The organism is bacterium, assembly GCA_026708015.1.
Lineage (GTDB): Bacteria > Actinomycetota > Acidimicrobiia > Acidimicrobiales > Bin134 > Poriferisocius.
The window spans coordinates 1-101,320 of sequence record JAPOVT010000065.1 but is presented as its reverse complement, the minus strand read 5'-3'; the positions used below and the strand labels follow the sequence as shown (position 1 = coordinate 101,320).

At 65.6% G+C, this 101,320-nt stretch carries 91 protein-coding genes and 5 tRNA genes; 46 read left to right on the top strand and 50 right to left on the bottom strand.

All coding sequences use genetic code 11. The features are described from left to right. From OXG30_16995 to OXG30_16985, 3 genes are all read right to left on the bottom strand, one after another. A partial coding sequence (locus OXG30_16995; protein MCY4136587.1) for a hypothetical protein occupies nt 1-193 on the bottom strand: 193 nt, incomplete at its 3' end. 26 nt (nt 194-219) lie between these two features. Beyond that, complete coding sequence (locus OXG30_16990; protein ID MCY4136586.1) at nt 220-408, bottom strand: DUF433 domain-containing protein; 189 nt, start codon at nt 406-408, stop codon at nt 220-222. A gap of 169 nt (nt 409-577) precedes the next feature. After that, a complete protein-coding gene (locus OXG30_16985; GenBank protein ID MCY4136585.1) occupies nt 578-1,462 on the bottom strand; it encodes a methylenetetrahydrofolate reductase in 885 nt (294 codons plus the stop codon). Nucleotides 1,463-1,597: 135 nt separating this feature from the next. Between OXG30_16985 and OXG30_16980 the strand changes: the two genes are divergently transcribed. The 3 genes from OXG30_16980 to OXG30_16970 are packed head-to-tail and all read left to right on the top strand — an operon-like array spanning nt 1,598 to nt 5,896. Beyond that, nucleotides 1,598-4,129, top strand: a complete 2,532-nt coding sequence (locus OXG30_16980; GenBank protein ID MCY4136584.1) for an FAD-dependent oxidoreductase — start codon at nt 1,598-1,600, stop codon at nt 4,127-4,129. A gap of 13 nt (nt 4,130-4,142) precedes the next feature. Continuing rightward, a complete protein-coding gene (locus tag OXG30_16975; protein ID MCY4136583.1) occupies nt 4,143-4,919 on the top strand; it encodes an electron transfer flavoprotein subunit beta/FixA family protein in 777 nt (258 codons plus the stop codon). After that, entirely contained in the window at nt 4,919-5,896 is a 978-nt protein-coding gene (locus OXG30_16970) for an electron transfer flavoprotein subunit alpha/FixB family protein (protein ID MCY4136582.1), read from the top strand. The genes OXG30_16975 and OXG30_16970 overlap by 1 nt, the downstream gene beginning before the upstream one ends. A 7-nt stretch (nt 5,897-5,903) precedes the next feature. Here OXG30_16970 and OXG30_16965 read toward each other — a convergent pair whose 3' ends face one another. Genes OXG30_16965 through OXG30_16950 form a run of 4 tightly spaced genes read right to left on the bottom strand, consistent with a single transcriptional unit; the run spans nt 5,904 to nt 8,646 of the window. Next, nucleotides 5,904-6,323 (bottom strand): type II toxin-antitoxin system VapC family toxin, encoded by a 420-nt coding sequence (locus OXG30_16965; protein MCY4136581.1) that lies wholly within the window; start codon nt 6,321-6,323, stop codon nt 5,904-5,906. Further along, nucleotides 6,320-6,598, bottom strand: a complete 279-nt coding sequence (locus OXG30_16960; protein ID MCY4136580.1) for a type II toxin-antitoxin system prevent-host-death family antitoxin — start codon at nt 6,596-6,598, stop codon at nt 6,320-6,322. The genes OXG30_16965 and OXG30_16960 overlap by 4 nt, the downstream gene beginning before the upstream one ends. Nucleotides 6,599-6,658: 60 nt before the next feature. After that, nucleotides 6,659-7,849 (bottom strand): RtcB family protein, encoded by a 1,191-nt coding sequence (locus OXG30_16955; GenBank protein MCY4136579.1) that lies wholly within the window; start codon nt 7,847-7,849, stop codon nt 6,659-6,661. Nucleotides 7,850-7,902: 53 nt separating this feature from the next. Then, complete coding sequence (locus OXG30_16950; protein MCY4136578.1) at nt 7,903-8,646, bottom strand: IclR family transcriptional regulator; 744 nt, start codon at nt 8,644-8,646, stop codon at nt 7,903-7,905. 446 nt (nt 8,647-9,092) lie between these two features. Here OXG30_16950 and OXG30_16945 point away from each other — a divergent pair, with 446 nt between their 5' ends. Beyond that, nucleotides 9,093-9,383 carry a hypothetical protein gene (locus OXG30_16945; protein ID MCY4136577.1) on the top strand — a complete coding sequence of 97 codons (291 nt, stop codon included), beginning with the start codon at nt 9,093-9,095 and terminating at the stop codon, nt 9,381-9,383. Nucleotides 9,384-9,400: 17 nt separating this feature from the next. Here the strand turns inward: OXG30_16945 and OXG30_16940 are convergent, their stop codons facing one another. From OXG30_16940 to OXG30_16895, 10 genes are all read right to left on the bottom strand, one after another. Next, on the bottom strand, nt 9,401-9,835 hold the full coding sequence (locus tag OXG30_16940) for a GFA family protein (GenBank protein MCY4136576.1): 435 nt from the start codon (nt 9,833-9,835) through the stop codon (nt 9,401-9,403). Nucleotides 9,836-9,855: 20 nt separating this feature from the next. Further along, on the bottom strand, nt 9,856-11,391 hold the full coding sequence (locus OXG30_16935; protein MCY4136575.1) for a trimethylamine methyltransferase family protein: 1,536 nt from the start codon (nt 11,389-11,391) through the stop codon (nt 9,856-9,858). After that, entirely contained in the window at nt 11,388-13,457 is a 2,070-nt protein-coding gene (locus OXG30_16930) for an ASKHA domain-containing protein (protein MCY4136574.1), read from the bottom strand. Before OXG30_16930 ends, OXG30_16935 begins: the two co-directional genes overlap by 4 nt. Next, nucleotides 13,454-14,356: a dihydropteroate synthase gene (locus tag OXG30_16925; protein MCY4136573.1), complete on the bottom strand. Its 903-nt coding sequence runs from the start codon at nt 14,354-14,356 to the stop codon at nt 13,454-13,456. Before OXG30_16925 ends, OXG30_16930 begins: the two co-directional genes overlap by 4 nt. Continuing rightward, nucleotides 14,353-14,673 (bottom strand): virulence factor, encoded by a 321-nt coding sequence (locus OXG30_16920; protein MCY4136572.1) that lies wholly within the window; start codon nt 14,671-14,673, stop codon nt 14,353-14,355. Before OXG30_16920 ends, OXG30_16925 begins: the two co-directional genes overlap by 4 nt. A 32-nt stretch (nt 14,674-14,705) precedes the next feature. Next, nucleotides 14,706-15,314, bottom strand: coding sequence for a DUF1638 domain-containing protein (locus OXG30_16915; GenBank protein ID MCY4136571.1), 609 nt, complete (start codon nt 15,312-15,314; stop codon nt 14,706-14,708). 2 nt (nt 15,315-15,316) lie between these two features. Next, on the bottom strand, nt 15,317-16,018 hold the full coding sequence (locus OXG30_16910) for a B12-binding domain-containing protein (protein MCY4136570.1): 702 nt from the start codon (nt 16,016-16,018) through the stop codon (nt 15,317-15,319). 114 nt (nt 16,019-16,132) lie between these two features. Next, nucleotides 16,133-16,206 (bottom strand) — tRNA-Lys (locus OXG30_16905). 4 nt (nt 16,207-16,210) lie between these two features. After that, nucleotides 16,211-16,288, bottom strand: a tRNA-His gene (locus OXG30_16900). A 69-nt stretch (nt 16,289-16,357) separates the two neighbouring features. Beyond that, nucleotides 16,358-17,263, bottom strand: a complete 906-nt coding sequence (locus OXG30_16895) for a haloalkane dehalogenase (GenBank protein MCY4136569.1) — start codon at nt 17,261-17,263, stop codon at nt 16,358-16,360. Between the two features lie 149 nt (nt 17,264-17,412). Here OXG30_16895 and OXG30_16890 point away from each other — a divergent pair. From OXG30_16890 to OXG30_16880, 3 genes are all read left to right on the top strand, one after another. After that, a tRNA-Arg gene (locus OXG30_16890) sits at nt 17,413-17,487 on the top strand. A 120-nt stretch (nt 17,488-17,607) separates the two neighbouring features. After that, the gene (locus OXG30_16885) at nt 17,608-17,838 is read left to right on the top strand and encodes a CopG family transcriptional regulator (GenBank protein ID MCY4136568.1); all 231 of its coding nucleotides are present in this window, start codon (nt 17,608-17,610) and stop codon (nt 17,836-17,838) included. 6 nt (nt 17,839-17,844) lie between these two features. Continuing rightward, nucleotides 17,845-18,285, top strand: coding sequence for a PIN domain-containing protein (locus tag OXG30_16880; GenBank protein MCY4136567.1), 441 nt, complete (start codon nt 17,845-17,847; stop codon nt 18,283-18,285). A 79-nt stretch (nt 18,286-18,364) separates the two neighbouring features. On the opposite strand, the gene OXG30_16875 is transcribed toward OXG30_16880, so the two are convergent. Further along, a tRNA-Gly gene (locus OXG30_16875) sits at nt 18,365-18,435 on the bottom strand. 86 nt (nt 18,436-18,521) lie between these two features. Here OXG30_16875 and tig point away from each other — a divergent pair. The 17 genes from tig (at nt 18,522) to proB (ending at nt 36,934) form a co-directional block, all read left to right on the top strand. Next, on the top strand, nt 18,522-19,889 hold the full coding sequence (gene tig / locus OXG30_16870) for a trigger factor (GenBank protein MCY4136566.1): 1,368 nt from the start codon (nt 18,522-18,524) through the stop codon (nt 19,887-19,889). Next, a complete protein-coding gene (locus OXG30_16865) occupies nt 19,886-20,518 on the top strand; it encodes an ATP-dependent Clp protease proteolytic subunit (GenBank protein MCY4136565.1) in 633 nt (210 codons plus the stop codon). The genes tig and OXG30_16865 overlap by 4 nt, the downstream gene beginning before the upstream one ends. A 14-nt stretch (nt 20,519-20,532) precedes the next feature. Further along, on the top strand, nt 20,533-21,804 hold the full coding sequence (gene clpX, locus OXG30_16860; GenBank protein MCY4136564.1) for an ATP-dependent Clp protease ATP-binding subunit ClpX: 1,272 nt from the start codon (nt 20,533-20,535) through the stop codon (nt 21,802-21,804). Between the two features lie 22 nt (nt 21,805-21,826). Next, on the top strand, nt 21,827-23,161 hold the full coding sequence (locus tag OXG30_16855) for a Mur ligase family protein (GenBank protein ID MCY4136563.1): 1,335 nt from the start codon (nt 21,827-21,829) through the stop codon (nt 23,159-23,161). 48 nt (nt 23,162-23,209) lie between these two features. Beyond that, nucleotides 23,210-23,617 (top strand): nucleoside-diphosphate kinase, encoded by a 408-nt coding sequence (gene ndk, locus OXG30_16850; GenBank protein MCY4136562.1) that lies wholly within the window; start codon nt 23,210-23,212, stop codon nt 23,615-23,617. A gap of 94 nt (nt 23,618-23,711) precedes the next feature. Further along, on the top strand, nt 23,712-24,755 hold the full coding sequence (locus tag OXG30_16845) for a rod shape-determining protein (protein ID MCY4136561.1): 1,044 nt from the start codon (nt 23,712-23,714) through the stop codon (nt 24,753-24,755). A 17-nt stretch (nt 24,756-24,772) separates the two neighbouring features. Beyond that, on the top strand, nt 24,773-25,618 hold the full coding sequence (mreC, locus tag OXG30_16840; GenBank protein ID MCY4136560.1) for a rod shape-determining protein MreC: 846 nt from the start codon (nt 24,773-24,775) through the stop codon (nt 25,616-25,618). Between the two features lie 61 nt (nt 25,619-25,679). Further along, entirely contained in the window at nt 25,680-26,186 is a 507-nt protein-coding gene (gene mreD / locus OXG30_16835; GenBank protein MCY4136559.1) for a rod shape-determining protein MreD, read from the top strand. Next, nucleotides 26,183-28,213 carry a penicillin-binding protein 2 gene (mrdA, locus tag OXG30_16830; GenBank protein ID MCY4136558.1) on the top strand — a complete coding sequence of 677 codons (2,031 nt, stop codon included), beginning with the start codon at nt 26,183-26,185 and terminating at the stop codon, nt 28,211-28,213. Before mreD ends, mrdA begins: the two co-directional genes overlap by 4 nt. After that, nucleotides 28,213-29,373: a rod shape-determining protein RodA gene (gene rodA, locus OXG30_16825; GenBank protein MCY4136557.1), complete on the top strand. Its 1,161-nt coding sequence runs from the start codon at nt 28,213-28,215 to the stop codon at nt 29,371-29,373. The genes mrdA and rodA overlap by 1 nt, the downstream gene beginning before the upstream one ends. Before the next feature lie 89 nt (nt 29,374-29,462). After that, a complete protein-coding gene (locus OXG30_16820) occupies nt 29,463-31,412 on the top strand; it encodes a TIGR03960 family B12-binding radical SAM protein (GenBank protein ID MCY4136556.1) in 1,950 nt (649 codons plus the stop codon). Further along, the gene (locus OXG30_16815; protein MCY4136555.1) at nt 31,409-32,140 is read left to right on the top strand and encodes a TIGR03936 family radical SAM-associated protein; all 732 of its coding nucleotides are present in this window, start codon (nt 31,409-31,411) and stop codon (nt 32,138-32,140) included. The genes OXG30_16820 and OXG30_16815 overlap by 4 nt, the downstream gene beginning before the upstream one ends. A 15-nt stretch (nt 32,141-32,155) precedes the next feature. Continuing rightward, a complete protein-coding gene (locus OXG30_16810; GenBank protein ID MCY4136554.1) occupies nt 32,156-33,814 on the top strand; it encodes an Rne/Rng family ribonuclease in 1,659 nt (552 codons plus the stop codon). Between the two features lie 98 nt (nt 33,815-33,912). Then, nucleotides 33,913-34,218 carry a 50S ribosomal protein L21 gene (gene rplU / locus OXG30_16805; GenBank protein MCY4136553.1) on the top strand — a complete coding sequence of 102 codons (306 nt, stop codon included), beginning with the start codon at nt 33,913-33,915 and terminating at the stop codon, nt 34,216-34,218. Nucleotides 34,219-34,246: 28 nt separating this feature from the next. Further along, nucleotides 34,247-34,498, top strand: coding sequence for a 50S ribosomal protein L27 (gene rpmA, locus OXG30_16800; GenBank protein MCY4136552.1), 252 nt, complete (start codon nt 34,247-34,249; stop codon nt 34,496-34,498). Between the two features lie 55 nt (nt 34,499-34,553). Next, nucleotides 34,554-35,840, top strand: a complete 1,287-nt coding sequence (obgE, locus tag OXG30_16795; GenBank protein MCY4136551.1) for a GTPase ObgE — start codon at nt 34,554-34,556, stop codon at nt 35,838-35,840. Then, the gene (gene proB / locus OXG30_16790) at nt 35,837-36,934 is read left to right on the top strand and encodes a glutamate 5-kinase (protein MCY4136550.1); all 1,098 of its coding nucleotides are present in this window, start codon (nt 35,837-35,839) and stop codon (nt 36,932-36,934) included. The genes obgE and proB overlap by 4 nt, the downstream gene beginning before the upstream one ends. Here proB and murJ read toward each other — a convergent pair. Continuing rightward, entirely contained in the window at nt 36,900-38,555 is a 1,656-nt protein-coding gene (gene murJ, locus OXG30_16785) for a murein biosynthesis integral membrane protein MurJ (GenBank protein ID MCY4136549.1), read from the bottom strand. The two genes, proB and murJ, sit on opposite strands and share 35 nt — an antisense overlap. A 198-nt stretch (nt 38,556-38,753) precedes the next feature. On the opposite strand from murJ, the gene OXG30_16780 reads away from it, so the two are divergent. The 3 genes from OXG30_16780 (at nt 38,754) to OXG30_16770 (ending at nt 42,495) form a co-directional block, all read left to right on the top strand. Next, nucleotides 38,754-39,992, top strand: a complete 1,239-nt coding sequence (locus OXG30_16780) for a glutamate-5-semialdehyde dehydrogenase (protein ID MCY4136548.1) — start codon at nt 38,754-38,756, stop codon at nt 39,990-39,992. Between the two features lie 58 nt (nt 39,993-40,050). After that, nucleotides 40,051-40,965 (top strand): MoxR family ATPase, encoded by a 915-nt coding sequence (locus OXG30_16775; protein ID MCY4136547.1) that lies wholly within the window; start codon nt 40,051-40,053, stop codon nt 40,963-40,965. Nucleotides 40,966-41,034: 69 nt separating this feature from the next. After that, entirely contained in the window at nt 41,035-42,495 is a 1,461-nt protein-coding gene (locus OXG30_16770) for a VWA domain-containing protein (GenBank protein ID MCY4136546.1), read from the top strand. A 142-nt stretch (nt 42,496-42,637) separates the two neighbouring features. Here OXG30_16770 and OXG30_16765 read toward each other — a convergent pair whose 3' ends face one another. Beyond that, nucleotides 42,638-43,885, bottom strand: coding sequence for a DUF222 domain-containing protein (locus OXG30_16765; GenBank protein ID MCY4136545.1), 1,248 nt, complete (start codon nt 43,883-43,885; stop codon nt 42,638-42,640). Between the two features lie 180 nt (nt 43,886-44,065). On the opposite strand from OXG30_16765, the gene OXG30_16760 reads away from it, so the two are divergent. Further along, complete coding sequence (locus OXG30_16760; protein ID MCY4136544.1) at nt 44,066-44,677, top strand: phospholipase D family protein; 612 nt, start codon at nt 44,066-44,068, stop codon at nt 44,675-44,677. Here OXG30_16760 and OXG30_16755 read toward each other — a convergent pair. The 14 genes from OXG30_16755 to OXG30_16690 all read right to left on the bottom strand — a co-directional run bounded on the left by OXG30_16755 (nt 44,613) and on the right by OXG30_16690 (nt 60,401). Next, nucleotides 44,613-45,764 (bottom strand): hypothetical protein, encoded by a 1,152-nt coding sequence (locus OXG30_16755; GenBank protein MCY4136543.1) that lies wholly within the window; start codon nt 45,762-45,764, stop codon nt 44,613-44,615. The genes OXG30_16760 and OXG30_16755 overlap by 65 nt on opposite strands. 77 nt (nt 45,765-45,841) lie before the next feature. Then, a complete protein-coding gene (locus OXG30_16750) occupies nt 45,842-48,694 on the bottom strand; it encodes an AAA family ATPase (GenBank protein MCY4136542.1) in 2,853 nt (950 codons plus the stop codon). 52 nt (nt 48,695-48,746) lie between these two features. After that, nucleotides 48,747-49,091 (bottom strand): hypothetical protein, encoded by a 345-nt coding sequence (locus OXG30_16745; protein MCY4136541.1) that lies wholly within the window; start codon nt 49,089-49,091, stop codon nt 48,747-48,749. After that, a complete protein-coding gene (locus tag OXG30_16740) occupies nt 49,091-49,555 on the bottom strand; it encodes a hypothetical protein (GenBank protein MCY4136540.1) in 465 nt (154 codons plus the stop codon). Before OXG30_16740 ends, OXG30_16745 begins: the two co-directional genes overlap by 1 nt. Before the next feature lie 86 nt (nt 49,556-49,641). Then, nucleotides 49,642-50,073, bottom strand: a complete 432-nt coding sequence (locus tag OXG30_16735) for a VOC family protein (protein ID MCY4136539.1) — start codon at nt 50,071-50,073, stop codon at nt 49,642-49,644. 82 nt (nt 50,074-50,155) lie between these two features. Next, nucleotides 50,156-51,352 carry a cytochrome P450 gene (locus OXG30_16730; protein ID MCY4136538.1) on the bottom strand — a complete coding sequence of 399 codons (1,197 nt, stop codon included), beginning with the start codon at nt 51,350-51,352 and terminating at the stop codon, nt 50,156-50,158. Beyond that, the gene (locus OXG30_16725; GenBank protein ID MCY4136537.1) at nt 51,345-51,731 is read right to left on the bottom strand and encodes a VOC family protein; all 387 of its coding nucleotides are present in this window, start codon (nt 51,729-51,731) and stop codon (nt 51,345-51,347) included. Before OXG30_16725 ends, OXG30_16730 begins: the two co-directional genes overlap by 8 nt. Nucleotides 51,732-51,734: 3 nt before the next feature. After that, nucleotides 51,735-52,931, bottom strand: coding sequence for a sulfotransferase (locus OXG30_16720; GenBank protein MCY4136536.1), 1,197 nt, complete (start codon nt 52,929-52,931; stop codon nt 51,735-51,737). Nucleotides 52,932-53,002: 71 nt separating this feature from the next. Further along, the gene (locus tag OXG30_16715) at nt 53,003-54,649 is read right to left on the bottom strand and encodes an AMP-binding protein (GenBank protein ID MCY4136535.1); all 1,647 of its coding nucleotides are present in this window, start codon (nt 54,647-54,649) and stop codon (nt 53,003-53,005) included. 14 nt (nt 54,650-54,663) lie between these two features. Then, nucleotides 54,664-55,431 carry an SDR family NAD(P)-dependent oxidoreductase gene (locus OXG30_16710; GenBank protein MCY4136534.1) on the bottom strand — a complete coding sequence of 256 codons (768 nt, stop codon included), beginning with the start codon at nt 55,429-55,431 and terminating at the stop codon, nt 54,664-54,666. Nucleotides 55,432-55,491: 60 nt separating this feature from the next. Next, a complete protein-coding gene (locus OXG30_16705) occupies nt 55,492-56,166 on the bottom strand; it encodes a phosphoadenylyl-sulfate reductase (protein ID MCY4136533.1) in 675 nt (224 codons plus the stop codon). 37 nt (nt 56,167-56,203) lie between these two features. Beyond that, nucleotides 56,204-57,988, bottom strand: coding sequence for a nitrite/sulfite reductase (locus OXG30_16700; protein ID MCY4136532.1), 1,785 nt, complete (start codon nt 57,986-57,988; stop codon nt 56,204-56,206). A 150-nt stretch (nt 57,989-58,138) separates the two neighbouring features. Next, nucleotides 58,139-59,512: a 3-deoxy-7-phosphoheptulonate synthase class II gene (locus tag OXG30_16695; protein ID MCY4136531.1), complete on the bottom strand. Its 1,374-nt coding sequence runs from the start codon at nt 59,510-59,512 to the stop codon at nt 58,139-58,141. Nucleotides 59,513-59,567: 55 nt separating this feature from the next. Beyond that, nucleotides 59,568-60,401, bottom strand: a complete 834-nt coding sequence (locus OXG30_16690; protein ID MCY4136530.1) for a sigma-70 family RNA polymerase sigma factor — start codon at nt 60,399-60,401, stop codon at nt 59,568-59,570. Between the two features lie 184 nt (nt 60,402-60,585). Between OXG30_16690 and nadD the strand changes: the two genes are divergently transcribed. The 7 genes from nadD to OXG30_16655 all read left to right on the top strand — a co-directional run bounded on the left by nadD (nt 60,586) and on the right by OXG30_16655 (nt 67,573). Further along, nucleotides 60,586-61,158 carry a nicotinate-nucleotide adenylyltransferase gene (gene nadD, locus OXG30_16685; protein MCY4136529.1) on the top strand — a complete coding sequence of 191 codons (573 nt, stop codon included), beginning with the start codon at nt 60,586-60,588 and terminating at the stop codon, nt 61,156-61,158. Next, complete coding sequence (locus OXG30_16680) at nt 61,151-62,320, top strand: LytR C-terminal domain-containing protein (protein MCY4136528.1); 1,170 nt, start codon at nt 61,151-61,153, stop codon at nt 62,318-62,320. Before nadD ends, OXG30_16680 begins: the two co-directional genes overlap by 8 nt. A 72-nt stretch (nt 62,321-62,392) precedes the next feature. Next, nucleotides 62,393-62,773 (top strand): ribosome silencing factor, encoded by a 381-nt coding sequence (rsfS, locus tag OXG30_16675; GenBank protein ID MCY4136527.1) that lies wholly within the window; start codon nt 62,393-62,395, stop codon nt 62,771-62,773. Nucleotides 62,774-62,891: 118 nt separating this feature from the next. Continuing rightward, a complete protein-coding gene (locus OXG30_16670) occupies nt 62,892-64,310 on the top strand; it encodes an MFS transporter (GenBank protein ID MCY4136526.1) in 1,419 nt (472 codons plus the stop codon). Nucleotides 64,311-64,338: 28 nt separating this feature from the next. Next, entirely contained in the window at nt 64,339-66,846 is a 2,508-nt protein-coding gene (locus tag OXG30_16665) for a glycoside hydrolase family 3 C-terminal domain-containing protein (protein ID MCY4136525.1), read from the top strand. 54 nt (nt 66,847-66,900) lie between these two features. After that, entirely contained in the window at nt 66,901-67,269 is a 369-nt protein-coding gene (locus OXG30_16660) for an aspartyl protease family protein (GenBank protein MCY4136524.1), read from the top strand. A 46-nt stretch (nt 67,270-67,315) separates the two neighbouring features. Next, a complete protein-coding gene (locus OXG30_16655; protein MCY4136523.1) occupies nt 67,316-67,573 on the top strand; it encodes a ribbon-helix-helix domain-containing protein in 258 nt (85 codons plus the stop codon). 313 nt (nt 67,574-67,886) lie between these two features. On the opposite strand, the gene OXG30_16650 is transcribed toward OXG30_16655, so the two are convergent. Continuing rightward, a tRNA-Ala gene (locus tag OXG30_16650) sits at nt 67,887-67,960 on the bottom strand. Nucleotides 67,961-68,052: 92 nt separating this feature from the next. Here OXG30_16650 and leuS point away from each other — a divergent pair. Beyond that, entirely contained in the window at nt 68,053-70,524 is a 2,472-nt protein-coding gene (gene leuS, locus OXG30_16645) for a leucine--tRNA ligase (protein MCY4136522.1), read from the top strand. 7 nt (nt 70,525-70,531) lie between these two features. On the opposite strand, the gene OXG30_16640 is transcribed toward leuS, so the two are convergent. From OXG30_16640 to OXG30_16625, 4 genes are read right to left on the bottom strand one after another with little or no spacing between them, the layout of a single operon-like run. Continuing rightward, nucleotides 70,532-71,719, bottom strand: a complete 1,188-nt coding sequence (locus OXG30_16640) for a cytochrome P450 (GenBank protein ID MCY4136521.1) — start codon at nt 71,717-71,719, stop codon at nt 70,532-70,534. A gap of 11 nt (nt 71,720-71,730) precedes the next feature. After that, nucleotides 71,731-72,783: an LLM class F420-dependent oxidoreductase gene (locus OXG30_16635; GenBank protein MCY4136520.1), complete on the bottom strand. Its 1,053-nt coding sequence runs from the start codon at nt 72,781-72,783 to the stop codon at nt 71,731-71,733. Nucleotides 72,784-72,811: 28 nt separating this feature from the next. Further along, nucleotides 72,812-73,681, bottom strand: a complete 870-nt coding sequence (locus tag OXG30_16630) for a PAC2 family protein (protein MCY4136519.1) — start codon at nt 73,679-73,681, stop codon at nt 72,812-72,814. Further along, nucleotides 73,678-74,712, bottom strand: a complete 1,035-nt coding sequence (locus OXG30_16625) for a phosphotransferase family protein (GenBank protein ID MCY4136518.1) — start codon at nt 74,710-74,712, stop codon at nt 73,678-73,680. The genes OXG30_16630 and OXG30_16625 overlap by 4 nt, the downstream gene beginning before the upstream one ends. Before the next feature lie 47 nt (nt 74,713-74,759). On the opposite strand from OXG30_16625, the gene OXG30_16620 reads away from it, so the two are divergent. The 5 genes from OXG30_16620 (at nt 74,760) to holA (ending at nt 79,958) form a co-directional block, all read left to right on the top strand. After that, on the top strand, nt 74,760-75,467 hold the full coding sequence (locus OXG30_16620) for a tetratricopeptide repeat protein (GenBank protein MCY4136517.1): 708 nt from the start codon (nt 74,760-74,762) through the stop codon (nt 75,465-75,467). A gap of 114 nt (nt 75,468-75,581) precedes the next feature. Then, a complete protein-coding gene (locus OXG30_16615; protein ID MCY4136516.1) occupies nt 75,582-76,235 on the top strand; it encodes a helix-hairpin-helix domain-containing protein in 654 nt (217 codons plus the stop codon). Nucleotides 76,236-76,281: 46 nt separating this feature from the next. Next, entirely contained in the window at nt 76,282-78,060 is a 1,779-nt protein-coding gene (locus OXG30_16610) for a ComEC/Rec2 family competence protein (protein ID MCY4136515.1), read from the top strand. A 10-nt stretch (nt 78,061-78,070) separates the two neighbouring features. Then, nucleotides 78,071-78,913 (top strand): dihydropteroate synthase, encoded by an 843-nt coding sequence (folP, locus tag OXG30_16605; GenBank protein ID MCY4136514.1) that lies wholly within the window; start codon nt 78,071-78,073, stop codon nt 78,911-78,913. A 31-nt stretch (nt 78,914-78,944) separates the two neighbouring features. After that, on the top strand, nt 78,945-79,958 hold the full coding sequence (holA, locus tag OXG30_16600; GenBank protein ID MCY4136513.1) for a DNA polymerase III subunit delta: 1,014 nt from the start codon (nt 78,945-78,947) through the stop codon (nt 79,956-79,958). A 21-nt stretch (nt 79,959-79,979) separates the two neighbouring features. On the opposite strand, the gene rpsT is transcribed toward holA, so the two are convergent. Beyond that, nucleotides 79,980-80,249: a 30S ribosomal protein S20 gene (gene rpsT, locus OXG30_16595; GenBank protein MCY4136512.1), complete on the bottom strand. Its 270-nt coding sequence runs from the start codon at nt 80,247-80,249 to the stop codon at nt 79,980-79,982. A 150-nt stretch (nt 80,250-80,399) separates the two neighbouring features. On the opposite strand from rpsT, the gene lepA reads away from it, so the two are divergent. The 4 genes from lepA to OXG30_16575 all read left to right on the top strand — a co-directional run bounded on the left by lepA (nt 80,400) and on the right by OXG30_16575 (nt 85,061). Then, entirely contained in the window at nt 80,400-82,184 is a 1,785-nt protein-coding gene (lepA, locus tag OXG30_16590) for a translation elongation factor 4 (protein ID MCY4136511.1), read from the top strand. 61 nt (nt 82,185-82,245) lie between these two features. Next, a complete protein-coding gene (gene hrcA, locus OXG30_16585) occupies nt 82,246-83,259 on the top strand; it encodes a heat-inducible transcriptional repressor HrcA (protein MCY4136510.1) in 1,014 nt (337 codons plus the stop codon). 4 nt (nt 83,260-83,263) lie between these two features. Continuing rightward, complete coding sequence (dnaJ, locus tag OXG30_16580) at nt 83,264-84,391, top strand: molecular chaperone DnaJ (GenBank protein ID MCY4136509.1); 1,128 nt, start codon at nt 83,264-83,266, stop codon at nt 84,389-84,391. Beyond that, nucleotides 84,372-85,061, top strand: a complete 690-nt coding sequence (locus OXG30_16575; protein ID MCY4136508.1) for an RsmE family RNA methyltransferase — start codon at nt 84,372-84,374, stop codon at nt 85,059-85,061. The genes dnaJ and OXG30_16575 overlap by 20 nt, the downstream gene beginning before the upstream one ends. Nucleotides 85,062-85,094: 33 nt before the next feature. On the opposite strand, the gene OXG30_16570 is transcribed toward OXG30_16575, so the two are convergent. From OXG30_16570 to OXG30_16545, 6 genes are all read right to left on the bottom strand, one after another. Further along, nucleotides 85,095-86,324 (bottom strand): DUF4143 domain-containing protein, encoded by a 1,230-nt coding sequence (locus OXG30_16570; protein ID MCY4136507.1) that lies wholly within the window; start codon nt 86,322-86,324, stop codon nt 85,095-85,097. A gap of 146 nt (nt 86,325-86,470) precedes the next feature. Next, nucleotides 86,471-86,656 carry a hypothetical protein gene (locus OXG30_16565; GenBank protein ID MCY4136506.1) on the bottom strand — a complete coding sequence of 62 codons (186 nt, stop codon included), beginning with the start codon at nt 86,654-86,656 and terminating at the stop codon, nt 86,471-86,473. 10 nt (nt 86,657-86,666) lie between these two features. Continuing rightward, nucleotides 86,667-87,935: a citrate synthase gene (locus tag OXG30_16560; GenBank protein MCY4136505.1), complete on the bottom strand. Its 1,269-nt coding sequence runs from the start codon at nt 87,933-87,935 to the stop codon at nt 86,667-86,669. Nucleotides 87,936-88,044: 109 nt separating this feature from the next. After that, nucleotides 88,045-89,424, bottom strand: coding sequence for a methylmalonyl-CoA carboxyltransferase (locus OXG30_16555; GenBank protein MCY4136504.1), 1,380 nt, complete (start codon nt 89,422-89,424; stop codon nt 88,045-88,047). Nucleotides 89,425-89,493: 69 nt separating this feature from the next. Further along, nucleotides 89,494-90,396, bottom strand: coding sequence for a LysR family transcriptional regulator (locus OXG30_16550; protein MCY4136503.1), 903 nt, complete (start codon nt 90,394-90,396; stop codon nt 89,494-89,496). A gap of 105 nt (nt 90,397-90,501) precedes the next feature. Beyond that, entirely contained in the window at nt 90,502-92,775 is a 2,274-nt protein-coding gene (locus OXG30_16545) for an aconitate hydratase (GenBank protein ID MCY4136502.1), read from the bottom strand. A gap of 153 nt (nt 92,776-92,928) precedes the next feature. Between OXG30_16545 and OXG30_16540 the strand changes: the two genes are divergently transcribed. Continuing rightward, nucleotides 92,929-93,147 carry a hypothetical protein gene (locus OXG30_16540; GenBank protein ID MCY4136501.1) on the top strand — a complete coding sequence of 73 codons (219 nt, stop codon included), beginning with the start codon at nt 92,929-92,931 and terminating at the stop codon, nt 93,145-93,147. Between the two features lie 305 nt (nt 93,148-93,452). Here OXG30_16540 and OXG30_16535 read toward each other — a convergent pair whose 3' ends face one another. From OXG30_16535 to OXG30_16520, 4 genes are all read right to left on the bottom strand, one after another. Continuing rightward, nucleotides 93,453-94,352, bottom strand: coding sequence for a lysophospholipid acyltransferase family protein (locus OXG30_16535; GenBank protein ID MCY4136500.1), 900 nt, complete (start codon nt 94,350-94,352; stop codon nt 93,453-93,455). Beyond that, a complete protein-coding gene (locus OXG30_16530) occupies nt 94,342-95,955 on the bottom strand; it encodes a lactate racemase domain-containing protein (protein MCY4136499.1) in 1,614 nt (537 codons plus the stop codon). Before OXG30_16530 ends, OXG30_16535 begins: the two co-directional genes overlap by 11 nt. Nucleotides 95,956-96,010: 55 nt before the next feature. Beyond that, nucleotides 96,011-98,323, bottom strand: a complete 2,313-nt coding sequence (locus OXG30_16525; protein ID MCY4136498.1) for an HAD-IB family hydrolase — start codon at nt 98,321-98,323, stop codon at nt 96,011-96,013. Between the two features lie 184 nt (nt 98,324-98,507). Further along, nucleotides 98,508-101,320: hypothetical protein (locus OXG30_16520; protein MCY4136497.1), on the bottom strand; the 2,813-nt coding region annotated here is incomplete at its 5' end.

Here is a 101,320-nt window from a genome sequence, read left to right as displayed (position 1 = left end):
TTTCCTGGTCGGCGATTAGTTGGTCGCGCTGCTCAATTTCCTGGGGGGGGGGGGGTGTGTGGGCTTCAGATGCAGGCTGCGCGCCGGTCCCAGCGGCGCTGAGAAGCGACACCAGCAGGCCCGCCACGACCGCGAGCGCAGCGACCGCTCCCCGGGGCCGCCGATCGCCAAACAAACCAAAAAGCAGAGTCACAGAGCGCCAAGCTAGAGGCAGGCCAGTCAACCGGCAAACCGGCACCGCAGCGCCGCGGTCACGTCCTCTAGTTCAAGGGAGGGCAACTCGGCAATGACCTCGCCGGGGGTCATTCCCTCGGCAATCATGTTGACCACGGTCGCGACTGGGACTCGCAGTCCCCGAATACAGGGCACACAACCCATTTGGTTGGGGTTCACTGTGATTCGGTCCACGGCTCTAGCGTACTCCCGAGCGAGCCGCCTGGGTTCTCATTATCCACCCCCGAAGGCGACCCCAAAGCCACCTGACCGCTAGCCGAGGCTGTCGGCTTGAGGGCAGGACCGGCAATTCTCGATGCTGACCCGCTTTGGGATTTTGGGGCGATCAGGGGGAAAGGCGTTGTCAGCCGTGGATGAGGGCTTGGCGCCAGGCGGCGGTGGTCTCAACCTGGTTGAAGGTGAAGATGTGCAGGCCGTTGATGCCCGGTGGGGTTAGCTGGCTGCTGAGGGCTTCGAGCAGTTCGGAGGGATCGTGGGCTGAGGAGCCCAGCAGCTTGGCCATCGAGCGGCGGTTCTTGTGGAGATAGCGCAAAGACTGGCCGACTCCGAGGCGGGCGCCGATGGAGAGCAGCTTGGCTCGCTCCACCGCACCGGGGATGCCCAAGTGTACCGGAAGGGTCAGCCCGTCGCTCCGCTCGGCCTTGAGCCAGGCGATGATCCGGGCCGGATCGAAGCACATCTGGGTGCTGCAATAGCCCCGCATACCGGCCTCGGCCAGCAATTCCTGTTTGGCGAACAGGGCGTGGCGGCGCACGTCCTCGCCGATGAGGGGATGGCCGTCGGGATAGGCCGCCACTCCCACCGTGTCGAGGCCGTGGTCGTGCTCGAAGAGGTCCTGCATGAAGGTATGGGCGTCGTGGTAGGGGCCCGGCTCGGTGGCGTCCCCGCCGATGACGAAGGCGGTGGTCACCCCGACGTATTTGGCCCATGCGGCCAGATCCTTCACTTGGCCGCGGTCTCCAATCAAACGGGCCGAGAAGTGGGGGATGGCGTGGTGCCCCCGATTGACCAGCTCTTCGGCCAGCTCCAGCGTGGCGGCCTGGCCTTTGGCAGCCGATGCGGTGATCGATACCCGAGACTTCGGGGGCAGTGCGTTTATGGCCTCAGAAGCGCTGTTCAGCGGGATGATCTCGAAAGCCGAGTTGCGAATAAGCTCCTGAACATCAGGATTCGGCCCGGCCGGTTGCGGCTCTTCCCACCGCGATAGACTGGCCGAGTCGTTCCGCATGACGGAACTGTACCATAATACGGACCAGAAGTGCAATACTTGCAGGCAGCACGACCTGTTGAGGAAGCGAGTTGGGCGAGATGATTGACGATAAGTCGAGCAAGGTCCACACGATGGAAGCGTTGGAGGCAGGACATGGCTGATGTCCCCGAAAAGGCCAAGTGCGTGGTCATCGGCGCGGGAATCGTGGGCAATTGCCTGGTCGGGCACCTGTCCAAGCTGGGCTGGACTGATCTGGTGCTGCTGGACAAGGGCCCGCTGCCCAACCCCGGCGGGTCCACCGGCCACGCCTCCAACTTCATCTTCCCGGTGGACCACAACAAGGAGATGTGCCTGCTGGGGGAGCAGAGCGCCAACCAATACCGCGACCTGGGGCTTTCGGTGGACTCCGGCGGCATCGAGGTGGCCCGCACCCAAGAGCGCGTAGACGAGCTCAAGCGGCGCATGACCTCGGCTACCGCCTGGGGCATAGAGGCCCACCTGCTGACCCCCGAAGAGGTCAAAGAACTGGTGCCGTTCGTCAACACCGACATAGTGCTGGAGGGCTTCTACTGCCCCACGGTCTCAGTGGTGGACTCTTTGGAGACCGGCACCCAGATGCGCAACGTGGCGGTGAACGGGGGCTGCCACGTGGCGGCCAACACCGAGGTGCTCGACATCATCACCGAAGACGGTCCCAACCCCGGCGACCGCACGGTCAAAGCGGTGGTCACCGACAAAGGCACCATCGAGACCGAGTACGTGGTGATCGCCTGCGGGGTGTGGTCGAACCGGGTGGCCAACATGGCCGACGCCTACATCCCGCTGGTGCCCGCCGTGCATCAGATGGCCGACGTCGGCCCCCTCGACATCCTGGCCGAGACCAACAATGAGATCGGCTATCCCATCGTCCGGGACATGGACACCTTCTGCTACGAGCGCCAGTCAGCCGGGTCGATGGAGGTGGGGTCGTACGCCCACCGGCCCATCTTCCACCACCCTGACGACATCCCCTCCAACGAGGAATCCGCCCTGTCGCCCACCGAGATGCCGTTCACGCCCGACGACTTTGACCTCCAAATGGAGCAGGCCATCGAACTGATGGACATGCTGGGCGATGCCGAGATCAAGTACGCCATCAACGGCCTGCTGTCGCTCACCCCCGACGCCATGCCGTGTCTGGGGGAGTTGCCCGAAGTCCGCAACCTGTGGTCGGCCGCGGCCATCTGGGTGAAGGAGGGGCCGGGCATGGCCCAGGTGGTGGCCGAGTGGATGACCTTCGGCTATCCCCGGGTGATCGACGTCCACGGTGCCGATGTGTCGCGCTTCTACCCCGAGGAGCGGGGCGACGACCACATCTGGGCCCGCTCCGCGGAGCACTTCAACAAGACCTACGGCATCGTCCACCCCCAAGAGCAGTGGGAGAGCCGCCGCAACCTGCGGGTGGGCCCCTACTTCTCCCGCCAGCAAGACCTGGGGGCTGACTTTTTCCAGGCCCGCACCTGGGAGCGGCCCCAATGGTTCGAGTCCAACGCCGACCTGGTGGATCGCTATGAGGTGAAGGGCCGGGAGGTGGAGTGGGACGCCCGATGGTGGAGCCCCATCACCGTGGCCGAGCACCTCAACCTGCGGGAGAACTGCGGGATGGTGGACCTCAGCGCCTTCCAGATCTTTGAGCTGACCGGGCCCGGCGCGGTGGCCTACGCCGACTATCTGGCGGTCAACAAGGTGGACGTGCCGGTGGGCCGCTCCATCTACACCCCGTGGCTGACCCCCGACGGCGGGTTCCACTCCGATCTGACCATGATGCGGATGGGAGAGGAACAGGTGCGCATCGTGACCGGCGTGTTCGACGGCGGGCGCGACGAGTTCTGGGCCCGCCGCCACATGCCTGTCGACGGCTCGGTGAGCTTCGCCAACATCACCGACCAGATCACCACCCTCGGGGTGTGGGGGCCCAACGCCCCCTACGTGATCGGGGCGCTGACCAGCCAAGACCTCAGCCAAGACGGCTCGCCCTACGGCTCGCTGGTGGACGTGGAGCTGAACTGCGGGGGTCGCACCATTGAGGCTGTGCTGTTCCGCATCTCCTATGTGGGCGACACCGGCTGGGAGATCTACGCCGCCTGGGACGATGGCCCGGTGCTGTGGGATGCCCTCATGGCGGTGGGGGCCGACTACGGGCTGCGCCCCACCGGCGGCGGGGTGTATGGCACGTCGGGACGGCTCGAGAAGGGCTACCGGCTCATGGGGGCCGAGCTGGAGAGCGAGTACAACCCGCTGGAGGCCGGCCTGGCCCGGCCCAAGGTGAAGGCGGCGTCGTTCATCGGCAAGGAGCCCTACCTGGCCGCCCGGGAGATGGGCGACCCCGAGGTGTCGATGTGCGTGCTCACCGTGGAGGACTTGACCGACAGCCAGGGCCGCAAGCGCTACATACAGGGGGGCAACGAGCCGATCCTGACCCAGGACGGCCAGCGGATCACCGACTCCCACGGGCGGGTGTCGCGGGTGACCACCGCGGGGCCGGGGCCGTCGGTGGACAGGCACCTGCTGATGGCCTATCTGCCCGCCGAGTTGGCTCAGCCGGGAACCGACCTCCAGGTGATGTACATGAACGAGCTGTTCCCGGTGAGGGTGGTCGGCACCGGCGCGGTGTTCGACCCCGACGACTCTCGGTTGAGAAGCTAGCGGGGCAGTAGCCATGAGGATCTTGTGCTGCGTGAAGCGGGTGGCGGCGCCCGGGGCCAAGATCAATGTGACCGCCGACGGCCTGGCCGTGGACGCCGCCCATCTGGGCTTTGCCACCAGCCCCCATGAGGAGTGCGGTGTGGAGGAGGCAGTGCAGCTCACCGAGCGCCACGGCGGCGAGGTCACCGTGTTGACTCTGGGTCCCCCGGAGGCGGCCGAGCAGCTGCGCTATGCCGCCTCGGTGGGCGCCCACCACGGCGTGCTGGTGGCCACCGACGGCTCGGCCTGGGATCCCCAGCGCACCGCCGCCGCGCTCACCGAGGCCATCCAGGGCTTGGAAGCCTCCGACGGCCCGTTCGACCTGCTGGTGTTCGGCAACGAGTCAGCCGACTCGGGGGGCTTTCAGGTGGGGGTGCGGGTGGCCTACGCCTTGGGCCGTCCCATCGTCAACGGCATCAAGGGCATCGAGGTGGCCCCTGAGGCCGGCGATGGCGTGGTCCGGGCCCGCCGAGAGATCGACGGCGGGTTTGAGGTGTACGAGCTGCCCATGCCCGCGGCCGTAGGCGTCAAGGAGGGCATCAACCTGCCTCGGTATCCGACCATGCGGGGACGGCTGGCGTCCAAGAAGCTGGAGATCGCCGAGTTGAACTCCGACGCCCAGCCCGGCGGGCAGTCACTGGTGCGGTTGCACCGGCCCCGGGAAACGGTCACCGAGACGGAGATCTTGGGCAACAGCCCCGAGGCAGCCGCCGCAGTGGTGGACGTGCTCGAAGAGTTGGGTGTGCTGTGATGCTGCTGGTGGTCCTGGAGCACGACCGGGGCACCATGGACGAGGCCGCCCGGGAGGCGCTGACCTTCGGGCGCGGCCTGGCCGCCCAGATGGGAGTGCCGCTGCATGCTGCGCTGATCGGCGGCGACGACGCCGATCTGGTGGCCGAAGCCGGGGCCTTCGGCGCTGAGGCGGTTTACACCGTGGTCAGCGACGTGCTGGCAGACTTTGGTCCCGAGGCATGGGGAGAGGCAGCGGCCGAATTGATTCGACGGCTGGAACCGGGCGCGGTGCTGGCCGGGGGCAGCGAGCGGGGCAACGAGATCATGGCCCAGGTGGCCGCCCGACTCGATCTGCCGATGGTGGCCAACTGCATCGACGTCCAGGCCTACAGCGGAGCAGGGGAGTGGACCATGACCCGTCAGCAATGGGGCGGCTCGCTGCTAGAAGACGCCCGGTTGGCATCGGAGCGGCCGTTATTGACCACTGGCTTGCACACGTTGGCCGCCGAACGAGCAGAGGCAGCCGCTTCGCCATCAATCGAGGCAGTGGACATCGAACTGGATCCATCGCTGGCCCGCACCATGGTCAAAGACCGGGTGGTATTGGAGGCCGGAGTCACCCTGTCGACCGCACCGGTGGTGATCGGCGGCGGCCGGGGCGTGGGCTCGCCGGAGGCGTTTGCCCCGCTTGAGGAATTGGCTGCCATGTTGGGCGGCCGGGTGGGTTGCAGCCGGGCGGTGACCAACAACGGCTGGCGACCCCACTCCGATCAGGTGGGTCAAACCGGCACCCGCATCACCCCTGAGATCTACATCGCCTCGGGCATCTCCGGCGCCATCCAGCACTGGGTGGGGGCCAAGGCCAGCAAGCACATCCTGGCCATCAACATCGACCCCGAGGCCAACATGGTGGTCAAAGCCGACTGGGCCGTCATCGCCGACCTTCACGAAGTCATCCCCGCCATCGCCGAAGAGATCAAACGCCGGCGGGCCTGAGGTTTGCTCAAGCTACTCGGAGTCCCTCAAGCTCGGCAGCCTCCGACAGCCGGCGGTCCAAGCTCAAGAACTCCAAAAAGCCACCAAGTTGCTCCTGCACGAGCAGCGCCGCGCCGAGTTGTCCGGCGTCGGCGGCGCGGAGAGGGTGTCGGGCCAGCAGCAAGCCTGCCTGCGACCTGACGGCCAGAATCTCTGCCACCTCATCCCAAGTGTCAGCGAACGTGTTGAGTCGATCAAGAACGATCCGCCTCGCATCTCGGGATAGCGCACCCTCCCGAGTGCGCCGCTCTAGCGCACTGGTGATCTCGACTCGCGTCCAAGCCCACGTCACAATTTCGCTGTCGGAGGCCAGCCAGGAGCGGGTCTGATCGGTGCCCGACTCCGAGACAATCAGCGGCACGAGCGCCGAGGCATCCCAGTACCTCACAGGCGATCAGCCCGGTCTTCCTCCAAGGCCTCGGAGATGCTGGTCGGCAATTCCAAGGGCGTCTCGTCAAGGATCGCGAGGGGATCGCCTCGGCCTGGTCGCAGCAAACCAGAGCTGATCAGCCTTTCTCGCTGCTCGTCGCCGGTCTCTGCTAGGGGGACCAGCCGGGCAACAGGTTTGCCACGGTCGAGAACTTGGACCTCGCCGCCCCGTTGGACTTCGCGGAGGTAGTGGGACAGTCGTGCCTTCAAGTCAGACACCGATACCGAACTCATATGACTATTCTAGTCATATATAATCGACTAGATAGGACACAAAATTCAGTTTCCGGGTAGTCAGCAGCCTTTGTAGTTCAAAATGGCGGTGAGTCGGTGGTCGGTGACCACCAAGTCTCTCTGGGCATCCATGACCGCGGCGATGGAGCGGTAGGCGCCGGGGGCCTCGTCGGTCAGCTTGGCGGCCTGGGAGGCCTGCCAGGTTCGCCCTTCCATCAGCTCGGCGAGCTGCTCGGGGGTGATCTCCTTTTTGGCCCGGGTGCGGCTCATCAGCCGGCCCGCTCCGTGCGACGCCGAGCAGTACGACTCAGCACATCCCAGTCCTGACACGATGTAGGTGTCGTCGCCCATGCTGCCGGGGATGACGCCTCGGTCTCCCTGTCGGGCTCGGATGGCGCCCTTCCGGGTCACCCACACCACAGATCCGCCGTGGGTTTCCTTCTCGGCGTAGTTGTGGTGGCAATCGACGGTGTCGATTGGCGTGAAGTCCAGCCCGGTGGCGGAGGCCAGTGCGCCCAGCACGGCGGCCGTCATCAGCTTCCGGTTGGCCCGGGCGTAGTCCTGGGCCCACAGCATGTCGGCTGCGTAGGCGTCGAATCCATCGTCGCCCTCCACCAGGTAGGCCAGATCGCGGTCTTCCAACTCCCGGCCTGCCTTCAGGCAGGTCTTCTGCGCCGCCTTTATGTGCATGGTGGCCAAGGCGTTGCCCACGCCCCGAGAGCCGGAATGCAGCACGACCCACACGCCGTCGTCGGCGTCCAGGCTCATCTCGATGAAGTGGTTGCCGCCTCCCAGCGTGCCGAGCTGGGCCCCCATCTTGGCCTTGACCTTGTTGTGGACGGCCGCCTTGTTGGGCAGCCGGTGGTCGCGCAGCCAGTCGCGGGCTGTCGTCGTGGCCTCCGGATGAGCGTTGAACCCCGCGGGAACTGCGGCGGCGATGGCGTCAAGCGCGTCGCCGAGGTCGTCGGGCAGCTGCGAGGCGGTGTGCGAGGTGCGGACCGCGGTCATCCCGCAGCCCAGGTCCACCCCGACCGCGGCGGGAATGATGGCCGCCTCGGTGGGGATTACCGATCCGATGGTGGCCCCCATGCCCACATGGGCGTCGGCCATGAGCGCCACCGGCCCCGACACCGCCGGGCTGCGAGCGGTCCGCTGGGCCTGCAAGAGGGTCTCCGGCTCCGCGTCGAACGCCCAGCTCACCACCGAGCGACCCGCTCCTGCTTCCACCGTCGCCGGCCCGTGCCTGCTCATTGCCCCATTCTTCTGGATCTCAGGATCTGCGACCAGCGATTTTCGTCCGCTGATCAGGCAGAAAGCTGCGCGGCGAGGCGATTGGCGGCAGCCGCCACAGCGAGGCCGTGGTCGTGGGCCAGGTCGGGATCGGGGAAGCGATAGGCCGGTCCGTGGATATGGAGGGCGGCTAGCGGTTGTCCGTCCATGTCGAGCACAGGAGCGGCCACCGAGTTCAGATCCTCCACAAACTCTTCATAGACCCAGGCATATCCCAGACTGCGGATCTGGGTTAGGCGATCTCGTATCGCTTCAGGGTCGACAACGGTCCACTGGGTGCAGACCTCAAGCGGTTGGGCGAGGAATTCATCCTGCTGGTCGGCGGGGAGGTGGGCCAGCATGACCAGTCCCGCGGCCACGACATGAATCGGGGTGTACTCGCCGGTCCAGTCCCGGATTTGGATGTCGGAGGAGATCTGGGTTTGGTCCAGGTAATGGGCCCGGCCGTTGTCGATGATCGACAGGCCGGCCGCTTCCCCCGTCGCTTCGGTCAACTCCAATAGGTGGGGGCGGGCGGCGGTGATGAGGTTGCGGCCCGCGGGGACTACGCCGGCAATGTCGATCAGGCCGTCTCCGATTCGATAGGCCCCTCCAGCCTCGACCTGCGCCACTGCGCCCTCAGACTCCAACGCGGACAACAGCCGGGCCACCGTGCTCTTGGGCAACTCCACCCTTTCGGCTAGATCGGTCACCCCCAACGGCCCTTGCGCCAGCGTGCGCAGCAGAAGAAACGCCCGCTCAACCGATTGCACCGCCATGTCCGCAGACTACCCCGCAAACAAAACCGTTCCACGATACGGAACAGCGAAAATCTTGTGCTGCTGAAATGTTGGTATATTGAAAAATATGGTAATATACTGAAATAGTACTATTGGGAATCCACTTGGGATCGTTGTGAGGAGCCGGTCAGTTCTTTGCCCCTAGTCCACATCCGGAGGTCCTAGCTCCATGGGTCACAAGCTAACTTGCTAGACTATGATTCCTGTAGTAGCACCTAGTGCCAGGCGGCATGGAATTCGAGAAGACAGCATGATCCACGTGCTTCGCAATCCGATTCGAATTGAGAGCCTCGACGAGGGCTTCACCATGTTTGTTGGCCCTGACCTCTCTGGGAATCTACTTGAGGTGGGTGTGATTGACGGTGACAGCGGACCGGCCATCGTTCATGCGATGCCAGCCCGCCCGAGGCATCTTGGATGAGGTAATGCCGCGAACAATGCAGGAAATACTGGACCAGGCTGAAGAACTGGCTACACGGTTCGAGCAGCATGAACCTGTTGAGGCCAACGTGAAAGATGCCACGGCGCTCAGGACCGTTTATGCCGCATTTCGGGCACGGGCCGAAGCTGAGCGGCAGCTGGGTGAAGCCGTGGCACTGGCTCGCCGTGATGGGCATTCATGGGCCGCAATTGGTGCGATGCTGGGCACTTCAGGGGAAGCCGCTCGCCAGCGATACGGTCGCTCCGAAGTGTCTGAAGAGGTCGTTTCTGCTTGACGATCAACAGTGATCACTTAGCTCGGCTGGTCGAGGGGATAGGTCTCGATGCTGGAGTCGAGCCTGTGGTAGTCGGAGGCCTCCTCGGCGTATATCGCCAACTCAGTCGACAGCCCGGTGGGTGCGTCGAGGGTTCCGGCCCAGATCGCAATGTTGTCTAGCTGGTGCTCCGACTCTCCCGGAGGCACAGCTAGCACCTTCCAGAACAACGAGCTTCCGCACCGATGGCAGAAGCCGTAGGCCACGTGAGGCCATTCCTCGGGGTGGTACCACTCCAGCGTGTCTTCGGTGATCAGGCGAAGGTGGTCGCGTCGGCAGCCGGTGGCCGCGGTGAAGTGCCCCGTCCACTGCCGACACCGCACACAATGGCAGTTCCACACGTCCCGGGCCGGGCCGTCGATCACATAGGTCACGGCCCCGCACATACACCGTCCGGTCAACGAATCGGCCATGGTCCGCTCCTTTGTTCAGGTCATGCTTGCTCGCTGGCGATCTCGGCTTTGCGGCGGGCCAGGAAATCTTGCAGCTCGGCGTGGATGGCGTCGTCGATGGGGGGTGGCTGGTAGTCGGCCAGCAGTTCTTTCCAGCGGGTGTTGGCCCGCTGGGCTGCGGTGAGCGAGCCCTCTTCGGACCACTGCTCGTAGCTGTTGTTGTCGGCCACTTCCGAGCGCCAGAAGGCGGTCTCGAAGTTGGCCAGAGTGTGGGCGTTGCCCAGAAAGTGATCGCCATGGGTGTTGGTGCGGAACGCCTCCATGGCCTGACCGTTGTCGCTCAGGTCCACCCCTCGGGCGTGGACCTCCATGGCGCCGAGTTGGTCGGCGTCCATTATGAGCTTCTCATAGCCCAGGGTCAGGCCCCCCTCCAGCCACCCCGCCGCGTGGAGCACAAAGTTGACCCCGGCCTGCACGGTGGGCAACAGCGTCTGGGCCGACTCATAGGCCGCTTGGGCATCAGCGGCCTTGGAGGCGGTGAGCTGACCCCCGGAGCGGAATGGCACTCCGCAGCGCCGGGCCAGCGCGGCCATCACAAAGATGGCCTGGGCCGCCTCGGGGGTGCCGAAAGTGGGAGCGCCGGTGGCCATCGACATCGATGAGGCGAATGTCCCGAAGACAACGGGCGACCCGGGCCGCACCAGTTGAAGGTAGGCCATGCCCGACAGCGCCTCGGCCAGGGCTTGGGCGCACAGGCCGGCCACCGTCACCGGCGACATGGCCCCGGCCAGGATGAACGGGCTGATGATGCTGGCCTGGTTGGCCCGGGCGTACACCGTGGCCGCGCCCAGCATGGTGGCGTCCCACCGCATGGGGGATGAGGCGTTGATCAGCGAGGTCATAACCGTGCGGTCGGCCAGGTCGCCGCCGAATGCGATGCGGGCCAACTCCACCGAGTCGGCGGCGCGGGCCGCGCTGGTCACCGAGCCCATGAAGGGCTTGTCGCTGTAGCGGAGGTGGGCGTACACCATGTCGAGGTGGCGCACCTCCACCGGCACGTCCACCGGCTCGCACACGGTGCCCCCGCTGTGGTGCAGGTGGGGGAGGCGGTAGGCCAGCTTCACCACGTTCTCGAAGTCGGCCAGGGTGGCGTAGCGCCGGCCCTGATCCAGATCGGTGACAAACGGCGAGCCGTAGTTGGGCACGAACACGGTGGTGCTGTCTCCGATGCTCACGCTGCGCTCGGGGTTTCGGGCGTGCTGGATGTAGGTGGCCGGGGCGTTGTCGGTCACGATCTGACGGCACATTCCCCGGGGGAACCGCACAAGCTGGCCGTCCACGTCGGCACCGGCATCCCGCCACAGGTCGAGCGCGTCGGAGTAGTCCTGGAAGGCGACGCCCACCTCGGCCAGGATGGTCTCGGCGTTCTCCTCAATCTGGGCCAGCCCGGCCTCGTCGATGATCTCCACCGGTGGCAGGCGCCGTTCCAGCACCGGGGCGGCCAATATTTGGCTGGCTGCCCGGGCCGCCTGGCGACCGGCCCGTCCACCGCCGCGTCGGCCTTGTCGCTCGCTCATCGTTGCTCCTGCATCGCATGCTGTCGGCGGGCTGGTCTGCGCCGCTTGGGTTCGGCAGTCTCGCTATCGGTTGTTGATCGCGATGGCAAATCCACCGCTTGCATCAAGTGGGGGGTCGGGGCGGTCTCATGAGGCAGCGACATGGCGGCCACGAACAACTCCTGGAAACGGGCCTCGGTAGCGGTCTCGATCTTGACCACTTCCCGGGCGGCGTGCTCGGTCTCGGCCCGCTGTGATCCCGAAAGCAGCATCCGGGCCGCGCCCGCCCCCGAAGCGTTGCCCACCCCTTTGACCCCCTCTACCGGCCCGTCGGGCACCAAACCCAGCACCATGGCGTGAACCGGACTGATGTGGGCACCGAACGCTCCGGCCAACCTCACATCGGCCACCTCGGCGATCCCGGCGTGCTCGAAGAGCAGGTCTATGCCGGCCCGCAGCGCCGCCTTGGCCAACTGCACTGCTCGCACGTCGTTCTGGGTCACCGAAAGCGGAACCGGCTGGGTTTGGAGCACATAGGAATACGTCCGACCGTCGGCGATGATGCGGGGGCTGCGCTCGGCCAACTCACCGCTGATGACTCCTCGGTGGTCGATGATCCCGACGAGGAACATCTCCGCAATCACCTCGATGATTCCCGAACCGCACAGCCCGGACACCTCCAGAGAGCCCAACGCGTCTTCAAAGCCGGGGTCATCGGACCACAGATCGCAGCCGATCACCTTGAAACGGGGCTCCAGCGTGGCGGGGTCGATCCGCACCCCTTCGATTGCCCCGGCGGTGGCTCTTTGTCCGCAGCTGATCTGGGCACCTTCGAATGCGGGCCCAGTAGGACTCGACGCCGCCCACACTTTCTGGCCGTCGCCCAGCACGATCTCGGCATTGGTTCCCACGTCCACCAACAGCTGAGGGCAGGGGGACCGGTGCGGCCCTTCGGCCAGCAGGGCCGCCGCCGCGTCGGCGCCCACATGGCCGGCGATACACGGCCCCACATAAAGGGATGCGCCGGGCAGGTCCACGCCGATGTCGCTGGCGTTGGCCCACACCCCGTCGCGCACGGCCAATGTGAACGGGGCTGCGCCCAGCGGGGTGGGGTCGATGCCCAGCACCAGGTGGTGCATGATCGGATTTCCCACCATCACGAGATCGCAGACGTCGGTTCGGTCGATGGCCGCGGCCTCACAGAGCTCGCCGATCACGTTGTCGATGGCCGACCGCACCGCCGTGGTCAGCTCGGCGGTGCCGCCGGGGTTCAACATGGCGTAGGACACCCGGCTCATCAGGTCCTCGCCGAAACGGATCTGCGGGTTCATGCGCCCTGCGGTGGCAGCCACTTCACCAGTGGCCAAATCCAGCAGGTAGCCGGCCACGGTGGTCGAGCCCACATCCACCGCCACGCCAAATTCCGCATCGGAATACCCCGGTCGCACCGTGAGCACCCGTCGCTCGACCACCTCGCCGTCTTCGGCATGTGTTGAGTACTGCCGTCGGGTGTGGACCACGGCGGTGACCGCCCCGTTCCCCTGTGCGATCGCCGAAGACAAGGCGGGCAGTGCTGAAGCGGGAACTTCAACGTCGGACAGGTCCCAGTCGTCGTCCAAAGCGCCGACCAGCCGTTCGGCATCGGAGATCTCGTCGCCCAGCACGGCGATGGGCAGTTCCAGATAGTGGAGGGTCACTACCGGGTCGAGGGTGATCTCGCCTAGATCGACCGCCTTTCGCACCACCGGGCTGTGTACTTGGCTCTGGGGCGGGACGTCGATCACCACGTCGCCCAGCACGGCGGCCTGACAGCTCAGCCGATGGCCTGCTTCCAACGGGCGGCGCCCTCGGTAGTCGAGCTCGGTGGGGCCGGGCGCGGAGAGGGCGTCGTCAGTGCTCGTCAGCCCCCACTTGGCGAACTGGCCGGTGCTGGGGGACACCTGGCAGCGGCCGCACAGCCCTCGGCCTCCACACACCGAGTCGATGTCCACCCCGGCGGTTCGAGCCGCGTCCAGCACCGTCGACCCCTCGGCGGCGGTTGCCTCGATGCCGCTGGGGGTGAACACCACACGGTGCTCGGAGCTCATACTGCGGCCCGGCGACGTCCTCCTCGACGGCGGGCCGCCCCCTCCCCGGCCGCGGTCGGGTCCCTGTTCTCGGCGATCCACGCCATGCAGTCCTGGTCGTGCCCGGCCAGCACGTCGGCGGCCATCACCGCCTGCTTTACCTCGGCGTGCAAGGGATTCATGATGGCCGATGTCATCCCGGCGCCGATGGCCATGGCCAAGAACGTGCCGGTGATCGCGTGGCGGTTGGGTAGGCCGAAGCTCACGTTGCTGGCCCCGCAGGTGGTGTTCACCCCGAGCTCTTCCCGGATGCGCCGAACCAGGCGGAACACCTGCTGGCCCGCGGTGCCCATGGCCCCGATGGGCATGACCAGTGGGTCCACCACCACATCGGAGCGGGGGATGCCGTGGTCGGAGGCCCGCTCCACAATCTTGCGGGCCACTTTGAAGCGGACGTCGGGATCTTCGCTGATGCCGGTCTCGTCGTTGGAGATGGCCACCACCGCGGCGCTGTGGCGGGCCACCAGGGGAAGCACCCGCTCCAGCACTTCTTCCTCGCCGGTGACCGAGTTGATCAGCGGCTTGCCGTCGTACACCGCGATGCCCGCCTCCAGCGCCTCGATGATCGACGAGTCGATGGACAGCGGCACGTCGGTCACCGACTGCACCAGCTTGATGGCCCGAGCCAGCAGCGCGGGCTCGTCGGCCAGCGGGATGCCGGCGTTCACGTCCAGCATGTGGGCGCCGGCGGCCACCTGGGCCAAGGCGTCGGCCTCCACTCGGCTGAAGTCGCCGACCTTCATCTCCTCGGTCAGCAGCTTGCGCCCGGTGGGGTTGATCCGCTCGCCGATCATCACGAAGGGGCGGTCGAAACCGATCACCACCTCTTTGGTCGCCGAGCTGAGCACGGTTTCGGTCACGTTGTCGCCTCCTGGGGACTCACGGTTGCGTTGTCCGGGTCCCAGCCCCCGGTGGCTACGAATTCTTTGAGCCGCTCCCGCGGGAACGCGGCCTCAAGCTCCTCGGCGGCCCTCAAGGCGGCACCCTCGGGATCATTGGGATCGCCCGGGATCACCTTGCGGCGCCACTCGCCCACATATTGTGAAGCCTGGGTCTTGCCGGCCACCATGGCGGCTTCGTCGATCGCGCGTTGGAAGCGGCGGGGGAGGATGCGCTGGATCTTTGAGGATCCCGAGCCGGCGTTCACCTGAGCGGGGATGTCCCGCCAACAGATCACCACTAGGTTGCCGTTACTCCCCCGCCGCCGACTCACGCGGCTCGCTCCCGGATCTCTACCAGCGCATCGACCAAACCTCCGTAGCCGGTGACCGCCTTCTCGAAGCGCAGCCCCAGGCGGTCGGCCGCTTGTCGGGCCAATCGGTCCAGATCGGGGTCGTGCTCTTGTGACAGGTACACCAGCCGGGTGTAGTTCTTGAAATAGACGTCTTGCAGCTCGGGGTGGTCCAGAATGCCCAGCCCCTCCAGAATCAGTCGCTCGAAATGCCGCACCAGATAGTCGGTGAGGTACAGCGTGCCCAACTCTTGGTCTTGAAGTTGGGCGAACGCTTCAGCCCCGGCATAGAGCTCATAGCAATGGGGGCCGGGAAGGCGTTCTACTCCTTCTTCTCGGCACACCTTGTCGAGCAGGCCCCCGGTGCCGCAGTCGGCGTAGCCCACCAGAATGGTTTGGTAGCGGCCGCGGGCGGCCCGCACCCTATCTCGCACCGCCTCGGGGATCAGCTCCGGGCGGTTGTGCAGCTTGGCCGGCAGGCACTCGAGGTCGATGTCGGGGCCGCCCCCCTCGATCTCGAGGGCCGAGATGAGGTGGCGCAATTCCTTGGCCAGGGCCCCGCAGGCCACCACGAGCACCCGGTCCATGATCAGCTCGCGGCTCGTCGGGCCGCTACCAGCTGCTTGGCGGTCTCGGCGGCCACCGCCGCGTCGCGGCAGTACGCATCGGCGCCGATGGCCTCGCCGAACTCCTCATTGAGGGGGGCGCCGCCCACCAGCACGATGAAGTCCTCCCGCAGGCTCTTCTCCACCAGGGTGTCGATGACCACCTTCATGTAGGGCATGGTGGTGGTGAGCAGTGCCGACATGCCCAAGATGTCGGGCTGGTGCTCGTCGAGTGCCGCGATGAACTCCTCCACGTCGGTGTTGATACCCAGATCGGTCACCTCAAACCCGGCGCCTTCCAGCATCATGGCCACCAGGTTCTTGCCGATGTCGTGGATGTCGCCCTTGACCGTGCCGATCACCACGCTGCCGATGGGCTCTGCGCCGGTCTCGGCCAGCAGTGGCCGCAGGATGGCCATGCCCGCCTTCATGGCGTTGGCGGCGAGCAGCACCTCGGGCACGAACAGGATGCCGTCGCGGAAGTCGATGCCCACGATGCGCATCCCCTCCACCAGCGCCTCGTCCAGCACCTTGTCGGCGGGCCAGCCCCGGCCCAGCAGGATGTTGGTGCCCTCGTGGATCTCGTCGGCGAGGCCGTCGTATAAGTCGTCGTGCATCTGCGCGCACAGGTCTTCGTCGTTCAGACTCGACAGATCGATGTCGTCGATCTCGGGCGTGTCAGTCATACGACACACTCCTTCTGTGGTGCTGGACCCCAGGTCGGGTTCCATACTGTGGACCAGTACCGCAATGCGGAACAGTGTCACTGTAGCACGAAGAAGTTGCGTCTGCCTGAGTTGTACCCCCCCTGGGACTTGAACCCAGAACCTGCGGATTAAGAGTCCGTTGCTCTGCCAAATTGAGCTAGAGGGGCTTGTTGGGCGGACCGAGGGGATTTGAACCCCCGACCTCCGGGACCACAACCCGGCGCTCTAACCTGACTGAGCTACGGCCCGCAAGCCTGGTCATTCTATGGGCAGCAGCCGGATACGGGGAAACCATTTGGCACCTGCGCCGGTACCCGCTCAGCCGAGCCAGGCGATGATGGCCTCGGCTAGGGCGAGGCCTTGATCTTCCTGAATGAAATGGCTGGCCGGTCGGAACTGGGCGTGGGGCTGGCCAGCGGCACCGGGGATTCGCTCGCTGATGGCCGCCTGTCCGCCGCCCAGCACGGGATCGTCAGGGGCCCACAGGGTGAGCACCGGCTTGGTCCACTGTTCCAGCACCTTCCAGGCCGCCCGGTTGGAGGGAACGGCGGGATCGTCAGGCGAGATCGGCACCAGCATGGGGAAGTGGCGGGCCCCGGCCATGTAGGCCTCATCGGGGAACGGCGCCCGATAGGCCTCTTGGGCCGCTTCGCTCAACTCGGTCGCGGTGGCGTTGTCCACCAGCCGGCCGCAGTCGAGGTACTCCACATCCTGGCTGAACTGGAGCCAGAACTCGAAGCCCGCCCCGGGCGACTGGCCTTCAGGCAGCCCGGTGTTGGCCAGGACCAGCCGATCGAGTGGATCGGGATTCTCCGCAGCAATCCGCAGCCCGATGAGTCCGCCCCAGTCTTGACCGAACAGATGGAGCGGCCCAGCGCCCCGCTCGGCAGCGGTGGCGGCCAAGAACTCCCGCATCCACTTCACATGGCCTTCATAGGTGTAGGCCGAGCGTTCCACCGGCTTGTCCGAGCGCCCGAACCCGATCAGATCGGGAACCAGCACGCGGCAACCACCCTCCACTAACGGCGGGATCATCTTGCGGTACAAGTACCCCCACGTCGGCTCGCCGTGCAACAGCAAAATCGTGGCCGTGCCATCGCCAGCTCCATCTGGCTCCGCCATCACATAGGCCATCCGCAACCCGTCAATGTTGACATAGCGCGGCTCGTACGGATAGTCGTCGATCCCGGCAAACCGCTCTTCCGGAGTGCGGATATACGCAATCCCGCCAGCAGTGGTCATATCAGCCATAACCCGACGCTACTGCCGCAGACGTGTCCGCCCGTTGTCGTCACTGCTGGTCACCGCAAACCTGGCACTGGCCAGGCTCGGGCGGGCAATACACTCGAAACGATTGGCAAATGTGCCAGCCCGCCCCTGTAGCTCAGTCCGGACAGAGCAGGTGACTTCTAATCATCAGGTCGCAGGTTCGAATCCTGCCGGGGGCGCTTTCTGATGCCGCGGACTCGACCTCCTTTGTGGAGGTGGGGAAGCCCCATGGGCTCCACGGCGGGGTTTGTTCGCATGTGCATGAGGGAATTCGTGCTTTTCCATGCTAAGGTCAGCGCATGAGGACCACGGTCGAGTTCGACGAAGACACCGCCAAGGCGTTGGCTCAGGTGCGGCGGGATACTGGTATGGGGGTGTCGGAGGCGGTCAACCATATGGTTCGCCGCGGACTGCTGGTCGAGTTGGATGGCGCGCCGTTCGTCCAGCAGACCCATTTGTTGGGGTTGAAGATCGATGTGAGCAACGTGGTCGATGCCATCGATCTTCTTGAAGGCCCCAAGGCCCGGTGAGCCCAGGTGCTGGTCGATGCCAACATCTTGTTGTATGCAGTTGATGAAGACAGCCTCTACCATCTGACGTCGAAGGAGTGGTTGGAAGCCGCTCTGAACGGATCAAGGCGGGTGGCGCTGCCCTGGCAGTCCTTGACCGGATTCCTGCGAATCGCCACCAACCCTCGGGCCATGGCCACTCCCTTGGGGCCTGGCGACGCCTGGGCCATCGTCGAGTCGTGGCTGGATGCCCGGAACTCCTGGGTGCCCCTGCCTGGTCATGGCCACCGGGAGATCCTGGGCCGATTAGTGCGCGACTTGCATCTGAGCGCCAACCTCATTCCTGACGCGGTGCTCGCCGCCCTTTGCCTTGAGCACGGACTTTCCATCGTCTCGGCTGATTCCGACTTTGCCCGCTTCACCGAGCTGGAATGGATAAACCCCGTGACCAAAGCCAACTTGGGTTGATGGTTTGCTGATGGAGACGCCATTCGAGTCAGGGCTTTTGCAAAGTGTTCGATTTGTGCCGGGGGCGCATTGCGAAGAGAGCGGGTGACGAGAATCGAACTCGCGTCATCAGCTTGGAAGGCTGGGGTTCTACCACTGAACTACACCCGCAGGGCTGGGCGTTCATGATATCCAGTGGTCGCGGCCACCGGCTACGACACGAGGATTCAGGGGGTCGTCGGTAAAATGCGGACCCTGTGAGGAGCACAGTCGAGGCGCTGGAGGGCAACCGGGTCAAGGTGTCGGTGGACATCGAGGCCGACGAATTCGAGGAGAAGCTCGACGAGGCCTTCCGCAAGCTCGCCCGCCAGGTGCGCCTTCCCGGATTCCGTCCCGGCAAGGCACCCCGGCGGGTACTGGAGGCCCGGCTGGGTCCTCAGGCTGCTCGGGGGGAGGCCCTCAGCGATGCGGTGCCCGAGTACTACGCCCAGGCCGTTGTCGACCACGACGTCGACGTCATCGCCCCTCCGGAGATAGACATCACCAGCGGCGCCGAGGACGGCCCGGTCAGCTTCGATGCCGTTGTGGAAGTGCGCCCTCTCATCACCATCACCGGCTACGACCAGATCAAAGCTGAGGTGCCCAGCCCCGAGCCTACCGATGAGGAGATCAGCGAGCAGATCGACCAGCTTCGCAAGCAATTTGGCGACCTGGCTCCCGCGGCGCGGCCCGCGATCGACGGCGACAACGTGACCATGGACATCTACGGCTCCTACAACGGCGAAGAGGTCGAGGGCCTCACCGTGGACGAATACGCCTACGAGGTGGGCCAAGGAGCCGTGGTGCCCGAGATCGACGAGGAGCTTCGAGGATCCAAGGCCGGCGACATCTTGGAGTTCAACGCCAAGCACCCCGACCCCGACGAGGGCGGGTTCTTGCGGTTCCGCATCCTGGTCAAAGAAGTGCAGGAGACGATCCTGCCCGACTTCGACGACGAGTTCGCCCAAGAGGCCTCCGAGTTCGACACCGCCGAAGAACTGCGGGCCGACGTCACCGAGAACATCGCCTACCACAAGCGGGTCAACGCCTTGAACTCGCTGGGCCGCCAGGTGGGAGAACAGCTCGCCGAATTGGTGACCGACGACATTCCCGACGCTCTGGTGGATGCCGAGGTGGCGCACCGCATCCGCACCCTCGAAATGCGCCTGAGCAGCCAGGGCATCGAGATAGAGGGCTATCTGGAAGCCATAGGCCAGACCTCCGAGGAGCTGGCCGAGGGACTGCGGGAACCGGCCCTGCAAGAGGCAAAAACCGACCTGGCCCTACGGGCGGTAGCGGCGGCGGAGTCCATTGAAGCCGCTGATGAGGACGTGGATTTCGAGCTGGCCGCCCTCGCCGCTCAGGTGGGCCAAACGGCCGACGAGCTCAAGTCTTCGTTATTCGCTGACGATGAAAGCCGTCTCAAGGGGGTACGATTAGACGCGCAGATGCGCAAAACCTGGGAATGGGTGTTGGAGCAGGTCGAGATAACCGATCTCGACGGAAACCCCGTCGAACGCTCTAGCCTGAACCCGGACGACGAGTCTGACCTTCCCCCCAACACCATCGAGAGCCAAACCACATGAACCCTCAGAACTACATGGTGCCCGTCGTGGTCGAGCAGACCAACCGGGGTGAGCGCTCGTTCGACCTCTATTCCCGGCTGCTCAAGGAGAACATCATCTTCTTGGGCACTCCCATCGACGACACGGTGGCCAACCTGATCTGCGCACAACTGCTGCACCTGGAGTCGGAGAACCCCGACAAGGACATAAACCTCTACATCAACAGTCCGGGGGGCGACATCAACGCCATGTTCGCCATCTACGACACCATGCAGTACTTGAAGCCCGACATCACCACTATCTGCTTCGGCCAGGCCGCCTCGGCTGCCGCGGTGCTGCTGGCGGCGGGGGCGCCCGGCAAGCGCTTGGCGCTGCCCCACTCCCGGATGCTGATCCACCAGCCCTATGCGGGGGCGTCCGGGCAGGTGTCCGACATCGAGATCGCCTCCCGGGAGATCCAGCGGCTCAAAGACCAACTGGAACTGCTTTTGGCCCGCCATACCGGCCAAGATCTGGAGAAGGTCAAGCAGGACACCGATCGCGACTATGTGATGACAGCCGAGGACGCCAAAGAGTACGGGCTCATAGACGAGGTCATCTCGTCGCGTGACGCCGTGGAATCCGCCGGCCCGATCACGGCCATCCGATAGGGGGAGCAAAGACCGTGGCGAAGTTCGGAGAGGGGGGGGAACTTCTCAAGTGCAGCTTCTGCGGCAAGACTCAGAAGCAGGTCAAGAAGATGATCGCCGGGCCCGGTGTCTACATCTGCGACGAGTGCATCGACCTCTGCAACGAGATCATCGAGGAGGAGCTGGCCGAGGGCACCGACGTCGGCTTCAAGGAGCTCCCCAAGCCCCAGGAGATCTATTCCTTTTTGAACGACTACATCATCGGCCAGGAGCACGCCAAGCGGATCCTGTCGGTGGCGGTGTACAACCACTACAAGCGGGTGCAGATGGGCTCGTCCGACCCCGAGGTGGAGCTGTCCAAGTCGAACATCCTGCTGCTCGGCCCCACCGGGTGCGGCAAGACGCTGATGGCCCAGACCCTGGCTCGGATGCTCAACGTGCCTTTCGCCATCGCCGACGCCACCGCGCTGACCGAAGCCGGGTACGTGGGCGAGGACGTGGAGAACATTCTCCTCAAGCTCATCCAGGCCGCCGACTACGACGTCAAGAAGGCGGAGACCGGCATCATCTACATCGACGAGATCGACAAGATCTCCCGCAAGAGCGAGAACCCGTCGATCACCCGAGACGTGTCCGGCGAGGGTGTGCAACAAGCTCTGCTGAAGATCCTGGAGGGGACCACCGCCTCGGTGCCGCCCCAGGGCGGGCGCAAACACCCCCATCAGGAGTTCATCCAGATCGACACCACCAATGTGCTGTTCATCGTGGGCGGGGCCTTCGCCGGTTTGGAGCAGATCATCGAGAACCGGGTGGGCAATGTGGGGGTCGGCTTCGGCGCCGACATCCGCACTGAGACCGAGCGGGACCACGGCGAGCTGTTCAACCAGGTTCAGCCCGAGGACCTGATCAAATTCGGCCTCATCCCCGAATTCATCGGGCGCCTGCCGGTCGTGGGGGTTGTCTCCCACCTAGAGCGCGACATGCTGGTCCGGATCTTGGTGGAGCCCAAAAACGCCCTGGTGAAGCAATACTGCAAGTTCTTCGAGTTCGAGAACGTAGAGCTGATGATCGACGACGACGCGCTGTCGGAGGTGGCCGAGCTGGCTCTCACCCGCAACACGGGAGCCCGTGGGCTTCGGGCCATCCTCGAAGAGGTGCTGCTCGACGTGATGTACGAGCTGCCCAGCCGAGACGACGTGGTGCAATGCGTGGTCGGCGCCGATACCGTCCGCGGTGAGGAAGCCCCTCAGCTGCTCAATGCGGCCAAAGCCCGTTCAACCGACCGATCCCGCCGCCAGGCCAGCTGACTTCCCTGCGGTCGCCGACGATTTGAGCGAGGTCGCGGACTCCGCACTCCTGGCCGAGGCCCGGGCGTGGTTGGACGGCCACGTCAACCTGGAGGCCACAGCCGGCGATACCGACGGCCTGACGCTAGCGCCCATGCGCGAGCTTTTGGCTTCATTGGGCGACCCCCAGGCCGACTACCCGGCAGTCCACATCACCGGCACCAACGGCAAGGGCTCGGTGGCCGCGCTGATCGCCGCGCTGGCCGGAGCGTGGGGCATGACCGTCGGGGTGTACTCCAGCCCCCACGTCGAGCACCTCAACGAGAGGATGACGATAGGCGGCGATCCCATCGACGACGCCGGTCTGGCCGAGCTTCTGAGCCACCTGCGGCTGGTGGCAGACCATCTGGCCAAAAGCCGCGTCGGCACCCCGCCCTCGTGGTTCGAGTTGGTGACCGCCGCTGCACTGCGCTGGTTCGCCGATTCGGCGGTCGACCTGGCGGTGGTGGAGGTGGGCAAATTGGGCCGCTATGACGCCACCAACGTGGTGAACAGCGAGGTGGCGGTGATCACCAACATCGGCCGCGACCACACCGATGGCCGGCCCGGCTGGGAACAAGAGGTGATGGGGGAGAAGGCCGGCATTCTCCATCCCGGCACTGTCGCCGTGCTGGGCCCGATAGATCCCGACCTGGTGGCCATCGCTGCTGGAGAGTCGCCCGGGGAGATGCTGGTGGACGGTCAGCACTTCGAACTCGAGGAGAACCGCCCGGCGGTGGGGGGACGGCTGGTCACGGTGCGCACCCCAAAAGCCCGCTACGACGACGTCTATGTCAGCTTGTTCGGCGCCCATCAGGGGGAGAACGCCGCTCTGGCCATCGCCGCCTTCGAGGCCCTGGTGGACCAGAAGCTGGATGACGACCTCCTGGTCGCATTGGGCGATGTGAATGTCCCGGCCCGATTCGAAGTGGTGGCTCGCCAGCCCTTGGTGGTGATCGACGGGGCCCACAATCCCGACGGCCTGGCCGCGTCAGCGGAGACCCTGGCCGACCAGTTCACCGTGTTGGGCCAGGTGATTTGGGTGGTCGGGATGATGCGAGACAAGGACCCCGACGCCATGCTGGATGCCATTGAGGCCTCTGGCGCCCGCTGTGACTTAGTGGTGTGCTGCGCTCCCGACTGGCCGCGGGCCCTGTCAGCCGCCGAATTGGCTGCCGCCATCCGCAACCGGGGGATCGATGCCGAGACCGCCGGCGATGTCGCCGAGGCGGTGGACAGGGCTCTGGCGCTGTCCACCGAGGAGGACGCCGTGGTGGTCACCGGCTCCTTGTACACCGCCGGTGCGGCCCGCCTTCACATGGCCGCAGCCAATAAGTAGGGTTCCCCCGGTGACGGCCGGCGGCACTCGATCAGTGAGGTGCAATCTGTGAATCGGACTCTCGTGTTGTGCAAGCCCGACGCGGTGGAGCGAGGCCTGGTGGGGGCCATCTTGTCCCGCTTCGAGGCCCGGGGCCTGCGGATCGCGGCCATGCGCATGCTCACCATCGACGCCGATCTGGCCGCCCGGCACTACGCCGAGCATGTGGAGCGCCCGTTCTATCCCGATTTGGTGGCATTCATCGGCCGGTCGCCCTCGGTGGCCATGGTGGTGGAGGGGCCCGACGACGTCTACGCCGTCGTCCGCTCCATGATGGGCACCACCAACCCTCTGGATTCCTCTCCGGGCACCATCCGGGGCGACTACGGGCTGGAGGTCACCGAGAACCTCGTTCACGGTTCTGACAGCAATGCCTCTGCTGAGCGTGAGATCGCCATCTTCTTCCCCGAGCTGTGATACCGGGACCCGCCGTTGCCGGTGTGCGATTTCTAACCCAACCTGCGACTGGCACCGGTGTGCGATTTGGGACTGGCTGTTCTAGTCTTGCGCCATGGTGAAGCGGCGGTTCTCTTCCAGTAGCGGCATTGTCGGCCGCGATGTCGCAATCGACCTCGGCACCGCCAACACGCTGGTGTATGTCCGAGGGGAGGGGATCCTCATCAACGAGCCTTCGGTGGTGGCCGTCACCAACGAAGGTGCGCCCATAGCGGTGGGTTCGGAGGCCAAGCGGATGCTGGGGCGCACGCCGGCCCATATCCAGGCCATCCGACCGCTCAAAGACGGGGTGATCGCCAATTTCGACATCTGCGAGAAGATGCTGCGCTACTTCATCCAACGGGTGTCTCCCGGCCGGTTCATCAGGCCCCGCATGGTGATATGCGTACCTTCCGGCATTACTCCGGTGGAGCAGCGGGCCGTGCAGGAGGCGGCGGTATCCGCGGGGGCCAAGAAGCCGGTCTACATCATCGAAGAGCCCATGGCCGCAGCAATCGGCGCCGGGTTGCCGGTGCAGGAAGCCTCGGGAAGCATGATCGTGGACATCGGCGGCGGTACCACCGAGGTGGCCATGATCTCGCTGGGCGGCGTGGTGACCGGTCAGTCGATTCGGATGGGCGGCGACCGGATGGACGAGGACATCATCGCCTACCTGAAGAAGGAGCACAGCCTTACCATCGGCAGCCGCACCGCTGAAGAGGTCAAGATCGTGCTGGGTACCGCTTGGTTGGGCAGCGAGAACCGCTATGCGGAGGTCCGGGGCCAGGATATGGTCTCCGGTCTCCCCAAGACCGTGGTTACCTCCACCAACGAGATCCGCGAGGCCATCTCCGAGGTGGTGCGCTCCATCGTCGACGCGGTCAAAGTGACCCTGGATGAAACTCCCCCCGAACTGGCCGCCGACATCATGGAGGCGGGGATCGTTCTGGCCGGTGGCGGGGCTCTGCTGAACGGCATGCCCCCTCGGATCGAGGAAGAGACGGGGATGCCGGTCCGGTTGGCGCCCAATCCACTCCATGCGGTGGCCATTGGCTCGGGCCAGTCGCTGGAGGAGTTCGACGCGCTAGAGGGTCTCCTCTTCTCGTCGTCGTACGACTGATCTCTCGGTTCGGCCCCGTGGCAACGGGCACCCGCACAGGGCGGTCGCGGTTCACGCTGATCTTCCTTCTGCTCAGCTCCGCGACCCTGCTGACCCTGGATGCCCGGGAATTCGAGCCCCTTCAGCGGACCGAGGAAACCCTTTCCGATCTGATCTCGCCGCTGCGGACGGGGGCGGATCGGGTATTTGAGCCCGTCGGCGACGCCTGGGCCGGCATCACCGGCTACGACGAGCTGGAGGCTGAGAACGAGGCGCTGAGACAAGAGCTGCAAATGCTCGAGGGCCAGAGGATCCTGGACACCGATGCGTCCATCCGCCTCGAATTGCTGCTCGACGAGCTGGGTTTGCCCTATGTGCAGGACATTCCCAATGTCGTGGGCGAGGTGGTGACCGCCAACGTGGGCAATTTCGACCGGTACTCGGTGCAGATCAACCGCGGGTCTGATGACGGCATCCTCAACGGGATGCCGGTGGTGACCAGGGGCGGTCTCATCGGGCGGATCGACGGCGACCCGGGCCGAGGGCATTCCCGGGTGACGCTGCTCACCGACCCTGGCTTCGAGGTCGGGGTGTTGGTAGTGGGCACCGACGACGTGGCCCTGGCCTCGGGCGGCGGGCATGGCGAGCCCCTCATGGTTACCAAGGGGCTGGAGATCGACACCGAGGTCGCCGTCGGCCATAAGGTGGTCACCAGCGGAGTGGACCGGAGCCGCTATCCCCCTGGTATTCCGATCGGCATTGTCACCGACATCGACTATGACGAAGCTCGCCTGTTGCAGCTCCTCACGGTGGAGCCCTCGGCCAACACCGACAATCTGAGCTTTGTGACCGTTCTGCTCTACGACCCTCTGGCCGAGGAATAATGAACACGGCAAGTGCTTCCCTTCGCAGCGCATCGGCACTGGCCCTAGAGGCAACCGAGCAATGAACACGGCCAATGCCTATCTGCGCAGCGCCTTGTTCTTGCTGACTGCCCTGGTGCTGCACATGGCTCTTTTCTCCGACCTGCGAGTGCTGGGAGTGGCCCCCGAAGTGCCCCTGGCCATTGCGATCACCGCCGGCCTGGTGGGCGGACCTGAGCGGGGCGCAGTGGCCGGATTCGTTATTGGCTTGGGCATCGACCTGTATCTGCCCACGCTGTTCGGCCTCTCCGCCCTCATCTACACCGTGTGGGGTTACACGGTGGGGCTGGTCGAGGAGCGGATCTTCCGCAGCGCATGGTGGATCAACGTTTTGGTCACTGCCGCCGCCACCGCTGGCGGGTTGCTGGTGTACGCGGTGCTCGGGGAGCTGCTCGGCGAGGCCAACCTCTATACCGACCGCCTCTATGTGGTGATGGGCGTTACCGCGGCCTACAACCTGGTGCTCAGTCTGCCTCTGCTGGGAATGTGGCGCTGGTCGTGGCCCAGGCTTCTCGGTGAAGAACGTTGACCCCGGAATCGCTTCGCCTGCGTCTCAGTTTCCTGGCCTTGTTGGCCCTGCTCGCTTTCGGGGTTCTGGCGGCCCGCCTCTGGTTCTTGCAAGTGATGAGCTCAGAGGAGTTCGAGAACATCGCGGTGTCCAACACCATCCGGGTGATCTATGAGCCCGCCCCTCGGGGCCGCATCTTCGACGCCAACGGCAACGTGCTGGTGGACAACCGGGAGTCCCTGGTGGTGACGGTGGACCGGTTTACCTTCGACACCGAATTCGACGAGGGCGAACAGGAAGATCTGGTGCTCCGATTGGCCACCGAGGTAAGCCGGGCCGGTCGTCTCACAAAGATTTTCGAAATCAATGACGCACTCGACGATCCCCGCTATGGACCCCTCGATTCGGTGCCGGTTGCCGACGACGTCACTGAGAATTTCGAGATTGTCTTGGCCGAGCGGGCCGACGAATTCCCCGGCGTGGGCACAGTCATCCGCAGCGTGCGCACCTACCCCTACGGAGATCTGGCCGCCCACATCCTGGGATACGTCTCCCTGCTCAGCGAGGAGCAGTACGAGCTGGTGGCCGATGATCCCAAGACCTATCGGCGCAATGACGAGATCGGCCAGACCGGGATCGAAGCGTCCTTCGAGTCGGTGCTGAGGGGCACGCCCGGGTTCACCAGGCTGGAGGTGGACAACGTGGGCGATCCGGTGGCAGTGCTCCAGCAGGTGGATCCCATCGCCGGAGCCGACGTGTACCTCACGCTGGACATCGACATCCAGGCACTGGCAGAAAAGGAGCTCTTGGCCGGATTGGCCGAGGCCCGCCAGCAGGAGACCGATGACCCCAACGACCCGCCATTCAAAGCCCCTGGCGGCGCCCTGGTGGTGATGGATCCCAACGGATCTGAGATTCTGGCCATGGCGTCGTTTCCCACGTACTCGCCCAGCGAGTTCGTCCACGGATTCTCCGAAGATCGGTGGGCCCAGCTCCAAGACCCCAACAACCACCAGCCTCTGCACAACCGGGCCTTGGCCGGCATCTATCCGCCGGGGTCGACGTTCAAACTGTTCACCGCCTACGCCGCGATGAACAGCGGCGTGATCGGCGAGCGCGGCGCGCTGGACGTGCGCACGCTCTACGAGGATACCGGCACCTACATCGTGCCGTCCTGCGAGGAGGAAGTGATCGCGTCGTGCACCTTCCGGAATGCGGAGGAGGCCATTTATGGGCCGGTGGACCTGCGCCGGGCCATCACCGTGTCGTCCGACGTCTACTTCTACTACTTGGGCGACACCATGGACCGCGCCGACCGCTTCGACCGGGAGGGCATACAGCGGGCGGCCCAGCTCTTCGGCTTCGGCGCACCGTCGGGCATCGCGCTTCCCGGCGAGGGCGTGGGCCGGGTGCCTTCGCCGTCAGCAGCCGAAGCCGCGGGCGAGCCGTGGCGAACCGGTGACTCGATCGTGTTGGCCATCGGCCAGGGCGTGCTGGGGGCCACCCCGCTTCAGTTGGCCAACGGCTACGCCGCCTTCGCCAACGGGGGAACGCTGTACTCGCCCAAGATGGTGGAGCAGGTGGTGAATCCGGTTACCGGCGAGGTGTTGCAGGCCTTTGCTAACCGGGTGCTTGACCAGGTCTACCTGCCCCGCTCCATCAGACTGCCGATCCTGGAGGGGCTGTTGGGCGTGACTGCCGAGTTGGAGGGCACCGCCCACTCGGCGTTCTTCGGCTTCCCCCATGAGGAGTGGTCGGTGGCGGGCAAGACCGGGACGGCCGAGGTGGTGGGCCAAGCCGACAACTCGCTGTTCGCGGCCTTCGGCCCCAATCCCAATCCCGAGTACGTTGTCGTGGCGATCATGGAGGAGTCGGGATTCGGGGCGTCGGTGGCTGCTCCTGCGGTGCGGCGGGTGCTGGAGCCCATCGCCACCAACTCGGTGCCCGCGGTCCGCACCATCGACGATTTGGCCGAGTTGAGCGGGTCGATCAGCGATGATGGGGCTGAGGTGGACGCCGAGAACGCAGAACTGGAGAGTGCGGCCTGATGGCAGTCATTTCTCTGGAGGAACGCCGTTTGAAGGACCGGGAGTTCAATCCCCGGAGCAGCCCCTACGCGCCGTGGATGCACATCGATTTGCTGTTGGTGCTGGCCGCGGCTGGTCTGGCCGCCATAGGGATCGCGGCCATCTACAGCACCACCCGAGGCCGCGATCCGGAGAATTTCGACTCTTTCTTCTTGGAGCGCCAATCGCTGTTCGCCGTGGCCGGCGCACTGTTCATGGTGTTTGCGGCCTGGTTTCCGTATCAGGAACTGGCCAAGTTCGCGGTAGCTATCTATGGAGTGGGGATTCTGGCTCTGATCGTGGTGCTGGGACCGTTGGGCGAAGAGGTCAACGGTGCCCGTTCGTGGTTCCGGTTCGGCGATTTCCAGCTTCAGCCGTCTGAATTCCACAAGCTGGCGATCATCGTGGCGGTGGCGTACTTCTTGTCGCGCTACGAAGACTACTTGAGCGCCCCCCGAGTGTTCTTTGCCGTAGGCATTGTGGCGTGGCCCGGATTACTGGTTCTTCTCCAGCCCGATGTGGGCACCGCGATCATCTACGTGTTCATCGGTTTCGTCCTGCTGCTGATCGGCGGCATCCGCTTCCGACAGGTCATCGGCATCGCCCTGATCGTGGTCACGGTGGTGGCGCTGATGATCAACTCCAACATGCTGGAGGAGTACCAGACCAACCGGCTGCGCACCTTCGTAGACCCCACTACCGGCATCACTGACGCCGCCTTCCAGCAGCGCCAAGCCCAGATTGCCATCGGCAATGGCGGGGTGAGCGGCAAGGGCTACGGCGAGGGCTCCCAGACGCTGAGCGGCTTGGTGCCCCAGCAGCACACCGACTTCATCTTCACCGTCATCGGCGAGGAATTCGGTTTCGTGGGCTCGGCCGCCACCCTGGGTCTCTACGCCCTGCTGTTGCTGAGGATTCTCCAGGCCGCTCGCCTGGCCAAGGACCGATTCGGCGCCCTTATCTGCTCGGGCGTGTTCGCCATGATCCTGTTTCAGATGTTCGAGGCGGTGGGCATGACACTGGGCATCACCCCCATAACCGGCATTCCCCTTCCCCTGGTTTCCTACGGCGGTTCCTCAGCTATCGCCACACTCATAGGCCTCGGCTTGGTTCTCAACGTCCGCATGCGCAGGTTTGTCTGACCCGAAATCCGGGTTTCGTCCTCAGCGGCTGCCGGCGGTCCATCTGAACTGGTTCGGGCTGGCGAGGGGCCGGCGGTAGATTGGTGACAATGTCGCTTTGGCCGGAATTGGAACTGGTGTTGCCCGAGGTGTCGAAACCGGCGCGCTACATCGGCGGCGAAGGCGGGATGGCGACGCCGGAGCATCATCCGTCCAAAGTGGCGTGGCTGCTGGCCTATCCCGACACCTATGAGATTGGCCTGCCCAACCAGGGCCTTCAGATCCTCTATGAGATACTCAACGAGCGAGATGACTCGGTGGCCGAGCGGGCCTATGCCCCCTGGGTGGACATGGAGGCCGAGATGCGGGCCGCGGGCCTCCCCCTGTTCTCAGTGGACACCCACCGGCGGGCGGCAGATTTCGACGTTCTGGCGTTCAACCTGTCAGCCGAGCTGGTCTACACCAACCTGCTCAACTGCATCGACCTGGCCGGAGCTCCGGTGCGGGCCGAGAACCGAGCCGACGACGACCTGCTGATCGGCGCGGGCGGGCACTGCACCTACAACCCCGAGCCGTTGGCCGACTTCGTGGACTTCTTCGTGCTGGGCGACGGCGAGGAGGTGGTCTCAGAGATCACCGCGGCGGTTTGGGAATGGAAGCGCTCGGGCAAGGAGTCGCGCCAGTCGGTGCTGCGGGCCCTGGCTGCCATCGAGGGCGTGTACGTGCCGTCGCTGTACGACGTGGCCTACGACGGCCCGGCGCTGGTGTCGATCACGCCTCGGTTCGCCGATGTGCCCGCGGTGATAGAGAAGCGCACGGTGGCCGATCTGGCGGCGTGGCCCTATCCCAAGCAGCAGTTGGTGCCGCTCACCGAGGTGGTCCACGACCGGCTCAATGTGGAGGTGTTCCGGGGCTGCACCCGGGGGTGCCGGTTCTGCCAGGCGGGGATGATCACCCGTCCGGTGCGGGAGCGTCCCGCCGAACAGGTTCGCACCATGGTGGCCGACGGACTGGCCCGCTCCGGCTACGACGAGGTGGCGCTCACCTCGCTGTCCACCGCCGATTTCAGCGGGATCACCGAAGTGGTGTCCGCCACCATGGACTGCGGTGCCGGCGAGGTGTCGGTGTCGTTGCCCAGCCTGCGGGTGGACGCCTTCACCGTGGGTCTGGCCGCCCAGATCCAGCGGGCTCGGCGCACTGGCCTGACCTTTGCCCCCGAGGCCGGGTCGTGGCGGATGCGCCAGGTGATCAACAAGCTCATCGACGAGCGAGACCTCTACGGCGCGGTGGAGTCGGCCTTCTCCCAAGGTTGGCGGCGCATGAAGCTCTACTTCCTCACCGGCCTCCCCACCGAGACCGATGTGGACACCCTGGCCATCGGAGAGTTGGCCCGCAACTGTGTGGATCTGGGCCGGGCCCACACCAAGAACCCGTCGGTCACGGTTTCGCTGGGCGGGTTCGTGCCCAAGCCGTTCACGCCCTTCCAGTGGTTTGGCCAGAACACGGTGTCGGAGCTTCAGCGCAAGGTCTTCTTGCTGCGCGACGACATCAAGCGGAACCGGGGCGTCCAGATGAAATGGCACGATCCCAAGGCCAGTTTGGTGGAGGGAATCGCCAGCCGGGGCGACCGCCGCATCGGCCGGGTCATCGAGGAGGTGTGGCGCCAGGGGGGCACATTCCAGGAATGGTCGGAGCATTTCGACTACGACCGCTGGACCCAGGCCATGGCCAAACACGGGCTGTCGGTGGACTGGTATGTGCACCGACACCGCACTGAGGACGAAGTTCTTCCCTGGGACCACCTCTCCGCTGGTCTGCACAAGGACTTCCTGTGGCAAGACTGGAGGGATGCCCTCAACGAGGTGGGCTTGGAGGACTGCCGCTGGACCCCGTGCTATGACTGCGGGGCCTGCACCGGCTACAGCATCGAGCACATCGTGGCCTCCGCCACGCCGCCCGCCGGGGGCAGCCAGGGCACCGGCCAGGTGCCCACCGGCTACCAGCCGCCCCAAGCGGTGTCGGTGCAGCTGTCGGGCGTCGGCGCGAGGAGTTCGACATGAACCCGAACCAGGCGCCGCGCACTCGGATAAGGCTGCGGTACGGCAAAGCGGGGCGGATCCGCTTCACCAGCCACCGGGATGTGGCCCGCATCTGGGAGCGCTCGCTGCGGCGGACCGGGTTGCCGGTGGCTCAGACCGAGGGTTTCTCACCGCGGGCCAAACTGCACTTCGGCCTGGCCTTGGCCACCGGTTATGAGTCAGACGCCGAGTATTTGGACGTCGACTTCAAGAGTGGCGATATGGCGGTTGATGAGGTGCTGAAAGCCCTGGTCGGCGTGCTGCCCGACGGGATCGAGGCCACCGGGGGCGCGGTTCTGGCGCCGGGGTCGATGTCGTTGCAGCAAGCGGTCACCATCTGCGATTGGGACATCGAGTTGTTGGACGTGACCGCAGGTGATCTCGCCCAATGGGTAGATAAGGTGCTCGGGGCGGCTACGCTTATGGTTACGCGAGAACGCAAAAGTCAAAAGATCACCGACGATCTGGCCCCACAGGTGTGTGCCCTGGAGGTCGGTGAGCCGACGAGCCGGGGGTTTCGCCTCTTGGCCACTCTGGGCACCCAGCCGCGGGCAGCACGCCCGTCGGAGCTTTTGGCCGCTCAAGAACCGGTGCATCGACCGGTGCTGATTCGGCGCACTCGTCAATGGATTGAGCAGGATGGCGCCCACTTGGAGCCACTTGAGGTCGGCGCAGCCCCTGCTCAGCACACCCTGGTTGGTGTGCAATGAGAAAGGACTACACAGATGACCGAAGGTCGCCCCAAGATCGGCGATTCCCGCCCCGCGCTCCCGCCTTCCGATAACCGCCCCAAGATCGGGGATTCCCGCCCCGCGCTCCCGCCTTCCGACAATCGCCCCAAGATCGGGGATTCCCGCCCCGCGCCAAGCGGGAACGGATCGGGCTCTTCCGAGGGCTCGGGTTCCGGAGGATCAGGCTCGGGCGGTTCGAACTCAGGCTCGGGCGGTTCCGGCTCGGGCCGCAAGCGCCGACGCCGTCGGGGAGGGAGGGGCCGCGGCGGCGGTAGCCGCCCGATCCAACCGGTAGAGCACAAGGTTTCCGACGGCCCGGTAGAGCTCGACGAGAAGACGCTTGAGCGCCGTCGGGGCCGTCGTCGCAAGGGACGCCCGGTAGGCCGCTATATGATGCTGGTGCAAGTGCGCCCAGAAGCCACCCAGATAGCGGTGTTGGAGGGCCGGGCTCTCATTGAGCACTACGTCTCCCGCCCGGCCGACGATGTGGGCGAGATCCACGGCAACATTTATCTGGGCCGAGTTCAAAATGTGTTGCCCGGCATGGAGGCCGCCTTCGTGGACATCGGCACTCCCAAGAATGCGGTGCTGTACCGGGGAGATGTGGTGTTCGACCCCGACGATGTGGAGACCTCCGATGGCTCACCTCGCATCGAGAACCTCTTGGAGGCCCGCCAGACCATCATGTGCCAGGTCACCAAGAATCCAATAGCCCACAAGGGGGCCCGGCTGACCCAGGAAGTGTCTTTGCCAGGCCGCTTCGTGGTGCTGGTGCCCAACTCCAAGACCTACGGCATCTCCAAGCGGCTCCCCGACAAGGAGCGCAAGCGTCTTCGCAAGGTGCTGGACCGGTGCAAGCCGGAGGAGCACGGGATCATCGTCCGCACCGCGGCCGAGAAGATCACCGCCGAGGAGCTGGAGCGCGACGTGAAGCGGCTGGTCTCGCAATGGGAAGAGATTGAGGCTCTGTCCAAGAAGGCCAAGGTACCGGGGCTGTTGTACCGGGAGCCCGAGATGGCGGTTCGGGTCATCCGGGAGGAGTTCAACCAGGACTTCCGCTCGGTCCAGATTGATGATCGGCGCCTGTTCGACCAGGTGTACGACTACGTGTCCAGCGTGGCCCCCGAACTGGGCGAGCGGCTGGAGTACTACGACGCCGAGACCGAGCATCTGAGCTTGCTGGAGCGCCATCACGTGTATGAGCAGTTCCTCAAGGCACTGGACAAGAAGGTGTGGCTGCCTGGCGGCGGATCGCTGATCATCGAGAGCACCGAGGCGCTCACGGTCATCGACGTGAACACCGGCAAAAATGTCGGCGACTCCAACCTGGAGGAGACCGTTTTCCGCAACAACCTGGAGGCGGCTCAGGAGATCCCTCGACAGCTGCGGCTGCGCGACATCGGCGGAATCATCGTGATCGACTTCGTGGACATGGAGAAGCGGGGAAATCGGGAAGAGGTCATGAAGGCATTCCGGGAGTCGCTGGCCTGGGACAAGACCCGTACCCAGGTGCTGGACATCTCCGATTTGGGATTGGTGGAGATGACCCGCAAGCGCATCGGGGAGGGTCTGTTGGAGTCGTGCTCATCGGTCTGCCCGACCTGCGAGGGGCGGGGCCTGGAGTTGGACAAGACGCTCGCCTCGAAGAAGTAGCTGTTTGGCTGGGTCTTAACGGTTGGGGTTGGCCTCTGATGGTTCGTCTAGAATTATCCGTCGGACCTGCCGGCAAGTAGTGAGCGAGGCGCAAGCAGGTGTATGCCGTCATCCGCACAGGCGGAAAGCAGTACAAAGTTGAAGAGGGCCAAGTCCTTGACGTTGAGTTGTTGGGCGAGCCCGGGGCCGAGGTGGAGCTGATCCCCCTTCTGCTGGTGGACGGCGACTCGGTGACCGCTGCCCCCGACGCGCTCGGCAAGGCCAAGGTCACCGCTACGGTGGTTGACTCGGTCAAGGATCGCAAGATCAACGGCTTCACCTACAAGAACAAGAGCAATCAGCGTCGGCGGTGGGGCCACCGTCAGCGCAAGTCCCGCATCCAGATCACGGCCATCAAGGCATAGCCAGTCGGAACGCTGAAGGGAGCAGGAGATGTCCAAGACCAAAGGCGGCGGCTCAACCCGCAACGGCCGAGATTCCAACCCCAAGCGCCTTGGGGTCAAGGTGTTCGACGGCACGCAGGTGACTGCGGGCTCGATCATCGTGCGTCAGCGGGGAACCCGCATCCACCCCGGTGAGAACGTCAGGCGCGGCCGCGACGACACCCTCTTCGCTACCGCCAACGGCCGGGTCAAGTTCGGCCATCGGCGCCGCCGCAAGCTCGTCGACGTCATCACCGGCTGATCGTCTCCCAGCGGCTCACAGCCGCTTGACTTAGACGAGTGCGGATTGACAGACGATGTCCCAGTTCGTAGACGAGTGCGGCCTGAACGTGCGGGGCGGCGACGGCGGTGCCGGGTGCGTCTCGTTTCGCCGTGAGGCCCATGTGGCTAAAGGCGGACCCGACGGCGGCGACGGCGGCGACGGCGGCAGTGTCTGGCTGGTTGCCGACCACAACGTGGCCTCTCTGATCGCGTTCAAAGACCATCCCCATCGGCGGGCGGGAAACGGAACCCACGGCCAGGGCAAGCGTCGGCACGGCGCATCGGGCAGCAACACAATGGTGCAGGTACCGGTGGGAACCGCCATAAGGGCCCAGAGTGGGGAAATGCTGGCCGATCTCGCGGCTGACGGGGACCGCTGGCTGGCTGCTGCGGGCGGGCAGGGAGGCCACGGCAACGCCCGCTTCTCCACCCGTCAAAACCGCGCTCCGGCGTTTGCCGAGCAGGGGGAGGCGGGGGAGCAGCGCTGGCTGAAACTGGAGTTGAAGCTGCTGGCTGACGTGGCGCTGATCGGCTTTCCCAACGCGGGCAAGAGCACGCTGATCTCCCGCATATCCGCGGCCCGCCCCAAGATCGCCGACTACCCGTTTACCACTCTCGAGCCCAACCTTGGAGTGGTTCGCACCGACGACGACTTCGAGATGGTGGTGGCCGACATCCCTGGCCTCATTGCCGGGGCCAGCGACGGCCGCGGCCTTGGCCACCGCTTCCTGCGCCACACCGAGCGCGCCCGGGTGTTGGTCGTATTGGTAGACCTGGCCTCGATGGAGGAGACCTCCCCCGCCGAACAGCAGCGGGTGCTGCTGGACGAGCTTGGCGCCTACCGTCCCGAGCTGCTGGAGCGCCCTCGGATATTGGCGGCATCCAAGGCCGACGTCGCCCAACTGGATCCGCCGCCGGGGTCCCTGCGCATCTCTGCGGTGACCGGGGAGGGCTTGTCCGAGATGATCCGGGCCATGGCCGACGCGGTGGGAGAGGCCCGCGCCCAAGACAGTCTGGCCCCCATCGCGGGCCGCTCCGAAGACGTGGTAATTCACCGGCCTGTTCCCGAGGGGTTCACCGTAGAGCGGGCCGATGACGGCGCCTACGTGGTGGTGGGTCGGGCGGCTGAGCGCACGGTGGCGCTGTCTGACCTCAATGTCCCCGGCGCGTGGGATTTCGCCCGCCGCCGGCTTCAGCGGCTGGGGGTGGACCGGGCGTTGGCCCGGGCTGGGATCAAGTCAGGCGACACCGCCAGGATCGGCGACTTCGAGTTCGAATATCACGATGACGATGACTATCTCAATGAGGAGGTGGTGCGGTGATAGTGGTGGTGAAGATCGGCACGTCGTCGATAACCGAGGCCGATGGCACCATCAGGGCGGAGGCGGTGGCCAAGCTGAGCGGCGAGGTGGCCGCCGCGGTGGCCGACGGGCATCAGGCGGTAGTGGTCAGCTCCGGGGCGATCGGTGCCGGGCTTCCCGTGCTCGGCTTCGACCAGGGTCGTCCCCGCGACTCGGTAACCCTGCAAGCCCTCTCCGCGGTGGGCCAGAGCCGGCTCATGGCCCTGTACCAAGAGCGCCTGGGCGGTTACGGCCTGATCTGCGGCCAAGTGCTGCTGGCCCCTCGGGATTTCTTGGAGCGCACCCAATACCTGCACGCTCAGCGAACCCTCAATCGGCTGTTGAAGCTGGGCGTCGTCCCCATCGTGAATGAGAACGACGCCGTGGCCGATGACGCCATTCGTTGGGGGGACAACGACCGCATTTCCGCATTGGTGGCCCACATGGTGGGCGCCGAGCTGCTGGTGCTGTTGACCGACACCGAAGGGGTCCACACCGCCGACCCCCGCTCCGATGCCGAGGCCCGGATCGTGGAGGAGATCACCGATCTGGGTGTGCTAGACGAGCTGGCCGCGGCCGCGGGCGGAGCGGGCACCGACCGGGGCAGCGGCGGCATGGCCTCGAAGCTGGCCGCGGCTCGCATTGCCAGCTGGTCGGGGGTCCGGACGGTGATCGCGGCTGCTGATCGCCCAGATGTGGTCGCCGATGCACTGGCCCATGGGTCCGGTGTCGGGACCACAGTGGCTCCCCAACCCCAGCGGCTGAGTGCCCGCAAACTGTGGATCGGGTTTGCCATGGTCCCCACCGGCACGGTGCGGGTGGATGCCGGCGCCCGCCGGGCGATGGTGGAGCGGGGTGCCTCGCTCTTGGCCATCGGCATCACCGGCTTCGAGGGGGTGTTCCAGCCAGGTGATGCAGTTGACGTGCGGGGGCCCGACGATCAGATTTTCGCCCGGGGCTTGGTGGAGGTTTCCTCAGACGACATGGACTCGGTGGTAGGCCTGCGCTCTGATGCCTTGCCCGCCGGCGCGCCCGACGAGGTCATCCACCGCGACTCTTTGACCGTGCTGCCCTAGAGACCCGCTTGAGGGCCTGCTCCATCAGCCCGGCAGCCTCTTCGGCCGCAGCCACCCCTGAGCCCCGGCCCAACATCACATAGACCACCCCGGTCAACAGCAAAGAGAATGGTGCGGCAAACAACAGCGGCAACGGCTCTAGACCCCACGCCAAAACAGCCCCCAGCACCGCGGCTGAAAGAGCGGCAACGGCCAAGCGTCCTGCGGGTCCCTTCACTGGCCGGCTTCGGCCCAGCAAGTAGCGGACCCGGTGGCGCAAGATGCCGTATTCCACCCAAGCGGCCACCGTGCTGCCCAGAGCCAAGCCCACCGCTCCCAACCGAACCGCTCCTTCGGCCCGCGCGGCATCTGACAGCCGCGACAACACCTGGAAGTCGCCCAGTCGCTCCACGCTCCCGTCCACCACCGCGTAGGAGTCGAAGCTGAACATCAGCACCACTCCTGTTGCGGCGGCCAGCACTACCCGCACCCCGGCCACTCGAGCCGGCCCCTTGGCATCGCCAGCGGCGAAGCAGGCGTTCTGAAGCAGACGAGAAGACGCCGAGGCCACCAGTCCCAAGGAGTAAGCCGCCAAGATCCACCACACCTGAACGGTCTGGTCGCCATTGAACTGCCCCCGCTCCAGCAGCGCTCCCACGATCAGCCCGCCCAGGGTGATGAACGCCACCGCCGAGAACAGCACATAGAACCCAATGCGGTCCAGCCCAGTTTGCAGACGCTGCCTCAGCGCCTCAGGGTTGTCCTGTTCTCGGGACATCTCGGGTAGGTCGCTGGCCGCCACGCTCATGGCAAACAGGCTGATGGGCAAGAAATAGATCACCTGGGCGAATCCCAGAGCGGCAATGGCCCCGCTGGCCAGCAGCCCGGCCAAGATCAGGTCCACGTAGGCCGATACTTGCACCACGCCTCGGCCGATGAACGCAGGGCCGAACCGGTCGAGCACGGTGCGGACGTCGGGGCGCCGCCAGTTGAGGCTGAGCCGCAGCGCTGGCACTAGCCGAAGCACCAGCGGCACCTGCACTAGGAACTGGAGGGCCCCGCCCAGCACCACGCCCCAGGCGGCCATCTTGGCCACATCGGAGGCCCGAGTGGCGGGGTCGACGTTGTGCCACACCAGCCAGGCCCCCGCCATGAACGCCACTTGGGCGGCGTTCCATATGACTGGTGCGGCATAGGACAGGAAGAACCGGCGATGGGCGTTCAGTACCCCCAAGGCCCACGCCGCCAGCACGATGAAGCCGATCCCAGCGAACATCACCCGCACCAGCTCCACGGTCAGTTCAGCAGTGTCGTCCGACAGCCGCCACAGCAGGAGGGACACGATCGGCTCGGCCAGCAACCATCCGGCCAACACCAACAACCCGGTGACCACGGACAGGAGTCCGAACACCGCTCCGGCCAGCCGACCGGCGTCTTTGCGCCGGTCTTGTTCGACAAGCTGCGAGTAGATGGGGATGAACGAGGCCGACAGCACCCCCTCGCCTAGCAGGTTTTGCAGCAGTCGGGGGATTGTCAAGGCGGCCCGGTAGGCGTCACCGATGCGGCCCGCGCCGATGAACGCCGCCACCGCCACTTCTCGGCCGATGCCGGAGACGCGGGACAAGAAGATCCCTGCACCCACCAGCACGGCTCCCTTGCCGCTGGGGCGCGGGGAGTCGTCGGGGCCTTCGAATCGCTGCTCAACCGGTGGAATGCCAAAACACGCTACCGGAGCAATGGGTTTCGCTTTGGGCAGCCCGAGCACCAGCACTTCGAAGAAAGCACTTCCAGGAGCCGGAACCCAGTCGGGTACGCTCGCGCCGTGAGCGCAGATACCTCGATGGCCGAGCTGGCCGACCGGGCCAAAGCCGCGGCTCGTGTTCTGGCCACCGCCGACACCGAGACCAAGAACCATGCGCTGCTGCTGGCCGCCGACCAATTGGAGCAAGCCCGCGACGATCTGCTGGAGGCCAATCGGGCCGATGTGGATGCCGCTACCGATTGGGGTATGAGCGCCACCCTGGTCGATCGGCTCACGCTGACCGACTCCCGGTTGGAGGGTATGGCCGGGGGTTTGCGCAAGGTGGCTGGGCTGGCCGACCCGGTGGGGGAGATCGTCAGCGGCTGGGTGGTGCCGACCGGCCTGCGGATCAGCCAGGTCCGGGTGCCGCTGGGCGTAGTGGCCATCGTGTACGAGAGCCGCCCCAACGTGACCAGCGATGCCGCCGGTTTGTGCCTCAAGTCGGGCAACGCCGCCTTCTTGCGGGGCTCGTCCAGCGCGTTGGGCTCCAACCTGGCCATAGCGGGGGTGATGCGGGACGCCTATGAGAAGGCCGGTCTGCCCAGCGATGCCCTGGTGCTGGTGTCCGACCCCAGCCATGAGGCAGCCGCCGAGTTCATGCAGCTCCGAGACACCATCGACTGTCTCATCCCCCGAGGCGGGCCCGGGCTTATCGCTTCCATACTCGAGAACGCCACCGTGCCCTATGTGATCGACGGCGACGGCAACTGCCATGTGTACGTCGACGCCTCGGCCGATCTGGACATGGCCCGGCGCATTGTGGTGAACGCCAAGACCCAGCGCCCGTCGGTGTGCAACGCGGCCGAGTCCCTGGTGGTACACCGGGCGGTGGCCGCCGAGTTGCTGCCCCCGCTGACCGACGACCTGGCCGGGGTTGAGCTGGTGGGCGACGAGGCCGCTCGGGCGATCTTGGGGCCGGATCGCATCGGCAAGGCCACCCAGGCCGACTACTTCACCGAGTTCCTAGATCTGAAATTGTCGGTGAAGGTGGTCGACGACCTCGATGAGGCCATTGCCCACGTGAACGACACCGGCAGCGGCCACAGCGAGGCCATCATCACGGCCGATCTGGAGGCTGCCGATCGGTTCTGCACCGAGGTGGACGCCGCTGCCGTGCTGGTCAATGCCTCCACCCGGTTTGTGGATGGCGAGGAGTTCGGTTTCGGCGCCGAGATCGGCATCAGCACCCAGAAGCTGCACGCTCGGGGCCCGATGGGCCTGCGCCAGCTCACCACCACCAAGTACGTGGTGCGGGGCGAGGGCCAAATTCGCGGCTAGCCGTTCACAGAGAAGCCGTGATTTCGGGGCCGGAACAGGCTGGGCGTAGCCTTCAACCATGAGCTTCTCCTTTGCCGACGTCGACTCGGTGCGCAAGGGCCTGAGCGGCGTGCAGTATCTGGCTGACGAGGGCATCGCCGGTGTGGTCTATCTGGCCGAGCGGCTACAGAAGCCGGTGCTGGTGGAGGGTCCGGCGGGCACCGGCAAGACCCAATTGGCCAAGAGCGTGGCCGAGGCCACCGGTGCCCGTCTCATCCGCCTCCAGTGCTACGAGGGCCTCGACGAGTCCAAGGCGCTGTACGAGTGGAACTACAAGAAGCAACTCCTTCGCATTCAAGCCGAGCGCCAGGGACAAGGCCCCGAGGGCGACGGCATGTGGCAGCAGATCGAGGACGATCTGTTCTCCGAGGAGTTCCTGCTCACCCGGCCGCTGCTCGAGGCCATCCGCGCCGCTGAGCCGGTGGTGCTGCTCATCGACGAGGTCGACCGGGTGGAGATCGAGACCGAGGCGCTGTTGCTGGAGATCCTGTCCGACTACCAGGTGTCCATCCCCGAGTTGGGCACGGTGGCCGCCAGCCAGATCCCACTGGTGTTCCTCACGTCCAACAACACCCGGGAGCTGTCGGAAGCCCTCAAGCGGCGGTGCCTGTTTCTGCACATCGACTATCCCGATCTCGACCGGGAGAAGGAGATCGTGCTGGCCAAGGTTCCCGGCGTGGGCGAGAGCCTGGCCGACCAAGTGGCCCGCATCGTGCGATCGGTTCGCCAGATCGAGTTGAAGAAGGCCCCGTCGGTGTCGGAGACCCTGGACTGGGCCCGCACCCTGGTGCTGCTGGGGGTGGAGCACATCGACGCCGACACTGCGGCCGAGACGGTGAACATCCTGCTCAAGTACCGCAGCGACATCGAAAAGGCGCTCAAGGAGTTCGCCTCCTCCGACGAGGAATTTGCCGCCCCGGTCGCAACGTCGTGACCCTCCTCGTCCAACGCAAGGTCACCCGCCCCTCGCGCCATCCCTCGACGCCCCTGCGCTGAGGCTGCCATGAAGGTCGAGCCCGCCACTTCGCCGCTGCTGGCGCTTCTGGCCGGGTTCATCTCCGAGCTGCGGGCCGCGGGGCTGCCGGTCAGTCTCACCGAGAACCTGGACGCCATGGAGGCCATCCAGCACATCCCCATCGAGGACCGGGATGCGTTCAAGTATGCGTTGGCCGCCACCCTGGTGAAGAACCACGCCCACTGGCGGGCATTCGAGACGGTGTTCGAGGTGTACTTCTCGCTCCGGGGAGCTGAGTACGACCTCATCGATGGCGAGTGGCCCGAAGGAATGGACCTGTCCGACTTCGTCGACGGCATGGACGGCCAGCAGCGCCGCCAAGGCGGGGGCGGCGGCGAGGCCATGTCGGCCGAGCAATTGGCCGAGATGCTGTTCCAAGCCCTGATGCGGGGCGACGACGCCCTAATGCGGGCCATCGCCCGTCAAGCGGTGCAGCGCTACGCTGGCATGGAGCCTGGTCGGCCGGTGGGCGGCACCTACTACCTGTATCGCACGCTGCGGAATCTCGATCTCGATGGCGTGCTGGAGCGTCTGATGGACCAGGCCCGCCAAGACGCCCCTGGCGATCTCACTCCGCTCGAGGAGCGGCTGGAGCGTGACGAGTTCGAGGCCCGAGTCGACCAACTCCGCAAGGAAGTGGAGGCCGAGATCCGCCGCCGTCTAGTGGCTGATCGGGGAGTGGAGGCTATGGCCAAAACGCTCCGCAAGCCCCTGCCCGAAGACGTGGACTTCATGCACGCCAGCCGGGAGGAGATGATGGCCCTGCGCCGGGCCATCTACCCGCTCACCCGCAAGCTGGCCGTGCGGCTGGCCCGCAAGCGGCGCCACGGCCGCAAGGGCCCTCTGGACTTCCGCAACACCATGCGTCACTCGCTCTCCTACGGGGGCGTGCCCGCCGAGCCCAAGTTCCGCTATCCCCGCCCGGCCAAGCCCGAGATCATGGTGGTGGCCGACGTGAGCGGGTCGGTGGCCGCCTTCGCCCGGTTCACCCTGCATCTGGTGTACGCCATCAGCAACCAGTTCTCCAAGGTGCGCTCATTCGTGTTCATCGACGGCCTCGACGAGGTGACAAGCTTCTTCGAGGGGGTGGACGACATCGGCGAAGCCGTCCACCGAGTGAACGCCGAGGCCGACGTGGTGTGGGTGGACGGCCACTCCGACTACGGCCATGCCTTCGAGGTGTTCTGGGAGCGCTACGGGAAAGACGTCGGCCCCAAGACCACGGTGATGATCCTGGGTGACGCCCGCAACAACTACCACGCCTCCCAGGCCTGGATCCTCAAGGAGATCGAGCACCGAGCCCGCAAAGTCTTCTGGCTCAACCCCGAGCCCGGCGCCTACTGGGACACCGGCGACTCCATCGTCTCCGAATACGGCGTCCACTGCGACGGCGTCTTCGAAGTCCGCAACCTCCGCCAACTCGAAGGATTCGTCGAGAACTTGGTGTAGGCCGAGGTAGGCGGCGGCTGTCCACGCAACCTCTCTCCATTCAATTGTCAAGGTGCTAGTGCGGTTTGACGGCTTTAGATTGCCGGTTTCCGGGACATCGGGGACCAGCCGCGGGGATTGCCGCTTGCCCAGTTGGTGATCTTCATCTCAAGAGCACTGGGTTTCGCTGAGGTGGTCGGTCGATAGCCGTACCGGTTTCGGGGAACGGCTCAGGCGGTGGCCTCAGGTCATATCGCCCGGTGATGGGGCACTGGGCCACTTCCCACCCGTCATCGTGAATGTTGTGGTGGCAGCGGGCGCAGACCAGCACCAAGTTGTCGAGGTTAGTCGGCCCGCCCCAGGACCAGGGTTGGATGTGGTGCGCTTGGCACCAGGCGGGGTTGGCATCGCAACCGATGCAGCCCTTGTCTCGCAGTGCCAATGCGGCCCGCTGGGCCTCAGTGGCTATCCGCCGCTTTCGGCCCAGCCAGAGTTCCTGGGTCTTGGCTCGGAACACGGCGGGCAGAATGTCGGCATCACAGGCCAACCGACGCAGCTCGCCCACCGGAATTGGAGTGCCATCGCACAGCCGGGCATTGACCAGCTCGCGATGAACGGCGTCGTAGTCGGCGATCACCAGCAATGCGGTGCGCGACGGCTGGCCTGACTTCGGTTCGAGAATCAACTCAGCCAGCGCGTCAGCCATCCGCTGCTGTGGCGTGCGGCGACTCTTCGGGTCTTCCTTGCGCCACAGTTCTCGCTCCTTGTCGGAGATGGCCAAGGCGATCCGATTGCCGGTGATGGGGTCGAATTCGCCAGACACCACGAACATGCCGTCTTCCCGGCTCTCGAACATCTGCCCTGTGCGCTTCTCGCCTTGACAGTCCAGAATCGATTGGCCGTCATCGGTTGAGAGATCCCGCTGCTGCTGGCGGAGGGTGCGGGCAAACTGGTCGTAGGGCTGGTGTCTAGCCGCTTCAGTCAAGGCGGTCTCATCAATCGGCCCCTCTGCTGAAGCTCGGGCGATCAGCCAGGCGTGCTTTTGGGGGATTTCCCCAGCTTCGAGAGCCCTCCAAGTCTCGGCCAGCCCCGACAATCTGGTTGCAGTTTCCACATCCCGCTTGGCTTCCCGCTTGGAAGCCTGAAGCTCCTCCCGGACTGCCAATTCGGCTGCGCCCACGCCATGCTGATCGCGCTCCGCGTTGATTAGCCGGATCTTCCATCCGGCCAGTCGCGCTTCAGCCCGCCGCACCGATGCCAAAGCAGCCCGTCGCATGTCGCTCGACATGTCTGCCGGGTCGAGAGCCGGCACCTCAGCGGTGACCTCAAAATCCCTGGCCACAGCCCCATAAGCCATGACGGGCACTATACCGACGACCAGTGACAGCTTGTCCTTGACCGACTGCACCATCCCCCAAGATGTTGCAGAGGAGCAGTGGTCGAATCAGGTGCCGCGCCGCCTTCAGTTTCGATCCGCTGTGGCGCAGCTGGCGGTAGGTGTCTAGCCTCCGACACCGTGAATGGCCGAGGCCCATCTCAACCTGCTTACAAGATTAAGGCATTTCTAGACGAGCACCGCAGTGCCGACGTGGTGGTCTGCACGGGGTCCGCCTCCGTCAAGGGACTGGCATGGTTGGCCAGGCAAGTCGGCAGTGGCCAACGGGTCACAATCGTCATTGGTGATATGACTGAGCAATCATTCGCAGTCGCGACAGAAGACGATCGAAGGGTCGCCGCTGCGTTCCTGCGCCGAGGCGACGTAAAGGTACATAACTGGTATCGCCAGAAGCCGGTCAAGAAGATTGCTCACGGGAAGGCAGTGGTTGCTCTTCAGGGTGGCAGGAATGAAGCGGTGGCTGCCTTGGTCGGCTCGGCAAACCTCACGGACAAAGGCCTATCCGACAACCTAGAGCTAATGGTGCGCTGTGACCCTGGCGACTTGCATGAAATCGACGCGTATATCGCCGAGGCCACAAGCCATCCACCGGCCAACGACAGGCTCATCGGGTTCATGACCAAGGACACGCCTGTGAGATTCGCAACGAAGAACAAGCCCCAGGCCGCGACTAGCAAAGGCGGCTGCCTACCAGCGTTGGCGTTTATCCCAGCTCACTTTGCCGCAAGCCTCTGGGCGCGGATCAAGCTGCTGGCTTTCGTCGAACAGGGGCAATCAACGGGTGGATTGCCCGGACACGCTGATTGATCCAGGTGGCAGCCATGGCGATTTCTGCGGCTACTTCGGTAGGCGACCCGCGGAGATTGATGGCCAGGGTGTGGAGGAGCTTCCCGGCGTGGCGGACGGTGACGGTCCGTTCGGGACGGCCCCCGTCTGTTACGCAGTAGATCAGCACTCCCTCTGGCAGATCCAAAGCGGTTGTGTACGCCAATAGCTGGTAGTAGTCGCTGGTCCGGGCCCGGGCATCGTCGGTGAGCTTGTACTTGATGTCGGCCACATAGACCTCTTGGCCCTGACTGCGGAACACCAAGTCGGGTCGGATCGGCACTTGGTTGCGAGTTGCCAAATGGGAGTTCAATGGGCTCACTACTTCGAGACGGCCCTGCAACGCCCGTCGCAGCCGCTGGGTGATGAAGTCTTCGAAGAGTTGGTTCATGTCCACCAGGAACGACGAAGCGGCGTTGTGCCCGAGCCGGTCGGCCAGAGTCAGATTCGCGAGCAGCAGTCGGGCGAGGCGCAGCGCAGGCTGATAGTGAACGTTCAAACGGGTGAACGCAATTCGGTCGAGTTCGTCAGGTTGAACGTGGACGTCGGCCACATCCTCCAGTGACACGACCTCCCGGAGCAACCTTTGACGATCCTCTGGAGCCACACCGGGAACCCTCAGTGCCAATCGGGTTGCGGCCTTCAGATAGCGGTTCTCGGCGATGTCGGAGGTGTGCTCGTCGAATCGGCACGCCACCGGCACCCGGATTCCTGCTTGGCGGAACTGCCCGGCCATGTCGATACGCCCCCGCAGCGACACCAGCCGCTCCTCGGTATGGCGGTACGAGCGAAGGAGTCCTCGGGCCAGGGTGGTCTCCAAGGTGCGTGCATAGAAGGCAATCACCGAAGGCAATAGGTTGGCGCTTATCGCGTAGTCGAAGGCCTCCTGCCGCCAAGCATTTGGGTCCAAGCCCACTTCCAGCAGCAGAAACAGGTTCTCAGGGCGGATCTTCGGGCGGATCAGCACCCGGAGATCATCGACCACCAGGGTGCCTACCATGTTCTGGGCGGTGATTGAGTAGTAACCGTGGTGAGCCTCCGGCTCTACGGTGATCGCGCCCTTTCCCACGGAGGCAAGGCGACGTGATTGGGATTCAGAGATCCGATGCGATTTCCGCTCGTACTCGTAGAGCGTGATCGTGTTGATCACTCCGCCTCGCCGTGTTGGTTTTCTTGCGATTCGTCGTCCTCGTCGGACGGCTCGGTGGTTGCGGGCTGTTCTTGGACCGCCTCCAGTTCGTCTTGACCCGAATAGCTGCGGTACCGCCGATAGACATTGTCAAACCTGAACCGCTCGATCTCCGCAGGATCGCCGAAGAACTGGTCTTCGATGAACGGTTCGATGTTGTACTCCCAAATTCGCCGCACAGCCTCGGTGTCTAAGCCGTCCTTCATGAAGTGACTTGGCCCGACAAGCAAGTCGTCCCCACCTAATACATCTTTGAGTTCGTCGTTGACTTGTGCCACAAACTCGCCCACCCACGCAGGTTCATCGTTCGCCTCGAGCCAGCGATCCAACAGCCCCGCTATTGGCTTGCGGTTCGGGAAAAACGGGATGAAGTGGAACCGGCGGCGCAGGGCGGCATCCACAAGGGCAATCGAGCGGTCTGCCGTGTTCATGGTGCCGATGAACCAGAGGTTGCCCGGCAACGCGAACTCTTCCTCGGGCCGGTACAGGGTTTGGATGCTCTCGTCCCGGTACTCCAGCAAGAACAGCAACTCGCCCAGCACCTTGGGAAGATTGGCCCGGTTGATCTCATCGATGATCATCACATGCTGACGAGCAGGGGATTCCTCGGCCCGTTCAGCCATAAGCGCAAGGGGGCCCGGGGTGAGTCGATAAGTCATGTCGCCTTCTTCGGCTTCGGGCCGGTATCCCTCAAAGAAGTCTTCGTAGGAACTAGACGGGTGAAACTGCACCAACGCCCGACGGCTCGGGTCAGCGGTGAGGGCTTCGGCCAACTTGCGAGCCAAGTAGGTCTTCCCCGTCCCCGGCGGCCCATAGAAGATCACCTGCCCCTTGTCCTCCAGCAGGGCCACCGCATCGTCCAAGAACTCCCGTTGAATCAACAGCTCCGCAGCCAGATCCTCCATCAGGTCGGTTTCGCCCTCTGAGTCAGACTCCCCAGTCCCTGGTACTCCGTTCTCTGGCTCTTCAGGTCGACGGAGCACCCACCAGAAAAAATCCGACTGAGCCAATGTGTCCCCGGGAAAGAACGGCTCGGTTAGCTCGTTGAGAATCCGTGCGGACTCATATTGCCTCTCGGCCCGGGAACCGCTTGGCTCTTCGATGTTGAGACGATTGAGAACTGCCTGCTTGCCGTTATCGTCCCAATACTTGTAGATACTCCCGTAACGTTCTGGGTGGGAGATCCACAGAAACTTCATGACCAGGGATTCGCCCAATCCTGTAAACCGCATTTCGTCATCTTCAAGAACTCGGCGAATACGCTCTACATCGGGATCTGTCCCCCAGCACAAGTAGCGAACGATCTCTAGAAATCTGCGGATTTCAGACTCGTCCGCATCCTTGAGTGCTGTATTCAAGGTACCCATCGCCCCTGCGCCGCCAGCCTCCTTCGTAGTCCAAATGCGGCGGATTTCTGGCCAGTCGTCTATCGAAATCCTTTCAGGAGCCAGCAGCTCGGCGAAGCGCTCGCGCTGCGCTACTGCGTCTTTGTGCCATTGGTTCGGGTAATCGGTTTCAGCTAACCACTTCTCCACTAGCGGCTTGAGGAAATGATCGTCAGGAACCTCCCGCGGGCCGGGCGGCGAGTCAGTGGCGAGGGTCAACATCTCATCGAACAACGGCCTCAGCTGCCTAGCCGTCTCAACAACCGTGGCCGCCAAGTCGAGGTCTGCAAAGTTCTCCCGGTCCAACCACCGTCCGTAGACAATTTCCCCGCCGTGTGCGCCTAACAGGCCAACATCGTCGCCGATGGGGGTGTTGGCATTTCCGAGCACGCGACAGCCCGGATAATCGGCCCGGTCGAGGACCTCGGCGATTTTCTTCCTCCAGCCCTTGGTTCTGACCCCGGGCCGCAAGCCCACCGCTGCGCCCTGAGGAACTGTCCAAACCCGCAGATTGAGGTCATTCGCATGTGAACTTTGGACTCGCCAGTCCACCCAGACGTCAGATCTTGGATTGCCCTGCTTGAGGTGTACCGAGGGTTTGCCAACGGTGACTGCACGTCCGAGTGCCTCTTCGACATCATTGGCAAGCCGTTTGCCCCAAAAGCTGGCGACGCTCACCAAGGCGCGGGCGTTGCGCCCCAAGTCCTCTTCTGTCGCCAACTCGGCCTCCAAACCGAACGAAGCGCGATCAGCCAGCACCTCGTCAAGAAATACAGGCCCTTGGCTCTGCCACCAAGAGGCAGTCTTCTCGAACTCGACGGGATCATCAGTGAGCTCCCTTATGCATTTCAGGAAGAACCCGTACTTTTCTGCTTGGTCTTCGGGCAGGCTTTCCCCGGTGGAGTATTCAATGTAGGAGGTGCCGCTCGTCCAAATCACCGGCCAGCGCTGATGATTGGCGAGTCCCCAGAAATACGAGCACAGAAATGGGACATGCCCAGGTGCCGGGTGGCTGCCGACCTTGATCTCTTCCACGTAGGCGACCAGGGTGGCGATTTTGCTGACAGCATCCCGTTCGGAGCCCGGTTCGCTGAGCGATTCGGCCAGTAACATGGCTAACCGTTCGGGATCGTCAGAATGTTTAGCCAACTGGTTCAACATCATTTGGCCGCTGTGCCCGTTGAAAGCAAGCGTGCCGGGCTTCACCGCCCACTTGCGAATTTCCCCGATGAAGGCATCCAAGCCGCCCGATCGCCGAAGGCCCACCAGCAACTCCAAAGCCTCCGCGGCGCTGGCATCAAACCCTGCGTAGTTGCTGTCAATCTGGCTGAGCCCTACCTCATCCGCCAAGAATCGCCTTCGATGCGCTTCATACCAGCGCTTGCGGAGTTGCCGTTCCCTGTCTGAAACTTCTATTTCTGCCATCGCTGACAATCTATCCCCTGCCTGTGACAGCTTGCCCCCGACGGCAGAATGCCTACTCGGTGGCTTTGGGGTGGCCGGGGTGGACGGCGGTCACCCAGATGGTTTTCTTGTCGTCGTCGATGCAGTACCAGATGCGGGCACCGGCGGTGACCTCGTATTGCCACTGGGGCATCTCGATGCCATTGACTACTGCCGTGGCCAAGTCGTCCTTTAGCGACTTTTGGCGCCTATCCCAACGACGAGGATCGGCGGTGATGAGCTCCCATGCCGCTCGGACATTGTTGGGGACAGAGGCGCTGACCTGTTCCCAGGACTTGGCTGCTGCATTGTTGTCGAAGCGGCAGTCCCATCCGCCCTTGCGCGGCGGTGGGGCGACTCGGTCCCGGCGTCGGGGCATCAGTCAGCGGCAGGGGGAGGAAGGACGGGTCCGCCGTGGGTGATGGTGAAGGGACCGGAGAGCAGGGCGGTGAGTTCGGGGTCGCTGAGTATTTCGGCCGTATTCTGCCAAGAGTCGATGGTGAGATCGACTAGTTCAAAGCTCTCGACGCTGGCCGAGGCCAGAATGGTCCGCGTCAGATCCTCGGCGAATTCGCGACGGCCATCGGCAGAGAGGAATTCGACCCATGGGAAGGCGTCCTCAATGGCATCTTCCATTGCTCCGGGAGAATCCGCAGAAATTTTGCAGAGAAGGCGGGCCAGACATTCGATGGTCTTAGCCCGGCTTGTGTCGCGGGCGGCGAGGCTGAGGTAAAGATCGGGGGCATTGCGCCGGCGCAGCACCACGTCGTGCTGGGAAAGGTCGGCCGTCACCTCTTTCGGCTGTCGGAGGAATTCGGAGAAGGTGCGCTCGATAACCTGCATCGAGTCAGAATATCTGAACTAATTCAGATATCAAGCCAGTATCGGCAACCTAGCTCTCGTGATGGGCCCCAGGTAGGAGGTGGGGCTCAGCTGCGGGTGGCGGTCACCACGTTCTCTAGGACTTCGCTGTCGCCGGTGCGGACGTACCATTCCCAGGCGGTGCCGTCGGGGCCGGCTATCCAAGTCTCGGTCTTCTCGGCAAAGCAGCACTGGGTGTCGTCCACTCCCGAAGTGGCTAGGCCCGATTCGCTGATTCGGCGTTCAGCGTCGAGCACCTCTTCGGTGGTCTCCACCTCCACCCCAAGATGGTTGATCGTGCCGCCAGCGCCGTTGCAGCACCCTTCTTCGTCGGCCGCCCCGCTGCCGGCCTCGAACAGCACCAGCTTGAGCGGCGGTTCATCGATGGCGAAGTTGGCGTACCCCGGTCGCCGTCGGGCGGGCTCCACCCCGAAGAGGCGGGAGTAGAAGTCCACCGCCTCTTCCAGATCGGACACGTTCAACGCCAGCTGCAACCTCATTGGGCCTCCTCTTGAACCATCTTCTCATAGCCGACAACACGAGTCGCCTGCGTCATGCTCTACAACCCGGCGGGAGAGCGAACTATTTCACTGCCACCGGCAAGTGCTTGAGGCTGTTGAAATGGGTGGTGCGAAGCCTCGACTCAGGACCGGTCCGCTCCATGCGTCCTAGGTAGGGGACCAGGGCCGAGAAGTAGGCCCGGGCCTCGGTCTTGGCCAGGTTGGCGCCCAAGCAGTAGTGGGGACCCCCGGAGCCGAGCGACAGGTGGTGGCTGGCGTCTCTGCGGATGTCGAAGACGTCGGGGTTGTCGAACACCTCGGGATCGCGATTAGCCGAGGTCATCCAGAGGTCAACGATCTGCCCGGACTCGAAGCTGACCCCGCTTTCGTGCTCCGTCGGAGCGGTCACCCGTCGCTGGTGGTGCATGACCGGGGTCACCACCCGCAGCATCTCGTCGATGGCCCCGTCCAGCAGCGACTCATCGGCGGCCAGCGCCGTGGCCTGGTCGGGGTGGTCCAACAGCAGCATCAGCCCGCTGCTCAGCAGGTTGCGGGTGGTCTCAGTGCTGCCGGTGACCAAGAGCTGCCACCATCCGCCCAACTCCTCATCGGTGAGCCGCCGTCCTTCGTATTCGGCGTGGACGAGGCTGCTGAACACGTCGTCGCCGGGCTCGCCCTTCCGGCGGGCGATGTGGGCTTGGCCGTATTTGGCGAAGTTGGCCATGGCCGCCCGGGCGTCGTCCATCGTTGGGCACATCTCGGGGTCGAAAGCCCCGATGGCGGTGTTGGTCCAGGCCAAGATGTCGTTCCGGTCGGACACCGGGATGCCCAGCATCTCACCCGTCACCTGGAGGGGCAGCTGGGCGGCTAGCAACTCGGCGGCGTCGCCCCCACCCTCGGCTATGAACTTGTCGACTAGCTCACCCGCGATGCGGTGGGCGCTTTCCTCCAGTCGACGGATGGCGCGGGGAGTGAATCCCCGATTCACCAACAGACGCAGCGCGGTGTGGTCCGGAGGGTCGAACTCCAGCAAGGTGATGGCCCCTTGGCCGCGGTGCTCGCCCTCGCCCCCTGAAACAGCCAGCTGGGAGGAGGAGAATTGCCGCCAGTCCCGGTTGAACTCCCGCACGTATTGGTAGCTGGTGACCACATAGCGCCCTCCGCCCCGCCGGTGGGGGAGCCAGTGCACCGGTTCCTCTTCCCGGAGTTGGGCCAACAACCCCAGCGGCAGCCCCGCGACAAACGTATCGGGATCGTCCAGCGACGCCGCGTCAATCATGGGCGCAGAACTCTAGGCGGTTGCCAAACGGGTCGTAAACGTAGACACGCTCAGTCCCATCGGCTGTGTCGTTGACCACTTCATATTCCTGAGATCGGGCGGCGTCGGCCAATTCACCCAGATCGGTGGCCTGGAAAGCCACATGCGCCTTTCGGGCCGGTCGGAAGTCTGGGTCGGCTCCCAGGTGCAACTGCCCGCACGTCCCCTCCGGCAGTTCGAACCAGCATCCGCCCCGCTTGGCCAGCTCGGGCGGCTTGGCGACTTCAACCAACCCCAGCAGCCCGCCATAGAACGCCCGAGCCTTGTCTTCTCCGCCAACCGGGATGGCGACCTGCACATGAAGGATTGACCTGATCAGCGGTTTTGTGACTTCGTTCACAGCTCAGTCTTCGAGGGGGATGTTGTGGTGAGCGATGTATTCGGCGAACTGGTCGCGGATGGCGGACTCGTCGAGTCCGAGAGCAATAGGGTCGTAGACGTGCTTGCCGAACTTGTCCTTGGGCTTATCGGCCAGATAGGCGGGGATGGCGGTGGCCAGCTCGTCGGAGAACTCCAGGCCCAATCGGTCGTACACGGCCTGTAACGCGGTCACCGGCTCGCTCACCAGATCCCGGAACAAGAGATCGGCAATCTGGTTGTCGGGAACCTCTCCCGAGGCCCGCTGGCGCATAACCATGTCCATCATCATCTGGTAGATGAACAGCATCACCGGGCCATTCTCACTCGGGGCTACCGAATCAGTTCGCATCCAGTGGAGGGTGGTGGTGAGGTTGGCCACCGAGCCCAAGAACCTGACCGGGTCGCGATGGGTCAGGATCACCCGGGCATCGGGGTAGGCGGCAAAAAGGTCGGTAAGCGTTCCCATGTGGGCTGGCGACTTCAACAGGAACTGGGCCGGCGCTCCGTCGACGTGCTGCAAAGTCTGTAGGAAGTTCTTGTGCCATCGGTACACCGCGCCGAAATCAAGAGGGGCACCCCGTTCGGCAAGATCGCCGATGGCGTGCATCATCGGCCAGTGCCAGCTGCGGAACTCGGGCTGGCAGAAGTGGATGCACTCCACTGGCAGGTCGCTGCGCAGCTCGTGCATCGTCATGAACTCGGGCTGGATGTCGGCCCAGAACTCCTGTTCCGGCTCACTGCACAGCAGCGGGTCGGCCCCCGTCTCCGGCAGCGTTCCCAGTGGGAAGTGGGCCTCGTATCCCCGCACGCCTCGCAAGTTGGGGTCCAGCGCCAAAAGCTCCAGCAGGATGGTGGTCCCAGTGCGGGGCGGTCCGGAGACGAAAACCGGCGCGGCGACATCGGCCGCGAGGGCATCGGGGTTGGCCTTCCAATAGTCCACCATCCGCAGCCGGTTCTGCAGGTTTCGAACAATCTCTCCCCGGGCACTGAGCCGCCCCACCACATTCAGCTGGGCGTCTTCATTTAGTGCATCGCACAACGCCCGGTAGCCGGCCTCCCAGCCCGGTTCGTCGCCGAAGTCCGACAGGCCTACCGATTCGACTGCTATCGCCAGCATCTCGTCGGCGTCCAGGTTCACCAGCCGGGCCGGATCTCCTACCGCCGTCCCAAACAAGTTCATGCGCCGTACCCAGTCAGGTCGCGGCAAGTGTTCGTAGTGCCCCATCTTTGCTTCCTCGCTTGGTTCTGCTGTCAAGCGTGTCGTTCTTGGGCTGTTGCGCCCAAACCGAGTTCTTGAATCGACTGCTCCCGCATCAGGTACTTCTGGATCTTGCCGGTGATGGTCATGGGGAACTCGTCAGTGAACTTGATGTAGCGGGGGATTTTGTAGTGGGCGATCTGCCCTTGGCAGAACGCCTTGATGTCGTCGGCGTCCAGTGCAGCCCCATCCCGCAGTTGCACCCAGGCCATGATCTCCTCGCCGTATCGGGCATCGGGCACCCCGATCACCTGCACCTCTACTACGTCGGGATGGCGGTAGAGGTACTCCTCGATTTCGCGGGGATAGACGTTCTCGCCGCCCCGGATGATCATGTCTTTGATGCGCCCGACGATGTTGATGTAGCCGTCGTCGTCCATGGTGGCGAGGTCGCCGGTATGCATCCAGCCTTCGTCGTCGATGGCCTCGGCGGTGCGGGCTTCATCGTCCCAGTAGCCCAGCATCACCGAGTAGCCCCGGGTCATGAGCTCTCCGGCTTGGCCCCGGGGAACAGTGTCGCCGGACTCAGGATCGGCAATGCGGACTTCCACGTGGGGATGGGTCCGGCCCACGGTGGCAACTCGCTTGTCGAGCGAGTCGTCGGCGGAGGTCTGGGTGGAGACAGGGGAGGTCTCGGTCATGCCGTAGGCGATGGTCACCTGGTTCATATTCATCCGGTCCACCACCTGCTTCATCACCTCCACCGGGCATGGCGAGCCAGCCATAATCCCGGTGCGCAGCGATGACAGGTCGTAGTTGTCGAGGTCGGGCTCGCCCAGTTCGGCGATGAACATGGTCGGCACCCCGTACAAGCTGGTGCAACGCTCCTGCTCGCAGGCCCGCAAGGCGGCCGCGGCGTCGAATCCCGCGGAGGGGACCACCATGGCCGCCCCGTGGGTGGTGCAGGCCAAATTGCCCAGCACCATGCCGAAGCAGTGGTAGAACGGCACCGGAATGCACACCCGGTCGGCGGGGGTGTAGCCGCAGGCCTCACCCACGAAAAAGCCGTTGTTCAATATGTTGCGGTGGCTGAGCGTGGCCCCCTTGGGAAACCCGGTGGTCCCGCTGGTGTACTGGATATTGATCGGATCATCCGGTCGCAGTCCCGCGGCTCGCTTCACCAGCCGATCAGAAGAAACCGCGGCCCCACCGGCCAGAAGCTCATCCCAATCCGAAGTCTGGAGGTACACCGCCTGCCGGGCCGGCACCCGGTCCCACACCTCCTCGACCATGCCCCGGTAGTCGCTGTGGGAGAACGACTCCGCAGCCACCAGCACGCTGATGCCAGACTGGTTGAGCACGTATTCCAGCTCGGCCGTCCGGTAAGCCGGGTTGATGGTGACCAAGATCGCGCCTATTTGGGCCGTGGCGTATTGCACCAATACCCACTCCGCACAGTTTGGACTCCAGATCCCTACCCGGTCGCCCACTTGCACGTCCAGCGCTAACAGCCCAGGGGCCACCTCGTCGACCGCGTCTGCAAACTCCCGGTAGGTGTAGCGAAGCCCTTGTTCGACAGACACCAGCGCGTCCCGATCGCCATGGGCGGCCACTGTCCGGGCCAGATTCTCCGAAATGGTCTCGTCGAGCAGGGGGATGTCAGTGGGCCCTGACGCCGATGACAGCACTGCCCCTTCCACGTCGGAACGCCGCCTTAGTCGTGGCTGGTAACGCCGCCGTCGACGATGAGGATGGTGCCGGTCACGAATCCGGCCTCGTCGGACATGAGGAAGCGGACGGCCTTTGCGATGTCAGCGGGGGTGCCCACCCGGCCGAGCGGGGCCTTTTCCACACAGGCGGCCTTGCTTGGGGGGTCGTCCATCATCACGGCGGTCATCGGCGTCTCGATGTAGCCGGGGCCCGCGGCGTTCACCCGGATGCCGTCGGGGCCGAGGTAGTTGGCCAGCGACTTTGTCAGTCCCACCACGCCATGCTTGGAGGCGGTGTACGACGGAATTGTCGGGCTGCCCACCACCGACATGATGGACCCGATTCCCACGATGGCCGATCCTTCATGGCTGCGGAGGTCGGCCAGTAGGGCTTGGGCCACAAATACCTCGGCCCGCAGGTTCACCCCGATCACCGAGTCCCAGATCTCCTCGGTGAGGTGGTCGATGTCCATGGAGGTCACGATCCCCGCGGCGTGGACCAACCCGCCGATGGTGCCCAACTCCCCTCGGGCGGAGACCACTGCCTCATCAATCGCGGTTCGGTCGGTCACGTCTAGCCCGACCGAGTGGGTCACCACTCCGCAGTCGGCGGCAATCGAGGCCGCTGTCTCGGCCGCGCCGTCGCCGTTGAGGTCCCACAGCGACACCGGTCGCCCCACCTCGGCCAAGGCGCGAGCGCAAGCCCGTCCAATCCCCGACGCTCCTCCCGTGACCACCACACCGGTGGTCGGTGACATCTCCAATGCAGACATGGCGGCCACCCTATGCGGTGGCAGGCGAGAGGATGACTTCGATCGACAGGCTGAGAGCGCCTAGTCGTGCAGGCCGCACTCGGTCTTGTCGGTGCCGGCCCAGCGGCCGGAGCGGGGGTCGTCGCCGGGGGCCACGGGCTTGGTACAGGGCATGCAGCCGATGGAGGGGTAGCCCCGCTCCAACAGGGGGTTGAACGGTACCCGGTGCTCGGCCATGTAGTCGGCCACCTGCTCGTCGGTCCAGGTGGCGATGGGGTTCAGTTTCACCAGACCCCTCAGGTCGCGCACCACGATGGGGGCCGATGCCCGAGTTACTGCCTCAACCCGGCGAAGACCGCTCATCCAGGCCGCCTTGCCGGCCAGCGCTCGGTCGAGCTGGCCCGCTTTGACCGCTGAGCAGCAGTTCTCCGGATCCATGTTCCACAGTTCGGGGTCGTGGCGGGCCACCGTCATCAGCCGCAGGTTCAGGCCGTAGTGGCGTCGCACCCGCTCCACCGTCTCCAGCGTCTCGGGGAAGTGGAACCCGGTGTCGATGAACACCACCTCGATGGCTGGGTCCACCTTCACGGCCAAATCAATCAGCACCGCGTCGGTCATCGACGCGGCCAGGGCCAGGTGGGGTGAGAAGTTGTCCACTCCCCACTGGATGACCTTCTCCGCGGGCAGCCCCTCGAACTCCTCGTTGAGAGCGGCCAGTTCTTCGTCGGTGAACGACGGTACGGTCAGGTTGCGCATTCGGAATTGCCGATCGGGATGACGGTTGCCGCGGGCCTCAGGTTGCGCATTCAGAATCGCCGATCACCGCTTCGTAGGGACCGGTCTCGTCGTAGTCGACGTAGAACTCGGGTCCATCGTCGGGCAAGGGGAACTCGTCCAAGTCGGTCAGCGTCTTGCCGACCTCCCTCGATCCGCCCTTGCGCTCCAGCCAGTGGCGGAACTCTTCGCCGGCCTCCCGTTCGGCGGTGAACTGGCGCACCACCCGCACCACCGCTTCTGGGGCATTGCGGGCCGGCAGACGCAGGGCCTTGGTACCAAAGTGGATCTGGGAGTCGCCCACATAGCCGCCGAGAAGCATCTGGTAGCCCGGTGCCGACCGCCCGTGCGCTCGGCGCTCGGCACCGAAGAAGCCGATGTCGGAGGCGTGGTGCTGGCCGCACGAATTGGTGCAGCCCGAGATGTTTATTCGCAAACCGCCCACCTCGGCGAGGCCTTCCTCGTCCAAGCGGTTGCCGATGGCGTCGGCCAAACCCCGGGACTGGGTCACGGCCAGGTTGCAGGTGTCGGCGCCGGGGCAGGCCACAACATCGCTCAACAGCTCCGCGCCGGGCTCGGCCATGCCGATAGACGACAAGGCCTCGAACAGCCGGGGAAGCTGGTGCTCGGCCAAGTCGCGGAAGACGATGTTCTGGCGGTTGGTGATCCGGCACTCCGCGCCCAGTTCCCGCTGGATGTCGGCCAGAGAGTCGAATTGGTCGGCGGTGATGTCGCCCAGACGGGCCCAGGCATAGGCCGAGACCGTGCCCTTGGCCGCGCCCCGCACCACGTTGGCCTGCTCCCACCGTTCGTACGGCGCCCGGCCGCCAATGGAGACCGCCACCCCTTGACCCACCGGTGTGACCTCGATTTCAGCGTGGCGCCCAGCAGGAGCGTCGCCGTGGATCTTCACCAAATCGGGGATGCCGCCGGGCCAACTGGAGGAGGCCAGCAAGAACTTGCGTTCCCGGAAAATGCGGCGCTGGAGCTCCTCGAAGCCCAACTTCTCCACCAGCCACTTCATTCGTGCCCGGAGCTTGTTGTCCCGATAGCCGTCGTGGTCGAACACCCGCAGGCAGGCCTCGATGGTGGGAAGCAGGTCCTCGCGGGAGGTGAAGTCTTCCAGGGCCAGCGCCGGATGGGGGTTGGCCCCCAGGCCGCCGGCCACGAACACCCGGAACCCAGCCTCCACGCCACCGTCCACCTCGCGGGTGGCGGCGATTACGCCCACGTCGTTGAACATGGCCTGACCGCAGTCGGTGGCGCACCCCGAGAAGTTGATCTTGAACTTGCGGGGCAGGCGCTGGGCGTAGGGATGGCGCAAGAAGTGCAGTGCGGTAGCCCTGGCCCAGGCGGTGATGTCGAGCACCTCATGGGGGCAGGCGCCGGCCAGATGGCAGCCCTGCACGTTGCGGACGGTGTCGCCGCAGGCCTCCCGGGTGGTGAGCCCCACCGAGGCCAGGGTTCGCATCACGTCGGGAACGTCGTCGATCTGCACATAGTGGAATTGGATGTTCTGGCGAGTGGTGATGTGGCCCCAGCCTCGGGAATAGGTCCGGGCGATGTGGGCCAAAGCCTCGAAGTGTTCGGGGTGGGCGATGCCAGCGGGGATCTTGACCCGCACCATCTGGTTGGTCCCGCCCTGGCGCTGTCCATAGATGCCGTTGTTCAGGCGGAACACCCGCATCACGTCCTCTGGTATCTCACCGGCCTTGTAGCGAGCCAGCATCCGCTCGAACTTGTCGATGTCGGCTTGCTGAGCGGGGTCGATTACCGCGGTGTTGTCGATTTGGACCGTGACCATCGGACCTTCTTCGGGGTGTTGGGGATCGGGGTTCAGGCAACCACTAAATCGGACTACTTTGATCCGATTAGTTGTTTATCAGGATAGCGACCTGAAATCAAATTCCGAGTGTTTTGGTCCGAATAATCCGAAAACAGGATTGTCGCAGCGTCAGACGCTGAGCCGCTCGGCGACCCGGAAGGCCAATTCCAGGCTCTGGGTGCCGTTGAGGCGGGGATCGCACATGGTCTCGTAGCGGCGCTCCAAATCGTCGTCGCTGATGGCCTCGGCGCCGCCCACGCATTCGGTGACATCGTCGCCGGTGATCTCCACGTGGATGCCTCCGGGCCAGGTGTCGGCCTCGGCGTGAGCCGTGAAATAGCGGTCGATCTCGGCCATCACGTCGTCGAAGTGGCGGGTCTTTCGCCCGCCGGCGGTGGTGTAGGTGTTGCCGTGCATGGGGTCGCACTCCCAAACAACCGGATGGCTGGCATCGCGCACGGCGGCTAGCAGAGGCGGCAGCGCATCGGACACCTTGTCGGCGCCCATGCGACTGATGAGGGTGAGCCGGCCGGGAATTCGGTCGGGATTGAGGATCTGGCAAAGCTCGAGTACATCTGCGGGGGTGGTGGTTGGTCCCAGCTTGCAGCCCAACGGGTTCTTGATGCCCCGCATAAACTCCACGTGGGCCCCGTCGAGCTGGCGGGTGCGCTCGCCGATCCACAACATGTGGGCCGAGCAGTCGTACCACTGGCCGGTAATGGAGTCTTGGCGGGTGAGGGCCTGTTCGTAGTCGAGCACCAGCGCCTCGTGGCTAGTGAAGAAGTCCACCTGGTGCAATTCAGGGGCGTCGGTGGAGATTCCACAGGCGGCCATGAATCGCAAAGCGGCTTCAATGCCGTCGGCCACCCGCTCATAGCGTCGTCCCTCTGGGCTGGCGGCGATGAACTCCTGATTCCACACGTGGACTTGGCGGAGATCGGCGTAACCCCCCTTGGTGAATGCCCGTAGCAGGTTGAGTGTGGACGCCGACTGGTGGTAGGCCCGCACTAGGCGTTCAGGATCGGCGACGCGCGAGTGTTCGGAAAAGCTGATGTCGTTGACCATGTGGCCCCGGAAGGAGGGGAGTTCCACATCGTCGACCACCTCGGTGGACGATGACCGGGGTTTGGCGAATTGGCCGGCAATCCGGCCAATCTTCACCGTGGGCACCCCGGCCGAGAAAGCCAGCACCACCGCCATTTGGAGGATGACCTTGAGCTTGTCTCGGATGCTGTCGGCGGTCACACCGTCGAAGGACTCGGCGCAGTCTCCGGCCTGGAGAACGAATGCCCGGCCCGCGGCGGCCTCCGCGAGCTGATCTTGGAGCTGGCGGGCTTCACCGGCGAAAACCAGCGGAGGCAGTTCGCCCAGCGTCTTGAGTACCTGATCCAGCGTGGCCTGGTCGGGCCATTGCGGTTGCTGGGCTGCCGGCCGGTCATGCCAAGACGCGGGATTCCAGGCAACCGGAGGCGTGCTGGCCGCTTCGACTGGGGCCGAACTCATGGCAAAATGGTCGCCTGTCGTCGACTATGAGGCAAAACCAATTACTGGCGGGAGGCTACGCGGCGTCGATATCCAGCAGTTCGGCCCGAGCCCGGACCGAGTCCAGCGATCGGCCGATGATGCGTCGGATGGCCTCTGAGGTCAGCCCCAGCGCTTCGCCGATCTCCCGGTAGCTGTGCTTTTCCCCGTCAATGAGCCCGTAGCGCATTTCCACTGCGAACCGGGCCCTTTCGTCCAGATCGCTGAGCAGCCCAGCTAGCGTGGCCGACTGGTCGGCGGCCATGGTCAGATCTTCTGGTCCGGGGCTGGCATCGGGCTGGAGATCTACCAGTTCGCTGTTGTTGTCGTCTCCCACCGTGGTATTCAACGATGTGAGCGAGGTGAGCCGGTGCAGCAGGGCGTGCTCGGAGTCCAACTCTTCGCCGCCCCCGGTGGCTTGGCGCACCGCAGCCCTCAGACTGGCGGCCCGCTCGCCGGGAAGCCGGATCAGGTTGGCCTTTTGGTCCAGCGCCCGACCGATGGACTGGCGGATCCAGAAGGTGGCGTAGGTGGAGAACTTGAATCCCTTGCGCCAGTCGAACTTCTCCACCGCTCGGTCCAAACCCAAATTGCCCTCCTGCACCAAATCCAGCAGTTCCATGCCGGTGGGCAGGGGGTATTTCTTGGCCACGCTGACCACCAGGCGAAGGTTGGCTCGAATGAAGCGCTCCTTGGCTTTGGCAGCTTCTCGTACTTGGGTATGCAGCCGGGGGCTGCGTTCTCCGGCGTCCAACCGGGCTTGGGCCTCGCGGCCTCGCTCGATTGTCTGAGCAAGTCGTACTTCGTCTTCTTTGGTGAGGAGCGGCACCAAGCCGATTGCGTTGAGATACTGGCCTGTTGAATCGTCCATTTGTCCCTGTCTTGTTGTCTTCGTGATCTGCAACCAATCCGCGCTCTGATTTGTTCCCGGTTGCCTTTCACTTTGACTCGCGAAATTACCGTTGGGTTGCGTTGAATCCCGCACGATTTTCTTGGATGGCGGCGGTGTCACGGGTGGCAAGGATGCCGGCACTTTGTTTCGTACACTGCCGACAGTGAGTCGCATCGGCATTTTCGGGGGCACGTTCGACCCAATCCACGTCGGCCATCTCGCAGTGGCTGGCTGGGTGCGGGCGGAGTTGGACCTCGACCGGGTGGAGTTGGTGGTGGCCAACGAACCCTGGCAGAAGCTGGATCGGCCACAGCTCAGCCCCGCACAGGATCGACTGGCCATGGTGCAAGCGGCCGTGGATGGGATCGAAGGGGTGGTGGCCTCATCGGTGGAGATAGATCGCGGCGGCCTGACCTACACCGTGGACACTTTGGAGGCATTCCGGGCCGACAACCCCGAGAGTTCGCTCTTCCTCATCACGGGCAGCGATGCCGCTGGCGGACTGGATACCTGGCGCCGATTGGAGGAGATCGCCGCGATGGCTGAAGTGGTCGTGGTGGACCGGCCCGGTGCGATGGGAGATCGCCCGCCTGTGGCCCACATGGTGGTGGACTGCCCGCTGGTTGACCTGTCCAGTACCCAGGTGCGGGAGTGGGCTGACGCTGGCCAGCCGCTTGACGGCTTGGTCCCTCCCGCTGCGCTGGCCTACTGCCGCCAAAAGAGGCTGTATGGGTGATTCCACACCAGGCGCCGGTGGCGCAGCGCCGAGGAAGGGATCGCCACGCTGGTGGCGCTGGGGCTGGCCGCTGCTGGTGTTGGGTCTAGCCGCCGCGGTGCCGCTGCTGGTGTGGCTGGGGTGGTCGGCCATTTCCGGCAGCAGCGACGGTACGGAGGTGAGCACCCCGGCCAATCCCGACGCCCCCGGGTACGAGGCATTTGTAGACCCGACGCCCACGCTGCTGTTGATCCACGCCAACGGCGACCGTCTCCACGGGGTCACACTGCTGGCGCTGACTGACCCCGGAGTCGAGGGGGCGGTTCTGTTCATTCCCTCTGAGACGTTGACCTCTGGAGGGTCGATTAGCGAACGCTGGGTCGAGTCGGCCAGCGCGGGAGTAGCCGACTCAATTGCCGAGTTGTTGGATGTCCGCCCCGGCGAGACGCAGGTGGTGGACGATGGCAGCTGGGCGGCGTTGGTGTCGGCGGTGGAGCCTATTGCCTTCATCAGTGCTGTTCCGCTCGTTGGCCCTGACGGGGAGACCCGGTTCGGGGCCGGACTGGTGAACTTGGCCGCGGCCGATGTCGGGCCTTATTTGGCAGGGCGCAGTCCGGGCGAGTCGCCGTTCGAAGCCTTGTCTCGTCACCTGTCGTTCTGGGGGGGTTGGCTGAGGCAGGTGGGGGACTCGACCGCGCCCAACGTTATTCCTGGCGAGACTGACCGAGGGATGGGCCGATTCGGGCGGGCCCTCGCTGCGGGGGAGGTGTTCATGAGCACGATCATTGGGGGGGTCGATGACAGTGGAGTAGTGGTAGTAGATCCGGAGAGGGTTGGCCGGCAGGTGAGGGAAGTCATCCCGTTTCCCATCTCGGCTTCGAGCGGGAGCTTGCCCAGAGTTCGGTTGCTCAATGGCGTTGGAGACCTTGAGCTCACCAAAACTGCGGCCCGAGAGCTCAGCCGGGCCGGTGCGCAGATCACGCGGATCGGAAATGCCGCGGAGTTCGGATGGGAAACCACCAAAGTCGCCTATCACGATGTTGGCTTCGCCGCCCACGCCGAGGCTTACCGAGACGCCTTGGGCACCGGATCGGCCATCGCCGAAGAGCTGCCCAATGCCTCCGCTGACATCACGGTGACCTTCGGCGCAGATTTCTCCCATCTGATGACCGGAGATGGTTAGAGTGAGAGCGTGATGCCCGCATGAGCGCCATACCCGTCTCACGACCATTGCGGATGATGACGTGATCGCCACATGAGCGTCAGCACCGCTGACGCAACGGTCGTGTGGGATTGGGTAAAGGCCGCAGCGGACGCGGCAGAAGATGGCCCCGGGTTTGACACCGTCATCATCGATGTGGGCGACGTGCTGGTCATCACCGATCACTTTGTGATCACCAGTGGGCCGAATACTCGGGCGGTTAGGGCACTGACCGAGCGGATCGAAGAAGCAGTGGATCTCTGTGGCGGTCCCAAGCCCATCTGCATCGAGGGCCTCACTGACCACGAGTGGGTGCTGATGGACTACGGCGACTTCGTAGTTCACATCTTCTCTTCGTCAGCCCGGGACTACTACGCCCTCGATCTCCTCTGGAAAGACTGCCCCACCCTGGCCGCAAACCCGTTGCCGACCTAGACACAGGCCGGTACAGTGGCCACGGGTCCCCGATCCGGCGGTGGTCAGAGCATTTCGTTCCGTCGCTGGCCGGGGACCCGCGGCGCACCGCTACCGTGGCCCCGATGGAAGGCGCCCCGTGGTAGAGCCGGTTGAGCGCCGCTCCTGGCTGGCGCTGGGGGCGGCCACTGCGGCGGCGTTCATGGTGGTGGTGGACGTTTCCATCGTCAACGTGGCCTTCCCGTCGATCCAGAGATCACTGGATGCCTCCAACGCCGCGCTGTCATGGATCGTGAGCGGTTACTCCATCACGGTGGGGTCGTTCCTGCTGCTGTCGGGGCGGCTGGCCGACCGCCAGGGCCGGCGCAAGATGTTCAATCTCGGTTTGGTGATCTTCGCCGTCGGCTCGCTGCTCAGCGGAGTGGCCCCCCGAGTGGAGATTCTGATCGCCGCCCGAGTGGTGCAGGCCATGGGCGGATCGCTGATCATGCCGTCGTCGTTGGCCATGGTGTTGCCGGAATTCCCCGTGTCCCGCCGCTCCGCGGCTATCGGGATGTGGGGGGCGATGGGCGCGCTGGGGGCGGCGTTCGGCCCATCCATCGGCGCGCTGTTGATAGAGGGCCTGGGCTGGCGGTGGATCTTCTACGTCAATTTGCCCATCGCCGCACTGGTGTTCGCGGCCACCACCCGCTTGGTGCGGGAGTCGCGCGACGAGGAAGCCGAGGGCCGCCTCGACGTGGTGGGGGTGCCGATTGGCACCCTGGCCTTGGCGCTGGTCATGGTGGCCATCGTCCAGGGCGAGGGCTGGGGCTATGGCGACTACCGCATCATCGTCTTCGCGTTGCTGGGAGTTGTCTTGCTGCCGTTCGTGATCTGGCGGTCGCGGTCGCACCCCAATCCGCTCCTCGACCTCAGCCTGTTCAGCTACCGGTCATTCTGGGCGGCCACCGCCTCGTTCGGGCTGTACGCGCTAGGGTTCGTGCCGGGCTTCTTGATGAGCTCGCTGCTGCTCCAAGACCTGTGGGGGCTCACCGTGCTGGAGGCCGGTCTCGGGCTCACACCGGGGCCGATTATGGCATCGGTGCTGTCCATTCCCATCGGACGGATGGCCGACCGCTGGGGTCATCGCTGGCTGTTGGCGGCGGGAGTTGTGCTGTGCGGGCTTTCGTACCTGTGGCTGCTGCTGCTGGCGGGGGAGTCGTCGGCCTATTTCACCGTGTTCCTGCCCGCCAACATTGCCTTGGGCATCGGGGTGGGCCTGTCCATCGCCACCTTTGTCAGCGCTGCCATGAGCGACATCCCACCAACGCAATTCGCCATCGCCAATGCCACCACCCGCACTGTTCAGCAGGTGTGCTTCGCCCTGGGTATTGCCGTGGTGGTTGCGCTGTTCAACTCGGCGCCCAGCGATGAGCTGCTGGCTGGATTCCAGAGGGCCTGGGTCTGGGTCATCGCCACATTTGCGGCCTCAGCGGCGGTGATCGTGGTCGCCTTCCCCTCCGGTACCGCCCTCGTGCGGCGTGGACTGCGAGGCGGCCAATTAGGTGTGAGACCCTAAGGCCATGTCGGAATCAATTGGGACGCGGATGGCTGCCCTGACGACCGAAGAGAAAGCTGACCTGGTGGCCGGTGAGGCCATCTGGACCACCAAGAGCTTCCCGGCCGCGGGCATTCCCGCTATCGGCGTCACCGATGGTCCCAACGGAGCCCGGGGCGGTGGGCTGCTGGGCACCGGCACTGCCACGGCGTGTATTCCGGCCGGGGCGGTGCTAGGGGCCACATGGGACCCAGAGCTGGTCGAACGGCTGGGCGGGCTCTTGGGTGACGAGGCCCGGGCCAAGGGGTGCCGAGTGCTGTTGGCCCCCACCATCAACCTGCACCGCAACCCGCTGGGGGGACGCAACTTCGAGTGCTACAGCGAGGATCCGATCTTGTCCGGTTTGGTGGCCGCGGCATTCGTGAGGGGCGTGCAATCGCGGGGAGTAGCCACCACGCCCAAGCACTTCGTGGCCAACGACTCTGAATTCGAGCGCAATACCATCGACTCTCAGGTCGACGAGCGCACCCTGCGAGAGCTGTACTTGGTGCCGTTCGAGTACGCGGTGGCCGAAGGCGGCACATGGGGGGTGATGAGCGCCTATAACCGACTCAACGGAATCTTCTGCTCGGAGAATGAATGGCTGCTCACCCGAGTGCTGCGGGATGAGTGGGGCTTCGACGGGTTCGTGGTCTCCGACTGGTTCGCAGCCCGATCTACGGCAGCTTCGGCCCGAGCCGGATTGAGCTTGGAGATGCCCGGGCCAGGCCAGTGGTACAACCGCGGCCCGATCGGCGAAGCGCTGGCGGCGGGGGAGATGGACGACGCTCATCTCGATCGCATTGCCGGCGACATGCTGCGATTACTGGAGCGCACCGGGGCGCTGGACGGGGACGACGATTGCCAGCCCGGCCAAGAGCAGGAGCTGGACCGGCCCGAGGATAGAGCGCTGGTGCGACAAGCGGCCGCGGCGGGGACGGTGTTGGTGTCCAACAGCGGGGTGCTGCCACTGGATTCGTCCATGTCAGGGCCGCTGGCCGTGATCGGCCCCAACGCTCGCAAGGCGCAGATCATGGGCGGGGGATCGGCCACCGTGCAGGCCTATCGCAACGTGAGCCTGATGGATGCGCTGGGAGACGAATACGGCCATCTCGATATCCGCTACGCCCAGGGCTGCGACATAGAGCGCTCCCTGATTGCGCTGTCGGCCCCGATGTTGAGGGGCAAGCTCCGGCTGGAGTACTTCAACGGCCACGACTGGTCGGGTCCGGTGGTACACACCCGAGAGTCGGCGTCGGCTGAGATGGTCTTCTTCGGCGAACCGGGACCGGGGGTGAACCCGGAGGCATTTTCGGTTCGGGCTTCGGGGGTGCTAGTGGCCGAGGACACCGGAGAATACGCCCTGGGCTTGGTGCAGCTCGGACGCTGTCGGGTTCTGCTCGACGGCGAGACGGTGTTGGATGCCACCGAGGGCGATTACGACAAGGGCGATGACTTCTTCGGGATGGGCTCTGAGGTGATCACCTCGCCGGTGCAGCTCACCGAAGGCCGCGAGACGCCCATCGTCATCGAGTACACGAGCCGGGACAGCTTCATGCTTTGCGGGGTGCGGGTGGGCCTCAAGTCGCAAGTTGATCGGGATCTTATCGCTGAGGCCGTGGAAACGGCGGCTGCCGCCGACGTGGCGGTGGTGGTGGTGGGAACCAACGCCGACTGGGAGACCGAGGGCCGCGACCGGGACTCCTTCGACCTGCCCGGCGACCAGCCCGAGCTGATCCGCCGAGTGGCGGCGGCCAATCCGAACACCGTGGTGGTGGTGAACACCGGCGGTGCCTGCAACTTGGACTGGGCCGACGAGGCGGCCGGGGTGCTGGTGGCCGGATTCGGAGGTCAGGAGATGGGCTACGCGGTGGCCGATGTTCTGTTCGGCCAGTCCGACCCCGGTGGGCGGATGGCGATGACCGTGCCGGCCCGCTACGAGCACAGCCCGGCGTTTCTCAACTATCCCGGCGAGAACGGAGTGGTGCGCTACGGCGAGGGCCTCTATATCGGCCACCGCTGGTTCGACGCCCGGTCCATCGAGCCGGCTGTTCCCCTAGGCCACGGCCTGTCGTACGCCTCCTTCGAATGGTCGGAGCCTCGGGTGTCGGGCGGGGGAGACACCGAGATGGTCGACCCGGTGATCGTGGAAGTCGACGTGGCCAACACCAGCGACCGGTCAGGCAGCGATGTGGTGCAGGTGTACGTGGAGCCGCCTGAGTCGCTGCTGCACCGCCCGGTTCGGGAGCTCAAGGGCTTCGCCAAAGTCCACCTGGCCCCCGGTGAGCGAACCACCGCCCGCATCGTGCTCACCCGCCGGGCCTTCGCCTACTACGACCCCGGCGACCAGACCCCACAAGGACTCGACTCAATGAGCCCGGTTCCCGCCGGGGAGTCCCACAAGCGCACCGATCCCGGCTGGTACGTCGACCCCGGCCCCTACACCATCTGGACCGCCCGCTCCAGCGCCAACCTCGTCCACCCCGCCGAAGTCCAGTTTAATGAATTTACAATATAATTTGTGTCAATCTGTTGATTGACAGTCTGAATTGCATTGGGATAGCGTTCTGGTATGGGAGTCTTCAAAGTGCCAATCCAGATCTCGGCTGCGGAAGGCGGGGAATCCATGGAGGTTGAGGCGATGGTGGACACCGGTTCCTTCTACACCATGCTGCCAGACAGGCTGCTGCGCGAGTTGGGGGTGAAGCCCATCGGTACGCGGCGACTCCGTCTGGCCGACGGACGGCGGATATTCATGAACTACGGCCGAGCATGGGTAACGGTAGAAGGCGAGAGCGAGGGGACCCTGGTGGTGTTCGGCGAGGACGATGGTCCGATTCTGTTGGGGGCTTACACACTACAAGGGCTGGCCCTGGCCGTGGACCCGGCGGAGGAGCGGCTGGTTCCATCCGACGTCATCATGTACCAATTGGCTGGCTGATCATCCCGGCAAACCAGATTGTATTGCAAATTGGTATGCTTATTGCATGGCACAGCTGGTGACAAGGGTTGACGACGAGCTGGTGGCTCAATTGGATGAGATGGTCGACAGCGGTGAGGCGAAGTCTCGCTCTGACGCGGTGCGGTGTGCGCTCGAGGATATGCTTGATCAGCGTCGACGCCGGCTCATCGGTGAGGCGATTGTGGAGGGCTACCGGCGCATTCCCGAGACCGAGGAGGAGTTGCGCTGGGCTGAGCAGAATCTCCGAGAGATGGTCGCAGAGGAGCCGTGGGAGCGCTGGTGAGCCCGGCACAGTGTGAAATCTGGTGGGCAGAGACCGAGAACGACATTCGTCCCGTGTTGGTTGTTACTCGAGGCCGAGCCATTCAGGGGCTTCGAAGGATTATGGTCGCACCGATCACGCGTAGCGTACGCGGTATTCCCACAGAGGTGCCGCTTGATATTGACGACGGCATGAGTGGGCAGTGTGCGGCTAGCTTCGACAATCTCCGCGTAATCCCAAAATCTTCGCTCACCCGCTATGTGGGAACGATTGCTCATCGGCGCTACGAGGTCTGCGCCGCCCTGGGTGCAATTGCCGACTGCTGAGGAAGCTGTGGAGCTGATGGGACTCGAACCCACGACCTCTTGCATGCCATGCAAGCGCTCTAGCCAACTGAGCTACAGCCCCGCGAAGAGGGCACTGTACCAGCCATCCTGACGCTTCCCCACATGGGATAACGGTTATTGGCCTTGTCCGGCGGCTCGGTAGATTGAGCGGCGATGGACGGCTACGACCCAGAGGCGATCGAGCCCAAATGGCAGCAGCGCTGGATCGACGACGCCACCTACGAGATCGACAACGACGATCCCCGACCGCCCTACTACGTGCTGAGCATGTACCCGTATCCCAGCGGTCCCGCCCACATCGGCCACGTACGCAACTACACCTTCGGCGACTTGCTGGTGCGCTACCGCACCATGCAGGGCGACGGGGTGCTGTCGCCCATCGGATTCGACAGCTTCGGCCTGCCCGCGGAGAACGCCGCCATCAAGACCGGCACCCACCCCCGGATCCACACCGATGAGAACATTGAACGGCTCTCGTCGTCGCTGCGCCGCATCGGCGCGGTGTACGACTGGCGCCGCACGCTCAGCAGCCACGACCCCGACTACATCCGCTTCACCCAGTGGATCTTCCTGAAGTTCTACGAGGCTGGCCTGGTTTACCGGGCCACCGCTCCGGTGAACTGGTGCCCCGGGTGCCAGACGGTGCTGGCCAACGAGCAGGTGCTGGCCGACGGCACCTGCGAGCGCTCCGGCGACATGGCCCTACAGCGCGAGTTGGAGCAGTGGTTCTACCGCATCACCGCCTATGCCGAGGAACTGCTCGACGGCCTCGACGGCTTGGACTGGCCCAACCGGGTGAAAATCATGCAGCGCAACTGGATCGGCCGCTCCGAGGGGGCCGATTTCACGCTGCCGATCGCCGATGCCGACGGCACTGCCCGCGACGACATCGACGGGATCGCGGTGTTCACCACCCGGCCCGACACCAGCTTCGGTATGACTTTCGCCGTCATGTCTCCCGAACACCCTCGGGTTGCCGAGCTCACCACAGATGACTGCCGAGCCGAGGTGGAGGCATTCATCGCCGCAGTTGCCGAGCGCAGTGAATTCGAGCGCCTGTCGGTGGCCGGGCCGGCCGACAAGCGGGGGGTGGATACCGGCACTCGGGTGATAAATCCGTTCACCGGCCAGCCCATCCCGCTCTTCTTGGCCGACTACGTGCTCACCACCTACGGCACCGGAGCCATCATGGCCGTGCCCGGCGAGGACCAGCGCGACTGGGAATTCGCCACCGCCTACGGCTTGCCCATCATCCGGACCGTGCAGCCCCCCGAGGACTTCGACGGCGAGGCCTACACCGGCGACGGCCCGTCCATAAACAGCGAGTGGCTCGACGGACTGTGGATGGACGAGGCCAAGGCGGCAGCCATCGACTGGCTGGAAGACCAGGGCATTGGCGAGCGCAAGGTGAACTATCGGCTGCGCGACTGGTTGCTGTCCCGCCAGCGCTACTGGGGGTGCCCAATCCCCGTTGTGTACTGCGAGGCGTGCGGGGCGGTCCCGGTGCCCTACGAGGATCTGCCCGTGGGGTTGCCCGACGACGTAGCCTTCATGCCCACCGGCCGCTCACCGCTGGTGGACCACCCCGGCTTCTTGAACACGCCCTGCCCCAACTGCGGCGGACCGGCTCGCCGGGAGACCGACACCATGGACACCTTTGTGGACTCCTCTTGGTACTTCCTGCGCTTCGCCGATCCCAAGAACCAGGAGCTGCCGTTTAGCCCGGAGGCGCTGGAGCGGTGGCTGCCGGTGGACCAGTACATCGGCGGGGTGGAGCACGCCATCTTGCACTTGATGTACGCCCGGTTCTTCACCCGGGCGCTGTCCGATTTGGGGGTGGCCCCCGCCGGGCTGCGGGAGCCCTTCCAGCGGCTGTTCACCCAGGGCATGGTGCGAATGGGCGGGGGCAAGATGTCGAAGTCGAGCGGCAACCTGGTGGCTCCTGAGGACATCATCGACGCTCACGGTGCCGATGCGCTGCGGTTGGCCATTTTGCAGGTGAAGCCCCCCGCCGAGGATGTGGATTGGGAGGACTTCGGCCTCGAGGGCTGTAACCGCTTCTTGGGCCGTCTGTGGCGCCTGGCCGCAGGCACCGCAGAGCGGGCCAATCCGGCCCGATCAGGACCTGTGACCGAAGCCGATCTCGCCATCGACGCCGCCACTCACCGGCTCATCGATCGCATCACCTCAGAGTTCGACCGCTGGTCATACAACACTTCAGTGGCCGGCTGCATGGAATTCACCAACGAGCTGTACCGTTATGTGCAAGCCGACGACGGTCCCCACTACGACACGCTGGCCTTCGCCGTCGACTCCCTGCTGCTGGCGATGGCCCCGATGGTGCCCCACATCTGCGCCGAGCTGTGGGAAATGCGCCGGGGCGGCAACATTCACGCCGAGCCGTGGCCGACTGCCGATGAGGCCAAGCTGGTGCTGGAGACGGTGACCATGGTGGTGCAGGTCAACGGCAAGGTGCGCGACCGCATCGAGGTGCCCGCCGACATCGCCGATGCTGAGGCGGAGGCCTTGGCGTTGGCGTCGGAGAGGGTGCAGCAATATCTGGACGGCGGCGACCCCCGACGGGTCATCGCCCGTCCGCCCAAGCTGGTCAACGTGGTGGTCTAGCGGCCCGCTAGGCGTCCCAAACCACGTGAAGCTCTTCAGGGCCGCGGAACGCCACCCCCCGGATGAGCGGGGAATCGGCGTCGGGGTCGAGCCGCAGGCCACCGAGCCGCTCGAGGATGGCCCGCAGGGCCACCCGCATCTCCAGGCGGGCCAGGTGCATGCCCAAGCACAGATGCCGACCCCAGCCGAACGCCATGTGGGCCACGGGCTGCTCGCGGTCGGGATTCCAGCGGTCGCCGTCGGCGTACACCTGCTCGTCCCGGTTGGCCGACGTCATGGTCATCATCAGCCGGGTGCCGGCCGGTATGGGGCAGCCATCCACCTCGGTGTCCTCGGTGGCCTCCCGAGTGGCCAGCGGCGCGGAGCTCTCCCACCGCAGGGTCTCCTCGATTACCTGGTCCAGCAGTGACCAGTCGGCCATCAGCCGGTCGATCCAGCCCTCGTTGGTCAACAGCGCCGTCAATGCGATGCCCATCTCCCGGGAGGTGGTCTCTGCTCCGGCGGGCATGAGCAGCAGCAGGAAACCGTAGATGTGCTCGTCGTCGAGGCGCTGTCCGTCGATCTCGGCATGGGTGATGTCGCTGATCAGGTCGTTGCGAGGGCTTTGCTTGCGATCCTCCACGATGGGGTGGAGGTAGTCGCGCATGGCCTGAGAGGCGGCATGGCCCTCCTCGGGGTGGAGAGGGCCGGCACTCACCTGCTCGGACCACAGCCGGAACTGGTCGGCGTCGTCCATCGGCACTCCCATGATCCCGGCGATCACCCGGGTGGGGAATCGCTGGGTGAGCTCAGCCACCAGATCGGCCTTCCCCCGAGGCGCAATCTCGTCCAGCAGCTCGTTGACGATGGGCGCCACCAACTCGGTCTCCCATCGGGCCAGCGCTGAGGATCGAAAGGCGTGCGATACCAGTCCCCGGTAGGCAGTGTGCTCGTCACCGTCCATGCCCAGCATGAGCGGTCCCATGAACGGGCCCATCGACTCGGCCACCACCCGGGTGGAGAACACCGCGCTGTTGCGCAGCACCGACTCGGTGTGGTTGCGGCGATACAGATTCAGGATGCGCCCGCCGAATCCGTCGTCGCGAACCTCCGGGGGCTCAGCCCGGCCTCGGTCCCACTCCCTGTGGGGGTTGATGGCCGCCTCTTCGGCTTGGGCCAAACCCTCGTGAAAGTCCGTCGGCTCCTGCGCCTCCATAATTGGAGACTCTATTCGGGCGACCGTCCTGGAATAGCTCGAAGTGCTTCCCGCACTTCGCCCCAGGGTCCGTCGGAACGGAGGCCCTGGCCGAATGACATACGGTCGATCAGCCCGCCATAGCTGGCTGCGACGCCGGTGGCCAGGTTCTGGGGCTCGGCCACAACGCCGAAGGTTCCCAGCATGGTGTCGTCGATCACATCGGCCATCTCCACCCACTGGCCCTGTTTGGACATGCGGTTCAGCTCGTCTTGGGCCTCGCCCCAGCCGTGGTGCTCGAGCACCGGGCGATAGGCGGGCGTTGAACCGTAGAAGGCCAGTTGCTGGCGGGCCGCTTGGGCCGACGACGCCATCTCCTCCTCGGTCTCTCCGGTGACGATGAACACGGGCATCGACACTTCTATGTCCATCGGATTGCGGCCCGCTCGGGCGGCCCCGCGCTCGAGGGCGGGCAGCGACACCTCCCGCACGTAGCTGGGGGTGGTGAATCCGTGGCTGATCCAACCGTCGGCCGACTCGCCGGCCACCTCGGTCATGAGGTTGCCCACCGCGGCCAGATGAACAGGGGGTGGGCCGAAGGGATTGGCACCGGGGCTGAACATCGGCGTCATGAGGGTGTGCTGATAGAACTCGCCCCGGAACGACAGGCGCTCGCCGGTCTCCCAGCTTTCCCATATGGCCTTTATTCCGTCGACCATCTCCTTCATGCGGGCGGCGGGATGAGACCAGGGCATGGAGAAACGCTTGGTGATGTGGGGCTTGATCTGCGAACCCAGGCCGAGAATGAAGCGCCCGCCGGAATAGGCCTGAAGATCCCACCCCAAATTGGCCAGAATCATGGGGTTGCGGGCGAATGCCACCGCAATCGAGGTTCCGATCTGAATGCGGCTGGTGTGCTCGGCGGCCAGCACCAGCGGCAGGAATGGGTCATGGTCGAGCTCGATAGACCAGACCCCGTCGTAGCCGGCGGCCTCCAGATTGCGGGCCGAATCGGCAACCTCGGCCAGAGGTCCAACCGAGCCTTTTCTAGCCGCTCTTGCCGCTAGTCCGCCGTCCAGTTTCATGTCGTGTCCTCTCGGGTTGCGGTCACAGTCATTTCGACTCGTCCTGGTCGCGTAGGAAGCGCTCTAGTTCTTCGGCCAGTTCGTCGCCGGTAGGGATCTCGGTATCTTGTTCACCTGCGCTGGCATCGTAGGCGCTCTCCAGCTGCCCAACCAGCCGCTGGTGGCTGGCGTTCTGGGCGATCATAGCGTCCAATTTCCGGGACACCTCCAGCCCCTCGGCGATCAGCGGGGCCGAATCGAACCGCAAATCGGCCACGGCCCGAAGACCTTGGAAGAGAGCAGCAGCAGCGGCCGGGAACGGGGAACCGGACGCATAGTGGGGGACCTGGGCCCACACCGACACCGTTTCCAGGCCCGCCACCTCGAACCGCTTGGATAGAGCCGCCCCGATTCCGGCGGGAACTTCCAGGGTTCCCTGGGGAGAGCCGAATCGCTCGATGAGGTTCTGGGAGGTGCCGGTGGCCGACAGCCGCACCGGCCGGGTGTGGGGCACCGCCGCGGGGTATGCCCCCAATGTCACTGCCCGGGCCACTCCCAACCGCTGCACCAGCTCATCGACGGCGGTGCAGAACGCCTGCCAGCGAAAGTCGGGCTCGGGCCCGTGGAGCATCAGGAACTCCTGCTGGTCGAGATCGTGAACCACCTGGAGGCTGATGGCGGGCCATCTGATGTCATCCACTCGGCCGTCCCGCACGGTCATAGTGGGGCGGCGGGCTCGGTGGTCGATGAGCAGATCGGCATCGAAGCTGGCCACCAGCACACCATCGTCGGGCTGCGTCATGATCTCGGCGGCAGTGCGCATGCCGTAGCCGGCATCCACCCAACCGTCGAGTGCCATCACCAGCACCGGATCAGCTAAATCGGGCATCTGATGGACGGTGACGAGTTCGCTGCTCATGCCACCTGCTCCGCGGCAGATGAGGCCATTTCAACTAGGGCGTCCACCCGGGCAACGAAGCTGTCAGCCCCTTGCGGCGGCGCCTTGTCGCCCATCGCGCCGCCCACGTACCGGCTGTACACGCCCTCCAAGATGCAGGCCAGCTTCCAGTAGCCAAAGGCCATGTAGAACCCGAAGTTGTCGATTTCGCGGCCGGACGCCTCCGAGTAGAGGTCGAACATCTCGGCTCGGCTGGCGAATCCGGCCTCGCCGGTGGGGGGATCGTCCAGCGCGGATTCGGGATCATCGGGCTCAGACCAATACACCAGGAGCTGGGCCACGTCGGCGTTGCGGTCGCCCAATGTACACAGCTCCCAGTCGAGCACCGCCAAAACCTGGCCTTGCTCACTCAGTATGCAGTTGTCCAGGCGGTAGTCGCCGTGGACGATGCCGGCTTCTCCCTGTTCGGGGATGCGGGCAACAAGATGGTCGTGGACTTCTTGGATCTGGGGGCGGTCCTGGGTCTTGGACTCCTCGAACTGGCGCAGCCAGCGCCGGAGTTGGCGGGCTATGTAGTCCTCTCTGCGGCCAAGGTCGCCCAGCCCCACCTCGTCCACGTCCACCGCGTGGATGTGGGCCAGCGTCTCGGCAATCGAGGTGGAGGCGGCTCGGCGCAGCTCAGGAGCCAACGCGGCCGCGTGGGTGCGATTGCGTACCACCTTGCCGTCCACAAACTCCATCACGTAGAACGGGCGCTCGTTGACCATCTCGTCTTCGCACAGACCATGGGTTCTGGGCACCGGCACGTCGGTATCGGCTAGGGCGGCGATGATCTTGTGCTCCCGGCCCATCTCGTGGGCGGTGGCCAGCACCTGATACAGAGGGGGTCGGCGCAGCACGTAGCACTGGCCGTTGGCATCAGTGGCCTTGAAGGTGAGGTTGGAGTGCCCTCCGGCGATCAACTCGAACGTCAGAGGCAGCACAACGCCCGGCACGTTGGCGTCGAACCACGCGCTGACCGCGTCGTGCCGGATGCCTCGGATGTGGTCCATGCAATTGGTGAGGGTAGCGTTCCCTCAGGGTCGATGAGAGGTAGCCGATGGCTGATGTGACTGATGCGACGTTTGCCGCTGAGGTAGTCGAGCGCTCCCACACCGTGGCGGTGGTGGTGGACTTGTGGGCGCCGTGGTGCGGTCCGTGCAAGACCCTGGGGCCGATCCTGGAGCAAGCGGTGGCGGCCACCGACGGGGCGGTGGAGCTGGCCAAGGTCAACGTGGACGACAACCCGCAGACTGCCCAGGCGTTCCAGGTGCAGAGCATTCCCGCGGTGTACGCCATGAGCGACGGCAAGGTGGTGGACGGATTCATCGGCGCCCAGGGCGAGGCCGCGGTGGCCGAGTTCGTGCAGCGTCTGATTCCCACCGAAAAGGAGAGCGAGGTGGAGGCTTTGGTGGCCGCCGGCGACGAGGACTCTCTGCGGCGGGCGTTGGAACTGGACGCCGACCACGAGGACGCCGTGGTGGGGCTAGCCGACTTGCTGGTGGCTGATGGTCGGGGCGAGGAGGCCCTCGATCTGCTGGAGCGGATTCCCGAGACCGCCGAGGTCCGTCGTATCGCCGCGTTGGCCCGCACCGGCCCGGGGGCCGCCGACAACGGAGATGTCGAGGCCCGCCTCGACGATCTGCTGGGCCGGGTGAAGGCCGATCCGGACGCCCGCCAGGAATTTGTGGACCTGTTGGAGATCATGGGGTCTGACGATCCCCGCACCTCGGTCTATCGTCGGCGCCTCACCACCCAGCTCTATTGAGCCAAAGACTATTTTTATTTATTTCTGATATAATCCAGGTGCTTCCCCTCTCGCAAAGGCAGCGCGTCGCGTCCGGAAACGGCTATGGAAGAACCCTCGCTTCCTCCTCCTCGGTTGACTCCCGCGGAACGGGTCCGGGAGATGTGGGATGACTACCGCCATCTGATCACCGGCCCCCGACTGCTGATGGCCGGGGCCGGGTTGGTGGCTGCCATCGCAGTGGCCGCCTACCTGATGGTCGGTGCCAACGGCACCCCCCGGCCAGAGGCGATCATTCCTATGGCCACACCGCTGCCGGTTGCCGCAACACCATCGGTTGAGCCGACTCCGATCCTGGTCCACGCCGCCGGTGCGGTTCATACCCCGGGGGTGTACTTGTTCCGGGGGGAGGCCCGAGTCCACGACTTGGTCCAGGCCGCCGGGGGGCTGACCCCTGATGCCGACCACGACCGGGTGAACCTGGCTGCTCCGCTCTCCGACGGCCTATGGATGTACTTCCCGCGAATTGGCCAGACCACCGTGCCCGCCCCGGTGGGCGGAAGCGGGTCAGGGGGCGGTGGAGCGCAGGCCCGCTCCGGGCCACTCAACCTCAACATTGCCACCGCCGAGCAGTTGGAGTCGCTGCCCGGGGTAGGGCCGGCCATTGCTGCGGCCATTATCGAACACCGACAGCGGATCGGCGGGTTTGCCTCTGTTGACGGGTTGCTGGCGGTGTCGGGCATCGGTCCCAGCAAACTCGAACAGATCCGGGCCCTGGTCGCCGTGTGAGCGCCAGACAGAGGCGGCACCGCCAACGTGTGGTCGCCGGCCCGAGATGAGTGACCGCCACGCGGTGGCGTTGGCCGTCGCCGCTCTGGCCGGTGCCTGGTGGTCGGCGGCCGTCCCGCTGGTTCCGGCGATTGTCCTGGGGGTTGTTGCCCTGGCCGTCCGCCGGCCGTGGCTGCTGGTGGCCGCGGTCGTGCTGCTGAGTTCGTCGCTGGGAGCGCGGGCCTGGGCGGGCCTCGATCCCCTTGAACCTTCAGCGTTTGACGGCGAAGCCGCCCTGGTGTCCGATCCGGTGCCAGTGGGCGAGGGGATGCGGGTGTTCGTGCGGGCGGACGGACGACGCTATGAGGCTTGGGCCTACGGCCGCGCCGCCCGAGACCTGAGCAAACGATTGGCAGGGGACCGCGTCAACGTCGCCGGTAGCGTCCGGCCGATCCTGCCGCTTCCCGACTACCAAGCGGCCCGCCATATCGCCAATCGGCTGAACATCGACCGCATCCACGGTCATCAGGATGGACCTGTTCCCTATCGGCTGGCCAACTGGCTGCGACGAACCATCGCCCGGGGCGCTCAGACGATGGACGGCGACCGCCTCGCCCTGTTCACCGGGCTGTCGTACGGCGACGACCGCCACCAGTCGCCGGTGGTGTCCGATGACTTTCGGGCCTCGGGGCTCACCCATCTGCTGGCCGTGTCGGGCCAGAACGTGGCCTTCGTGCTCATCTTGGCCCGACCCCTGATCGAGCAGTTCGACTACCGGGGCCGCTGGGTGCTCACCCTGGGGGCCATCGGCTTTTTCGCTCTGGTCACCCGGTTTGAGCCGTCGGTGCTGCGGGCCTCAGCCATGGCCGCCATCGCCGCCACCGCCACCCTCGTGGGGCGCGAGGCCTCTAGCCGCCGTGTGCTGGCCCTGGCCGTGGCCCTGTTGGTGCTGGTTGATCCGCTGTTGGTTCATTCGGTGGCCTTCCGGCTGTCAGTGGCCGCTTCGACGGGCATCATCTTGTGGTCCCCCCGCCTCGCCGAGCGCTTACCCGGTCCTCGGATATTGGCCGACGCGGTGGCCGTGACCATCTCAGCACAGTTGGCCGTGTCACCGCTGCTGATCGCCACCTTCGGCGGGGTGCCGGTGGCCTCTTTGCCCGCCAACCTGCTGGCCGCCCCGGTGGCCGGGCCGATCATGATGTGGAGTCTGTCGGCCGGCGTGGTGGCCGGACTGGTGGGCGGTCCGCTTGCCCAGGTCATCCATTGGCCCACCAGCGTGGGCATTGGCTGGATCCAGGCGGTGGCCGGCTGGGCGGCGTCAGCTCGACTGGGCGAGCTGCAAATCCCGCATCTGGTCGCAGTGGCCATGGGCGCGGTCGTCTGGTGGTTGGCCCGGCGTCGACTGCTGCGGGCGGCGGCCGCCGGGGGATTGGCCATGGCGCTGTTGGTGCCGGCGGTGGCCCTGCGGATCGCCGATCCTCCGTTCCACGCCGTGCTCGACTCCGGCGTCGAAGTGTGGCGCCATCACCACGCGACAGTGGTCATTCTGGGCGCCAACCGGTCGACCGAACGGCTACTCGAGGACTTGCGCCGGGCCGGGGTTGAAGCCGTGGATGCGGTAGTAGCCGACCGGGGCACCCGGGCCCAGCGCGACCAGATTCTCTCGCTCAAAGAGCGGATGTGGGTGGGAACGGTCATCGCTCCGCCCGGCCACCGCATCGGCGGCGCCACCACCATCCGCACCGGCCAACAAGTCCTGGTTGGAGACCTCATAGTAGAGGTGACCTCCCACGACCCCCGTCTGACGGTGTCGGTAACCCTGTCACCCGACACCAGCGCGGTGTAGCGTCGCCGGTGTGATTGTGGAGCTGGGGCCGCATCGCTATGACGTGACCACCCGGGCCCTGGTCATGGGGATCTTGAACCGCACGCCTGACTCGTTCTATGACGCCGGTCAGTACTGGGATTTCGACGCTTTTTTGGCCAAGGCGGATGAGCTGGTGGCCGAGGGGGCCGACTTCTTGGACGTGGGCGGGGTGAAGGCCGGTCCTGGCCCTGAGGTGACCGAGGCCGAGGAGATGGACCGGGTGGTGCCAGCCATAGAGGCGCTGCGGAAGCGCTTCGACCTGCCCATATCGGTGGACACCTGGCGGGCCTCGGTGGCCCGGGAGAGCTACGCTGCCGGGGCGGTGGTGGGCAACGACATCAGCGGGTTCGCCGACCCCGACTTCCTACACGAGGCGGCAGAAGCGAGGGCATCAGTGGTGGCCTGCCATGTGCGGTTGGCGCCGAGGGTGGCCGATCCCGAGCCGGTATACGACGACCTGGTGGGAGAGGTGGGCCGGTTTCTGGCCGAGCGGGCCCAATGGGCCGTTGACGCGGGTATTCCCCCGCAGCGGGTCATGCTCGATGCCGGCCATGATCTGGGCAAGACCCCCGAGATGTCGGCGGAGCTGCTACGCCGTGCCGACGAGCTGGTGGATTTGGGCTATCCCATCTTCCTGTCAGTGTCCAACAAGGGGTTCTTGGGGGCGCTGACCGACACCGAGGTGGGAGACCGGCGGGAGGCAACGCTGGCGGCCCATGCCCTCGGGGTCGGGCTGGGCTGTCGGATCTTGCGGGCCCACGATGTTGCCGGCACCCGCCGGGTGGCCGACTTCATGAGTGCAATCCTCCAACGCCAACGGGAGTGTGCATGAGCGCGACAGTTGAACGCTTTAGGGGCCGGCGATGAGCGCCACGGTGGTCCTTCTGCACGGAGACGATGAGGTGCTGTTGTCCAACGCGGTGCGCGACCGTGTGGCCCAGTTGGTGGGCGACGGCGACCGGTCGCTGATGGTGGCCGAGCTGACCGAGGCCGCCTACTTGGAAGACGACGACTACCACATCGCCCCGCTGGTGGACGCGGCCCAGACCCCGCCGTTCCTCACCGAGCGGCGGGTGGTGGTGGGCCGGGAGATGGGCCGATTCTCCACCGTCGATTCGCTCAGCCCATTGCTTGGCTATCTGGAGAACCCCCTGGAGACAACCGATTTGGTGCTGGTGTGGGAGAAGGGGCCGGCGCTTCAAAGGCTGAACGCAGTGCCCAAGCGCCTATCGGAAGCAGTAGCCGAGGCCGGCGGTGAGGTGGTCGGCGCCGGGGTACCCCGGGGCCGCGACGGCGCGGCCAAGTGGATGGACACCCAGATCGCCGCCGCGGGGCTCCGGCTTCGGCCCGGGGCCAAGCGGCTGCTGGCCGACCACCTGGGGGAGGACATGAGCCGCCTGCCTGCGGTGCTCACCACGCTGGCGTCGGCCTATGGGCCGGATCGGGCATTGGAGGCCGACGATGTGGCCCCGTTCATCTGGGAGGCCGGGTCGGTGCCCCCTTGGGAGCTCACCGATGCGGTGGAGTCGGGCAACATCGCCGACGCCTTGGACAAACTGCGCCGCATGCTCCACGCCGGAGGCCGCAACGAGATGCAGGTGCTGTCCACCCTCTACAACCACCACAACCGGCTGCTGCGCTTGGACGGGGCCGACGCGGCCGACGAGAAGGAGGCGGCCGAGCTGCTGGGCCTCAAGGGCTCCACCTTCCCGGCCCGAAAGGCGCTGCGCCAGGTGAGGAAGCTGGGGTCGAAGCGGGTAGCCCGATCGATCGAGCTGCTGGCCCAAGCCGACTTGGACTTGCGAGGTGCCTCTGCTGTGCCCCCAGAGGGGGTGCTGGAGGTGCTGGTGGCCCGTCTGACCCAGCTGAACCGCTAGAGGTTGGGAGTTGGACTGGGGCTACTCAGCCTGAAGCCGGGCCAGGCGCTTCATCAAGCGGGACTTCTTCCGGGCGGCGGTGTTGGGGTGCAACACGCCCTTGGTGGCCGCCTTGTCGATGCGCTTGATGGCCATGCGGGCCGCCTCGGCGGTCTCTTCGGCGTCCCCGTATTGGGCGGCGGCCTCCGCGGTTCGAGTTCGGGTGATGACCTCCGAGCGCACGGCCCGGTTGCGTTGGCGGCGCTTCTCGTTTTGGCGATTGCGCTTTATCTGGCTCTTGATGTTTGCCACAGAATGACAACTCTACCGTCCCCCAACCCTGCCAACCACATGGGGGAAGTACCTCGTTGACCAATCAGATGACTCGGCTTCTCAATCCTCCAACTCTCCGTAACCACATGGGAACCTAGTCATTGAGGGCGGTAGCGTTACTCGGTTCCCATGGATCTCTCCCACATCCGCAACACGTCGATCATCGCTCATATCGACCACGGCAAATCCACGCTGGCCGACCGCATGCTGGAGTTGTGCGGAGCGGTCGACCCAAGGGATATGCGGGCCCAGTATCTGGACTCCATGGACTTGGAGCGGGAGCGGGGCATCACCATCAAGCTCCAGAGCGTCCGCCTCGACCACGACGGCTGCGTGATAAACCTCATTGACACTCCCGGACACGTGGACTTCGGCTATGAGGTGAGCCGCTCCCTGGCCGCCTGCGAGTCGGTCATCTTGTTGGTGGACGCCGCCCAGGGCATCGAGGCCCAGACGCTGGCCAACTGCTACCTGGCCCTGGAGAACGAGCTGGAGGTGGTGGCCGCCGTCAACAAGATCGACCTGCCCGCGGCCGAGCCCGATCGCCGGGCCGAGGAGATCGAGCAGGTTCTGGGCATTGCCGCCGAGGACGTGCTGCACATCAGCGCCAAGACCGGAGAAGGCGTGCGCGAACTGCTCGATGCGGTGGTGGCCCGCACCCCGCCGCCGGTCGGCAACCCCGACGCCCCGCTCCAGGCGCTGATCTTCGACTCCCATTTCGACCAGTACCGGGGCGTGGTCAGCTCGGTGCGGGTGATGAACGGGCGGCTGCGGTCGGGGGCCAAGATCCGCTTCATGCAGGCCCGCGCCGACCGGGAGGCCGACGAGATCGGAGCCTGGCGCCCCCAGCCCACACCGGTCGACGAACTGGGACCCGGCGAGGTGGGCTACCTCATCGCCGGGATGAAGAACGTGGCCGAGGCCCGGTCGGGGGAGACCGTCACCACCGCCCGCGATGGCGCGGCCGAGCCCCTGGCCGGCTACCAGGAGCCCAAGTCGATGGTGTTCTGCGGGCTGTATCCCATCGACGGCGACGAGTTCGCCGCGCTGCGCGACTCCCTGGAGCGGCTGCGGGTGAGCGACTCCAGCTTCAACTACCAGCCGGAGTCGTCGGGGGCGCTGGGCTTCGGATTCCGCTGCGGCTTCTTGGGGCTCTTGCACATGGAGATCGTGCGGGAGCGCCTCGAGCGGGAGTTCAACCTCAGCCTCATCGCCACCGCCCCGTCGGTGGCCTACCGGGTAGAGATGGACAGCGGCGAAGAAGTGGAGGTGGACAACCCATCGGAAATGCCCCCGTCGGCGGAGATCAAGGGCATCCAGGAGCCCATGCTGGCCGCCACCATCATCGCTCCCGCCGACTACACCGGCACCCTGATGGAGCTGTGTCAGGCCCGTCGGGGGGAGATGAAGAAGCTGGAGTACCTGTCGCCCGAGCGGGTGGAGCTGGCCTACCGGCTGCCGCTGGCCGAGGTGGTGGTGGACTTCTTCGACCAGCTCAAGAGCCGCACCCAGGGCTATGCCAGCCTGGACTACGAGCCCGACGGCTACGCCTCCTCCGACCTCACCAAGGTGGACATCTTGCTCCAGCACGAGCCGGTGGACGCCTTCAGCTCCATCGTCCACCGGGATGCGGCCTATTCCTACGGCCGGCGCATGACCGAGAAGCTCAAGGAGCTCATACCCCGCCAGCAATTCGACGTTCCCATCCAGGCGGCCATCGGCGGCAAGATCATCGCCCGGGAGACGGTCAAAGCCTTCCGCAAAGACGTCACCGCCAAGCTGTACGGCGGCGACGTGACCCGCAAGCGCAAGCTGCTGGAGAACCAGAAGGCCGGCAAGAAGAAGATGAAGGCCATCGGCCGGGTGGACGTGCCCCAGGACGCCTTCATATCCGCCCTCCGCCTCGACGACTGAGACCGCCTGTCCGACGTTTGCCGGGTGGCACCCCAGGCCACCCCAGTAGTATTCAAGGCTTATGGGAACCCAAGGCGAGACGCTCTCGGCCCGCAAGGCCGCGGTGCTGCGGGCCGTGGTGGAGGGATATATCTCCACCACCCAGCCCGTGGGCTCCTCCCATGTCTCCGAGATCGCCGATTTGGACGTCTCCCCGGCCACGGTCCGCAACGAGATGCTGGCCTTGGAGCAGGCCGGATACCTGAGCCAGCCCCACACCAGCGCGGGCCGCATCCCCACCGACAAGGGCTACCGCCACTTTGTGGACTCCCTCACCGACGTGTCCGGCACCCTGGGCCGCACCGAGCACCAGCAGGTGCGAGCCTTCTTCGACACCACCCACAGCGAGCTCGAGCAGATGCTGGCCGACACCAGCGCCCTGTTGGCCGACCTCACCGCCTATGCCGCGCTGGTGGTGGGCCCCCAGCACTCCAGCGCCACTATCCGGTCGGTGAGCTTGGTGGACCTGTCGGAGCGGCTGGTGATGGCCCTGGTGGTGTACGAGAACGGGTCGGTGGACAAGCGCACCATCGAAATGGACCGGCCTGCCGACTCGGTGGAGATGGCGCGGGCGTCCACCCAGCTCACCGACTTGCTGGCCGGAAGCCCGGCCAGTGACCTGCGAGACCGCGGGCTGGATTATGCCCTTACCCCGCTAGCGGCCCGGGTGCTGGACTCGCTGGCCGATCTGAGCGATGCCGAGGAGCAGCTCTACGTGGGAGGGGCGGCCAGCGTGGCCGGGCTGTTCGACGCCACCGAGACGGTCCGCTCGGTTCTGGGAATACTGGAGAAGCAGTTGGTGGTTGTTTCGTTGGTGAGAGACATCCTGGATCGAGGCCTCACGGTGGCCATCGGCTCGGAAACCGGGGTGGCCACCCTGGCCGAGTGCTCGCTGATCGTGGCTCCCTACGAGGTGGCCGGTCAGCCGGTGGGTTCCATCGGGGTGCTGGGCCCCACCCGCATGAACTATCCCCAGGCGCTGGCCGCGGTGGCGGTGGTGAGCCAGAACCTGGGCGATCGGCTGTCGTCCCCCTAGTTCGATGGCCGCTGACTTCTACGAGCTGCTCGGCGTGGGCCGAGATGCCACTGAGGACGACCTCAAGAAGGCGTTTCGCAAGCTGGCCCGCCAGTACCACCCCGACGCCAACCCCGACAACGCTGAAGCCGAGGCCCGGTTCAAGGAGATCGCCCTGGCCTACGAGACGCTGAGCGACCCCCATAAGCGAGCCCACTATGACCGCTTCGGCACCGCGCCGGGGGCGGCCGGAGGGGGCGATCCGTTCTCCGGCATGAACCTGAGCGACATCTTCGAGGCCTTCTTCGGGGGATCGAGCCCGTTTGGGTCCAGCCCGTTCGGTACCGCGGGCGGGAGGGCCCGGACCGGTCCCCAGCGCGGTGCCGACCTGGAAGCGGTGCTGACCCTCGACTTTGAAGACGCGGTGCTGGGCACCGATGCCGAGGTGACCGTGCGCACCGCCACGGTGTGCGAGCAGTGCGAGGGCCGGGGCGCGGCCGAGGGAACCCAGCCCATTACCTGCGGCACCTGCGATGGCATGGGCCAGGTGCAGCGGGTGCGCCAGTCGATCCTTGGCCAGATGGTCACCCGCACGGTGTGCGACACCTGCTCGGGCAGCGGCGAGGTAATCGCCGACCCGTGCCGCGAGTGCCGGGGCGATGGCCGGGTGGTGGGCGACCGGGACTACACGGTCACCGTCCCCGCCGGGGTGGGTCAGGGATCCACGCTGCGGGTGGCCCGCCGGGGCGCGGCCGGCCCGCGGGGCGGTCCTCCTGGTGACCTGTACGTGCATATCGACGTGTATCCCCACCCCCGCTTCGAGCGCGACGGCGACAATCTGGTGGACCGGCTGCACTTGACCATGGTCCAAGCCGCCCTGGGCGCCGACTTGAAGTACGAGACGCTGGACAGCGTGGAAGACCTGGAGATTCCCGCCGGCACCCAGTCCGGCGATGTGTTCCGCATCAGAGGCCGGGGAGTTCCCCGGCTGGAGGGCCGGGGCCGGGGCGATCTGCTGGTGCAGGCCATGGTGGAGACGCCCACTGGGCTGAGCGACGACGAGATCGACCTGCTCCGCCAGCTCGCCGAGTTGCGGGGTGAAGAGGTGGCGCCCACGACCAGGAAGCGACGCCGTGAAGCCCGGCGGCGGTGACGGCCCCCACGTCTTTGTCGATGACCTAGAACACCCCGAGCTGAGCGACGAGGACCGCCATCACTTCACCCGGTCGCTGCGGTTGCGGCCCGGAGACTCCTTCACCGCCTCCGATGGCGTCGGTTCGTGGCGGGTGTGCCGCCTGGGGTCCGGCCCCCACGACGAGCCCGACGGCGAGGCCGTGTATGTCGAGGCTCCCCGCCCCAAGCTCACCATCGGCTTCGCCCTCATCAAGGGCGGCCGCCCCGAGCTAGTCGTGCAAAAGCTCACCGAGCTAGGGGTGGACGCCATCGTGCCGTTCACCGCTGAGCACAGCGTGGTGCGCTGGAATTCCGACCGGGCAACCCGCCATATCGAGCGATTGCGCCGAGTGGCCCGGGAAGCCGCCATGCAGAGTCGCCAAGTGCGAATCCCCGAGATCGGCGAAGTGGCCGAGTTTGCCGATCTGGCCGCTAAGCCCGGAGCCGTGCGAGCCGACATCACCGGCAACCCCCCATCCCTAGACCACCCCACCGTCCTCATCGGCCCCGAAGGCGGCTGGTCTGAAGCCGAGCGCCGCCAACTCCCCGCCATCCGCCTCAGCACCTCAGTCCTGCGCTCCGAAACCGCCGCCATCGGTGCCGCCGCCCTCCTCACCGCCCTCCGCGACGGATTGACCAGTGTGAGCTGAGAAAGGCTGCCAGCGCAGTTTGGTTTGACGCGCTCAGACCAGGGTGCCGAGGGGGGCGGCGGCGATGCGCTCGTTGAGGCGGTGGGCGGTGGCGCCAGGGTGGACGACGAGTCCAGCGCGGAAGGTATCGCCCAATCGGTCTCGCAGGGCGCTGAGGTGTCGGGCGTCCCTAGTCGAAATTGCCTCAGCAAGCTTGATCTCAAATGCGATCACTCCTCCGTCGGGAAGGTCAGCGATTAGGTCGACCTCATTCTCGCCGCCCGCTGATCGCAGGTGGGAGAACCGCCATCCCAAGCCCAGTGCCTCAGCTGTTGCCTTGATCTGGCAGGTCGCCGCGCTCTCAAATAGGTTGCCGAGACGCTCCCGGTTATCGCTCAATCTCGGCGCAGTGTCGAAGTGGTCAGCGGCGGCGAGGGCTGGGTCTACAAGGTGGCGCTTCGGGCGTTTGGTAAGGCGTTTCAGGCGGTTGTCGGACCAGCCGGGCAATTGCTCGATAATCCCGAGCCGTTCCAATAGGTCGTGGTACGTCTCGCCGGTGGCCTTCGACACTTCTGCGGCATTGTGGATGGTGGCGTGTTCTGCAGTCGTACCCAAGGTCGCCCCATAGGCACGCAAGTAGGAGCGGAGCTTGCCGACGTTGCGCTGGCCAGCAGCGATCTCGGTCAGGTCCCGTGAAATGGCGAGGTCCAAATAGGCACGCAGCGCTTCCTGGTGGTCAACCTCATCCATCTCAAGGTAGCCGGGCAGGCCTGAATGCACCGTTGGGGAGATTTGTTCAGCCGCCGAGAATGGCGACTTGATGCCTCGCAACACGTCGATCCCGTGCTCGCCCGCGTCGGCTAGCGCAACGATGGGGGCGTGGCCCCGTCTCTCGGAGAGGGTCATCGGCCTCAGCCGTAGGGGCATGATCCTTCCAGCACCAGCATGTATATCGGCACTCATTGCCGTTCGGGATGATCCGCTCAAGAGGAACTGGCCGGGAGACCGGTCGTCGTCGATCATGCGCCGCACTGCATCCCACACCGTTGGAACTCGTTGCCATTCGTCGATGAGCAATGGCCTTGGCAATGTCGCGCAGGCCGCCTCCGGGTCGCGGGCCACCAGATCGGCCGTTGGGGGATGGTCAAGTCGAAGCGTTGATGCCGCGAGACGGCTGGCGGTACTGGTTTTGCCCACACCCCGGATGCCTTCAATCAGGCACGCCGGATGCACACTGGCCAGGTGGGCTAGCCGGTCATCGAGATGCCGCCGCAAGTAGGTCATGCATAAAAGACTAATGGACTATCCACAATGTGGGTAATCAGATTTGCCAATCACCGGCATTCCGGGTCACGCTTTGCACGAGCCTGCACCGTCTCCTTGAATTCTCGGGTGAGCGGCATGTTGCGACTCCCTGACATGTCCATTATTCAGCTGCGTTTGTCGATATTTCGATGGCCAACTGCTTCCGCGATGACCTGCTTGCCATCGCGAGCCATGTCAATAGATGTGCCACTCACCATTCCACAGACGGATTCGAAATCGCCTTGAAGGGCCGGTGCGTCCAACTCCTCCTTGAATGGGCGCCAGGCAAACGCCGCAATTCTGCCTTCCATCGTTCGGGGATTAACGCTCGGTGATGGGGGTGTAGGTGCGCTCTTCGGAGCCGGTGTAGACCTGGCGGGGGCGGGCGATGCGGCTGTCTTGTTCCAGGAGTTCTACCCACTGGGCGAGCCAGCCGGCGGTGCGGGCGATGGCGAACAGCACGGTGAACATGTCGGTGGGGAAACCCATCGACTGGTAGATGAGCCCGGAGTAGAAGTCCACGTTGGGATAGAGGCGGCGGCTCACGAAGTAGTCGTCGCCCAGCGCCACCTCTTCCAACTTGAGGGCGATGTCGAGCAGCGGGTTGGAGCCGGTCACCTCGAACACGTCGTAGGCGGCATCTTTGATGATGCGGGCCCGGGGGTCGTAGTTCCTGTACACCCGGTGGCCGAACCCCATCAGCCGGGTTTCACCGGCCTTGACCGCCTTGATGAACGGGTCGATGTTCTCGTAGCTGCCGATGTCGTAGAGCATCTCCATAACGGCCTGGTTGGCCCCGCCGTGGCGGGGGCCGTACAAAGAGCAGGCGGCGGCGGCGATGACCGAGTAGGGGTCGGTGTGGGCGCTGCCCACCACTCGGGCGGTGCTGGTGGAGCAGTTCTGGCCGTGGTCGGCGTGGGTGATGAGCAGCAGGTCGAGCGCCCGGGTCATGGCCGGGTCGCACTGGTAGGTGGGCTCGGCGATCTTGAACATCATCGACAAGAAGTTGGTGGCGAAGTCGAGGTTGTTGTCGGGATACACGAACGGCAGCCCGGAGTTGAAGCGTGAGCCCGCGGCGGCCACCGTCGGCACCTTGGCGATGAGCCGCACGATTTGGTGCATGCGGTTCTCGGGATCGTCTATGTCCTTGGCCTCCGGGTAGAAGGTGGACAGCGCGGCGATGGTGGACACGAACATGCCCATCGGGTGGGCGTCGTGGAGGAACGACTCCATGAACCGCTTGCGGAAGCGCTCGTGGATGAAGGTGTGGTGGGTGATCTCGTGTACCCACACGTCGTATTCGCCGGGGGTGGGCAGCTCGCCGTGAAGCAGCAGGTAGGCCACCTCCAGGAAGGTGGAGTGCTCGGCGAGTTGCTCGATGGGATAGCCCCGGTAGCGCAGGATGCCGTTCTCGCCGTCCACCTCGCTGACGGCGCTGGTGGTGGCCGCGGTGGTGCTGAAGGATGGGTCGAGGAACCAGACGTTGGGAAGCAGTTTGCGCCAGGCTGCGGCATCCACACCACCGTCGACAATCGGAACCTCAATCGACTCACCGGTCCGATTGTCGGTGATCGTTATGGACTCAGGCACGCACGGCTCCTTTCCCAGCTCCCTCCGGTGCTGCCGCAGCATACCTCAGGTCGCTCTATTCGCCCCAGAGAGACTGTTGCCGCCCCTGAGCGTGAGGCGGTCCCGCTGCTCAGAGCGGGGTGTTGTCGTGGCGGCGGCGGGGGAGGGTCTCCCGCTTGGACTCCAGAATCTCCAGGGCGGCAGCCACCTCGGCCCGGGTGTCGGCCGGGTCGATCACGGCGTCGATGGATCCCCGCTCTGCGGCGATGTAGGGGTTGAGGTAGCGCTCTTCGTAGGCGGCTTCCAGCTCGGCCCGCTCCTCGGGGCTGGATCGACGGTGGACGATCTCCACCGCGCCCCGGGCCCCCATCACCGCCACCTCGGCTGAGGGCCAGGCCAGAGCGATGTCGTTGCCCATGTGGCGGGAGTCCATCACTATGTAGGCCCCGCCGTAGGACTTGCGCAGGGTCACGTTCACCCGGCCCACGGTGGCCCGGGCGTAGGCGAAGGCCAGCTGCGCCCCGTGGCGGATGATGCCCCGCCACTCCAAGTCCTTTCCCGGCTGGAAGCCCGAGGTGTCCACGAAGGTGACCAGCGGCAGGTTGAAGGCGTCGCAGAACGACACGAACCGGGCCCCCTTCTGGCTGCACGCGATATCGAGGGTTCCGGCCAGGCTCTGGGGCTGGTTGGCCAGCATCCCCACCGGGCGTCCGGCCACGGTGGTGAAGGCGCACACCAGGTTGGCGGCCCAATCGGCCTTGTACTCCAGCAGGTCGCCGTCGTCGGCCACCGCCCTCACCACATCCCGGATGTCGTAGCTGCCCAAGGGCGATTCGGGCAGAATGTCGCGCAGCTCGGGGGTGGGCTGGTCCACGGGGTCGTCCACCGGATACCGGGGAGGCAGTTCGTCGGCGTGGGCGGGGAGCAGGCTCAACAGCGCGCCCACCAGGTCGGAGGCGGCGTCCTTGTCCTCCACCAAGAAGGCGGCCACTCCGCTGCGCCGGGAAAGCTGGCCGGCGCCGCCCAGGGTCTGGTTGCTGATCACCTCGCCGGTGTACTGGCTCACCATGCGGGGGCCGGTCACGAAGGCGTAGCTGTCCTCGGTGGCGATGGCGATGTCGGCCAGCCCCAGCAACAGGGCTGGCCCTGACACGGCCGGGCCGGTGGCGCAGAAGATGGTGGGCACCTGTCCCGAGCAATTCACCACTGCTTTGGCAACCCGGCCCCATCCCATGGTGGCGGCGATGCCCGAGTCGATATCGGCCCCCGACGAGGCGATGAACCCCACCAGGGGGAGACGGCGCTGGAGGGCCTCCTGCGCGGCCCGCTCCAGGGTCTCGCTGTCGGCCGGGCTGAGCGCTCCCCGGTCGGCCTCGTTGTCCTCCACCTCGAAGACCACGCATTCCCGGCCGTCGTAGGAGTCCAGCCAGGCCCGGGCCGATCCCGGGGACCCGGCTCTCAGCGGGACCCGGTCGGGTCGGTTCCCGGTGGCGGCGATGGCGTCAGACATGGGTTCTCTCAGTTCCCGGTAGTGGCGATGGCGTCAGTCATAGGCGGTGCTGTCAGTCTCGCGCCGGGCTCAACTTGGGTACACCCCGGCTTGGTCGTAGCCGTGGGTGCCCACCACTTCGAAGATCACGTCGCGCACCGCTCGGGTGACGGCCGAAGGCGCCACCCGGCGGCTGACGATCAGGCCCACCGAGCGCCGTACCAGACCGGTGATGGGGATTCGCCGCCACGGGCCGTCGTCGGGGGCGGCGGTGGCGGGCAGAATGGCCGCGCCGAACCCGGTGAGCACCAAGGTGGCGATCATCCTCATGCCGTCGATCTCGGCCCGGGTGGTGAGCTCCACGCCCTGGTTCTTGAGTTCGGAGTCGATCTCGTCTCGAAAGGCAGTGCCCGGGGGAGGCAGCAGCAATTCGTGGCGGCTCAGCTCCGCGGGGGTAACCGAGGATTTGCGGGCCAGCGGATGGTCGGGCGGGGCTATGAGCAAACGGTCTTCGGCGAACAGCTCCTCAGCCCGGATCTCGGAGTCGCGCAGGGGCAGGTTGACCACCGCGCTGTGGAGATCTCCAGCGATCACCTGGGGGAGAAGGCTGGTGGTGGTGGCGGTCAGCACTTCTAGGCGGATGTTGGGGTACTGGGCCTCCAGGGCTGGCAGAACGATGGGGATCAGCCACCGGGCGGTGGAGTCGATGGTGCCCAACCGGGTGACCCCGGAGATGTCGTCGCGCATGGCGGCCATGTCGTGGGCGATGGCGTCGGTCTCGGCCCTGATGCGCCGGGCCCGGGCCACCACTGCCTCGCCCTCTTCAGTGAGGGTGCCGGCGTCGCGATCCACCAGGATGGCATCAAGTTCCTCCTCGAGCCGGGCGATGTGCTTGGACACGTTGGACTGCACGGTGTGCAGCGACCGGGCCGCCTTGGAGAACGTCTTGTGCTCGGCTATCGCCAACAGGGCGTCGAGCTGGCGGATGTCCACGGCTGCAAATCTACGGTCAGCAGGAGGAGCGGATGTCCACGGCTGCAAATCTACGGTCAGCAGGAGGAGCAGATGTCCACGGGACTAAGCGGCTGGCGTTGCCGGTCAGCCCGAGGTTCGCTGGCGGATCAGATTCAGCGCGCTGCCCGCTTGGAACCACTCGATCTGGTTGTGCGACAAGGTGTGCTCGGCGGTGATGTCCACGGTGGTCCCGTCGGGCTTGGCCACCTGCACCTGCACCGGCGCGCCGGGGGCCAGATCGGCCAGGCCGAGCACCGAGATGCGGTCGTCCTCGTCGATGCGGTCGTAGTGGTCGGGGTCGGCGAAGGTCAGGGCCAGCACGCCCTGCTTCTTGAGGTTGGTCTCGTGGATACGGGCGAACGACCGGGCGATCACCGCCGCGCATCCCCGGAAGCGAGGCTCCATGGCGGCGTGCTCTCGGGATGAGCCCTCGCCGATGTTGCGGTCGCCCACCACAACCCACCGCTGTTCCGCAGCGTGGTAGGCAGCGGCGACGTCGGGGAACGACCCGGTGCTGCCGTCGAGTTGGTTCTTGCCCTCGCCGACCGCCCCGGTGAAGGCGTTCACCGCACCCAGGTAGAGGTTGCCGGAGATGTTCTCCAAATGCCCCCGGTAGCGCAGCCACGGCCCGGCCATGGAGATGTGGTCGGTAGTACACTTGCCCTGGGCTTTGAGCAGCACCGGCAGGCCGCGGAAGTCCTCGCCGTCCCACGGGGAGAACGGCTCGAGCAGCTGGAGCCGCTCGGAGTCGGGCGACACCCGCACGTCCACACCGCTGCCGTCGTCGGGCGGGGCTGTGAATCCGCTGGCGCCAGGGTCGAAACCCTGGTCGGGAAGCTCGGTGCCCGGCCCCACCATGAGCGCCACCTCGGTGCCGTCGGGGGCGGTGATGGTGTCGTTGGCGGGGTCGAAGTCCAGCGTGCCGGCCAATGCCAGGGCCACCACCGTCTCCGGAGAGGTCACGAAGGCGTTGGTGGAGGCGTAGCCGTCGTTGCGCTTGGGGAAGTTGCGGTTGTAGCTGGTGACGATGCTGTTGGGGGTGCCCTCGGCCACGTCGTCGCGGTTCCACTGGCCGATGCACGGGCCGCAGGCGTTGGCCAAAACGGTGGCCCCGATGGACTCCAAGTCGGCCAATAGGCCGTCGCGCTCGATGGTGGCCCGCACCTGCTCGGAGCCGGGGGTGACCATGAGGGGCGACTTGGCGGTGAGTCCGTTGGCGGCGGCGTGGCGGGCGATGCTGGCCGCCCGGGTGATGTCCTCGTAGCTGGAGTTGGTACACGACCCCACCAGCGCCGCGCTCACCTCCAGCGGCCAACCGTTCAGCTTGGCCTCGGCCCCCAGTTCGGCCACCGGGCGGGCCCGGTCGGGGGTGTGGGGGCCGTTGATGTGCGGTCCCAGCTTGGACAGGTCGATCTCCACCACCCGGTCGAAGTAGCGGCCGGGCTCGGCCAGCACTTCGTCGTCGGCCCGCAGGTTGTGGGTGGCGGCATTGGCCGCGTCGGCCACGGCCTCCCGGCCGGTGGCCTTGAGATAGCGGGCGATGGCGTCGTCGTAGGCGAACAGCGAGGTGGTGGCGCCGATCTCGGCGCCCATGTTGCAGATGGTGGCCTTGCCGGTGGCCGACAGCGAATGGGCCCCCGGCCCGAAGTACTCCACGATGGCCCCGGTCCCACCGGCCACGGTCAGGATTTCGGCCACCTTCAAGATCACGTCCTTGGGGGCTGCCCAGCCGTCGAGCTCTCCGGTGAGGCAGACACCGATCAGCTTGGGCCAGCGCACGTTCCAGGGGAATCCGGTCATCACGTCCACCGCGTCGGCACCGCCCACGCCCACCGCCACCATGGCCAGGCCGCCGGCGTTGGGGGTGTGGCTGTCGGTGCCGATCATCATGCCGCCGGGGAAGGCGTACTGCTCCAGCACCACCTGGTGGATGATTCCCGAGCCCGGCTTCCAGAATCCGGCGCCGTAGCGGGCGCACACCGACTCCAGAAAGTTGTACACCTCCTCGTTGTTGTCGAGGGCGGCAGCCAGGTCGCGCTGCGCATCCACCCGGGCCGAGATGAGGTGGTCGCAGTGGGTGGTGGTGGGCACCTGCACCTCGTCGAGCCCGGCGGTCATGAACTGGAGCCAGGCCATCTGGGCGGTGGCATCCTGCATGGCCACCCGATCGGGCCGCAGATCCACGTAAGTGGCCCCCCGCTCCGGGGTGACGGCAGGGTCGTCGAGGTGGTTGGCCAGGATTTTCTCGGCCAGCGTGAGCTCTCGCCCGAAGCGCTCCCGGGCGGCGCCAACCCGCTCGTCCAGGGTTGAATACACGTTTTCGATCAGCTCTATAGGGGTGGAAGCGGCAACCGGCATACCCTCGATTCTACGGGCCTGCTGGCGAATTGGCCTTGTCGCGGAAGGGACGCTTCCCTGCACCAAATGGGCTAGGTGCAGTGCAGGATCCTGGATAGCATCGGTTTGACCCGGTGAGGCTGCACATGCAGAAGGGAGTTGACCATGAAAACGATGAGTGTTGACGATGGTCTGTACGGGGCCCTTGAAGCAGCAGCCGATCGCGATGGCAGGCCTATTCAGGAGCTGGTGACCGAAGCCATTGTCTCGTGGCTGGCAGATGCGACGATGGATGAGGCCGACCACGCGGCAATCGAAGCGGCTCGCCGTGAAGCAGCCGAACAAGGTGGGGTGGAGTTCGAGGCCTTCTTCGACGGGCTCCCACAGGCATAGGGCTGATTGTCAGCGTTGTATCGGGTTGAGCTGTCTCCTGCCGCCCAGCGTCAGGTGCGAAGACTCGCGCCGGAGGCTGCTCGACAGGTGCGTGATGTGCTTCGCAACCTGGTCGATGAACCTCGTCCGGCAAGAAGCGTGAAGTTGTCAGGGTTCGCTGCGGTGTGGCGCGTGAGGGCTGGCCAGCTTCGGATCATCTATGAAGTCCACGACGACGAGCGGCGGTTGATGGTGTTGCGAGTCGCAAGACGAGACGAACGCACATATCGAGGTTTGTGACAGGAACTAGCCCTAAGGGCTCTCTATTAGGGCCAGCGGCGGTGTTGGCGGCGGGAGCGGGGGGAGCGGTCGCCGAGGGCCCAGGCCCGGCGCCAGGGGGAGATATCAGGGCCGGTGAGGCCGGGGGTGGTGCCGGCGTGGGCTCGGCGGCGGGCCTGGTACCAGTCGGTGGCGCACTCGTCGGCCAGGGTGGCCACCGCCACCTCAATGCGGGCCGCAAACCGCCGGGCGTTGTCCTCCTCGGTGGGCGCCAGGGGGTCGCCGAAGGTGACGGTGGTGGCCGACACCTTGGGCACGTTTCGGCCCTTGGGCAGGATCCGGTCGGTGCCCTCCACGTGCACCGGCACCACCGGCACGCCGCAGCGCACCGCCAGATAGCCGGCGCCGCCCAGGAAGGGCTGGCCCCAGCCGTCGGGACTGCGGCCGCCCTCGGGGAAGATGAGCAGGCTCCAGCCGTCCTCGATGAGCGAAGCGGCCAGTCGGGCCGATCGCCGCCCCACTTTGGACCGCTCGACGGGGATGGCCCCGATTACCAGGGCCGACGCGGCCGACTTGACTGCCCCGGTGAAGAAGTAGTCGGCCGCGGCCCCTACCACCAGCCGGTTGCGCCACTTGGGTGGGATGGATGTGAACAGCAGCGGGGTGTCGATGTGGCTGTGGTGGTTGGCGGCGAAGATCACCGGGCCATCCAGTCGCTCGATCCGGTCGAGGCCCCGGCGCTGGGGCCGGGCCAGTGCGGCCATGGCCGGCTGCATCACTACTTCGGTGATGACCCGCCGGGCCGCTCGGGCTGCCGGTTTGCGGGCCCAGTCGGTGTCGTAGTCGGCCCCGCGATTCTTGAGTTCTGGCGCGGGCGGTACCCCCGCGGGCGGTCGGGCCGCCCGATAGGGGAAGTCCAGCTTCGAGATCACCCGCCTAGCTGACATCGGCCATCAGGATGGGGGGGTTGTGGAGGTGGGTGACGGTGGGCTGGCGGCCCACGGTGTCGCTGGCGATCTCAAGGGCGTCTTGGAGGGTGGATGCGGGGCGGAAGCCCATGCGCTGAACCGCCCGGGTGTCGCCGCCCACGATGATGACTTCGCCCAGGTGCTGAAGGGCGTGTGCCCCCCAGTACCACATGTAGAAGGGATGGACGCCGTGGTAGGCGTACGACGTGCGATAGAGGTGGATGTACCACTCGTCCTCGGCGAACTGGCGCTCGTAGCGGGCCTCGATTTCCACCGGGTCGGTGGTGTCGGCCAGCACCTGCTCGAAGAAGTCGATGTAGCTGGGGTGGTGTACCGGGTGGAATTCCCAGCGGGTGGGGTGGCCCATGATGACCACGCCTCCCTCCCGCACCAGCGGGCGGCCCCGATAGAGGTTGAAGAAGTAGCCCAGCCCCAGGCACATGACCAGGATGGGGTTCATCACCGAGTTCACGTTGTAGGGGCAGATGTAGGGCAGGCCCATGGTCAAGATGTCGGTCTGGCCCTCGACGGGCACCAAGTGCTGGGTGTATACGTTCTCGGTGGTCACCTTGTGGACCGCCTCCACCTCGCCGGCCTGCACCGAAGTCAGCTCATAGGGCGCCCGCCAAGACTGGAAGATCTGGCGGGCCATCTGGGGCGGGGCGTACTTCAGCCCGGTGGTCATGGCCACGAAGGCGGCCCGGTCTTTGGCCGTCCACTCCCACTCGCGCTTTTGGAGCATGGCCAGCGGGCCGTCCACCCCGAAGGTGTTGTTATTGACCGTGGTCTCGATCTGGAAGATCTTCACCCCGGCGTCGCGCAGCACCTTGCCCATGCGCCAGTTGGAGGCGTGCAGCTCGGAGCGGTGCTGGTCCATGAACGACTTGGACTCCTGCATCGTCTTGACGTTGTGGTGGTGGCGCAGTCCCTGGTAGCCGGCCAGGCCGGTGGCGGTGCTCTTGTGGCCGCCGTCCATGGCCACCAGGTTGATGTTCACGTACACCACCAGGTCGCTCTCCGCGGCCCGCTTGGAGAACTGCACCTCCTCGCCGTGGGGCGTGGTGCCCAGCACCACCATGCCGTCGGGGTCCTCGGCGTCGTGGTTGTAGAGGCAGCCCGAGGGGGCGAAGGCGTCATAGGTGCGGTCGCCCAGCGAGTAGCGCAGTTCGTCCTCGGTCATGCGCCGGTGCAGGGCCAGCGCGGCGATGATGTGAACGTCGTCCACCCCGGCCGCCGCGGCCATCTCCAGCACCTGCTCGATCACCATTTGGCGGATGTCGGGGCGGCGCATGGGGGGCAGCGGCAGGGAGATGTCGTCGAAGGCGATGGTGAGCTTCATGCCCGGGCGCAGCTGGGCGGGCAGCGGATCCTGGTCGATGGGGTTGAGCAGCGCCCGGCGGATGGCGCCCTCGGGGTCGGCCAGGCCCAGCAGGGGCTCGGCCGGATAGATCACCCGGCTGCGCCCGGCGGGGAGCTTCTCGGTGCGGAAGCCCTCGCCGTGGTGGAACAGGATCGGCGGGGTAGAGCGGTCTACCTCCAGCACCATGCCTGGGCGGGGGGTTGGCCGCACTCGGTCCTTCATGACATGTCCCTCTGGAGAGCCAGAACGCCGACGGAGTGCAACCGCGCCGAGCGCTTCATGACGCCTTCCGGCTTGCGATGGGCAGCAGCTTGCGGGGGCCGCCGGGGGCCTTGTCGAAGTATTCGATGAGCCAGCCTCGCTTGCGGGCCAGCATGGCCAGCTTGGGCTCGGGGTTTACCGCTACCGGGTAGCCCACCGCCTCCAGCAGGGCCAGGTCGCTGGCCGAGTCGGCGTAGGCCACCGACTCCGACATGAGCAGCCCCTCGGCGTTGGCGAAGTCGCGCAGCACTTCGGCCCGAGACTCGCTGGTGGGCGGCACCTCGGCGAGTTGCCCGGTGTATGTGCCGTGGGACTGGGCCAGTTCCGCGCACACGATGTGGTCGAACAGCGGGCGCAGCGGCTCCACGATGAAGTCGAGCGCGCCGGTGATCAGCACGGTGGTATGTCCCACGGCTCGATGCTGGCGCACCCGGCGGATGGCCGCGGGGTAGGACTGAGTCAAAATCAGGTCGCTGAACATCTTGCCGGAGTCCTCGGCCATCTGCTCTATCGGCGCCCCCTGGTAGCGGCGGTAGAAGTGGCGGAGGAAGTCGCTGCGGTCCCGGTGGTCCAGCGCCAGAAGCGACGGGGCCTCCAGCAATATCTTGGCCACCAGCCGGGCCCGTTCGTCCATCGGCAGCCGCCGGGTGGCCAGCCAGCCGTAGGCCATGACCACGTTGGCGGCGATGACGGTGTTCTCCAAGTCGAAAGCCGCAATGTGGCGGTCGGGGGAGAGCACCTGAGTTCGCTGGCGGCTCTTGCGGGACGGCCCCGACCGCCCCGACGGAGCGGTCTTGACCCGGCCCTGGGCCACCACGGTGGGCAGGTGGATGTCGATCACGTAGTGGGGCCAGTCGATGATCCGGGGGTCGAAGCAGTACATCTCTTTGTCGTCGTCGTCCAGGCTGTCCCATAACTCCAGCAGCCGGTTTACGCCGAACAGGGCTTCGCACTCGGTGTAGGCCCCGTAGAGCTCCACGTAGCCCAGCGCCCGCTCCACTTGATTTCGGCGCTGGTCGAGGTCGGCGGTGATCTCGGCTTGGCGGCCCCGGATGGGCAGCCGCCCCAGCACCCGCTCACCGGCGTTCAGGCCGGTCCGCATCCGTTTGAGATGGCGGACCACTCGGCCCCGGCCCGGATAGGTCCAGTTGGGCGGGGGGATGGGCTGGTCGCGGTCGTCGTAGATGGGGTTCTCGCTGAACCAGCCGTGGGCCAGATCCACCAGCTGGTTGAATCGAAACGGGTTGATCGCTCCCGACGCCACCTGGATGATCTGGCGGTCGGTGTCGTGGCCCCGGGCGGCCACCGCACAGATGGACGCGGCCACCAGATCCACCGGGATCACGTCCAGCACTCCCTGGGGGATGCCGGGGAAGTCGGTGAGCAGCCCCCGGCCGTAGCCGATGATGATGGGCTCGGCCATGCGGAAGCCCCGAATCCACCCGGGGAACGGTTCGGCATAGGCCGACTCGATGATCGACGGCCGCACGGTGGAGACTTCCAGGTCGCCCCTGATCTCGGTCACCGCGGTCTCGGCCAGTGCCTTGGTGAAGGCGTAGGCGTCGGGGAAGCCCAGCGAGGCGGCCCGCGACCGACCGGCCTCCACCATTTGGTCGTGGACCCAGCGGCTGCGGAGCTGCTCGGTCTTGGCGGCCAGCGCTGGGGTACCGGCCGCCCCCAGCTCATGGCGAGCCCGGCTGCGGAACTCCTCCAGTCGGGCGGGATCGCGGCTCTCGGTCTCGGTGGTGATGCGCCGGCGGCGGCTGGCCTCGGCCTCGTCCTGCCACGACACCGGCACGTACATGGGGCCGTCGGCCAGGGGCTCCTCAGGGGCGTTGCCCCGGCGGCTTCCGGCCACGTAGCAGGTGGACACCGCGATGAAGTGGGGGGACGCTCCCATCTCATTGAGCATCTGCACCAGTCGAACCGGCCCCATGAGGTTGACTTCCACCGCGGTGTCCAGCGGGTTGTCAAACGCCACCGCCGCGGCCGAGTGGATGACGATGTCGCAGCCGGCGATCAGCTCCTGGCCGGCATCGTCCAGCCCTAGGCCGTCGACGCCCACGTCACCGGCCACGCCGGCGATCTGCTGGGCACACAGCCGCTCGAACTCGTCGCTCCCGAGCTGATCGCGCAGTCGGTCGAAGACGTCGTTGCGGATGATCTCCCGCCGGATGCGCTCCTCAACCCCTCGGCGTCCGGGGCGTACCAACAGCACCAGCTCCACCTCAGGCACACAGCGCAGCAGCCGCTCTACGAGAGCGGTGCCCAGAAAACCGGTCGTGCCGGTGATCGCTAGCCGCTTGCCGGCCAGCGCATCAGAGATCACCGCAGTGTTCTACCAAATCCAGGGAGATTTCCCCAGCCCACTCACGCTTTCAGGGTCGGTGCGGTGGTGCCAGGGGCTTCTATCGACTCCTGGACGGTGGTCCCAGGCGCTGAGCGAGGGATGGCAGCCGCAGCGAACGGCGCAGTTGGGCTGGCTAGCCGCCTTTGATGGTACCGGCGGTGGGTTAGTCGTTGTCTTTGATGGTGATGGTGGCGGTGCCGCGGCTGATGGGGGTGCCGACAGCGTCGGTGAGGGTGACTTGGAAGGTCTCGTCTTGTTCGGGGTCGTGGTCGTCGAGGATGGGTATGTACAGGTAGTCGTACAGGAGCCTTGAGCCGGCGGTGAACCTCAGCGTCCGGCTGCTGCCGGTTGCGTAGCCCCGGTAGTCGGCGCCGTGTCGCGCGGTGCCGTCTCGGGTGGTCACGCGCACGGTTACGGTCTGGTCGGGGGTCTCGCTCAAGTACACCATGAACCTCACACTGCGCCCGCTCTCACTCACCTCCACATCGCGCACCGACAGGCTCGGCCCCGCAGGCGGCGGCGGGGGCGGCGGCGGGGGCGGGGGTGGCGGGGGTGGCGGGGGCGGCGGGGGGGGAGGGGGCGGGGGCGGCGGGTCGTCGTCGTCGGCGACGGCGGCTGTTGCTGTGCCGTGGGCTGTGGAGACGGTGTAGCCCTGCCCGCTGTTCAGCGTGACCGTGACTGTGCCGTCGGCTTCGTCTGTGCTGTCGCCGGTGGTGGCCACGGTGTAGGTCTTGCTGCCGCTGGTTGGGATGGTGACCGTCTTGGTGCCCGTGGACACGCCGTAGTCGCCGGTCTGGGCGACGGCCACGGTCACCGCCAGCGGACTGTTGGGCGCGGGGGTGGCGGTGACGGTGAACACCGCGTTGTGGCCCTCGGTGATCGCGCTGCCCGCCGTCACGCTGATCTCGGGATCGGGCGGAGGCGGCGGAGGCGGCGGAGGAGGCGGAGGAGGCGGAGGCGGCGGAGGCGGGGGCGGGTCGTCGTCGGTGTTTGGGGGGTCGGTGTCTTGGTCGGGCGGGGGGTTCTGTGTGGTGGTGGGCGCGGTGCGGCAGGTTTGGAGGCGGTCCAATTCCGTGTAGATGCTCTGCCATAACGGGTTGGGGCCGTTGCCCTGCCAGTTGGGGGTTTGGCGGTCGGGGCGGGCTTTGAGGTCGGCGACGGTGTAGGCGTCTTTGCCTTTCATGGTGTTGTGGGCGCGGGTGAAGGTGTCGACGAGGTCGGGGCGGGCGCCGTTCCACGGGTCGGCCGCTTTGGCCGCCACTGCTGCCAGCAGCGCCGTGTCGTCGGTCGCGCACACCGCAGAGCCGGTGTCGATGATGGCGAAGGTCAGGCTCTGGTCGACTGGCACTTCCACCGCGTCGCCTGAGCCGTCGAAGTAGGCGGCCCCGGTGACGGCGATGGTGAGCTGCTCGTTCTCGGTCACGCTGTCGGCGAGCGCGGTGAGCGCGAGCACGGCTCGGTCCGCGCCGGCTGAGAAGGCGATCAGGGAGCGGGCCGAGCTGAGCGGCTGGTTCTCGCTGACCGTCACGCCGGGGCTGGCGTCCTCGTCGAGGGTGAGGGTGTAGTCCTCGCCGGGCGTCGCCCCGGACGTCTGAAGCAGCGCCCGCACCTGCTCGTCGCCGGTCGGCGCCGTCGCGAGGCGCAGCGTGACCGTGGCGCTGTCGCCGCCCTCGACCAGCTGCGGCAAACCGCCCGGCGAACGCTGTGCTTGCGGCGGCGTGTTGGACCCTCCGCCGGAGCCGGAGGGGGGCGCGTTCGAGCCTTTGGCGTCGGAGGGGGGAGCGTCGGAGTCGTCGCTGCTGTGGGGGCCGCCGGGGCCGCCGCGGATCTGCGGCGCGCTGTCGCCGCCGCCGGCTTGCGGGGGGTCCGGCGGCGAGTTGTAGGCGACGGGGCGGCTGCCGGCGAGGTCGTGGCTCATCCACACGTAGCCGGGCGCTTTCGGCTGGGTCCACTGCGGCGCGTGCAGGTAGCCGGGCGACCCGCAGGCGGTGTTGACGCGGTCGCCCCCGGCATGGGGGTCCGCCGACATAAGGTGCACCCGCATCGCGTCCATGGCGACTGAGCTGTAGCCGCCGCCGGAGATGGTGTGGGTCACGTCGACGCACTCGTCGTTCACGAGCGGGGACACATACACCCTGAACCCCGGCCTGAAGACCCACCCGCCGCCGCTCTCGCGGACCAGATCCTCAGGATCCAACACGACCGTCAACTCGTTGTCGGTGAACGGCCCGTCCGCTCCGTAGACCTCATCGAGAGGATCGAGATCCAACGCGAACCCGACCCGGCCCGTCTCCGCGTTCGCGTTGTTGGCGTGATCAACCGCTTTGATCGTCAGCGTCACCGGACCCGTCGGCTGGAACCCCGGATGGAACCACACAAAATAGTCCAGCGCCGAGTACTGATTCTGGCCCGCGTTGTGCCGCAGATACAGATCCCGACTCCACCAGTAGTTGGTCTTGTTGAGCGACCCGTCTGTGTTGCGCGTTGACGGCTTCTTGTAGCGCGAGATCGTCCATGTGCCGTCGGCCAGATACCGCGCCTTGGGCAAATAATAGCCTTGGGGCAGCTCGTGCTTGAAATACGGGAACTCGTACACCTCCGGCTTCGGCACCGACGCGGCAATGTCGTCATCCGCGATCACCAGGCTCACCGTGTGGGGGTCCCCCCGCGAATACAGGGCCAGGTTCTCCGGCAGCGTCCAGGTCAGCGTCCCGTACGCGGCGTCGGCGTTGTTGTCGGTGACGCTGATGTCGAAGTCCACGCTGGTGGAGCCCTGCGGAATCGTCGCGCTCGACGGCGCCGCGCCCGCATACCCCGAACTGTAAGTCGAGCCCGAGGAGAGGTTGGCGATCACGATGCCGCCTGCGGGCGCGGCCTGGTCAGACGTGACGCGGATGCGGCGGGTGCCGCCCTCGGCGATGTGGCCGTGGCCGCCCACCACCGACACCGTCAAAGTGGGCAGCGCGCCGCCCTCGT

Excerpts from the sequence above, each read along its gene's own strand:
- OXG30_16985 (MCY4136585.1), bottom strand. The coding sequence starts at position 1,462 with ATGCGGAACGACTCGGCCAGTCTATCGCGGTGGGAAGAGCCGCAACCG.
- OXG30_16980 (MCY4136584.1), top strand. The coding sequence starts at position 1,598 with ATGGCTGATGTCCCCGAAAAGGCCAAGTGCGTGGTCATCGGCGCGGGA.
- OXG30_16975 (MCY4136583.1), top strand. The coding sequence starts at position 4,143 with ATGAGGATCTTGTGCTGCGTGAAGCGGGTGGCGGCGCCCGGGGCCAAG.
- OXG30_16970 (MCY4136582.1), top strand. The coding sequence starts at position 4,919 with ATGCTGCTGGTGGTCCTGGAGCACGACCGGGGCACCATGGACGAGGCC.
- OXG30_16960 (MCY4136580.1), bottom strand. The coding sequence starts at position 6,598 with ATGAGTTCGGTATCGGTGTCTGACTTGAAGGCACGACTGTCCCACTAC.
- OXG30_16955 (MCY4136579.1), bottom strand. The coding sequence starts at position 7,849 with ATGAGCAGGCACGGGCCGGCGACGGTGGAAGCAGGAGCGGGTCGCTCG.
- OXG30_16950 (MCY4136578.1), bottom strand. The coding sequence starts at position 8,646 with ATGGCGGTGCAATCGGTTGAGCGGGCGTTTCTTCTGCTGCGCACGCTG.
- OXG30_16945 (MCY4136577.1), top strand. The coding sequence starts at position 9,093 with ATGCCGCGAACAATGCAGGAAATACTGGACCAGGCTGAAGAACTGGCT.
- OXG30_16940 (MCY4136576.1), bottom strand. The coding sequence starts at position 9,835 with ATGGCCGATTCGTTGACCGGACGGTGTATGTGCGGGGCCGTGACCTAT.
- OXG30_16935 (MCY4136575.1), bottom strand. The coding sequence starts at position 11,391 with ATGAGCGAGCGACAAGGCCGACGCGGCGGTGGACGGGCCGGTCGCCAG.
- OXG30_16930 (MCY4136574.1), bottom strand. The coding sequence starts at position 13,457 with ATGAGCTCCGAGCACCGTGTGGTGTTCACCCCCAGCGGCATCGAGGCA.
- OXG30_16915 (MCY4136571.1), bottom strand. The coding sequence starts at position 15,314 with ATGGACCGGGTGCTCGTGGTGGCCTGCGGGGCCCTGGCCAAGGAATTG.
- OXG30_16910 (MCY4136570.1), bottom strand. The coding sequence starts at position 16,018 with ATGACTGACACGCCCGAGATCGACGACATCGATCTGTCGAGTCTGAAC.
- OXG30_16885 (MCY4136568.1), top strand. The coding sequence starts at position 17,608 with ATGAGGACCACGGTCGAGTTCGACGAAGACACCGCCAAGGCGTTGGCT.
- OXG30_16865 (MCY4136565.1), top strand. The coding sequence starts at position 19,886 with ATGAACCCTCAGAACTACATGGTGCCCGTCGTGGTCGAGCAGACCAAC.
- OXG30_16845 (MCY4136561.1), top strand. The coding sequence starts at position 23,712 with ATGGTGAAGCGGCGGTTCTCTTCCAGTAGCGGCATTGTCGGCCGCGAT.
- mreD (MCY4136559.1), top strand. The coding sequence starts at position 25,680 with ATGAACACGGCCAATGCCTATCTGCGCAGCGCCTTGTTCTTGCTGACT.
- rodA (MCY4136557.1), top strand. The coding sequence starts at position 28,213 with ATGGCAGTCATTTCTCTGGAGGAACGCCGTTTGAAGGACCGGGAGTTC.
- OXG30_16820 (MCY4136556.1), top strand. The coding sequence starts at position 29,463 with ATGTCGCTTTGGCCGGAATTGGAACTGGTGTTGCCCGAGGTGTCGAAA.
- OXG30_16815 (MCY4136555.1), top strand. The coding sequence starts at position 31,409 with ATGAACCCGAACCAGGCGCCGCGCACTCGGATAAGGCTGCGGTACGGC.
- OXG30_16810 (MCY4136554.1), top strand. The coding sequence starts at position 32,156 with ATGACCGAAGGTCGCCCCAAGATCGGCGATTCCCGCCCCGCGCTCCCG.
- rpmA (MCY4136552.1), top strand. The coding sequence starts at position 34,247 with ATGTCCAAGACCAAAGGCGGCGGCTCAACCCGCAACGGCCGAGATTCC.
- obgE (MCY4136551.1), top strand. The coding sequence starts at position 34,554 with ATGTCCCAGTTCGTAGACGAGTGCGGCCTGAACGTGCGGGGCGGCGAC.
- OXG30_16780 (MCY4136548.1), top strand. The coding sequence starts at position 38,754 with ATGGCCGAGCTGGCCGACCGGGCCAAAGCCGCGGCTCGTGTTCTGGCC.
- OXG30_16775 (MCY4136547.1), top strand. The coding sequence starts at position 40,051 with ATGAGCTTCTCCTTTGCCGACGTCGACTCGGTGCGCAAGGGCCTGAGC.
- OXG30_16770 (MCY4136546.1), top strand. The coding sequence starts at position 41,035 with ATGAAGGTCGAGCCCGCCACTTCGCCGCTGCTGGCGCTTCTGGCCGGG.
- OXG30_16765 (MCY4136545.1), bottom strand. The coding sequence starts at position 43,885 with ATGGTGCAGTCGGTCAAGGACAAGCTGTCACTGGTCGTCGGTATAGTG.
- OXG30_16750 (MCY4136542.1), bottom strand. The coding sequence starts at position 48,694 with ATGGCAGAAATAGAAGTTTCAGACAGGGAACGGCAACTCCGCAAGCGC.
- OXG30_16745 (MCY4136541.1), bottom strand. The coding sequence starts at position 49,091 with ATGCCCCGACGCCGGGACCGAGTCGCCCCACCGCCGCGCAAGGGCGGA.
- OXG30_16740 (MCY4136540.1), bottom strand. The coding sequence starts at position 49,555 with ATGCAGGTTATCGAGCGCACCTTCTCCGAATTCCTCCGACAGCCGAAA.
- OXG30_16735 (MCY4136539.1), bottom strand. The coding sequence starts at position 50,073 with ATGAGGTTGCAGCTGGCGTTGAACGTGTCCGATCTGGAAGAGGCGGTG.
- OXG30_16730 (MCY4136538.1), bottom strand. The coding sequence starts at position 51,352 with ATGATTGACGCGGCGTCGCTGGACGATCCCGATACGTTTGTCGCGGGG.
- OXG30_16720 (MCY4136536.1), bottom strand. The coding sequence starts at position 52,931 with ATGAACTTGTTTGGGACGGCGGTAGGAGATCCGGCCCGGCTGGTGAAC.
- OXG30_16710 (MCY4136534.1), bottom strand. The coding sequence starts at position 55,431 with ATGTCTGCATTGGAGATGTCACCGACCACCGGTGTGGTGGTCACGGGA.
- OXG30_16705 (MCY4136533.1), bottom strand. The coding sequence starts at position 56,166 with ATGCGCAACCTGACCGTACCGTCGTTCACCGACGAAGAACTGGCCGCT.
- OXG30_16700 (MCY4136532.1), bottom strand. The coding sequence starts at position 57,988 with ATGGTCACGGTCCAAATCGACAACACCGCGGTAATCGACCCCGCTCAG.
- OXG30_16695 (MCY4136531.1), bottom strand. The coding sequence starts at position 59,512 with ATGAGTTCGGCCCCAGTCGAAGCGGCCAGCACGCCTCCGGTTGCCTGG.
- OXG30_16690 (MCY4136530.1), bottom strand. The coding sequence starts at position 60,401 with ATGGACGATTCAACAGGCCAGTATCTCAACGCAATCGGCTTGGTGCCG.
- OXG30_16680 (MCY4136528.1), top strand. The coding sequence starts at position 61,151 with ATGGGTGATTCCACACCAGGCGCCGGTGGCGCAGCGCCGAGGAAGGGA.
- rsfS (MCY4136527.1), top strand. The coding sequence starts at position 62,393 with ATGAGCGTCAGCACCGCTGACGCAACGGTCGTGTGGGATTGGGTAAAG.
- OXG30_16665 (MCY4136525.1), top strand. The coding sequence starts at position 64,339 with ATGGCTGCCCTGACGACCGAAGAGAAAGCTGACCTGGTGGCCGGTGAG.
- OXG30_16660 (MCY4136524.1), top strand. The coding sequence starts at position 66,901 with ATGGGAGTCTTCAAAGTGCCAATCCAGATCTCGGCTGCGGAAGGCGGG.
- OXG30_16655 (MCY4136523.1), top strand. The coding sequence starts at position 67,316 with ATGGCACAGCTGGTGACAAGGGTTGACGACGAGCTGGTGGCTCAATTG.
- leuS (MCY4136522.1), top strand. The coding sequence starts at position 68,053 with ATGGACGGCTACGACCCAGAGGCGATCGAGCCCAAATGGCAGCAGCGC.
- OXG30_16640 (MCY4136521.1), bottom strand. The coding sequence starts at position 71,719 with ATGGAGGCGCAGGAGCCGACGGACTTTCACGAGGGTTTGGCCCAAGCC.
- OXG30_16635 (MCY4136520.1), bottom strand. The coding sequence starts at position 72,783 with ATGAAACTGGACGGCGGACTAGCGGCAAGAGCGGCTAGAAAAGGCTCG.
- OXG30_16630 (MCY4136519.1), bottom strand. The coding sequence starts at position 73,681 with ATGAGCAGCGAACTCGTCACCGTCCATCAGATGCCCGATTTAGCTGAT.
- OXG30_16625 (MCY4136518.1), bottom strand. The coding sequence starts at position 74,712 with ATGGACCACATCCGAGGCATCCGGCACGACGCGGTCAGCGCGTGGTTC.
- OXG30_16620 (MCY4136517.1), top strand. The coding sequence starts at position 74,760 with ATGGCTGATGTGACTGATGCGACGTTTGCCGCTGAGGTAGTCGAGCGC.
- OXG30_16610 (MCY4136515.1), top strand. The coding sequence starts at position 76,282 with ATGAGTGACCGCCACGCGGTGGCGTTGGCCGTCGCCGCTCTGGCCGGT.
- holA (MCY4136513.1), top strand. The coding sequence starts at position 78,945 with ATGAGCGCCACGGTGGTCCTTCTGCACGGAGACGATGAGGTGCTGTTG.
- lepA (MCY4136511.1), top strand. The coding sequence starts at position 80,400 with ATGGATCTCTCCCACATCCGCAACACGTCGATCATCGCTCATATCGAC.
- hrcA (MCY4136510.1), top strand. The coding sequence starts at position 82,246 with ATGGGAACCCAAGGCGAGACGCTCTCGGCCCGCAAGGCCGCGGTGCTG.
- dnaJ (MCY4136509.1), top strand. The coding sequence starts at position 83,264 with ATGGCCGCTGACTTCTACGAGCTGCTCGGCGTGGGCCGAGATGCCACT.
- OXG30_16570 (MCY4136507.1), bottom strand. The coding sequence starts at position 86,324 with ATGACCTACTTGCGGCGGCATCTCGATGACCGGCTAGCCCACCTGGCC.
- OXG30_16565 (MCY4136506.1), bottom strand. The coding sequence starts at position 86,656 with ATGGAAGGCAGAATTGCGGCGTTTGCCTGGCGCCCATTCAAGGAGGAG.
- OXG30_16555 (MCY4136504.1), bottom strand. The coding sequence starts at position 89,424 with ATGTCTGACGCCATCGCCGCCACCGGGAACCGACCCGACCGGGTCCCG.
- OXG30_16545 (MCY4136502.1), bottom strand. The coding sequence starts at position 92,775 with ATGCCGGTTGCCGCTTCCACCCCTATAGAGCTGATCGAAAACGTGTAT.
- OXG30_16540 (MCY4136501.1), top strand. The coding sequence starts at position 92,929 with ATGAGTGTTGACGATGGTCTGTACGGGGCCCTTGAAGCAGCAGCCGAT.
- OXG30_16535 (MCY4136500.1), bottom strand. The coding sequence starts at position 94,352 with ATGTCAGCTAGGCGGGTGATCTCGAAGCTGGACTTCCCCTATCGGGCG.
- OXG30_16530 (MCY4136499.1), bottom strand. The coding sequence starts at position 95,955 with ATGAAGGACCGAGTGCGGCCAACCCCCCGCCCAGGCATGGTGCTGGAG.